This is a genomic window from Dorea sp. AM58-8 (assembly GCF_003464045.1).
GTDB classification, from domain to species: Bacteria; Bacillota; Clostridia; order Lachnospirales; family Lachnospiraceae; genus Claveliimonas; species Claveliimonas ammoniilytica.
In genome coordinates, this window is the sequence record NZ_QSDM01000008.1 from 1 (window position 1) to 115,343 (window position 115,343).

A 115,343-nucleotide genomic window follows, 5' to 3' on the forward strand; every position below is an offset into this window, starting at 1 on the left:
AGAGAAGTATTTCAAATCAGAAAAAGAAGAATTAGACAACTTCAAGTTGTAGAATTCAAAAATTTAATATGAAATGTGAGATAGAGCGTATGGAAATAATCTATACGTTTTATTTTTTTGCCTTTTTTGAAAAAGTGATTAAAAAACTATTGACATTTTGTTACTGGAGAAGCTGATGGTAGAATGTAAAACATATCAAAAAAGTGGGTTTATATGGAACCTATTTATGACGCTATAGAGAGAGGATGCACATATGATAGAGTTTAAGAATATAACCAAGCATTTCCTGACGAAGAAGAATTCAGTTCATGCCGGAAGATGGTCTGCCGATTGTGGAACCGACTGATAACTATTATCAGGCATTCATCAACTGGGAAAAGAATGAATACTGGGATATATATACCAATGGCATCCGTGTGCTGTTCGGCAATGCGTTCGGATCTGTGGCATGTGAAGCTGCATATGAAGGTGGCGAAGAGTGGTACCGGGATGTGAAGAAACAGATATGGTCTAATTACGAATATCTGAAACAAACATTTGCTGAAAAGCTGCCGGGAGCAGTGGTATCTCCGTTGGAAGGAACTTATTTGTGCTGGATCGACCTGCGTGCATACATTGATCCGGAAAAAACAAAAGAGCTGATTCAAAAGAGATGCCGTCTCGCGGTGGAGGCAATCTGCAAAAACGTATGATGCCAGTGCGTAGCACGTAACAATCCGTGGGCATTATAAAGGATGTCAATATCCTGACGGGATAGACCTTGCACAATCTTCCCGACATCGATATAATGAATAGACACAGAGGCAGATGGAGGATGACAGGCATGTACTATGGAAATATTAAAACATATGATATTGCAGATGGACCAGGCGTTCGGGTGAGCCTGTTTGTATCAGGATGCAGACACCATTGCAAGGGGTGTTTCAATGCGGAGACGTGGAATTTTGATTACGGACAGCCATACATACAAGAGACAGAAGATGTACTGATTAAGAGCCTGGCGCCGGATTATATACAGGGACTAAGTGTTCTTGGCGGGGAACCTTTTGAACCGGAGAATCAGCCGGAAGTGGCGAGATTGATGAAGCGGGTAAAAGAGACTTATCCCAATAAAGATATCTGGTGTTATTCCGGATATCTGTACGATGTGGATATGCAGCCGGGAGGCAAAGTCCATACAGATGTGACAGATGAGATGTTGTCGTATATTGATGTGCTGGTTGACGGAGAGTTTGTAGAGGAATTAAAGGATATTACACTTTTATTCCGTGGTAGCAGAAACCAGCGGCTGATCTGCCTGAAAGACGGTAAAGATGTCGGACGCTATGATAAGATGATAAAGAGATAAAAGAAAATTGGCAGATAAGTTTGAAAAGACTTGCCTGCCAATTTTTTGTGCAATAAGCCGCCATGCAGAACACTATTCTGCCTGAAGGATGAAAAGTCTGGAGTCGAAGTCACAGCTTGGTTTCCGTCCCATGAGTTCACCACACATAGAGTCAGAAGTTGAAAGTCCTGCGTGCATCAGTTCGTCACCGTAGAATGACTGCGTACTGTCTTTCAAGTGGTAACACAGATCGGGATTCAATCCCAAAAGACGGATCCTGCTGAATGGAGCATTAGTCTGATTAAGTATCTTATACCAGCCGACAATTGCCGTCTTCTGATCATCACTTACAACCATCCAGCTTGTGATATTACTGTTAAATGGACTTGCAATCCGGTAAAAAGTACCGAACTGGAACAAGTGTCTCCATTTTTTCATAAATGCAGTCTGCCTGCGCACTTCAGCCTGTTCTTCATCGGTCAGGGTGTTCAGATCCAGTTCATAGCCGAATGTTCCAAAATATGCCACATTGGCACGGGTGGACAATGGAGTGATCCGGAAAAGCTGGCGGTTAGGAACGGCTGATACGTGACTTCCGATGGAACTGATCGGATAGCAGTAGGAAGTTCCGTATTGGATCTTCAGCCGGTCAACGGCATCGGTATTGTCGCTGGTCCATCCTTGTGGCGCATAGTAGAGCATACCCGGGTCAAAGCGGGAACCGCCGCTGGCGCAGGATTCAAACAGTACTTCCGGAAATTCTGATGTCAGCTTCTCATACAGTGCATATACACCGAGAATATACCGATGGAAGACTTCACCCTGACGGTCTGCCGGGAGAAGTGCAGAATAGCATTCGGTAATGTAACGGTTCATATCCCATTTAATATAAGAAATATGTGCATTTCGGAGGAGGTCTGACATCTGTTGATAGAGATGTTCCACGACATCATTTCTGGAAAAATCTAATACATACTGGTGTCTGGTAAGGGAAGAATGCCGATGCGGTGTCTTAAGCAGCCAGTCCGGGTGCGAACGGTACAGATCAGAGTCTGCATTTACCATTTCCGGCTCAAACCAGAGACCAAATTTCATGCCAAGCGCTTCTACTTTTGCGGACAATCCTGCGATGCCATCCGGTAACAGCTCTTTGTTAGGTGTCCAGTCACCGAGTCCGGCAAAGGAATTCCTCCGTGCACCGAACCATCCATCATCCAGTACGAATAGTTCTACACCACAGTCTTTGGCGCGTCTGGCAATATCCAACAGTTTTTCTTCCGTAAAGTCAAAATAAGTAGCTTCCCAGTTATTGATCAGGATCGGACGCGGTCTGTCGCGCCAGTATCCTCTGGCAAGGCGCTTCTGATACAGCTTATGGAAGGTTTGGCTTAAGTGGTTTAATCCGCAGGAGGTGTAGACCATGACAGCTTCCGGTGTCTGAAAGTCAGCACCAGGGGAAAGTTTCCAGTCAAAAGTATCCGGATGAATACCCATCAGGATTCGTGTGACGTTCTGGTTATCTACTTCTGCCTGTGCAAGAAAATTACCACTGTATACCAGGCTGAATCCAATGGCTTCGCCCTGGAGTTCATCGGTATGCGGTCGTTTTAAGATTACAAATGGATTGTGCTCATGGGAAGAAGCACCACGTGTACTGCCAATGGAAGTGACACCCGGAATCAGTTCGCGGGTGTGGAGATAACGCTCTCTGCCCCATGCACCGGAAAACTGCATCCACTGATAATTGGAATCAGGAAGATCCAGAGAAAGGCTCATGGCGCGGCCAAGGTGCAGAATTTCCGTCCCCTGATTGACAAAATGTACACTGCGGGCGATAATGCCGCCCTGATTGAAAATGGTATAAAGAAGTTCTGCCATCAGTCCGGTCACCGGATCTTTTAATACCAAAAACAAAGTCATTGCTTCGGAATCATCTTCGGTGTAAGTGGCAGGAAGTCCCGGAAGATGCGGTTTGCCGTGTTCAATGCGGTATCCCTTATATTGAAAATCTGACAGATGACTGCCATTTTCCTGGATCACTTCTACTGCCGGCTCACGGAAATCAGAAGTGCCGTATACCGGATATTCCTGTTTTAGATGTTCCAGACACATGGTGTTCAGTTCCTCGGAATAGTATGCGGAATTGGTGCGGTAGCAAGTCTCTAAGAGATGCGAGAAATCTTCCCGGTCCCGGATTGCTGCACCGAAATATAGCTGCCCTATCTGACCATTTGGCAGAATCATCATAAGGTAACTGATGTCATCGTTATATAAGTGGAAAATACCTGTTGATTTGTGAAATGTAATGTTCATAAGCATGTCCTCCGTATGTAGGTTTATTATACTTGATTTGATATGCAAATAAAAGAATGTAATACTTTGTATTTTTATACAGATATGGTAAGATAGAACGAATGGCATTAAATTAGAGAAATAACAGGAGGAATGAGACGATATGAAGACAAAGAATGCTGTATTATTATTCACAGCAGCATTTATATGGGGAACTGCGTTTGTGGCGCAGAGCGTAGGCATGGAATATCTTGGACCGTTTGGCTTCAACGGAATCCGTAATTTTGTCGGAAGTCTGGCACTGCTTCCGTGCATTTTCTTATTAAATAAAATCAATCGCAGATCAGAAGCAGTAGAACAGAACGAACAGCAGAGAGACAGAAAAGTATTGTGGATCGGAGGGATTTGCTGTGGGTTGTGCCTGTTTGTGGCAAGTACCCTGCAGCAGATTGGTATGCAGTATACCAGTGTGGGAAAATGTGGATTCATTACCGCTTTTTATATTGTACTTGTGCCGGTATTTGGTATTTTTTTAAAGAAGAAAGTTGGATGGAAAGTCTGGATGGCAGTAGCGCTTGCAGTGGTGGGACTGTATTTTTTATGTATCACTGACGGATTCTCATTAGGAAAAGGTGATATCTATATCTTTTTGTGCGCAGTAGTATATACGATGCATATTTTGGTTATTGACCATTTTGCACCAAAGACGGACAATGTGAAAATGTCCTGTATCCAGTTTATGGTAGTAGGTGTGCTGTCGGTACCATTTATGCTGATACTGGAAACCGTGACTTTTGATGCAGTGATCAAAACGGCGGGACCGATCCTTTATGCCGGTGTTATGTCCAGTGGTGTTGCATATACAGTTCAGATTATTGGACAGAAAGGTATGAATCCGGCAGTGGCGTCATTGATCTTAAGCCTGGAATCCAGCATTTCCGTACTTTCAGGATGGGTGCTCCTCGGGCAGACGCTGACAGCAAGAGAAGGAATTGGCTGTGTGTTGATGTTTGTGGCAATCATACTTGCACAGATTCCGGCCAAAAATACAGAAAGAAAATGTATAGACAATTGCGTTGAAATATAAAAAAAGAAAAAAAGTTCTTACAAAACAAACAAAAATCTGCTAATATAGTATATAAAGGCGGGAACTGGAATTTCCTGTCTGAAACTAATGGACATATAGAAAGGATATCAGTCGAAACATAGCAGAAAGGAGAATTAGAATGTTTGAGATAGGAACGTATATTGTATGTGGTCAGCATGGTGTGTGCAGAGTGGAAGACATTGGGAAACTAAAATTGTCAGAGGCTTCAGGCAATAAGGATTATTATACGTTATCTCAGGTGTATTCTCGCGGAGGCGTATTGTATGTTCCGGCTGACAGTGATAAGATTATCATGCGTCCGGTTATTACGAAAGAGGAAGCAGAAGATCTGATCGCCCATATGACAGAGATCGATCCGATTCAGATAGACAATGAAAAGCGTAAGGACGATATATTTAAACAGGCATTTAAGACCTGTGACAACAGAGAATGGGTAAAGATACTCAAGGCTCTGTATGCCAGAAAGCAGCTGCGGCTGTCGAAGGGAAAGAAGGTTACAGCAAGTGATGAGCGTTTCCTGCGCACTGCGGAGGACAATCTTTACGGCGAACTGGCAATCTCTCTCGGTATTGACCGCAAAGCGGTGGAAGGCTACATTATAGATAAGATAGAGGTTCAGTAAATGAGATTTGTAATTCAGAGAGTAACACATGCAGATGTAAAAGTAGACGGAGAGACGATTGGTGAGATCGGGAAAGGGTTCATGGTATTGATCGGAGTGGCTGACTCCGATACTAAGGAGATTGCAGATAAGATGATCAAGAAGATGATCGGTCTGCGTATATTTGAAGATGAGGAGGGCAAGACCAACCTGTCGCTGGATGCGGTAGGCGGAAGCCTGCTTCTGATATCACAGTTTACATTGTATGCTAACTGTAAAAAGGGTAACCGTCCAAGCTTCATCGAAGCAGGTAAGCCGGATATGGCTAATGAGATGTATGAATACATCATTGCCAAATGTAAAGAATCCGTAGAGACAGTAGAAAAAGGGAGCTTTGGCGCGGACATGAAAGTCAGCCTGACCAATGACGGACCATTCACGATTGTGTTGGATTCGGATCGGTTATAGATTAGACATAAAGTTTCAAACAAATTCATAAAGAATATAAGTGCTGCACAGGCGGCGCATGCAGATATGGTTCATCGGTAGAACGCCGGCTTCCCAAGCCGGAGAGGCGGGTTCGACTCCCGTTATCTGCTTTTTTATATGCAAAAAAATCTGTGATATTTCCGCTATTCGGTCAAAGTGTTATAATATATGGTAATGGGTAAAAGGCCTGAATCCACATGAGTCTGCGCATAAGTGGATGCAAGACCCTGAAACACCAGTATATATTCATTTGGGGAGGAATAGATGTGAAAAACAGAATGAAAAAGAGATGTATGGCTTCAATTCTGGCACTGGTTATGATGTGTCTGCTTGGCGCATGCGGCACAGATAAAGCTGATACGAAGCTATATCAAAAAGAAAGTAAGGAGACCGATAGTTCATCAACTCAGGATGATACATCAGAAGACAAGTCTGTGGATGACAGCGAAGCAGGGGATATGACGGTACATTTTCTGGATGTAGGACAAGGTCTGTCGATATTGGTACAGTCAGAGGGACAGACGATGATCTATGATGGCGGTGACCGTTCGACGTCAAGCTTTGTGGTTTCATATCTGAAGGAGCAGAATGTATCCAAGATTGATTATCTGATCTCTTCGCATTATGATTCGGATCACATGGCGGGATTAATTGGTTGTTTGAATGCATTTGAAGTCGATCATGTGATATCCAGTGATTATGTACATGACAGTAAATTATATACTTCTTTTGTAAATACGGTGGACGAGAAGGGACTGGAAATGGAGCATCCGGAAGTCGGAACTACATTTTCCTTTGGAAGTGGTTCATTCCAGATACTGGCACCGGCAGAAACCGATCCGAATGGAAGTAATAATAATTCGGTAGCAATCAAGCTGACAAATGGAAGCAACAGCTTTATATTTACAGGAGATGCGGAAGCATCCAGTGAGGCAGCAATGTGTAATTCCGGGATTGATCTGGACTGTGATGTGCTGGTCCCGGGACATCATGGATCAGCGACAGCAACGTCCTGGAATTTTCTGCAGAAGACAGTTCCGGAATATGCAGTCATAAGCTGTGGACAGGATAATCAGTATGGGCATCCGGATAAAGATACTATGGATAAACTGGAAAGCATGGATATCCAGGTGTATCGTACAGACAAACAGGGAACTATTACAGTCACAAGTGATGGTACAAATCTGACATGGAGTACAGAGCCGTGTAATGATTACACGCCGGGAGATGCAGAGGATCAGGGAACTCAGGCCGTGGGATCAGAAAGCAAAGCGGAAAGCAGCGAATCGGCACAAAGTCAGGCAGTACAGAGTCAGACAGCAGATACGCAGGATGTAGGTACTGAAGATCAGGTATGGGTATCTGCTACAGGCAGCAAGTACCACAGCCGGAATAATTGTGGCACCATGAACCCGGATGCGGCAACACAGATGTCCCGTTCGGAGGCAGAAGCAAAGGGATTAACACCTTGTAAGAAGTGTTATTAAATATAAAATATATGGAAGAGCAATTTATGGAAAGAGTAGTTAAGTTTTTGAAAGATGCAGAAGTGTTCTACTTTAAGAATGCAACAGCAACGTTCTCGGCATTTACACATGATCCGAAAGTGGTGAAATTGGGATAGAAATTATGGATGATAAATTTTAAAGCATAGAAAAACCACCCCGAAACTTTGACGAGTCGACAGAGGTGGTAGTTCTATGTTATCACTTTTAATCGAGGTCAACCCCTTGTGGGCGGTTGCTCTATTTGTTTTTATTATATAATAGTGAGGAGTAGATATCAATATTTTTTGAAAAAATCGGGGTAACATTAAAATAAAAAGTCTGTCTCAGACTGCCCAAAACCAACTCTTTTGTGTTATACTGAACGCATGAGAATCGATAGATACCAGATATGGTGTTTCATTTAATGTGAAAGGAGTCTGTATTATGAAAGTGATAGTAATTGGACCTAGAGGTAAGATGGGAAAGCTGATCACACAGGTGGCAGCTGAACGTGACGATATGGAGCTGGTGGCTGGGGTTGCACCGGCAGGCAGAGATTATGTGGGACAGGATCTGGGGATGGTCGCGTTGATCGGACGTAATCTCGGCGTTCCGGTAGTAGATGATCTGGCGGCTGTAATCGATGATTGTGATGTGATCATAGATTTTTCTACCAGGGAGAATGCCCTGAAGGTATTGGATCTGGCAGTGAAGCATGGCAAGGCATTGGTATGTGGTACGACAGGTTTCAGTGAAGAGGAATTTGCAAGATTCAAAGAAGCGGCGAAGACAATCCCGATGCTTTATGCAGCGAACACTTCCAAGCTTGTGAATATTATGAATAAGCTGCTGGAGATGGTAACTAAGACACTGGGTGAAGATGCAGATATTGAGATTCTGGAAATGCATGATCAGTGGAAGAAGGATGCTCCGAGCGGAACTTCCAAAGAGATGGGAGAGATTATGGCACATGCTATGGGCAAAGAGCTTTCTGATATCGCAGTATACGGACGCGAAGGTGAGTCGCCGAGAGAGAAGGGAACCATTGGATATCATTCTTTGAGAGCCGGTAATATTCCGAGCAGCCATACCGTATTTTTCGGATGCATGGGTGAACGCCTGGAGATCACACATCACACCTATAACTGGGAATGTTTTGCAAGAGGAGCTTGCGACTGTGCGGCATATCTGGAAGATAAAGGTCCTGGATTCTATAGCGTACAGGATGTGCTGAATCTTTAGGCTTGCATTTCATAATCGCAGATATTATTATTACTACATACATAATGCATAGATTTTAATGAAGATAAAGGAGACAGATAGATGAAGAAGAAAGTGGTTGTAGCATTAGGACACAGAGCACTGGGAACAACACTTCCAGAGCAGAAGGAAGCAGTTAAGCGTTCAGCAGGCATGATCGCAGATCTGATCGAAGAAGGATATCAGGTAGCGATCACACATAGTAATGCACCGCAGCTGGGCATGATCCATACAGCATTGAATGAGTTTGGCAAAAGCCATACCGATTACACACAGGCCCCAATGTCCGTATGTTCGGCTATGAGCCAGGGATATATCGGATATGACCTTCAGAATGCAATCCGCACAGAGCTTTTGGACAGAGGCATTTTCCGTACTGTCAGTACGATCCTGACACAGGTAACGGTAGATCCTTATGATGAAGCATTTTATACACCGACTAAGGTGCTTGGAAGATATATGTCGGCGGAGGATGCCGCAGCAGAACGTAAGAAAGGTAACTATGTAGTAGAAGAACCGGGTAAGGGATTCCGAAGAGTTGTATCTGCACCGAATCCGGTCAGTATTGTTGAGATTGAGGCAATTAAGGCCCTGGTCAATGCAGATCAGGTAGTTATCGCATGCGGAGGCGGTGGTATTCCGGTACTGGAACAGGATCACCGTCTGAAAGGCGCCAGTGCTGTAATTGAAAAAGACCTGGCAGCGGGTAAGCTTGCAGAAGAACTAGACGCAGATGAACTGATTATTCTGACCAGCGTTGAAAAGGTATGTATCAATCTGGGTAAAGAGAATGAAGAAGAACTCGGAGAGATTACCGTAGAGGAAGCAAAGCAGTACATGGAAGAGGGACATTTTGGTGTCTACAACATGCTTCCGAAGTTCCGTGCATCGGTAGAATTTATCGAGCAGCGGGAAGGAAGAGAAGCCATCATTACATCTTACGATAAATTGATGGAAGGGTTGAAAGGAAAGACAGGAACTATTATCCGATAATTAAAGAAGCTGATGCGCCGATCACCTTTTTACTGCATATACTGTAGAGAGGTGATCGTATGCGACTATGTGAATTTCAGAAAAAGGAAGTCATCAATTCCTGTGATTGCAGTAAGATCGGATATGTGACTGATTTGATATTTGATGAATGCAGTGGCTGTATCGAAGCAATCATAGTGCCTAAGGGCGGCAGGTTCTGTTTCCTGTTTGGAGAAGATACAGAGCTTGTGATACCATTTCAGTGTATCAAGAGGATCGGCCCGGATATTATATTGGTAGAAATGCATGAGAAGAAACCGTGTTGAGGTACAGCAGACTGAGAAGAGGAGAGACTTATAATGAAGTGCCCATATTGTAACCACCCTGACACCAGAGTGATTGACTCCAGACCAGCGGAGGATGGCAGTGCGATTCGCAGAAGAAGATCCTGCGATGAATGTGGAAAACGTTTCACAACTTATGAAAAGGTAGAGACGATTCCGCTTATCATTATTAAGAAAGATAACAATCGAGAACAGTATAACAGAAGCAAGATTGAACGAGGCATTATCCGTGCGTGCTATAAGCGTCCGGTATCTGCTGAGGCGATCCAGAAGGCAGTAGAGCGGATTGAGATTAAGATCTTTAATCTGGAAGCAAAAGAGGTCTCCAGTACAGATGTCGGTGAGATCGTTATGGATGAGCTGAAAGAACTGGACGAAGTGGCATATGTACGTTTCGCTTCTGTATACAGAGAGTTTAAGGATGTGAACACCTTTATGGACGAGATTAAGAAGATGATGTTGGATCGTTCAAAGGGGGATAAATAGACGGAGTAATGTATGAGAACATATAAGATGACCATTTCCTATGACGGCACACGTTATCAGGGATGGCAGCGCCAGGCTATGACGGACAATACGATCCAGCATATCCTGGAATGGACCATCGGACGTATGGTAGGATACCGTGTACAGGTAGACGGTTCCGGACGTACGGACAGTGGCGTGCATGCACGTGGTCAGGTGGCCAGCGTGAAGCTGTCGAAGCTGTACGATGTGGAAGACCTGAAGGATGCATTGAATCGTTCATTGCCGGAAGATATACGTATCATCCGGGTGGAACTGGTGCGCAATGGATTCCACGCCAGAAAGAGTGCCAAGGGAAAGAAGTATGAATATTATATAGACTGCCGGGAAAAACCTGATGTATTTTCCCGGAAGTATTGTTACCATTATCCGGTCAAGCTGGATATTGAGGCAATGCGTGATGCGGCGGATTATCTGGTCGGAACGAAGGATTTTACAAGCTTTACAGATAACCGTGAGACGAGAGATACAATAAGAAGGATTTACAGTATCAAGGTAGTGCGGGCAGGAGATAAAGTGCGCATTACTTATTATGGATCGGGATTCATGTATCATATGGCAAGAATTCTTACCGGTACACTGATCGAAGTGGGGGCAGGTAAGAGAGAAGCGTCGAATCTTCCGCTTGTGCTGGAAGCAAAAGACAGAAGCATGGCGGGATTTCTTGCACCGGCCAGAGGACTTTTCCTCAGAAAAGTATATTACTAAAGACAGATGGAGGATGAGACATGAAGTTTGTTTCATGGAATGTAAATGGAATCCGTGCCTGCGTGAAAAAGGGATTTGTGGATGTATTTCAGGAACTGGATGCGGATGTATTCTGTATTCAGGAAAGCAAGCTGCAGGCGGGGCAGCTGGAGCTGGATATGCCGGGGTACCATCAGTACTGGAATTACGCTGTAAAGAAAGGGTATTCAGGAACAGCAATATTTACAAAAAAAGAACCGCTTAGTGTATCTTATGGCATTGGGATTGAGGAGCATGACCAGGAAGGCCGAGTGATCACACTGGAATTTGAAGATTATTATTTTATCACTGTGTATACGCCAAATTCACAGAGTGAGCTGGCGAGACTGGATTACCGTATGAGATGGGAAGAGGATTTTCTGGCGTATCTGAAGAAACTGGAAGAGACGAAGCCAGTGGTGTTCTGTGGAGATCTTAATGTCGCTCACAGAGAGATCGACCTCAAGAATCCGAAGACCAACCGTAAGAATGCAGGCTTTACCGATGAAGAACGTGGCAAGTTTGGCGAACTGTTGGATGCGGGATTTATCGATACATTTCGTTATTTCTATCCGGATGCAGAGGGCATCTATTCCTGGTGGTCATATCGGTTCAGTGCCAGAGCAAAAAATGCCGGATGGAGAATTGACTATTTTTGTGTATCCGAGGCATTAAAAGACAGACTGGTAGATGCGAAGATCCTGACAGATGTGATGGGTTCGGATCATTGTCCTGTCGTGCTGGAGATGAAGTGATATGAGAATAGAACGAGAACATACGGCAGCATTGATCGTAGATTTTCAGGAGAGACTGGTTCCTGTGATTGCAGACCATGAGGCATTGATGGAGCGCGTGCGGATTCTGCTTCGGGGCTTAAAAGCATTGGAGATTCCGATGACTGTAACACAGCAGTATACGAAGGGACTGGGGATGTCTGTGCCGGAGGTCTGGGAAGCATCTGGAGAGACAGAATATCTGGATAAGATTTCTTTCAGTGCACTGGAAGTGGCAGAGCCGAAGATTCATGATAAGAAGTATATTCTGGTGTGCGGAATGGAAGCACATTGTTGTGTATTGCAGACGGTGATCGATCTGGCGGGAGCAGGGTATGTGCCTGTACTTGTGACAGACTGCATTGGAAGCAGAAGAGAGAGTGACCGCGAGATGGCAATCCGCAGAGCAGAACAGGAAGGTGCTGTTCTTACGAGCAGTGAAGCGATATTATTTGAGTTATTAAAAGAAGCGGGAACGCCGCTCAGCAAAGAGATATTAAAGATTGTAAAGTAGTAGAGAAGAAGCATAAAAGAAAAGTAAGAGGGTATATCTAACGTTTGTTAGATATACCCTCCGTCTATTCCTATGACTTGTCCGGTCATGTATTCCGGACTGTTAATAATCTGCCATGCAAGATCTGCAACTTCATCTGGGTCAGCAAATCGTCCTGCCGGAATGTCTTCAGCAAGTGTAGCGCGTTCTTCAGAGGATAACTGATGATTCATCTCTGTATCAATAACACCGCATGCAAGTGCATTTATCGCAATATGGCTGGGAGCATACTCTTTTGCAAGTGCTTTGGTCAGTCCGTTCATGCCGGATTTGACAGCAGAGTAAGCAGCTTCACAGGAAGCACCGACAGTTCCCCACATGGAAGAGATATTCAGGATCCGTCCGGATTTGGCAGAGACCATATCTCTCAGTGCTTCGCGGGAGCAGTAGAATGCAGACGACAGATTGGAAGCTAGCAGACGATCCCATTCGTTATCAGTCATGTCGATCAGAAGTCCGATATGGCTGATACCGGCATTGTTGACCAGTACATCTAAGCCGGGACATATTTTATGAATTTCCTGAAACATCCGGCGCACCTGATCCGGATCACCTACATCACCGGTAGTTATAGTACAGCTTCCGCCGGGCATACTCAGGATTTTATTTTGTACTTCTTCAAGTTCATTCAGAGAAGTTCGGCAGTTTAAGAAAACATGATATCCTTCTCTGGCGAATTTTAAGGCGATGCTCCGCCCGATTCCGCGGGAAGCACCTGTTACTAGTATATATTTCTGATTCATAGAATTATTGCGCTCCAATCACAATGATGTAAGTATAGTATACCGTATCCAGAATGAAAATAAAAGCAATGAATAGTGAACATACGGAATGAGGGGGTTGACGACAGTAGAAAATTGCCGGATAATAAAAACAGAAATTATCAGAAACTATCAGAAGCGAATACAAGGAGAAGGTACAAAAGCATGATCGATAAGGCAATCGAATTTGCAACCAGGGCACACAGAGGACAATTTCGAAAGGGAACCAGACGACCTTACATCGTACATCCGATTGAAGTGGGAGATATCGTCTGCTCTATGACGACAGATGAAGAAGTCATCAGTGCAGCTTATCTTCACGATACCATAGAAGACTGCGAAGGTGTGACGGAAGAGGTCATTTCCAGAGAGTTTTCAGAACGGGTGGCTAAGCTGGTAGCGCAGGAGAGCGAGGACAAGTCCAAGACCTGGATCGAGCGTAAGAACCGAACAGTATGTCACATTAAGGAAGCTGATCCGGATGTACAGAAGATTGCGCTGGCAGATAAGTTGTCTAATATGAGAGACATTAACCGTGATTATCCGGTATATGGGGAAGAACTTTGGAATCGATTCCGAATGAAGGATAAGAGTATGATTGGCTGGTATTATAAAGGAGTGCGGGATGCGCTTCGCGATGTATTTGCCGGAGAGCCTGCTTATGAAGAATATTGCAGGTTGGTAGAAGCGAATTTTGGTAAATAGGGAGAGCCAGAGATGATTATAAGTGCTAGCAGACGGACAGATATTCCTGCCCTGTATCCGGAGTGGTTTATGAACCGACTGGTGGGAGGAGAAGTACTTGTTCCGAATCCGTACAACAGAAAAAAGGTCAGCAGGATTGAACTGTCCCCGGAGACGGTGGACTGTTTTGTGTTCTGGACGAAGAACCCTGAGCCGATGCTGCCTTATCTCAAGATGATCGATCTGCTTGGCTTCCCTTATTATTTTGAAATGACAATTACAGATTATGGCAAAGATCTGGAGCCGAATCTTCCGACTATGGAAGAGAGTATGGCTACGTTTCTTTTGCTGAGTGAAAGAATAGGAAGAGATCGGGTAGACTGGAGGTTTGACCCGATTATTTTAAATGATGTTTATACGCTGCAGTATCATACAGAGAAGTTTGAGATGATGTGTGAGTGGTTGCATAAATATACAGAAAGGTGTATTATCAGCTTTGTGGATCAATACAGAGGCTGTCCATTTGTGGAACCGGAACAGGAAGAAATCGTTCGGTTGGCAGAGAAACTGGGTGCTATTGCGAAAACATATAATCTTCCTATTTATACCTGTGCGGAAGCAGTAGATCTGATCCCGTATGGCATTTATCCGGGTGCATGTATTGACAGAGAGAAGGTCGAGAGGATCGCCGGATATTCTCTGGATGTGAAAAAGGATAAGGGACAGCGGAAAGTGTGCAAGTGCGTAGAGAGCATAGATATTGGCATGTATGACACCTGCATTCATGGGTGTGGCTATTGCTATGCCACGGGAAGTCTTGATAGCGCAGTTAAGAGGCACAGTATGCATGATCCGCAGTCACCGATCATGATCGGACATCTTCATGGGGATGAGACGATCGTAGACCGGAAGATGCATCTGCAGAGGGATAATCAGATGTCACTGTTTGATTTTATGTGATGTCAGCGCGGCTTTTACGCATGGTTTCTATAGCAGAAGCAAGTACAGTAGAATCTTTATAATGGAATGAGGAAATTATGGATAATTTAATATTTAGTTTGAACGCAACAATCCCGGTATTTCTGATGATGGTACTGGGATACTTTTTTAATAAAATTGGATGGATTGATGACGGATTTGCATCTAAGATGAATAAATTCGTCTTCCGTGTACCGCTTCCAGTATTGTTGTTTGGTGACCTGGCGACGGTGGATTTCTCTGAAGTATGGGATATGCGGTTTGTGTTATTTTGCTTTGTAGTAACAGTATGCAGTATTACGATTGCAGCGGCAGTATCTTGCTTATGGTCAGATCGCTCAATCAAAGGAGAATTTATTCAGGTATCTTACCGAAGCAGTGCGGCACTTCTTGGAATCGCATTTATCCAGAATATCTATGGCACAGCTGGTATGGCACCGCTGATGATCATCGGCAGTGTGCCATTGTATAATGTAATGGCAGTTCTGGTGCTGTCACTTTTTAAACCGGGACAGCAGGGATTAGACCGTGCAATGTGGAAACGGACATTGAAAGGTGTTGTAACGAATCCGATCATACTTGGCATTGTGACAGGTCTTGCGTGGTCAGCACTGCATCTGCCGATGCCGGCGATTCTGAATAAAGCAGTATCCAGCGTGGGCGGTATGGCTACACCGATGGGACTGATGGCGATGGGAGCAACATTCGATTTTGGTAAGGCACTCAGCAAAGTGAAGCCGACTGTCGTAGCGGCATTTATCAAACTGGTGGGATTCTGTGCAATATTCCTGCCGGTTGCAGTACAGATGGGATTCCGTGAGGAGAAGCTGGTGGCGATTCTGGTTATGCTTGGATCTGCAACGACCGTCTCAAGCTTTGTCATGGCGAAAAATATGGGACATGAAGGAGTGTTGTCGTCCGGTGTTATCATGCTGACGACACTGTGCAGTGCATTTACTCTGACGGGATGGCTGTATATTTTGAGAAGTATGGGACTGATCTGATTTCCTATATTAAGAGTTTATGAAGATTTTTTAAACTCCTTGACAAATCGACATCCAATGGCTATCATATTCAATAGTTTAGGCTCGACTTTGATTTATTTTCATGTGCGGGCAGTTGAAAGGCCAGGATGAAGAGGAGTATGTATCGGATGCACCGACAGAGAGGATGGTTCGTTGGCTGTGAGACCGTCCGGGAAGCGAGATACAGAAGGTAGCTTCGGAGCTGGATGGCTGAACAGTATCAGTAGGCTGTCCCGGAGTCGTTCCCGTTAAAGAATAAGATGAGCGTGCAGAAGGTTTTCTGCGTCATAAAGGTGGTACCGTGATGATTAAGTCACCCTTTATTTAATACATAAAGGGTGATTTTTATATTTTAAAATACCCTTACATGTGAAACAGTATAATGATCTATTGAAAGAGAAAAGGGAGAAAGAACATGAGTCAGAATCTTGAAACAACTTACAATCCGAAAGCGATTGAAGACAAGCTGTACAGCAAGTGGTGTGAAAAGAAGTATTTTCACGCAGAAGTAGACAGAAGCAAGAAGCCATTTACCATTGTTATGCCGCCGCCGAATATCACAGGTAAGCTGCATATGGGACATGCGTTGGATAACACGATGCAGGATATCTTGATCCGTTATAAGAGAATGCAGGGATATAATGCTTTGTGGGTACCGGGTACAGACCACGCTGCAATCTCAACTGAGGTTAAGGTTACCAATCAGCTGAAAGAAGAAGGTATCGATAAGAAGGAAATGGGACGTGAGAAGTTCCTGGAGAGAACCTGGCAGTGGAAAGAAGAGTACGGCGGAACGATCAAGGAGCAGCTTAAGAAACTTGGCGTATCCTGTGACTGGGACCGCGAGCGTTTTACCATGGACGAAGGATGCTCTAAGGCTGTTGAAGAAGTATTTATCAATCTTTATAAGAAGGGATACATTTATAAGGGATCCAGAATCATCAACTGGTGTCCGGTATGTAAGACTTCTCTGTCAGACGCAGAGGTTGAGCATGAGGAGCAGGATGGACATTTCTGGCATATCAAGTATCCGATCGTAGGAAGTGATGATTACCTTGAGATCGCTACTACCCGTCCGGAGACTATGCTTGGTGATACTGCGATCGCAGTACATCCGGATGATGAGCGCTATAAAGAGCTGGTAGGAAAGAATGTAATTCTGCCACTGGTTAACAAAGAGATTCCGATTGTAGCAGATTACTATGTAGATAAAGAATTTGGAACAGGTGCGGTTAAGATTACACCAGCACACGACCCTAACGATTTTGAGGTTGGTAAGCGTCACAATCTGCCAGAGATCAACATCATGAATGATGATGGTACGATCAATGAAAACGGCGGTAAATACGCAGGTATGGACCGTTACGAAGCGCGTAAGGTTATGGTAAAAGAACTGGAGGAGCAGGGACTTCTGGTTAAAGTGGTTCCACATTCTCATAATGTAGGTACACATGACCGCTGCCATACAACGGTTGAGCCACTGATCAAACAGCAGTGGTTCGTTAAGATGGATGAGCTTGCCAAGCCGGCGATCGAAGCGATCAAGAACGGCGACCTGAAGTTCGTACCAGAGCGTTTTGACAAGATTTATCTGCATTGGCTTGAGAACATTCGTGACTGGTGTATTTCAAGACAGATCTGGTGGGGACACCGTATTCCGGCATATTACTGTGACGAATGTGGCGAGATGGTAGTTGCTAAAGAGAAACCATCTGTATGCCCGAAATGCGGATGTACACACATGACACAGGATGAGGATACACTGGATACCTGGTTCTCATCAGCACTGTGGCCGTTCTCTACGCTGGGATGGCCGGAACAGACAGAAGATCTGGATTATTTCTATCCGACGGATGTACTGGTAACCGGATATGACATCATCTTCTTCTGGGTAATCCGTATGGTATTCTCCGGATATGCACACACTGGCAAGTCACCATTCCACACGGTACTGATCCATGGACTGGTACGTGATTCACAGGGACGTAAGATGAGTAAATCTCTGGGCAATGGTATCGATCCGCTGGATATTATCGATCAGTATGGTACAGATGCACTTCGTATGACATTGATCACAGGTAATGCGCCTGGTAATGACATGCGTTTCTATAATGAAAGAGTAGAGGCAAGCCGTAATTTTGCCAATAAGGTATGGAATGCGTCTCGTTTCATCCTTATGAATATGGATGGAAAGAATGTAACGAAGCCGGAAGCCTCTGAACTGATGCCGGCAGATCAGTGGATTCTGTCTGCATGCAATACACTGGTGAAGGACGTTACAGAGAACCTGGATAAATTCGAACTGGGTATTGCCCTTTCTAAGGTATACGATTTCGTATGGGATGAGTTCTGTGACTGGTACATTGAGATCGCCAAGTATCGTATGTATCATGCAGAGGAAGATCCAAAGGGAGCAAATGCTGCGTTGTGGACATTGCGTGAAGTACTGAAGACCTCCCTGAAGCTGTTGCATCCATACATTCCATTTGTAACAGAAGAGATTTACAGCAAGCTGGTTCCGGAAGAGGAATCACTGATGATGTCTGCATGGCCGGTATACGATGAAGCAGCAAGCTTCCCGGAGGCTGAAGACGTACTGAACCATTACAAAGAGATTGTAAGAGGCGTACGTAATGTACGTGCAGAAATGAATGTACCGAATTCACGCAAGGCTACGATTTATGTAGTATGCGAAAATGCAAAGCTGAGCCAGGGACTTATGAGTCTGAAAGATTCAGTGAAACTGATGGCAGCAGCCAATGACTTTGTGATCCAGACAGACAAGACCGGCATTGCAGATGATGCCGTATCTATTGTAGTTCCGGATGCAACCGTATATCTTCCGATGGAAGAACTGATTGACTTTGCACAGGAGATCGAACGTCTTGCTAAAGAAGAGACAAGACTTCAGAAAGAGATCGCACGTGCAAATGGCATGCTGAACAATGAGAAGTTTGTCAGCAAGGCACCGGAAGCAAAGGTACAGGAAGAGCGTGAGAAACTGGAAAAATATCAGCAGATGCTTGCTCAGGTACAGGAGCGTCTTGCCGGACTGAAAGAAAAAATGTAAGTAAGGTGATTGAATTGAAAAAGCTTCATTTTAAGCTACATCTGAAAAAACCAAAAAAGCCGGATATTAAGGGGACAATCTATAAGATCCGGCACCTGAAAAAAGAAGACATTATTGCCTGGAGAAAAGCGAAGAAAGAGCGCAGGGAGCGGATCTTGGAAGAGCGCAGGAACAGCGCATTTGCGAAAAAGATGAAGCCGGTTTATATGTGGATGAACCGACTGTCACTCCTGTGCCATGCACTGCTTGCATGTGTGATCAATCTGGTTATCGAAGCCATATCCAGACATTCTCTGTTTCAGGCATGGGATTATATGGTAAATTCACCACTGGTGTTCCTGTATAATGCATTCATGATATTTGCGACATTTTCAATCGTCTATCTGTTCCGACGACGGGTATTTGCCAGAATTATTGTAAGTGTATTGTGGCTGATCCTTGGTGTCTGCAACGGCTATATGCTGATCAAGCGTGTAACACCGTTTAATGCGCAGGACTTAAAGGTAGCGATGGACGCAGTTCAGTTGATCAATAACTACTTTGATCCATTTGAGCTGATTATGATCGCGGTTGGTATCGTGGCGGTTGTGGTATGGATCATATCCATGTGGCGCCGCGGCGGACAGTACACAGGTAAGCTTCGCAGATGGCTGGCAGTGATCGGTATCGGAGTCAGCTTCGGAGCATATCTGATCGTCAGCCAGATTGCACTGGATCAGCGTGTGGTATCTAACTATTTCGGAAATATTGCATTTGCTTATCAGGATTATGGTCTTCCATATTGTTTTATGGCCAGTGTGTTTAACACAGGCATTGATGAGCCGACAGGCTACAGTAAAGAGGAAATGGAGAGGATCAGCAATAACGGTGAGATTACAGTCAATGAGACCTCCCGTGCATCAGATGATCTGCCGAATATCATCTTCGTGCAGTTAGAGTCTTATTTTGATGTAGATGAGGCAGAATTTTTTACAACATCTGAGGATGCATGCCCGAATCTGCATGAGATGTATAAGAATTATTCGTCCGGATATTTCAAGGTGCCATCCGTAGGCGCCGGAACCGCGAATACCGAGTTTGAGGTTATGACCGGTATGAATATGCGTTTCTTCGGACCGGGAGAATATCCATTTAAGACTTATCTGAAAGAAAAGACTGCGGAAAGTGCGGCAACAGCACTGGGCGCATTGGGATATGGAACTCATGGATTGCATAATAACGGTGGTAACTTCTATAGCCGTGCCCGTGTATACAACAATGCCGGATATGATACATTTACCAGTAAGGAATTTATGAATATCCTGCAGACCACACCGAATGGATGGGCGAAAGATGAAGTGCTGATTCAGCACATGATGGAAGCAATGGACACTACCGAGCAGCAGGATTTCCTGATGACCATCAGCGTACAGGGACATGGTGATTATCCGGAAGAGCAGGTCATCGAAGACCCGAAGATTAAGGTTGAGGGAATCGAGAACGAGGCACTGAAGAATAAATGGGAATACTATGTGAATCAGGTCTATGAGATGGATAAGTTTGCAGGGGATCTGGTAAAAGCAGTGGAAGACCGTGGCGAACCGACAGTGATCGTATTCTATGGAGACCATCTGCCGACCATGGGACTGCAGGCAGAAGACTTAAAGAGCCGTTACCTGTACAACACCAATTACGTAATCTGGGATAACATTGGTCTGGAGCAGCAGGATAAGAACATTCCTGCATATCAGATCATGTCAGAGGTATTTGAACGTCTGGGTATCCATTCCGGAACGATCTTTAACTACCATCAGGAACGGAAAGGTACAAAGAATTATCTGTCCGACCTGGAACTCCTGCAGTACGATATTCTGTACGGCAAGCAGTATGTCTATAATGGTAATCCGCCAATCACGGAAGGACATATGCAGATGGGCGTGAAGGATGTAACATTGTCTGAGATCGTACCGCATCTGGAGACCGGATACAGTTTGTATGGTGAGAACTTTACCAAGAGCAGTAAGGTCTATGTCAATGGTGAGAAGCAGAAGAGTACATTCCTGAACAATACACGAATTGAACTGCCGGATACTTCTGATCTGCAGTATGGCGACATTATCACGGTGAGTCAGGTGGGATCAAGCAATACGGTATTCCGTACATCCAATGAGTATGTATATCAGAATGGGCAGTTGATTGAAAAGCCGGATACCGGAAGCGGCATCGAAGGCAAATCATGGCTTGAGACAACGAAAGAACAAGGGGATTAACATGACGTATCAGGAAGCAGTCGATTATATAGAGGAGATTCCGAAATTTACAAAAAAACATACACTGGATCATACCCGTGAGTTTTTACGAGGACTTGGTAATCCGGAAAAGGATCAGAAGATTATCCATGTGGCGGGAACCAATGGCAAAGGATCTGTATGTGCCTATCTGCGTGCCATGCTGGAAGCAGATGGGAAGACGACAGGATTTTTTACTTCTCCTCATTTGGTGAAGATCAATGAGCGGATCTGTCTGAACGGACAACCGGTCAGTGACGAAGAATTCCTGAGAGCATTTGAAAAAGTTAAGACAACAGTAGACGAGATGAGCGGAGCTGGCTTCGCTCATCCGTCCTATTTTGAATTCCTGTTTGGAATGGGAATGGTGGTATTTGCTGAAAAACATCCGGATTATACAATCCTTGAGACAGGACTGGGAGGAAGACTGGATGCGACCAATGCGGTGGGGAAGCCACTGATGACGGTCATTACATCGATCAGTCTCGACCATACAAAATATCTTGGCAGTACCATATCAGAGATTGCGGCAGAAAAAGCAGGGATCATCAAACAGAATGTGCCGTTAGTGTTTGACGGAAGCAGTCCGGAAGCATCAGAAGTGATTCGCAGACAGGCGGAGACAAAAGGCGCAGAATGTAGAGAAATCACGAAACATGCGTTCAAAATCCAGGAAATCACAGACAAACGTATTGCTTTTTCAAGGGTAAATGCTTATGATGATAATATCGTCTGGAGGCTTTCTAATTCTGGGATCTATCAGGCAATGAATGCTTCTGTTGCGATTGCAGCGATGGAAGGAATCAGCAGGGAACCGGTAACGAAGGAGAAGTACGGGCGATGGCAGAGAGCACTCGCAGAAGTGCACTGGGAGGGCCGTATGGAAGAGATCTGTCCCGGCATTTATCTGGACGGAGCACATAATCCAGGTGCCATTACGGCATTCTGCGACAGTATACAGGCACTGGGAGAAGAGACACCATCGGTGATCTTATTTTCAGCAGTGGAAGATAAAGAATATGAATCCATGATCCGGGAGCTGTGTGAGCGGGTACCGGCAGAGACCTATGTGGTTACCGAGATCGAGGATGGACGACGAGTGCCGGCAGAGGTGCTGAAACATATATTTGAGAAATACACAGACCGTCCTGTGCTTGCAAAGCAGCAGATCGCAGACGCATGGACAAGGGCAGTCAAAAGTAAAACAGAACAAGGAAAGATGTACTGTCTGGGATCATTGTATCTGGCGGGAATGATTAAGAGGGAAATATTACAGCCTGGCAGTTAGCGAAGATAAGGAGGAGATACAGATGCTTAATTTTGAAGAAGAGTTGAAGAAATTCCAACCATGTCTGGAAGTAGAAGATATTGAGGATGCAGTTTATCAGGAAGATCTTGCTGATATGACTGATCTTCTGAGAGAAGTTATCGAACAAACGAAGTAAAAGGTTATGGGGATTATATGGAGTATACACAGAAAGTAGTCTATCAGTCCAATTACTGGTACAATGACGGACTTAAGAAGGCGAAGATCCGTGATATGACGGGAGCAGTCACATCGCTGAAGAAGAGTCTGCAGTTTAACAGTGAAAATATTGCGGCAAGGAATCTCCTCGGTCTGGTCTATTACGGCAGAGGAGAAGTGGGGGAAGCACTGGTTGAATGGATCTTAAGCAAGAACCTCAGACCAAAGGATAATATTGCCAATTATTATATACAGAAGATACAGAAAAGTCCGGCGGATCTGGATACGATCAACCAGGCGATCCGTAAATACAACCAGAGTCTGGTCTACTGCGAGCAGGGCGGAGAAGATATGGCTATCATCCAGTTAAAGCAGGTAGTAGCAGCATTTCCGGGATTCCTAAGAGCATATCAGCTTCTGGCATTATTGTATCTGCACACTGAGCAGTACAGCAGGGCAAGACATGTGCTGAAGGAAGCACGCAAGTTGGATACGACCAACGAGATCACGCTCCGTTATATGCATGAGCTGACCAATGGTAAGATGCGCAAAGAAGCAGCAGAGGCAGTCAAAAAGGATGAAAAGTCACAGACCGTCACTTATAATGTGGGCAATGATACTATCATTCAGCCCGCATCAGCATTAAAGGATAATAGCGGTCGCATGACATTTATTAATATCTTGATTGGTCTGGCAGTTGGTGTTGCGGTGATGTGGTTTTTAATCATGCCGGCGGTCAACAAATCCACCTCTCAGAAGACCAATAAGCAGGTGACAGCATTCAGCGACAAGATTGCAGAAGAGGAAGCACAGATCAGCGCACTGAAGACAGAACTGGAGAGTTACCGGGCGTCCAGCGAAGAGAGCGAAAATGCACAGCAGACAGCAGCGTCTACAAAGGAAAGCTACGAGATCGTGATGGAGATGTATTCACATTATCTGCAGAGCGATATGAAAGATTCTGCTATGGTAGATTCCCTGAAGAATGTTAATCCAGATGCGTTGGGAACACTTGGAAAGAGCCGTTATGAGGAGATGACGGACAGCATTTATCCGAGATATGCAGATGCATTATATACCGAAGCACTACAGGCATACGAGGTGGCAAACTACAGTACTACGATCAGTGACCTTGAAGTGCTTGTCGGATTTGATGAAGGGTACAGTGATGGCAAGGCCGTATATCTGCTTTATAAGGCATATGACAAGACAGGAGATACGGACAATGCGAATACCTGGAAAGACAAACTGGATAAAGATTATCCGAATGTAGATACATCAGATCTGGGAGAATCTGATTCGGAGTCGGATACATCAGGAAGCAGTAAGAAGAGCAGTTCAGACGACACAGAAGAATAATAGAGTAAAAGAGAATAAGAACAATACGAAAGAGAAGAATGGGTAATGCACCTGTTCTTCTTTTTGTGCAATAAGCCGCTATGCAGAAATCGTGCTTGCACGAATTTCTATATGGCGGCCAATGTTCATCGAGCCGACAGGTGAGATGACATTGATTGCATGTCGAGTAGGTGTTGGCCTACTCGATTATGCGCGACGAGTCGAAGTCCGAGCTGGCTCAGGACCTTGACGACCGCTTACAATCTCAGAATGTGCCTTTTGGCACTTCTGATGATTTGTTGTTTAGCAGGGAGAATTAAGTAAAGGGGTTGAAACTATGAAATTTGAAGTGCAGGAGAATTACCTGACTATTTATCTGCCGAAGGATCTGGATCATCACAGCGCAGAGGAAATCAAAAGAGAAGCGGACCGTCTTATTGAGCGGGGGCATATCCGGTATGTAATCTTTGACTTTGCAGGAACGGAGTTCTGCGACAGTTCCGGAATCGGAGTCATTATGGGAAGGTATAAGAAGGTGTGTATGTTTGGCGGAGAAGTTTGGGCGGCGCATACCAGCGAACGGATCAAAAAGATACTGAAAATGTCAGGAGCGGCTAAGATTATGCAGATATATGAGGAGGAAAAGTAAGATGAAAGAAATCGTAAATGGAATGACAAATGAGATGAAACTGGAATTTGACAGCCGTTCCGCAAATGAGGCATTTGCCAGAGTGACAGTAGCGTCCTTTATGACGCAGCTGAACCCTACGCTGGAAGAGGTCTCTGATGTGAAGACAGCAGTGTCTGAGGCTGTGACCAACGCAATCATTCATGGGTATGAAAATCATGTGAATAAGGTGCAGATCTATGCGGGGATTGAAGGCAGGACACTGCATCTGGAAATCTCCGATCGGGGCGTGGGAATCCCAGATGTGAAAAAAGCAATGGAACCGCTCTATACCACCAGACCAGAGTTAGAACGGTCCGGCATGGGCTTTTCATTTATGGAAGCCTTTATGGATGAAGTGCAGGTAGAGTCGGAACCGGGTAAGGGCACTATCGTCCGCATGAAGAAAATTATAGGGAGAGGCAGGGAATTATGGACCACACAATCGCTCTGATTCAGAAGACTCACCAGGGGGATGAACAGGCGAAGGCACAGCTTGTAGAGGAAAATGTGGGACTTGTGTGGTGCGTGGTAAGAAGGTTCTTTAACCGTGGCGCGGAAGCAGACGACCTGTTTCAGATTGGAAGCATCGGACTGTTGAAGGCAATTGAGAAATTCGATATTACATACAATGTGAAATTCAGTACCTATGCAGTACCTTTGATCAGTGGCGAGATCAAACGTTTTCTCAGGGATGACGGAATGATCAAAGTCAGCAGGTCACTGAAAGAACTGGCATACAGAGCGTATACCTGTCAGGATAAGCTGCGCAAGAAATGGGGGCGCGACCCGACACTTCTTGAACTTGCGAGAACGCTGGAAGTGGAACCGGAGGAACTGACCGCAGCATTCGAGGCAAGCTCTGATGTGGAGTCTCTGCACAAACCCATTTACCAGAAAGACGGACATGAGATCGAACTTATGGACAAGCTGGAAGAAAAAGAATGCAGGGAAGAAGAACTGCTGAATCATATTGTGCTGGGAGAATTACTTAAGCGGCTGGCGGGAGAAGAACGGCAGCTCATCTATCTCAGGTATTTTGCCAATAAGACACAGGCAGAGATCGGGGAAGTTATGGGAATCTCGCAGGTGCAGGTGTCACGGATGGAGAAGAGAATATTGAAAAATTTGCGGGAGATGCTGTAAGCGTGTAGCATGATTAGAATGAAAAGCTGTAAGATTTTTAGAATGGAATTGTCTCTATGTATAAAATTCCTTTAACAGCTCATACTAACCACATGTACTAAGAGAAAATATAGTTAAGTGAATGCGGTAAAAGGAGAATGTGGTATGGAAGAAGCCAGAAAGAAGTTACGGATCTGTATGGTGCTGGTGGTGGCAGCAGCGATCATCGTGGGCTTGATCTACTATTTTCATGATGTGAGAGGGAAAGACTATGCTACAGAGGGAACACTGGTGCAGAGATATGAGGTGCAGACGGTATGTCGGCGGTAAAAGAAACGGTATATATCAAAGGTGACGAATCGGTAGAAGTAACCAGTCAAACGGTGAATCTTGGAGATCTGGTAGAACTGGAATGTTCGGATCCGAAGATTTTGCCCCGACTTAGGACAATCCATGTGTTGAAATTTGTTGATTCATCGAAGAAATATTCTTATCACAGACGGAGCAGAACGGTTGTATCCGTGCTGAAACTGATTCAGTGCATTCACGATGTATATCCGGCTGTGGATGTACAGAATCTTGGTGCACAGGATATCATCGTCACTTTGGAAAACCAGAAGACAGCAGGAGGTTTCTTACACTGGCTGAAGATTATCACCGTGGTGCTCATATCATTTTCCGGATCCGCATTTTCTATTATGGCTTTTAATAATGACGTGGATGTATCCAGATTATTTAATCAGATCTATGAATGGATGACAGGGCAGCAGTCAAGTGGTTATACGATGCTGGAGATCTGTTACAGTATTGGAATTGCTTTGGGAATATTGATCTTCTTTAATCATTTTGGAAAGAAGCGTTTTTCGGTAGATCCGACTCCGATGGAGGTGGAAATGCGTTTGTATGAAAATGATATACAGACAACACTGATTGAGAATTATTCCAGAAAGGGGAAAGAAGTAAATGTGGATACCACAGATATTGTCAGCAATCATCGGACTTAGCGCAGGGATGCTGGTGGCAGCAGGGCTTTTCTCCTTTATTACAGGACTCGGTGTAATCTCAGATTTTGCAGACCGGACACATACAGGGGAGCATGTGATGCTTTATGAAGATGCCATTGTAGTTGGCGGAATCCTGGGGAATCTGCTGTTCGTGTTTAAGATTCATATTCCGGGAGGCGGATGGATATTACCGATATTCGGACTGCTTGCCGGAATCTTTACCGGATGCTGGGCAATGGCATTGGCAGAGATGCTGGAAGTATTTCCAATCTTTGTGCGCAGGGTGAAGCTGGTGCAATGCATTCCGTGGGTGATTCTGGGAACTGCACTCGGTAAAACAGCAGGCGCATTATTATTCTTTTCCCGGCACTGGGGAAAATGACGGAGGTCAAGACAAGTATGGATCAGAATGCAAAGAAACAAAGAGAACAGAAAGAATATCAGGAGTATGTAAAAGCGGTAACACCTGTGCACAATTTGTGGATGAATATGACGAAGGCATTTGTGACCGGAGGTGTAATCTGCATGATCGGGCAGGGAATCCTGAACTATTGTAAAGCAGCTGGGCTGGATAAAGAAATCAGTGCCGGCTGGTGCGCAGTGGTATTGGTATTTTTATCGGCACTTCTGACCGGATTAAATATCTATCCAAGGATTGCCAAATGGGGAGGCGCAGGAGCATTGGTACCGATTACCGGCTTTGCCAATTCAGTAGCGGCTCCGGCAATTGAATATAAAAAAGAAGGACAGGTCATGGGCATCGGTTGCAAGATATTTACCATAGCAGGACCGGTAATCCTGTATGGAACGGTAATCAGTTGGGCACTGGGACTCGTGTGGTGGCTAGGAAGTTTCTTGTGATAAAAGCTATTGACAAAATGATGAATCCTCCGTATAATTACCAAGGGTAATTAACTAAGGTAATTATATGGAGGATTTTTATTATGGACAATAGAATGATTAAAAGGATGCTTGATGCATGTTATCAGGCGAAGCGCATCCGTGAGATGCTCCCACCATTGCCAGGCGGCGTGATGCCATCATACATTCACTATCTGGACGTCATTGATATGATGGAAAAAGAAGGTATTTCTGTAAAAATTTCGGATATCAGTGACAGGTTGCATATTCCGAGACCGGGCGTTACAAGAACGGTAAAGGAAATGGAAAAGAAGGGATACCTTCAAAAAATTGCGTCACGTGATGACGGACGAGTTACGTACATAACTGCTACGGAGTCAGGCAAAGAACTGCATCAGAAATTCGATGCACAATATTTTACAATGTTAGCTCCTTATATGGATGTGATATCTGAAGAAGAAGCCGAGAATATGATTCTGACGATTGAGAAATTTTATCAGATTATGCGCGAAAGGAGAGACTAACATGGTAAATGATAAGACGGATTTTACACAGGGAAGTATTTTAAAGAAACTGGTTGCGTTCATGATGCCGGTGCTTGGAGCATTAATTTTACAGGCGGCTTACGGTGCAGTGGATCTGCTGGTGGTAGGAAGATACGGCTCAACATCGGGGCTTTCCGGTGTATCGACAGGAAGTCAGGTATTGAACCTGGTTACATTTGTGGTAACACAGCTCGCGATGGGAATTACCGTATTGATCGGGCGGTATCTGGGAGAGAAACGTCCGGAACAGATCGGATCAGTCATCGGCGGGTCGGCAGTTGTATTTGCCGGAATATCGATCGTATTGTTTATCTTGATGGTTGGTTTCGCACATCCGATTTCAGTACTGATGCAGGCGCCGGAAGAGGCAGTGGCACTGACAGCGAATTACGTACGCATTTGCGGAGGCGGAATCTTTTTTATCGTGGCGTATAATGTATTATCGGCCATATTCCGAGGATTGGGAGACAGCAAATCACCGCTGTTATTTGTATTGGTGGCATGTATTATTAATATCATTGGAGATTTGGCATTAGTTGCCGGACTGCATATGGATGCTGTCGGAGCTGCAATCGCGACTGTAGCGGCGCAGGGATGCAGCGTGGTATTTGCGATTGTTATTCTTTTGAAAAAGGATCTTCCGTTTTCGATCACAAAAAAAGATTTCAGGTGGAATGTACAGTGTAATCGGTTTCTTAAGATTGGATTACCGTTGGCACTCCAGGAGTTACTTACTCAGATTTCATTTCTGGCATTATGTGCATTTGTCAACCGTCTTGGTCTGGAAGCATCTTCAGGTTATGGAGTTGCGTGCAAAATCGTAAATTTTGCAATGCTGGTACCGAGTGCGTTGATGCAGTCTATGGCGTCGTTTGTATCCCAGAATGTAGGAGCAGGAAAGACCAAAAGAGCGAAGCATACGTTGTATACTGGCGTTGGTGTAGGACTAGCTGTGGGATGCGTGGTATTTATGCTGGTAATGTTTAAGGGAGATTTACTTGCAGGATTCTTCACGACAGATGCAGCGGTTGTCCAGAGCGCGTTTGAATATCTGAAAGGATTTGCTGCAGAGACACTTATGACCGCCATTTTGTTCAGCCTGATTGGTTACTTTAATGGGAATAATAAGACCGTATGGGTTATGACGCAGGGTCTGTTTCAGACACTTCTGGTACGTCTGCCGTTCGCATATGTAATGAGTATTCAGCCGAATGCAAGCCTGACAAAGATCGGTCTGGCAGCGCCGGTGTCTACAACTGTCGGCGTGATCATGAGTGTCATCTACTATATTTATATTAACAGAAAGAGTGAAAGTGAGTCATAGAATGAGAAAAGATATTGCATATTATCACCTTCCGGGACTGTTTGAATTTTATGAATTGTACCAAGTGTTTCTGCCGTTATTTCGTGAACATAGAGAATATTTTTATGACTGGTGTGAGATAGCTTCTATTTATGGTGCTCCGGCGGACTGCCTGTGGGGCGGAGGTCGTGCAGGATTTGGAGAATGTGCTCCACAGGCAGTACTGGAACTGATGCGAGAATATGAAGTCTCTGCCAGACTGACGTTCAGCAATTCGTTACTGAAGAAAGAGCATCTTTCAGATAAGAAATGCAATATGCTCTGTGCAATGTTTGAGAATAGTGGGGAAGTGAAGAATGGTGTGATTGTTCACTCAGATTTGCTGGCAGAGTATTTGCAAGCAAATTATCCGAATCTTTATCTGGTGTCTTCGACAACGAAGGTGCTGACAGAGTTCGGACAATTGCAGGATGAGATTAATCGGGATGAGTTTCGGTATGTTGTACCGGATTTTCGACTGAATAAAGCATTTGACAGATTAGATATGCTGTCCGTGGAGCAAAAAGATAAAATTGAATTTCTTTGTAATGAATGTTGTTGGTTTGGATGTAAGGACAGAAAATATTGTTATGAAACAGTCAGCCGTAGGAATCTGGGAGAAGAACAAGGAGATTTTCATTGTACTGCACCGGATTCTGAGCATGGATATCTGTTCTCGAAAGCCATGACAAATTCGGGATTTATCGGTATCCGGGATATTCAACATATATATCTGCCAATGGGATTCTCTAATTTTAAGATTGAGGGTCGGAGTCTGGGAAGTGCACTGATTCTGGAATTTTTATTGTATTATATGACCAGGCCGGAATATCAGCTTCAGGTCAGAGAGAAGATATATCTGGATAATATGCTGGATTTGTTTTAGAAAAAATTGGAAAACAAAGAACTTGTTGAAAGAAAGCAAAGTAAAGATAATGAAAAGTATATGTGTATCAATGTATTTGACAAGATCTGTAATAACGCAGAAGAATATTTAAGGGAATATAAGGAGAACACAAATGAAAATTTTTGAATATGGAGAAAAAGAAATTTCATATCTTCGAAGTAAAGATAAAAGGCTTGCGGAAGTTATTGACCAGGTTGGATTGATACAACGAGAAGTAGATGCTGACTTGTTTTCTTCAGTTGTACATCATATTATTGGACAGCAGATTTCTACAAAGGCACAGGCAACAATCTGGAAGCGGATGCAGGAAACGCTGGGTGAGATTAATGCGGAAACGATACTTTCTGCGGACATTTCCAGGCTGCAGTCTTTTGGGATGACGTTCCGTAAAGCAGAGTATATCTCGGATTTCGCAAGAAAAGTTCACGATGGCACAGTTGATCTGGATGCAGTGTGGCAGATGTCCGATGAGGATGCCATCCGGGAATTGAGCAGTCTGAAAGGTATCGGAGTCTGGACGGCGGAGATGATCTTACTGTTTTGTATGCAGCGTCCAGATATTTTCAGCTATGATGATCTTGCAATTCAGCGTGGACTGCGTATGGTCTATCATCACAGGAAAATTGACCGGAAACTATTTGAAAGATACCGTCGCCGTTTCAGTCCATATTGCAGCGTGGCAAGCCTTTACCTTTGGGCAGTGTCGGGCGGTGCAATTCCGGGAATGAAAGATTATAAACCAAAGATGAAGAAAAAGGAAATAGAGAAATAACCGGTTTTCTGATTGACAAGACTGCATCTATTTGATAATCTTTATTAAGTAATTTCATATTCCATGAGGGAGTAGTTAGCGCGAAAGTGTGGTTTGTCAACATTCTGATTATATGACACGATATAATCTGGCAAATCTTAAATAATGAGACTCATGTATATTGATGAACAGTTTATGTATGATACATCGACTGATAATTGATATACATGAGTCTGTTTTTTTGCACAGCGGGCTTTTGCTCCTAACATCATTTTATATGGGATACGCGTTTTACATCATAACAAGATAAAGGAGAAATCAGGAAATGTTGTTATTTTTAAAGGTATTTTTTACGGAATTTATTGCAGAGATGGGAGATAAAACCCAGCTCATGCTTATTGCTCTTACGTCCAAATATAAGTTAAGAGACATTATAGCAGGAACTGCTGTGGCAATCCTTGTGTTGAATGGACTGGCTGTTCTTGCGGGCGGACTTGTCAGCAAATTTATTCCTGATTGGCTCATTAAGATGATCGCGGCATTCGCATTTCTTTATTTTGCAGCATCAACGATTGCCGGTGACGATGAAGATGAAGAGGAAGAGGAAGAGGGCGGCAAAACAAAGATTAGGTTTGCTCCGCTTGCAGTGTTCTGTACATTTTTTGTAGCAGAACTTGGAGATAAGACACAGCTTACGGCGATTACATTTGGTGCTAATGAAGGGATGAGTGCTGCAGTTATTGTGTGGATCGCCTGTTCTCTGGGACTGTTTGCGGCAGATATTCTTGGCATGTTATTCGGTTATCTGCTAAAGAGTAAGACCCCGGATGGATTGCTGAATACACTTGCAGTTGTGATATTCTCCGTATTCGGCGTGTTCACTCTTTATCAGGGACTTAAGCTTATAAGTGCAGAGGTCTGTCCGTTGCCGGTGTGGCCGGCACTGATAGCCGTAACGGTTGTATTTGTTATCGTGTGTGTCTGTCTCTTCATGAAAAGAGAGAAGAAGAACTCCTGGTATCGGAGATTGAAATGAATCATCTGAATCACAGGAATTGACAGAGTAATAGCAGAATGATACTATTAATGAAAGAAATATTTTTGAGCAAAGCAGACGAAAGCCTGTGACGCAAAGCTAGAGGGCCTGTAAAATGGCAGCCAGTTGCATGAAACGATGTACACTGTCTATTTGAGATAGTGTTTTTTATTTTAAAAATATAAGAAAGAATCATATGGATAAAAGAAAGAAAATAAAAGAAAAAAGAGTGATTGCAGGCATTTTGCTTGTGGGAATTTTAGTAGTCACCCTGTCAGGGTGTAAAAACACAGACAGCGGTAAAAAAGAAACAGAAAAGCCTGTCATTACCATCGGCAGCGATAACTATCCACCATACAATTACCTGAATGAAAATGGTGTACCGACGGGAATAGATGTAGAACTTGCTACAGAAGCTTTCAAAAGAATGGGTTATCAGGTGGATGTTGTCCAGATTGACTGGGAAGAGAAAAAAGAACTGGTAGAGAGTGGGGAGATTGACTGTATCATGGGTTGCTTTTCCATGGAGGGGCGCCTTGATGATTACCGCTGGGCAGGACCATACATTGCAAGTCGTCAGGTGGTTGCTGTAAATGCGAGCAGTGATATCTATAAACTGAGTGATCTGGAGGGAAAGAATCTGGCTGTCCAGTCTACAACCAAACCAGAAAGCATCTTTTTGAACCGGACGGATGAAAGAATTCCAAAACTGGAAAATCTGATCAGTCTTGGACACAGGGAACTGATCTATACGTTTCTGGGAAAAGGATATGTGGATGCAGTAGCCGCACATGAGGAATCTATCGTCCAGTATATGAAAGATTATGATGCAAGCTTCCGTATCCTGGAAGAACCTCTGATGATCACCGGAATAGGTGTTGCTTTTGCGAAAAATGATGACAGAGGAATATGTGAGCAGATGGAACAGACGCTGGAGGAAATGCGTCAGGATGGCACGACTCTGAAAATTGTTGGAAAATATCTGGATGATCCGGAAAAGTATCTGGAGGTGGATGATCTTGGATATTAAAAGAAAAGCAAAAGGAAAACGGATTATAATAGTTGGCATTTTGCTTGGAATCTGTGTGGCAGCAGTTTCTCTGTTTTATTTCTTCCATGCAGAGAAATCAGAAGCAGAGAAAAGAATGGTGGAGATTGTGAATTATGTGAAAGTGCAGTGCTCAACCTACACCCATTACAATGAATCTTCGGAATCTAAAAGTCTCCTCCGTGCAATCGAAAGTGCCAGACAGATGAGTACGAATATCGACATGGAAACAGAAAACGGCGGTCAGCTAAGTCAGGAGTTCCTGAAAGAAAATCTTCAGACTCTCTGGGTGGATGGTATCCTTGTACTGGATGCAGAGGGGAAAACAGTCTGTGAATACAGCGTGGATGAGTCTATGACCAATGAGATTGCGGAGTATCTGCAGAAAGACATTATCATGGATTTTGCCGGATATGAAGAAAGATCTTATTCAGAACGATTTGACAGGAAAGACGGATCACATATCGACATTGCAGCCTGTGCCAGAAAAGATGCGCCAGGTATCGTTGCAACCTACTATTACACATCACCCGAATTTGCCAGAAACTATACGCTGACGATACAAAATCTCCTAAGTGGTTATAGTACCCAGAAAGATGGAACGATTATTGTTGCAGACAAAGGAACAGTCGTTGCCAGCAACAATGAGAGCCTGCTGGGGCAGGATACTGCTGATAACGAGGTTGTCCAGGCAATGAAAAATCACACAGACAGTCAGCATATTTTCCATTTGAAGAATGAAGGAACCGGATGTTATGGAATTATGTTGAAGCAGCGGGATTACTATATCTATGCGTATCTTCCGGATACGGAAGTATTCCGCAACCTTCCATTAAGTGTAACAGGTGTCATTTTTCTGTATTTCCTGATATTTAGTGTATTCGTGTTCCGGGAATACAGAACGAATCAGGTACATCAGAAACAGGAGCTGGAAAAAGAAGAACAATACAAAGCAGATCTTTTGATGGCAGCAAAAAAGGCAGAGGCAGCCAATCGGGCGAAGACGGAATTTCTACAGAGGATGAGTCATGATATCCGGACACCGATTAATGGAATCTGCGGCATGATTGATGTGGCTGACCATCATGCAGATGATCTGGAGAAACAGACGGAATGCAGGGGAAAGATCAAAGAGGCATCGCATCTGTTGCTGGAACTGGTGAACGAAGTTCTGGATATGAGCAAACTGGAAGCGGATGAGATGGTTCTGGAAGAAACTCCATTTAATCTGAGTAGCATTGTCGAAGAAGTTTTTGCTGTGATCGAACAGATAGCCGCAGAACAGAATATCCGAATCATGTGGGAGAAAAAAGAAGTCATACATCCGAATCTTATCGGAAGTCCGGCGTATGTAAAACGGGTTATGATGAATATCCTGTCGAATGCGGTAAAATATAATAAGAAAAATGGTTGTATCTATATCAGCTGCAGAGAAATTCCATCCGAACAGCCAGACATGACGACAGTGGAATTTGTCTGTAGGGATACTGGAATTGGGATGACAGATGCATTCCAGGAACACATTTTTGAACCTTTTGCACAGGAACATACCGGAAGCCGTACAAAATATGCGGGAACTGGACTGGGAATGCCGATTAGCAAAAAACTGGTTGAAAAAATGGGTGGAAGCATTACCTTTAAAAGTAAAGAAGGTGCAGGGACTACATTTTTGATCAGAGTTCCGTTTAAAATAGATCTGGGTGCAGATAAACGTGAGAAACAGAAGGATATATCGGAAAAATCCTTAAAAGGACTGCATATTCTTCTGGCAGAAGACAATGAGTTGAATATGGAAATTGCAGAGTTTATGATCCGGAATGAAGGTGCTGTTGTGACCAAAGCATGGAATGGACAGGAGGCTGTTGAACTGTTCAGAAAAAGCAGACCAGGTGAAATAGACGTTATCATTATGGATATTATGATGCCGGTCATGAGTGGCTATGAAGCAGCAAAAATAATCCGCTCCATGAGAAGAGAGGATGCAAAGGTAATTCCGATTATTGCAATGACAGCAAATGCGTTCACAGAGGACAGACTGAGAGCAAAAGAAGCAGGAATGGATGAACATATCGCCAAGCCGATTGATGCGAATAAATTAGTAAAGGCGATTCATGAATTGTTGGATTAGTGGAAAGGATTTCAGAAGGGAGATTCATATTGAAAAAGAAAAAATATGATTATAACTGAAAGAGGAAAGAATAATGTCATTAGAAAAAGCGGAACAATATCTGGAACATAAAGGAATGCTTGACCGCGTGATCAGGTTAAAAGAGTCTACTGCAACTGTGGCAGAGGCAGCAGGAGATGACCATAGTGCGGTTAGATTATCTGTGGATGAATTAGAACAGATTGCCGGAGCAAAAGGATGGGTAGATGTGTGCAAGGAGGCGTAAAGTAAAAAATGAATGAGATTATGGAGAGTCTGTACCAGAGAAAATCTATGAGAGTCTATGAGGACAGGGAGATTCCGGAAGAAATGAAGAAGCTGATCCTGAAAGCAGCATCGCAGGCACCGACAGCGGGATGTCAGCAATTATATACAATTCTTGATATTACGGATCAGAAATTAAAAGAAGCGTTATCGGAAAGCTGCGACCATCAGCCGTTTATTGCGAAAGCACCGATGGTATTAGTGTTCTGTGCCGATTGTAAAAAATGGTATGATGCATATCTGGAAGCAGGATGTGAGCCAAGAAAACCAGGCGTTGGGGATCTGATGCTTGCGGTAACGGATACAGTAATCGCAGCGCAAAATGCGGTAGTTGCAGCAGAGAGTCTTGGATTAGGATCCTGCTATATCGGCGATATTATGGAAAACTGCGAAGAACAGCGGAGATTGCTATGCCTTCCGGACTATGTATTTCCGGCAGCAATGTTGGTCTTTGGATGGCCAACGGAACAGCAGAAGCAGCGTCCGAAGCCGGAACGGTGTGGACAGAAGCATATCGTGCATGAGAATACATATCGCGATATGGACGGAGAAGAATTACGTGAAATGTTTGCATACAAATGTAAAAACCGTACATATGAAGAGTGGTGTAATGCATTTTGTGATCGTAAATATAACTCTGATTTTTCCAAAGAAATGAGCAGATCAGTTGAAAAATATCTGGAACAGTTCGGATTATAGTCATATGAATAGAAACCTCCTGGCGGTGCCGGGAGGTTTCGTCTGTTGTGAAGAAGTTTAACTATTTAATATTTTTACTTTTATATGCGCCGGGTATACATTTTTATATCGATAGACACTGAGCACGATTCCGAGCAGTCCATAGCATGTTATGATATAACTTCCACCGGAAGATATGAACGGCAGGAATGTTAGCGTTGGAGGAAAGATGCCGATATTTTCCAATACATTGATTAGAAGGCTCATGAGAAATACCATGCCGCAGCCACATCCCATCAGCATACCTAACTGATTCTTTTGCCTGATAGCAGTGTTAAAAATGCCAAATACTAATGCCGCTAAGATACAGCACAGTAGAATCGCAGGCAGGATTCCGTATATTGAAGTCAGACAGGTCAGGATATAATCGGAGTAAAATCCAGGCAGAGCTTCTGCGATATTCATGCCGTTATTTCCAACGAAATTGCTAGATGACAGGAAGTCTTGTAGTATCAGCTGCATATAGTTTTCGCTGCCGGAGGAAAACATTGCCTGTAAACGTGCCATCTGGTATGGTGAAAAACGTTGCTGCCAATACAATACCAGAATAAGTACGACCGGTGCGATTGTGAAAATACTCCAGATTGTACAGAGTGATAATGCTTTCTGTACATGAAACCAGCCCTTTCGAACCGCAATGGTCAGCATGACGAGCATGGATACTAACATCAGTCCGGCAGTCATCACGGATGGCAGATATAATACCAGCCAGGCAGGAATGATCATCCACAGAAGAGACTTGACAAGCCCTGCATATCCGGTTCCACGGTATTTATAAAGGATACCTCCGTAAATGGGAATGTAGAGCAGCATCAATGCCTGAATAGGAATACGGAAGCCTCCAAATAATCCAGATGAAATAAAGTAATGCATACCATTTATTACATTTCCGAAGAGCAGCGTTGAGAAGCACATGGCAATTAATATAGCTGCGATTATCTTAGAAAATCTTGCCAGTAATGTATAATCTAAAAAGTATAAAATCATCATGACTACGATTCCGGTTATTACATGGAATGCATATCTGGGTGTCATAGCTGTTCCGTCTCCGGTTACATACAGATCGATCGCCATATGGATCAGGATGCCGATGACACTGATCGTAGAGATGATGAGCAACAGCTTCCATGCAATCTGAGGCTTATGGATCCGGTCGAGAGACAGTCCGGCTTCAACCGGATCACCCATATCTTTTACCGCTTCTTTTTCGGCATCAGTGCGATTTAATCCAGCAGATACATTTGCTTCAATCTGATCTTCGATATGATCCTGCAGTTCCTGACGGATATAAGGTCTGGCTTTTTTACATCGGATCTGTTCCAATACTATCTTCAAATATTCATCCATAAGTTATACCTCCAATGCAAGTACATGTTCAACTGCGGTTGCATATTCTTTCCATTCTGCGGTTTTCTTTTCCAGGAGTCTTTTACCATCTTTGGTAAGTGAATAATATTTTCTCGTCTTCCCACCAGCTGCCTGTTCGTATACGGTGAGTAGTCCTTTATCTTCCAGACTATGAAGAAGCGGGTATAAAGTGCCGGCTTTCATTTCAAATACATTCTGTGATTTCTGACGTAGAGTGTCGATCATTTCGTAGCCGTACATATCCTTTTCGGATAATAATTTTAAAATAAGCATTGTCATACTTCCTGAAACTAATGATTTTTCAATAGCCAATTGATTCACCTCCCATTTATATATCGATAATCTATATATCGATTATCTATATAATAAGCGAACAGATATGCAGTGTCAAGGGTTTTTTAAATGATTAAATTGGTATATAATTGATGTCAGGATTGTGGGAGCATGAAACGCGAAACAATCCGTAGACATCATTTGAGTAGAATACAAAAAATGAAAGGAATTAAGATACCGATGATACAAGACATTTATCCACACAAATTACACAATGAATATAATCCGTCTGCCAGAGTGCAGGAAAGCAGTCCTATTTTAAATATTTCTAATGGGAAAGTACTGGTTCACACTGAGCAGTTTGATAACGGCATCGTGGCATTTCCGATGAAAAAGGAACTGCCAGAGGAATTGGAATATACCTATCTGTTTAAGGTGGACAACAAAGAATATTTTCTGTGGAATAAAGAACTTTCGGAAGATTCGATACCAGAGGGATATTCATACGTTGAGGAAAGAAGTATACGTAAAGAAAGTAAAGGACCTTGTGAGGAAGTCTTTGCAGCTACGACAGCGAAGCATCTGTCAGATTGGTACAGAGATGCCTGCTTTTGCGGAAGATGCGGCACGAAGATGGTGCCTCATGATAAGGAACGTGCAATGAGCTGTCCGTCTTGTGGATATATAGCGTATCCAAGAATTATGCCGGCGGTTATCGTGGGTGTGAAAAATGGAGATAAATTATTACTTACCAAATATCGCACCGGATTTGCACATAATGCGCTGATTGCCGGTTTTACAGAGATTGGAGAAACGGCAGAAGAAACGGTTATGCGTGAAGTAATGGAAGAAGCCGGAATTAAGGTCAAAAATATCCATTATTATAAGTCACAGCCGTGGGGAACTGCGAATGACCTTCTCCTTGGGTTCTACTGTGAAGTAGATGGGGATGATACCATTACCATGGACCGCCATGAGTTAAAATATGCGGAGTGGGTACAGAGAGAAGAGATTGTGCTTCAGCCGGGAAACTTTAGTCTGACGAATGAGATGATGCGCAGATTTAAAGAAGGGTATGAAGTATAAATTACACATTTTTTAGCACGTAAATAGAACGGAGCTGACACACTGAATTATCTTAACAAGTCTTATGTCTGCATTATAAAGATGATGGACATGAGACTTTTTAATAAAATGCGGAAACAGGGTGAAATATAAGAATAAAAAATGCGGAAATACTATAAAATTCCATATAGAAAAATGCGGAAATGTGCTAAAATTATGGGCGATTGGAGATACAGCAACATTTTCATTATTGAAAAAGTGTTTTGATATGAATCAGGGATTAGGAGATTCAATTAATCGTAAGCAGTTAAGACAATTCCGCTTATATATGTTAGTTGGCGGAATGCCACAGGCAGTATCAGCTTACATTGAAACGAATAATTTTAGAAAAGTAGATGAAATAAAGAGAGATATACTAAATTTGTATGAAAGTGATTTCGCAAAAATTGATCCGACGGGACGTTTAGCAATGTTATTTGATGCAGTTCCGGCTCAGTTAAATAAAAATGCAGCCAGATATCAGACGAGTAGTGTGTTAAATGGTGAGAAACAAGATAAAATATTAGAACTGATTGCAGAATTGAAAGATTCAAAGACAGTACTGGTTGCGTATAATACAAATGATCCAGATATCGGTATGGCAAATACAAAGGATTTATCAAAGTTTAAATTATTTTTAAGTGATACAGGGTTGTTTGTAACATTAATGTTTAAGGATAAAGATTTTACGGAAAATGAGATTTATGAGAAACTGTTAAGTGATAAGTTAAGTGTAAATCTAGGATATTTATATGAAAATATTGTAGCTCAGTGTCTGGCATCAAATGGAAATGAGTTATTCTATCACACGATTATGAATGAAAAGTCAAAACATAATTATGAAATAGATTTTATTTTGGCAAGAAAGAATAAAATAGTGCCTATAGAGGTGAAATCGTCCGGATATAAAACCCATAAATCACTTGACGTGTTTACGGAAAAATATTCAAGTAGGATATTAAAGAGATATTTGGTTTATACAAAAGATATGAGTAAAGATCAGGATATTTTTTGCATGCCAGTTTATATGGTGCCATTTTTATAAATATTGATTGCACAAAATTGGAATTGCAGGAGGTGCAGGATATGATTATATACTTTTCGGGAACAGGAAACAGTCGTTACATTGCGAAGCGGATCGCAGATAATATTCGTGATGAATTGATTGATGCAAACGATAAGATTAAGAGACGTGACACAAGAACTATACAAGTGAATGACCGTCTTGTTGTCGTTACACCGACATATGCGTGGAGAGTGCCATGGCTTGTACGGGATTGGATTAGAAAAACACATTTTCAAGGTGTCAGGCAGGTGTGGTTTGTAATGAGCTGTGGTGCTGAGATTGGTAATGCGGCAAAATATAATCGGCTGTTGTGTGAGGAAAAGGACTTTGATTATATGGGAACAGCACAAATTGTGATGCCTGAAAATTATATTGCGCTGTTTCATACACCTGAAACGGAGAAAGCAAGACAGATCGTATCGGATGCGGAACCTGTGATAGATAATGTGTGCAGACAGATTGTGACCGGACATGGATTTGCAGCACCTCGCAATAATCTGTATGACCGTGTTATGAGCGGACCTGTAAACAGGCTGTTTTATCCTTTATGCGTAAAAGCTAAAGCATTTCATGTCAGTGATGATTGTATTGGATGTGGAAAATGTGTAAAGCTATGTCCGTTAAATAATATCACATTGGAAAATAGTAAGCCGGTCTGGGGCAGGAAATGTACACATTGTATGGCGTGCATTAGTTACTGCCCGGAGAAGGCAATTGAGTACGGTAAAAAGAGTTCGGAGAAGGAAAGATATTACTTTGAAAAGTTGTGATTCGACGATAGATTAGATAATTGAGGTGACAGATTATGACAACTGCAGAGATTATGAAGAAAATGATAACTTTTTCAAATGGAAATATACATGATATTGATCACTTTTTGCATGTGTGGTCGTATGCAAAAATGATTGGCGAACTGGAACAGATAGACCCAGAGACGCAGTATATTCTTGAAGTGGCAGCGATTACACATGATATTGCCTGCCCGTTATGCAGGGAAAAGTATGGCAATACCAATGGCAAGCATCAGGAAGAAGAAGGAATCCCATTAGTGACAGATTTTCTTTCGGATACAGGCATGACGAAAGAACAGATTGAGCGTGTGGCATATCTGGTAGGACATCATCATACATACACGGATATTGATGGAATCGATTATCAGATTCTGATAGAAGCAGATTATATTGTGAATGCCTGTGAAAGCGGATATAGTAAGCAGAATATCAGAGATTTTATGGATAAGATTATGAAGACAGCAAGTGGTAAAACGATTGCGAAAGAGGTGTTTTATGTCTGAGTTAAGGGGGCATAGCTATGACTGAGTGGGAAAAATTGCAAAGTGGACAAATATATAATGATTTTGACGATGATTTGTTCCGACGCAGAGTAGAGGCAAAAAAGCTGTTCCGAGCATATAACAAAACAGAGGACGATGAAACAGATCTAAGAAAACAGCTTATGACGGATTTGTTCAAGAACGTTGGCAAAGATGTGTGGATCGAACCAGATTTTCATTGTGAGTTCGGTAAAAATATTGTGATTGAAGATAATGTATATATCAATTTCGGCTGTGTGATTTTGGACTGTGCGGAAGTTGTGATCGGTGCCAATTCACTGCTTGGACCGAACATTGGTATCTATGCGGTTAATCATTCGATTGATGCGGATGAGCGGATTGCAGGCGGATGCATGAGCGCACCGGTTCATATTGGTAAAAATGTGTGGCTTGGCGGAGATGTGAAGATTATGGCAGGCGTTACGATTGGCGATAATGTAGTGATTGGAGCCGGAAGTATTGTAACGAAAAATATACCGGACAATGTAATTGCAGTTGGTAATCCGTGCCGGGTGCTCAGACCGATCACGGATGCTGATAAAATAGGATATTTGCAGAGTAAATAAGGAAGAACAGACTATGATGACAAGAGAGGCAGCACTGGAATTTGGTATGTCATTTCCAAATGTATATGAAGAAAGACCGTTTCGTGATCCGAATTGGCAATTGGGGAGAGTTAAGGGAAGCAAAAAAGCTTTTTTATGGATTTATGAGCGCGAAGGTTATACAAATCTGAATGTGAAAGTTGATCCGGAATGGAGAGACTTCTGGCGGAATACATATGATGCTGTGATCGCAGGATATCATCAGAATAAGGAGCATTGGAATACCATTATTTTGGATGGTACGATACCGGATAAAGAGATTCAGAGAATGATATCGGAGAGTTATGATCTGGTCACGGACAGTCCGACAAAACGGATATACGAAGCGGTCAAACGGATTCCCCAAGGCCATGTTGCGACATATGGAAAGATTGCAGAGATGGCAGGCAATCCTCGGATGTCAAGAGCGGTGGGGAATGCGCTTCATAAGAATCCGGATCCTGAGCATATTCCATGCTTCCGGGTGGTGAATTCCAAAGGAGAACTTGCCGGAGCATTTGCATTTGGCGGAGGCAGTGTACAGAAAGAATTGCTGGAAGCGGATGGAGTCGAAGTGATTGATGGGAAAGTTAATCTTGAAAAGTATGGGATATAATACCGTGAAATGTGTCGGTTAGATTACGGAGAAGATGAAAGGATAGACTCTATGAATATTACAGTATATCTTGGCGCAAATGAAGGCAATGATTATAGGCTTGGCGAGGCAGTCAGAGAACTGGGGGACTGGATTGGGACAAGTGGGCATGTATTAGTGTATGGTGGTTCCAAGTCTGGGCTTATGGGAGAACTTGCGGAAAGCGTTATAGAGGCCGGTGGTGAGGCAACCGGTGTAGAACCGCAGTTTTTTATCGATGCAGCAGTGCAATATGAGAAGCTGACAGAATTGATTGTGACAAAAAATATGGAAGAACGGAAAGCGAAAATGATCGAGCTTGGAGATGCATTTATTGCTTTTCCGGGAGGAACCGGGACATTAGAAGAGATTGCGGAAGTGATGTCCAAGGTGTCTTTGAAGCATCTGGAGGCGCCCTGCATTTTGTACAATCTGAACGGTTATTATAACAGTCTGAAAGAATTACTGGAGCATATGATCGAAAAAGGACTTTCTACAAAAGAACGTCAGGAAGGAATATATTTTGCAGAGAATCTGGAGGAAATAAAGCAGATTCTGATGAAGATTGAGAAATAATATGCATGTGCAAAATAAAAGGGGGAAGCTTATGATATTAACTACTGAGAGACTGGTTCTTCGTCCGTGGAAAGAGACTGATGCAGAGAGCCTTTATGAATACGCAAAAGATCCGGATATCGGACCAAGTGCAGGATGGCCGGTGCATCAGAATATTGCGGAAAGCCGTGAAGTAATACAAAATGTATTTCAGGGAAAAGAGTGCTATGCAGTCTGCGAAAAGGGAACCGATCGGGCAATCGGTGCGATTGAATTGAAACTGAATGGCAGTACAGATATGACAGAACAGGACAAGGAGTGTGAGCTTGGATACTGGCTTGGAAAGCCATTCTGGGGAAGAGGTTATATACCTGAGGCGGCGGAAGAACTGATCCATCGTGGATTTGAAGACCTCGGAATGACAACAATCTGGTGCAGATATTATGATGGGAATGAAAAGTCTAAAAGGGTACAGGAAAAGCTTGGATTTTTATATCATCATACCTGTGACGAAGTGCCGGTACCGTTGTTAAATGAAGTACGAGTGGAACATACAAATTATATGACGGGAAATCAGTGGAAAATGCGACATGAACGAAGGGAGAAAATTAAAATGTTCAGACCAATCAGAAGAAAGAAACGTATGATTTCAGAGAAAGATGCAAAGAAACTGCTGTTACACGAAAAACGGGCAGTCCTGGCAGTAAATGGGGATGACGGGTATCCATTTGCATTTCCGATTAATTATTTTTATGAACCGGAGAGTGAAAAGATTTATTTTCATGGAGCGAAAGCGGGACACAAAGTAGATGCGCTGAAAAAGGATGATAAGGTATGTTTTACAGTCTATGGAAATGAAGTGCATGAAGAAGGCGACTGGGCACCGTATCTGCAGAGTGTGGTTATATTTGGCAGATGCCATCTGATTGAAGATAGTGGGATTACAGAGGCAAAGGTACGGGAGCTTGCTGAAAAATATTATCCAACAAAAGAAGAAATAGATGCCGAGATAGCAGCGGATATCAAAGCAGTACAGCTTTATGAGATTACGATTGAACATATGAGTGGCAAACAGATCCACGAAAAATAAAACCTGTTGCTTATCTTTCGTGGAAACTATAATCAGTATAACACAAAAATAAAGTTAAAAATAATGATACGTATTTCTCTTCCGCACAATAAATGTCGCTGTAACGCACAGTGTCAGCAGTTCCGCAACGGTAATGGAATACCAGATTCCGTTGATGCCAAAGATCAGCGGCAGAATCAGAATGGCTGCCATCTGGAATACCAGTGTCCGCAGGAAAGAGATTAATGCGGATAGCAGACCATTGTTCAATGCGGTAAAGAACGCAGAACCGTAGATGTTAAATCCGTTGATCAGGAAAGCAAAGCAGTAGATTCGGAATCCCATGCGTGTCAACTCGAAGAGTGCCGGATCGTAGCCAACAAACAGGGATGCCAGTGGTGATGCGATCAGCTGAGCCAGTACAAATAGCGATATTGCCCAGGTGCTGATCAGACGGACACTTTTGTGGAACAGATTCTTCAATTCATCGTGGTTTGCAGCACCGTGATGATAGCTGACCAACGGTGCACTTCCGATAGAGTAACCAAAATAAATGGCGGCGAAGATGAAATTAACATACATGATCGTACCATAGGCAGCAACGCCGTCCTCACCTGCGAATTTCATAAGCTGTAGATTATACAGCGAGTTGACCAGCGAACTTGACAGGTTAGTCATAAGCTCGGAAGAACCATTGGTACAGGTCTTTAATAAAACTTTTGGGTAAAAATGTGTTTTTCCAAGCTTCAGCAGGCTGGAATTTTTGTGCCCAAAGTAGAAAATCGGAAAGATACCTCCGATCAATTCGCCACAGACAGTAGCAATCGCGGCACCTGCAAGTCCCCAATGCAACACGGCTACGAACAGAAAATCCAGAAGCATGTTGGTAACACCGGCAATTACAACAACGCGCAGACCGAGGTGGGGCTTTTCGGCAGCTACAAAGAAGCTCTGGAATACATTCTGCAGCATGAAACAGGTCAGTGAGATGCAGAGAATTCTTCCGTACAGAACACAGTTTTTCAGTAGCTCACCGCGGGCTCCAAGGATAATTGCGACAGGACGCATTGCAAATGCACTGAGTATGGCGATGATCAGCCCGCCGGCCAGTGTAATATAGACCAGCATGGAAAAATATTCATTGGCTTTTTCTTTTTTACCTTCTCCAAGAGTTTTCGCAACGAGAGCACTGCCTCCGGTACCGATCATAAATCCAAGCGCACTGATACCCATAAGAAACGGCATCATCAGATTGATTGCCGCAAAGGCACTTTTCCCAACAAAGTTGGATACAAACAGACCATCCACAACGCTGTAAATGGATGTAAAGATCATCATTACAATGGATGGCAATACAAAGCGTAATAATTTGCGATAAGTGAAATGTTCCGACAATTGGATGTTCATAATTATAAATCCTCCGGATATGAAGATAATCCCTAGCGTAAATACCGTAAATTATAGTCCGAAATCGTATTCGCGTCAATGGAAAAATGATAAAAGTGAAATTAAAAATGGTTTTCACATTTGGTTGACAAAAGTAATTGTTGTGATAAAATAAGGACTGTTTTCAAGAAAAAGCTATATGAGGAGCGGATATGAAGAAGAAATATTATATATTTGGCATTTTGTATTTGGTAGCGATTGTTTTTATAATGAATGATACCTGGCTGTATACTACTCCAATTGCAAAGTTGACGAAAGTTGAGACAACCAGAGAAGTAGAAGGAAAAAGCACCCGGGGAACAGCAGAGAAGAAATATAGCCAAAAGATGCAGGGGATTATTTTAAATGGTGAAAAAAAGGGAAAAACAGTGCATTTTTCCAATGAGTATACATATACAGAAATGTTAAAGCAGAAATATCACAAAGGAGATAAAGTATTTGTAAGTGGTTCTGGAATCAAGGGAGTAAAACGGGATACAGAGCTTGTAATGCTGTTGGGAATTTTGATTTTCGTACTTGTGGAAGCGGCAGGACGAAAAGGGATATTAACGATAATAACAGTTGGAATCAATATTATGATATTTGCGGTGTTTTTCGTGAAAGCAGATAATACATCAAATGTGGTGGCAATCTGTAACAAAATCGTTATTCTATTTGCCATAGTGACATTAGTTGGTTTGAATGGCGTGAATAAGAAGACGTGGGCGGCATTGTTGTCAACCTTATGTGTGCTTGTATTGATCATGGGGATGTTTGATTTGGTTATCAGACATGTACAGGAACTGGATTACTCAACGATGGAATATCTGGGAAGCATTGATAATCCGGATGATATGTTCCATGCGGAAATATTGTTATCCGGATTGGGTGCCATTATGGATGTTGCCGTCGCTATAGCAGCGGCGTTAGGTGAAATCGTAAAACAGAAACCGGATGTCACATTTCTTGAACTTTTTAAATCAGGAAGAAAAATAGGTTATGATATTATGGGGACGATGATTAATGTGTTGCTATTTGTATTTGGCAGTGGTTTGATTCCCACTTTTCTGATTCGAATGAATAATGATATCCGGTTTGTAACGATTGTTAAATTGTATATTCCCTGTGAATTGTGTCGCTTTTTGGTTGAAAGTATAGGAATTGTATGGACGATCCCGGTTTCGATATTTATTACAACCATTTTTATGAAACTGTCTATGAAAAAAAGGAGAAAATCATGTTAGGTATACTTGGTTTGATTTTATTGTTTTCTGTTATAATTGTTGGAGGCGAGAGAGGTGCGATATCATTGATTGCTCTATGTGGTAATCTCCTGCTTCTTAGCTTGAGTATTTTTCTTATGGCAATTGGTGTACCTTCACTGTTGGTTACAATCGGAGCGAGTGGAGCCGTTTCTTGTATTACCTTATTTTACCAAAATGGTTCGAATATAAAAACGTGGAGTGCATTTGTTGCTGTTGTGGTCACAATGAGCGTGTTATTTGTTTTTATTTATGGTGTTGTGTGGAGAACGGAAATTGGAGGTCTGAATGAGATACAGGCGGTAGGAGAAGATGTGCTTTATTATTACAATGTAAATTTAGGTATTAGCATGAAAAATGTTATGGCATCTATCATCATATTAAGTACATTGGGAGCGGTACTGGATATGTCTCTTACAGTTACGGTATCTGTATATGAGGTGAAGAACCATAAACCGGATATTACGATTACAGAAATGATTAAAAGTGGCATGCATATTGGTAGTGAAGTGATTGGAACGACGGTGAATACGTTACTTTTTGCATATCTTGGTGAATCATTACTTCTTTTTTCATATCTGAAGATGCAAAAGTACTCAATGGAGCTGCTGTTGAATTCGAAAATTTTGTTTCAGAATTGCGTATCTATGTTTTTCGGAGCGATTGCGTGTGTGCTTGTGATGCCAATTTCCGCAATATTACTTGCTAAAATGGCATGGTTAGAAGAGTTAGAATAGAAGTTTAAAGTGTGACAGGAGGACGTGGTTTATGATAGACGGACATATTCATTATATAGAATACATGGGAGCAGACCGATTAAACCAGATTGTGGAAGAATATCATTATGATGGAATCGCATTGCAATGCATTCCGGACAGTGCGGGACGTGAAGTGCTGGGGGATGCATTTCGCTACAGAGAGCAGTGTCCGATGCCGGTTTATATATTTGGAGGAATCAGAAGAGAATTATACCGACTGCCTGAAGATGAACTTAAGACAGCACTTGTGTCGGAAGCGCGAAATCTTATGACAAAAGGCTGTACAGGAATCAAGATGTTAGAAGGTAAGCCAAATATTCGCAAATATTATCCAATTCCGGATTTTGATCAGTCGGTGTGGGAGGATTACTGGGCATATCTGGAACAGGAGCAGATACCGGTGTATATGCATGTGAATGATCCGGAAGAATTCTGGGATGCGTCGCAGGTAACAGAATTTGCGAAGAAGGCGGGCTGGTTTTACGATGAGACCTATGTGAATAATGAAGATCAATACCGGCAAATGCAGAACGTATTGGAGCGGCATCCAAAGCTTCGTATCTTATTCCCACATTTTTATTTTATGTCCAGACAGTTACCGAGACTATCAGAGTTGTTGGATCAATTTGAGAATGTAAGGATTGATATTACACCGGGAAGTGAACTGTTCTATAACCTGTCGGAGGACAGAGAGCATGCAATCCGATTTTTTGAAAAATATCAGGACAGGATCTGCTACGGATCTGATATCGGAGCCAGGGTACTGGTAGCAGAAGAACCGAAGCTGTTATCTATGGAAGAAAGCCGGTCAAGAATACGGCTGATCACGGAATTTCTGGAGACTAAGGGTGACTATCCGCTGAGACCAGACGGCTACTATATCAGTGCAACAGACCGCACCATGCATGGACTGGGACTGGATAACAAGATGTTGGATAAGATTTATAATGAGAATTTTTTGCATTTTATCAAGGCACAATAAGGCAGAAAACATTGGATAAAATAGCTGCTGTGAAAGAGGCAGATGTATAAAAATAGAAAATCATTCCATACTAAGCCATAACACAAGGCTTAAGCTATGGAAGGTGGACAGATATGATTCAGAGAACAAAGGGAGCCCAGAGCATAGTATTTGCCGAGGCTCCTTATATTATGAGCAGCGCATCAGTAGTGGGAAAGAAAGAGAGTGAAGGACCATTAGGAGAGTTATTTGATACATTTGATGAGACCAACCTTTTTGGGGAGGAAACCTGGGAACTGGCAGAAGGCGTTATGCAGAGGGAAGCGTGTGTGCGCGCACTTCATAAGGCTAATGTAACACCAGAGCAGGTACGTTATCTTTTTGGCGGTGATCTGCTGCGTCAGGGGATTGCTACATCGATGGGAGCAGAAAGTTTGCAGATTCCGCTGTTTGGATTGTTCGGAGCTTGTTCTACATCCGGTGAGGCACTGGCACTTGCAGCTATGTGCGTGGCAGCAGGATATGGAGAACGGATGCTCGTTGTGACATCCAGTCATTTTGGAACGGCAGAGAAGGAATTTCGGTTTCCATTAAGCTATGCGAACCAGAGACCCTTGTCTGCACAGTGGACGGTGACCGGAAGCGGTGCATTTCTGGTTGGCAATAAGAAAAGCAATGTGAAAATCACAGGACTTACGATAGGGAAAATCGTGGACTATGGGTTAAAAGATTCCCAGAATATGGGAGCCTGTATGGCTCCGGCAGCTGCGGATACGATTGCAGTGAATCTGAAAGATATGGGACGTAGTCCAGAAGATTATGACCGGATTATAACAGGAGATCTGGGATACGTAGGGCAGAGCATTCTGCTGGATCTGATGCGGAAGTGGAAGATTGATCTGACGCAGAATCATATGGACTGTGGCATGACAATCTTTAATCAGCAGACCCAGGATACTCATTCCGGCGGCAGTGGATGTGGCTGCGCAGCAACGACGCTTGCAGCATATATTTTACCAAAGCTCAGAACCGGAGAATGGAAACGTGTATTATTTGTTCCTACAGGTGCACTCATGTCAACTGTCAGTTACAATGAAGGCGAGAGCGTGCCGGGAATCGCTCACGGAATCGTACTGGAACACGAGCCGTCCGGTAAGAAACAGGAGGTGGAGTAAATGGATTATGTAAATGCATTCTGGGTGGGTGGACTGATCTGTGCATGCGTTCAGATTCTGCTGGATCGAACCAAGCTGATGCCGGGACGCATTATGGTACTGTTAGTGTGCAGTGGAGCAGTACTTGGATTCTTTGGCGTATATGAACCATTTCAGAAATTTGCCGGAGCAGGTGCAAGTGTACCGTTGCTGGGATTTGGCAATACACTGTTCCGTGGCGTAAAAGAAGCGGTAGAAAAAGATGGTGTGATCGGGATCTTCACGGGAGGATTCAAAGCCAGCGCAGCCGGAATCGCAGCCGCGCTGATCTTTGGCTATCTGGCATCCTGGATATTCGAGCCACAGATGAAGAAATAAGGATTCCAGACAACCCTAATCCATGATTAGATGCCCTTTTTTCATGAGTGAAAAGGTCAGATCTAACAGAGCTTTTGCAGAAACGAGTGCTGAATCGGCACCTTCTGTGAGGGCTTCTTTTATTTTATTGGCAAATGTATCCCGCATATCTCCGGAAATATCCGATGGAATGCATTGTCCCTGTTCCAGCAGGAGCCACAGAAAAGCAGTGTCTGCGGAAACCGGGTTCTGATACAGGATATCGACCTGTAGTTCGGCATTTAGCCCCGGAATAGCAGACTGGTGAGGCATGAAATAAGTCCTGCCATTAAAAATACCGAGTTTTGCACGAGTAATCAGTTTCTGCTTCTCAAGCACGAGTCCGATTTCGTTGGAAAGTGCGTTCAGATGTCGGTCTGACCAGCTGCTGCAATAATCCTGCAGAAGTGAGGAGAGGTCGTTTGGTTCCATTTCCCTGATGTGTTCATAGAGCGGCTGAAACCATGCTCTGGTAAAATGGTCGACATCATTTAGCGATCCGGCTATCGGTGAGCGTGAGCAGTCCATTCTGTGTCATTTCCCAGAGGGCTGCTGTGAGAAGTCCGGTTACTTTTCGACAGTCATTGCCCGAAAGCTTGCCTTTGCCCCGGACACTGTATACAAAATAAGCTTCGGTTATGGAAATATCATTCATAAGAGCATCTCCGTTCGTTTTTGATTACTTTCATCATAACAGTTAGGTAAAGGATTGACAATCGGGAAATATTCATAGAATATTAAGAAAATACTACCAATATTCTTTGGTATTTATCGGTATACTGGTGATATTCAAGGGGGAGAGGAGGAAGTTATGAGGAAGGTTATAGAAGTGAAGCATCTGTATAAGCTGTACCGACTGGGTAATGAAGTAGTCCGTGCGCTGGATGGCGTGGATTTTACCATATACGAAGGAGAGTTTTGTGCAATCGTCGGAACTTCCGGTTCCGGCAAATCTACATTATTAAATATGCTTGCAGGTCTGGAGAGACCCACAAAAGGAGAAGTGATCATCAGCGGTCATCATATTGAGAAACTGAACGAAGAGCAGCTGGTTACATTTCGACGGGAGCATGTTGGCTTTATCTTTCAGTCCTTTCATCTGTTAGGAACGATGGATGCACTGGAAAATGTAGCATTACCGCTTAGCTTTCGAGGAGAACCGAAAGAAAAAAGGCTGAAAAAGGCAGAAAAGATGCTGCGGTTAGTAGGACTTGAGAAGCACGCGAAGCATTTGCCGAAGCAGATGTCAGGCGGGCAGCAGCAGCGAGTAGGCGTTGCAAGGGCATTGGTTGTAGAACCGGATATTATCTTTGCGGATGAGCCAACAGGAAATTTGGATTCTCATACATCAGAAGAAGTAATGCAGCTTATGCAAAAGGTGGTAAGAGAACAGCATATGACGCTTGTCATGGTGACTCATGATAATCATCTGGCGTCTTACGCGGACCGGGTATTTCATATTATAGATGGTAAGATTGTGAAGGTGGAGGATAACCGGGAATTGACTGAAGCCGGGGGAGAAAAAGAAACGGAGGGTAAAGAGTAATGAAGAGAGTAAGCAGATGGCTGATGAGTTTGTGTATTGCGGCATTACTTGCGGGTACAGTAGGGATACTGCCGGCAAAAGCAGCAGATGCAGCACTTAAAGTAACTACACCGGGGAATAAAGTACAGACTTATCAATATCAGAAAGCGCAGGATTTTGTACTGAATGTAGCGAACAACAGTGATCAAACACTGAAGAATATCAAGGTAGAACCGGTATTGAAAAAGAATACAGATAAATGGCCGTTTAAGACAGAGTATCAGAGCTATGAGGCATCCATTCCGGAGCTGAATGCAGGTGATAGCGGAAGCGTAAAGTTTAATTTCACACAACGTGATGATGCGGGAGATAAGACATACCGTCTGACATTTGCAGTGACGGCGGAAAATGAAAGCGGCGAAAAAGTCTATGATGATAAAGTAACCTACAGTGTGAATACCAGTGCAAAACCGGAATCCCAGAAGGAGGATTCGAAGAGCGATAATTCGGGACAGTCAGCAGGTGGTTCCAATGATGGCGGAAACATTGATGCATATGCCGGCGGCGTAGACAATGGAGATGCGGTGTACAGTGGCGGCGGAGGCGGTGAAGCTTCCGGCAATGGTTCTGTTCCGAGAGTTATCGTGACCGGATTTACTACCAATCCTGCTGATGTAAAGGCAGGAAGTGATTTTACACTGACACTTCATCTGAAAAACACATCCAAATCCAGCAGAGTCGGCAATATGCTGTTTGAGCTGGAAGCACCGACAGAAGGCAGTGATGAGCAGACTACTGCACCTGCATTTTTACCATCGTCTGGTTCGAATTCCATTTATCTGGATGGAATTGCTGCAAATGGCACCGCAGATATTTCGATTGATCTGAATGCGAAGGCAGATCTGGTACAGAAGCCATACAGCATTAATGTGAGTATGAAATACGAAGATGCCAATGCATCACAGATCGAGGCTTCTTCGAGCATATCCATTCCGGTGAAACAGGATGCAAGATTCGAATTCAGCGAATTCGAGATTACTCCGGAAAGCATAGCTATAGGTGAAGAGGCAAATGTATCCTGCAATCTGTATAATCTGGGACGAATTAAGCTGTATAATGCAAAAGCTATTTTCGAAGGCGAGGATATCAAGAAAAATGAAACATTTCTCGGCAATCTGGAGCCGGGTTCCAGTACTTCAATTGATGTGATGCTTGAGGGAATACAGGCAACACAGGGAGATGGACAGGTGAAGATGACACTTTCTTATGAAGATGAATCAGGAACAGTGTCTACAACGGAACAGACATTTAATCTTACTGTAACTGAGGCGACAGATGATGCGGGGGTAGACGAGATGCCGGAAGAGAATGCGGCCGGTGGACTTCCGATTGTTCCGATCATTCTTGTGATTTTGATCATTGCAGGCATTGTGGCAGCAGTAGTGATCAAAAAGAAAAAGAAATCTCAGAAATTAGCAGAGGAAGAGGAGGATTTGCTGGATGAACTGGATGGACCTTCTGAGGATGAGCATCAATAATCTGAAGCGGAGAAAGCTCCGGACATTTCTGACCGTTCTCGGCGTCATGATCGGTACAACTTCTATTGTCGTCATGATCTCATTGGGGCTTGGGCTTCAACAGGCCATGCTGCAGGAAATTGAAAATGCCGGAGGGATGAATACGATTAATGTAACTGGTATCGCAAGCGGTGAAAGCATGTCTTATTCCGGTGATTCTTCCGATGAAGCCTCTGAAAAAAGGTTGAATGACAGTGCGGTTGCAGAACTAGCCAAATTGGATCATGTGACAAGTGTTTCGCCGGAATATGATATGTCTGTGCTGCTGCTCAAAGGCGGCTATGAAGGATGGGCAGAACTGGTTGCTATGAAACCGGAGGATCTAAAGGCTTTGAAGCTGGATTTGAAAGAGGGCGGTCGACTGCCGAAATCGAACAGCGGCAATTTAGAATTGATATATGGAAATGGAGTCATTACGAATTTTACGGATAAAAGTGGCACCAACAGCTATTATGAAACAGGAGAACTGGCAGATATTGATCTGGAAAAAGACAGCGTATTTCTGGTGTTAGATCAGGACGGATATTATGCGGCGCAGAATACACAGGCTTTTGGGACGACAGACGGTTCTGCTGACAGTAGTGGCAGCAGTGATGGCAGTCAGACACAGAAGGCTGTCCAGAAACATGCAGTGAGAGCCTGCGGCGTGATAGCAGGAGATCCGGAGAACTATAAAACAGGTTATCAGAATATTTATTGCGATCTGGATACCTTGAAACAGGTACTGAAAAAAGAATTTAACGGTCGTGCGATTCCTGGTCAGCCAACGACGAAAAATGGGAAACCTTATAAAGATTTCTGCTACAGTTCGGCGAAAGTTAAGGTTGATGATCAGGATAAGCTTGATGAGGTTGTGTCCGGCATCCGGTCAATGGGATATAATGCAAGTACCAATGCAGAGTATATGGAGAGTGCCAAGAAGCAGATGGGCATGATCCAGGCTGTGCTTGGCGGTATCGGCGCAGTATCACTGTTAGTGGCTGCTATCGGTATTGCCAACACTATGATGATGTCCATTTACGAACGTACCAAAGAAATCGGAATCATCAAGGTATTGGGATGCAGTCTGAAAAATATCCGGGAAATGTTTCTGATAGAAGCTGCTTCTATCGGACTGATCGGTGGGGTGGCAGGTATGGTGCTGAGTTATATTCTGTCAGCGATTATTAACTTTCTGACAGGTCATGGAGCGGCCATGGGAATAGAAGGCAATCTGTCGTATATTCCAATATGGCTGGTGCTGGTAGCGATTGCATTTGCTACACTGATCGGTACGCTGGCCGGATTCTTTCCGGCACTCCGGGCGATGAAGTTAAGTCCGTTAGCGGCAATAAAAACAGAATAAATACAAAAGCGGGAAGAAACTTCAATAAAATAGAAGCTCTTCCCGTTTGTTATTTAATCTTCTTCAATTACCTGAATCTCCAGATAATCAAAATCAATGGAATCTACAAAATTATCCTGATAGAATCTTGCCTTGGCGTGGCGCTTGAATTCCTGGATGGTGCTGTCCAGCCAGATCGGCTTACTCAGGTCAAACTCATAACAGACCTCGTCCAATGCATGAAATACCTTATGTGTGCGGGTGTCCTCAGATTCATCACAGATTGTGGTGTCGCGGAGCATTCGGTTGTCTTTAAATTCTTTAGCCCATAATCGAAACATATGTCCATCCTCCCTGTTCGTATCATAAGAGGAGATTCTGTAAATGTCAAGACTTGCATTTATGGATATAGGTGTGTAACAATGTAGCAAGAGGTGAAAAATATGGACGGAGATAAGAGAAGAAAAGAAATCATGGAACTCTTAAATACAGAAAAAGATCCATTGTCCGGTACAAGCCTTGCAAAGAGGCTTGGTGTCAGCAGACAGGTAATCGTGCAAGATATCGCACTTCTGCGTGCAACGAATAGGAATATTTTATCTACTAACAGAGGCTACATGTTATACGGCAAGCAGGAGGATAAGTTGACCTGTAAGCGAGTGGTAGCAGTGAAGCATACGGATGAGCAGATGCGGGATGAGCTTTACTGTATTGTGGATGCCGGGGCGAAGGTGTTGGATGTGATTGTTGAGCATGAATTATATGGTCAGATATCGGTGGATCTCTTTATCAATAGCAGACGGGATGTGGATGAATTTATGGAGAAGCTTCTTGGCAATACAGCCAGACCGTTAAAAGAACTGACCGGAGATATTCATTTTCATACGATTGAAGCGGAATCGGACCGGATTCTGGATCTGGTAGAAGAAGGGTTAAAAGAAAAACAATTCTTGATTTCATAAAGTTCATATGTTAGACTTTCCACGTGACAAGACAACTGTAATTTGCTGTAAATGCAAATATAGAGAGTAGATATGAGGAGATTTTGTTATGGGAAAGTGCAGAAAAATATTTGACAGAATATTTATTGATGGTTTGAGCGGTATGGCGCAGGGATTATTTGCAACACTGATCATTGGAACAATCATTCAACAGATTGGCACATTGATCGGCGGCTCGATCGGGGATATGATCTTCGTGATCGGAAAAGTTGCGGCTTCATTGACGGGAGCTGGCATCGGCATTGGTGTAGCATATAAGTTTGGATGTAGTCAGCTGGTAGTGGTATCTTCTGCAACAGCCGGAATGGTTGGTGCATTTGCAAGTAAACTGTTGGCTGGTACCGTATTAGTGGAAGGTACGATGGTCTATGCAGGACCGGGAGAGCCATTAGGTGCATTTCTTGCTGCATACGTAGGCATTGAGCTCGGACAGTTAGTAACTGGTAAGACAAAGATTGATATTCTGGTGACACCGTTAGTGACGATTGGCGCTGGCTCGCTGGTAGGACTGATCCTTGGACCACCGATCACAGGATTTATGACGTGGCTTGGATCGCTCATTAACTGGGGAACAGAACAACAGCCATTTATTATGGGTATCGTAGTATCAGTATTGATGGGAATGATCCTGACGCTGCCGATCAGTTCCGCAGCACTCGGTATTATCCTGAATCTGTCAGGTTTGGCAGCAGGAGCTGCAACTGTAGGCTGCTGCTGCAATATGGTAGGATTTGCAGTGGCAAGTTATCGTGAGAATAAAGTAGGGGGACTTCTGGCACAGGGAATTGGTACTTCTATGCTGCAGGTTCCGAATATCGTACGTAAGCCAGTAATCTGGCTCCCGGCCATTTTGTCCAGTGCAATCCTAGGACCTGTGGGAACGATGCTGCTTCATATGACAAGCAATGCAACCGGTTCCGGAATGGGAACAGCAGGACTGGTCGGTCAGATCATGACATGGCAGACTATGGTTGCCACAGAGGCACCGATGGTAGTACTGATCAAGATTCTGGTGATCCAGATTGTACTGCCGGCAATTGTAACTCTGGCAATCTCAGAATTCATGCGCAAGAAAGAATGGATCAAGTATGGCGATATGAAGCTTGACTTATAAGAAATAACCCCCTAAGATATATGATGCTAGGGTTTAAACGTTCCAAATCCATATGAGTCTGCTCATCAGTGGAGAAAAGGCGTTGAATAATCCGAAAAATCAGATAAGTAAGAAAGAGCAACATAGAGAAAGTAGGGGGAAATATGCTGGGAACAGGACTCGTTCACATTTATTACGGAGACGGAAAAGGAAAGACAACAGCTGCCATGGGACAGGCAATACGTGCTGCAGGAAGCGGACTTAAGGTACTTGTATTCCAATTTATGAAAGATAATTCATCCAGCGAGCGAAAAGCACTGGAGATGATTCCAAATATCACATTACTTCCAGGCAAACGCCATACCAAGTTTTATAATCAGATGAACAGCGAAGAGAAGGCGGAATACAGACATTACAACACCAAGCACTCGATGAGATTGCCAAATTCTGCATCAACTTCGATGTATTGGTTATGGATGAAGCAGTCTGTGCAGTAGATCTGGGACTGTTAAGCGAAGAAAAACTGGTAAAATTCGTAAAACACAAACCACGCGGACTCGAGATTGTCATGACAGGTCATCACATGACCGACGCACTCTTCGAATGCGCCGACTACGTCACCGAAATGACCAAAGTAAAACATCCATACGACACAGGAAGATCCGCCAGAGAAGGAATAGAGTTTTAGCGTTAAAAGAAGAGGAAAAGGTTAGATACCGGGGTGCTTGCACACCAAGGTATCTAACCTTTTTCGATTCTCACGGAAATGAGCATGGAGCAACGTAGTTGCGGAATGCGAATTGCCGTGACAGAGCGCGAAGCGATCTGCTTTAACGCGAAGCGTACAAAAAAAGAAGTCCACGGAAATAGAGGTGCAGCGGTCCTTTTTCTTTTCTGGAGAGCAGGTGGATACTATGCAGTTTTGGAGGAGTGTGGTAAAATGTGATTGTTTATCATGTTAGGAGATTAGGAAGGTAGATGAAATGAGGACAATTTTGTTATTGGAAGATGATGAGAATCTGAACCGTGGAATCGCGCTAAAACTGCAGAAAGAAGGGTATCAGGTTTTTTCCGCTTTTCAGATTTCAGAGGCAGAAAAATTGTTTGATGAAAATAGAATAGATCTGGTAATCAGTGATATTACTCTGCCGGACGGAAACGGACTGGAGTTTTGCAGGAAGATTCGAAATAAGAGCAAAGTCTTTGTACTGTTTCTCACGGCAATGGATTCGGAAATTGATATGGTAAACGGCTATGATGCAGGGGCGGATGATTATATTACAAAGCCATTCAGCCTGATGGTACTGGTTTCAAAAGTTCAGGCATTTATGAGAAGAATGGAAGGAGTCTGCGGACACAACAGAATCTTATCGGGAAATATCGAAGTAAATTATGGAGAAATGAGAGCGTTAAAACGAAATGCTGATGGAGTGACTCCTTTGACATTAAGTAAAAAGGAACTTCAGATAATGATTTACTTTATGGAAAACGCAAGGCAGATTTTATCAAAAGAACAGATTTTAGAGTATGTCTGGGATGTTGACGGGCAGTTTGTAGACGATAATACAGTTCCTGTAAATATCAGCCGATTGAAAGGAAAAATCGGGAATGATTATATACAAAATGTAAGGGGGATGGGATATATATGGACCGAAGAAAGCGTACAGGAGTAGCTCTGGCAGCAGGGCTGCTTTTTCTGTTTGTGACAGAGATATTGTTGCTGTTTCTGGCAGGAAATAGTTTATACAAGGAAGAGCAGGGGAAATTAGGGGCGTTAGTGCTGTCCCATCCGGAACAGGAGACGGAGTATATAGAGTTATTTGACAGAGGAAAGCAAAGAAATCGTCAGGAAGAGGAAGCGGGGAAAGAGCTGGAGGAGCGTTACGGGTATACTCCTTTTGATGGGAGAAGCGTGAAAACTTTTGCTGCATATGGAATAGGAATGGCGATGGTTTTTGTGGCAGGACTTGGAGTTTCATGGGTTTTGTTTTTGCAAAATAAAAGAGACCGGCAGCAAGATGAAAATAACCAGGAAGAACTTCGGGAAAAATATATAGAACTGCAGAATCATTTTGAAAAAGTAAGAGAAAAACTTTCCAGAGAAGAAAACAATACAAAATCTTTAATTACAGATATTTCCCACCAATTGAAAACACCGATTGCTTCATTGAAGATGAGTTGTGAACTGGCGGGGTCTGCCGATTTAACCTGGGAGGAACGGGAAGAATTTTATAAAAAGGAATGGGATGAAATTCAAAGACTGGAAAATCTTTTGGATTCACTGATTCATGTGTCCAGATTGGAATCTGGGATGATTCAGATTCAGCCAGAGATGGGCAGTCTGAAAAATACATTGGTACAGGCTGTAAACAGTGTGTATATGAAAGCGTATGAAAAATCCATAGATATTTCTCTGGATGAATTTCAGGATGTGCAAATTGTACACGACTCGAAATGGACAGGAGAAGTGTTCGTAAATATTTTAGACAACGCAGTAAAGTATTCGCCGGAGCATACAGAAATCCGAATTCGGGTAACAGAGCTTGCTACCTGCATGATGCTGGAATTTATCGACCAGGGAACAGGTATTCCGGCAGAAGAGGCGCATCGGGTATTTCAGCGTTTTTACAGAGGAAACCAAGAGTATGTAAAAAAACAGGAGGGCTCTGGGGTTGGACTTTATCTTGCCAGAAAAATTTTGGAAGAGCAGAAAGGCACGATTTGTGTAAAAGTAGCACCTGAAGGCGGTAATAATTTTGTGGTGACATTACCAAAGAAATAGATTTCTGAAAAAAAGATTTCTTACAAAATTGTTATGCTTTTTGTAAGCCTGCTGTAAGACGGGATTGATAGAATGACATTAGCAAAGAAAAAGGAGGCTTCAAAGTTTATGAAAGCAATATTAGAAACAAGAGATCTTGTGAAATATTATGGAAAAGGCGATAATTTGGTGAAAGCTATTGACCATACAGATTTAATAATCGAACCAGGTGAATTTACAGCAATTGTAGGACGTTCTGGATCGGGAAAAAGTACTCTTCTTCATATGCTGGGAGGATTGGACCGTCCTGATTCCGGAAAGGTTTTGATAGAAGGAAGAGATATTTTTAAACTGAAAGATGAAAAACTTGCAGTGTTCCGCAGAAGAAAGATTGGGTTTATTTTCCAAAGTTATAATTTAGTACCATCCTTAAATGTTTGGGAAAATATTGTGCTACCCATTGGATTGGATGGAAAGAAAGTGGATACAGAGTATGTTATGGATATTATCTGTAGAATCGGAATGGAGGATAAATTGAAATCCTTACCGAATACTCTTTCTGGTGGGCAACAGCAGCGGGTTGCTATTGCAAGAGCGTTGGCATCCCGCCCGGCGATTATTTTAGCAGATGAACCAACAGGAAATTTGGATTCCAAGACGGAGTTAGAAGTGATTTCTATGTTGAAATCCTGTGTTTCAGAATATGGGCAGACACTGGTTATGATCACGCATGATGAGACCATTGCGCAGATGGCTGACCGTATGATTGTCATTGAAGACGGTAAGGTGGTGAGAGCATGAAAACAGTAACAAAAACAGCGCTTGCCAATGTAAAACAGAACAAAGGAAGAAACTTTTTATGTGGATGCGCCATTGCACTGACTACGTTTCTGATATTTGTTGTTTTAACGGTGGGATATGGAATGATCCGCGTACAGCTTGCATCGGTGGATGCTTATTATCCAACTTACCATATTATGTTCCGCCAAGTTTCCGAGAAAAACACCAAAGCACTTCAGGTGCATAATGATATAGAAGAAATCGGTCTGAGAATGGATTTGGGACAGATTATAGATGATGATGCCACAATCATTATGACCGCTATGGATAATAATGGGATTCGGTTGAACAAAGCGGAGTTAGAAGAAGGAACTTTCCCAAAAAATGAAAAAGATATTGTTGTTTCCAAGGGAGTTTTAGAGGAACTGGGAATTCAGGGGAAATTGGGTGATGAAATCACGATTCCATACCAAATTTACGAAAAAGACGGTATGGGATATGCGAAAGAAGACACTTTCCGCATCTGTGGCTTTATGGAATCTTCTGATTTGAATAAAGAAAAGAAAATGTATTTTGTGATGAATTCCATGGAATATGCGAAACAGATGATACCGGAAGCAGACAGAGAATATCGTGTGATGTTCCGTCTGGCAGATGCAGAGCATATGACAACAGATGAAATCGAAGCGAGGGGAAAAGAAATCGGAGAGGATTTTGGTGTACCTGAGGGAAATGTGGTAGAAAACAGAGAGTATTTGGTTGCAAATTATACGGATCCGTCATTTGTAAAAGGAATGATCGTGGTAATCGTTATGGTTGTTTTAGCAGGAATCCTGACTATTTACAGTATTTATTATGTGTCTATGATACCAAAAGTACAGGAATATGGAAAATTAAAAGCCATAGGCTCCACCAAAAGACAGATTCGGCAGATGGTATTCCGTGAAGGAATGCTGGTTACGGCGCTTGCCCTCCCTGTAGGATTGCTTATCAGTAGTTTCCTGTCCAGATGGATTATGAAACAGATGATTACTTTTATGGCAGGCGAAGACCCTCTAATGCAGGTAGCAGCAGAACTTGTAAAAAATGGTGAGGTATCTTTGTTGCACTGGTGGATTTATGCGATTACCATTATGGCGGTGCTCTTTACTTCCGCAGTTTCTTTGGCAAAACCGATGCGAATTGCTGCCAAAGTTTCGCCCATTGAGGCTATGCGTTATCAGGGGTTAGAAAAACGTGGGAAAAAAGTACGGAAAGGCTATCAGAATCTCACGATTTTTCGTTTGACAAAAGCAAATATGGCAAGAAATAAAAAGAGGACTGGGATTACGATTGTTACATTAGGAGCAACTGGTATTCTGTTCATGGTTGTGGCAACTATTTTATCTTGCGCGGCACCGAAAGAAATTGCAAGAAAGGATATTGAATCTGATTATAAAATTGAATTGGAAACATGGGGTGGGGACAAAATGAATCCGGACAGAGACTGGAGACAGGTTCAGCAGAATAACCCCTTGACGAAAGCGTTTATTGATCAGGTTCGTGATGTAGACGGTGTGGAAGAGGTAAAGGTAAAAACATTTATGAATGGCGAAATTCCGAAACTATCTATGGATGGTGAAATTTGGGGCGCGGATATTATTGGACTGGATGCATCTTATGCAGAAACGCTGGAAAAAGGAGAGATACAAGGACATGTGACATATGAAGAATTGGAAAAAGGAGATAAAATCCTCATGTCTGCTAATATGGTATACTGGTTCCCGGAACTGAAAGTGGGAGATTCCTTGAAGATGGTTTTGAATATGGGAGATGACCAGGTAGAAAAGACTTTTGAGATAGGAGCCATCGGAGATTACTATGAAAGCCTTGGCGGAAGTTCATTTTATCTGCCCCAATCAGTGTTGGAAAAAATGAATCCCAATAATCTGAACTACACACTGGAAATCACAGTGAATGATCAGAAAAAGAACAGTGCATATCAGGAACTTCAGGCACTTGCCGACAACAGTGAATACCTGGTGACAGGAAGTTATGAAGAGCAACTTCAGGAGTGGGAAAAGAAGATGCGGTTGATGAGCGTTTTGTGTTATACATTTCTGATTATTCTGGGTGGAATTGGAATCATGAATCTTGTGAACACTATGATGAACAGTATTTACACAAGAAGGCGGGAGCTTGGAATGATACAGGCGATAGGAATGTCTGAAAAACAGTTGATCCGTATGCTGCAACTGGAAGGAATCATCTATACTTTGGGAACATTGGCAGTTTCTGTGGGCATTGGAAGTCTTGTAGGATATGGTGCATTTCTTTATGCAAAAACCAAACACATGTTTCAGATCAGTGAGTATCATTTTCCAGTGGTCCCAGCAGTGCTTTTGATTTGTGTGGTTGCCTTTTTACAGGTACTGCTCACATATGGAGTATCTGCAAATTTCCGAAAATTGAGTTTGATTGATCGGATACGATATGCAGAGTAATATATTAAAAACATCATATATACAAAGGGAAACGCTATAAAAAACAGAATTGCCCAATATGATTAAAAGGACCGCCGTGCCATAAAGAAAGCTCCCTTCTAAATAAACAAGATTTTATTATTTCTCTTGTCTACTTAGAAGGGAGCATATCAAATGACATTCTTAAAAAAGTGTGAATTTTATGACAAACTCCAACAATTGTGCTATACTAAAAACAAGTAAGTACGTTAAGACTCTTCCGTAGAGAGGAGAGGATTATTACAGTATGGAGACAGCGATTCGTAATTATGAGGATGTAGACAGCTGGAAGACGGTGATGTTTTTATATACGTCAGCGTTGAAGGAAGTGGGTACAAAGCTGGAGATTTTAAATGATGAATTTCAGCATGTACATAGTTACAATCCAATCGAACACATCAAGACAAGAATTAAGACCCCGGAGAGTATTGTTAAAAAGCTAAAGCGCAACGGACACGAGACATCAATCGAGAACATGGTGAAGTATGTGAATGACATTGCAGGTGTGCGTCTGATCTGTTCTTTTACTTCTGATATATATAAATTGGCAGAGATGATAGGTAATCAGACAGATCTCAAGGTGTTGTCAATCAAGGACTACATTAAGAATCCGAAAGAAAGCGGATATAAGAGTTATCATATGCTGGTGTCAGTGCCAATTTTCCTGTCAGACAGTGTTGTCGATACGAAGGTGGAGATCCAGATACGGACGATTGCAATGGATTTCTGGGCAAGTCTGGAACATAAGATATATTATAAGTTTGAGGGCAATGCGCCGGATTATATCAGCAGGGATTTGAAAGAGTGTGCTGATATGGTAGCAACATTGGATGATAAGATGCTTCAGTTAAATGAAGCAATCCTTGCGTGTGTCGCCAATCAGGAGACGCAGGCAGAGCCGCAGGAAAAAGTGGCTGATAATATGCTGAAAGAGCAGGAAGAGTTATTAGAACGTACAGGAAGTGTCTAAGGGCATAGGCTCCCGTTTTACATTTTGTAGAGCGGGAGTTTTTTTGCGTTACGAGGTTCTGAATAGCTATCTTTTACTTGCATTTAACATTTCCTGGATTTCAGATTTAACATAGCACTTGTATGATTCTAAATGTGAAGTGAAGAACACAAAAACACAGAACAAAAGGAGTATGGAAAAGATGAAATTAAAAAAAGTTATAGCAGTAGCTGGCGTATGCGCCATGGTGACAGGAATGATTGCAGGATGCGGAAATAATAGCAGTGATACATCGTCTGACAGCAGCTCAGATAGTAAGACGGAAGCTTCTTCTGACTGGGATGCATCAAATGACATCAGTGTGGTATCCAGAGAAGATGGATCAGGAACAAGAGGAGCATTCATCGAACTGTTCGGCATTGAAGAAAAAAACGGAGATGAGAAGGTTGACAATACTACCGATGAGGCTCAGATCACTAACAGTACATCCGTTATGCTGACAACAGTAGCCGGTGATGATTATGCGATTGGTTATGTATCACTCGGAGCTCTGGATGACAGCGTAAAGGCAGTTAAGATTGATGGAGCTGAAGCAACTGCTGATAATGTAAAGAGTGGAGATTACAAAGTATCAAGACCGTTTAACATTGCAACAAAAGAAGGAAGTGAAAGCGAACTTGCAAAAGACTTTATCTCATTTATCCTCAGTAAAGAAGGTCAGGCTGTTGTAGCTGAGAACGGATATATTTCTGATGACAATGCAGAGCCATTTTCAGGATCTAACCCTTCAGGAAAAATCGTAGTTGGTGGATCTTCTTCTGTATCACCTCTGATGGAGAAACTGATCGAGGCATACAAAGAGAACAATCCGGATGCAGAGATTGAACTTCAGACAACTGATTCCACAACAGGTATGACATCAGCAATCGATGGAACCTATGACATCGGTATGGCATCAAGAGAACTGAAAGATACAGAACTTTCTGAAGGACTGAAAGCACAGGTAATTGCTACAGATGGTATTGCAGTTATTGTAAACAAGAATAGCACGATTGATGAGCTGAGCAGCGATCAGGTAAAGAGCATCTACACTGGTGAAACACTTACATGGGATGAGGTAGCCAAATAAATGAAACATAATGCATGGAAAGAATCTTTCATGCGGGGCGTATTCTTTATTGCCGCCTGCGCTTCGGTGCTGGCGGTAGCGCTTATTTGTATATTTCTTTTTGCAAATGGGCTCCCGGCGATGAAAGAGATCGGATTTGGAAAATTTTTAAGCGGGACATTATGGAGACCGAAAAACAATATCTTCGGTATCCTGCCAATGATCGTAGGAAGTCTGTATGTGACCGCCGGAGCGATTATTTTTGGAGTGCCGATCGGTATCCTGACATCCGTATATATGGCACATTATTGTCCGAAGCAGATCTATCGTCCACTGAAGATGGCAACAGAACTTCTGGCAGGTATTCCTTCCGTAGTATATGGTTTTTTCGGATTGGTCGTGCTGGTGCCGTGGATAAGGAACATTGCCAAATCCCTGCAGCATGCAGGCATTATCAGACAATCAGGAAATGGCAACAGTATTTTGACAGCATCCTTGCTTTTGGGAATGATGATTCTGCCGACGATCATCGGAGTCACAGAGTCTGCAATCCGTGCTGTGCCACCACAGTATTATGAAGGTTCACTTGCGCTTGGCGCAACACACGAAAGAAGTATATTCCGCACAGTACTGCCGGCGGCCAGGTCAGGTATTCTGGCAGGAGTTGTATTAGGTATCGGACGTGCGATCGGAGAGACCATGGCAGTTATTATGGTTGCCGGTAACCAGCCAAGACTTACAGGAAGTATATTCAAAGGTGTACGAACCCTGACAGCCAACATTGTCATTGAAATGGGGTATGCAGCAGATCTTCACAGAGAAGCATTGATCGCGACAGGAGTTGTACTTTTTGTATTTATTCTGATTATTAATGCAGCAGTAGCAATATTGAAGAGGAGGGCAGATTATGAATAAGAAAAATGATTTTTCACAGAAGATGTATTCTTATCTGCGCCATCCGGCTTCGCTTATTATGATGCTTCTGGTAAAACTGGCGGCACTTATTACATTTACGGTATTGATTTTTTTGATCATATATATTCTGGTACATGGCGTACCGTACCTGAAACCGTCGCTATTCTCTCTGCACTATAATTCGGAGAATGCATCATTGATGCCGGCACTGATCAATACTGTTATTATGACATTGCTGTCATTGCTTCTGGCAGTGCCGATTGGTATTTTTTCAGCGATTTTCCTGGCTGAATATGCTGGGAAGGGCAATAGATTTGTGGATATTATCAGACTTACTACAGAGACTCTGTCAGGTATTCCATCTATCGTATATGGATTGTTCGGAATGTTGTTCTTTGTAAGTACATGCCACTGGGGATTTTCGCTTCTGTCCGGAGCATTTACGCTGGCAATCATGATTCTTCCTCTGATTATGCGTACAACGGAAGAAGCACTTCTGTCTGTTCCGGATTCTTACCGGGAAGGAAGCTTTGGACTTGGAGCAGGTAAATTGCATACCGTATTTTATATTGTTCTGCCGTCTGCCGTGCCTGGTATTCTGGCGGGCGTGATCCTCGCGATCGGACGTATTGTGGGAGAGACAGCAGCACTTATTTATACGGCCGGTTCGGTAGCCCAGGTACCTTCAAGTGTACTGGGATCAGGAAGGACACTGGCAGTGCATATGTATCTGCTTGCGAGTGAAGGTCTGTATATGGATCAGGCGTATGCAACAGCAGTCATTTTGTTGGTGCTGGTAGTAGTGATCAATACATTGTCAGGTATTGTGGCGAAGAGGCTGACAAAAGCATAGAAAGGAAAGTATAATTTCGAAATGGGAAAGATAAAGATTAAGGATCTGGATTTATATTACGGTGATTTTCATGCATTGAAGAATATTAATCTGGATATCGAAGCAAATAAAATCACAGCATTTATCGGACCGTCAGGATGTGGTAAGTCTACACTTTTAAAATCATTAAACAGAATGAATGATCTGGTAGAAGGATGCAGAATTGAAGGAGAAGTAACACTGGATGGTGAGGATATTTTTCATAATATGGATGTGAATCTTTTGAGAAAACGTGTGGGAATGGTGTTTCAGAAGCCGAATCCATTTCCGATGAGCATCTATGATAATATTGCTTATGGACCGAGAACACACGGTATTCGTTCAAAAGCAAAGATTGACGATATCGTGGAGAAGTCTCTCCGCGATGCGGCAATCTGGGATGAATGCAAAGATCGTCTGAAGAAGAGCGCACTTGGTATGTCAGGCGGACAGCAGCAGCGACTCTGCATCGCGAGAGCATTGGCAGTGCAGCCGGAAGTACTTCTGATGGATGAACCAACTTCTGCACTGGACCCTATTTCTACTTCGAAGATTGAAGACCTTGCGGCAGAACTGAAAAAAGACTATACTATTGTCATGGTAACACACAATATGCAGCAGGCAGTCCGCATATCTGACAATACTGCATTTTTCCTGCTTGGAGAGGTTATTGAATACAACGACACAGAGAAATTATTCTCAATTCCTTCTGATAAGAGGACGGAAGATTATATCACAGGGAGGTTCGGATAAGATGCGGAACAGATTTGACAGACAGATGGAGTCATTGAACAGTCAGCTGACCCACATGGGTGAATTGTGTGAGGTCGCAATCAGCAGAGCTGCGAAGGCACTGCGTAACGGAGACTCGAATCAGGCGATGAATGTGGTTGAGGCAGACCATGAGATCGATCATATGGAGAAAGACATCGAACGTCTCTGCCTGCGTTTATTATTACAGCAGCAGCCGGTAGCGAGAGATCTGAGACAGATCTCAGCAGCACTCAAAATGATCACGGATATGGAGAGAATTGGAGATCAGGCATCTGATATCGCAGAGATTATTATTTCTGCAGGAATGAATGAGACCAATGAGATTCCTGAGATTGACAAGATGGCATCGGCTGTTTCGAAGATGGTGCATGACAGCGTAGCATCTTATGTTCAGCGGGATCTGGAACTTGCACGTGAAGTTATTGGGCAGGATGACGCGGTAGATGAGCTGTTTGAGACGGTGAAGAAGAAGCTGATGCGTCTGATCAGTGCCGGGGACGAAGATGGGAGTACGGCAATTGACCTGATCATGGTATCCAAGTATCTGGAGCGAATCGGAGATCATGCGACCAATATTGCAGAATGGGTAGAATTTTCAATTACAGGAGTGCATAAGGAGAGCCATATATGATCTATTGTGTAGAGGACGACGCGAATATCCGAGAATTGGTAGCATACACCCTTCAGACGATGGGATTTGAAGCAAAAGAGATTGAGGATGGTAAAGCATTAAAGAAAGCTTTGGCAGTTGAACTGCCAGAGCTTATTTTGCTGGATATCATGCTGCCAGGTGAGGATGGATTGACGCTTTTAAAGCAGTTAAAGGCAGATGCATTGACCCGGAATATTCCGGTGATTATGGTGACAGCTAAAGGAGCAGAATACGATAAAGTAATCGGTCTGGATCTGGGAGCCGATGACTATGTGAGTAAGCCTTTCGGTATGATGGAACTGATTTCCAGAGTTAAGGCGGTACTCAGACGTGTAGAGAGACAGAGGGATGAACGCCCACAGAAAGTTGTACATGGTGCAATTGAGATGGACGTGAAGAAGCATGAGATTCTGGTAAATGGAGAACCGGTGCAGCTTACGTTAAAGGAATTTGAATTACTGCGGAGATTATTGGAGCATCCGAATATTGTACTTACCAGAAATCAGCTGCTGGAAGAGATCTGGGGGTATGATTTTGATGGTGAGACACGTACCGTAGACGTACATATCCGTACATTGCGCCAGAAGCTTGGCACAGCAGGGGATATGATTGAGACAGTCCGGGGTGTAGGTTACCGGATCAGCGAATAAAGGAAGAGTTTTATGACACAGAAAATACAGCCTATGAGACAGAAGATGCAGCACAGCATGGTATTTGTTCTCACCGCAACATTGGTAATTGCATATATATTTTTAACAGGAATTATGTACCGTCAGACAGTTACCACGGTAGAAGAAGAGATTCACCGTGAGGCGGATTATATTAGCAAGGCAGTGCAGATTTCCGGTACGGAATATCTGAATCAAATGGATGAAGTGCGGGCTAATACGAGAATTACATGGATCAGTGCAGAGGGAACTGTGCTGTATGATTCAACAGAAGATGAGCACACATTTGAAAATCATAAGAATCGTCCGGAGGTAAAGAAAGCATTTGCAAAAGGAGAGGGAGAGGATATCCGTAAGTCAGATACGATCGGAGAAGAAATGTGCTATTATGCGGAAAAGATGCCAGACGGCACCGTACTTCGTGTATCGAGGACGATGAATTCAGCTATGAAATCAGCGTTTCACATTCTTCCATTTATGATATTTCTGGCATTGATTATGATTGTAACAGCATGGCTTCTGTCTAAATGGCAGATAGAACGTCTGATTCGTCCGATCAATACACTGGATCTGGAGAAACCGCTGGAACAGGAAATGTATCCGGAACTTCAGCCACTTCTTAAGAGAATTGAACAGTCCAACAAGGAGAAGGAAGCAGTGGCAGCGATGCGTCGTGAATTTTCAGCGAATGTATCTCACGAACTTAAGACACCACTGACTTCTATATCTGGTTATGCAGAGATTATGAAAGATGGTTTAGTAAGGCCGGAAGATATGCAGCACTTTTCAGAGAAAATCTATCAGGAAGCAAGCCGTCTGATTACGCTGGTAGAAGATATCATCAAGTTATCCAGACTGGATGAGGGGCGTGTGGAACTGGAGAAAGAAGAGGTAGATCTGTACGAACTTTCCCGTGAGATCATCAGTCGTCTGGCACCGCAGGCAGCAAAGAATCAGGTGCGTCTGGAGCTGACGGGAGAAAGTGTAAAATACACAGGTATCCGTCAGATATTGGATGAAATGATCTATAATATTACTGAGAACGCGATCAAGTATAATAATCCCGGCGGTAAAGTAAGTGTCTGGGCGGGCAATACCTTACAGGGAAAAAAGGTCGTTGTCACAGATAATGGCATTGGCATTCCCGAGGATCAGATAGACCGGATTTTTGAAAGATTCTATCGGGTGGACAAGAGCCATTCCAAAGAACGAGGTGGTACCGGACTTGGACTTTCTATTGTAAAACATGGAGTGATTCTTCATCATGGCGAGGTGCATGTGGAAAGTAAACTGGGTGAGGGAACCCGCATGGAGTTAGTATTCTGACAAAGTTAAGACATTGACATCAAAGGATCGATGCTGTTACTATAACAGTGTTGGTCCTTTTCTATTTGAAAGGATCTATTAACGAACAGGGAGACGAATAGACCGATGACAAAGAAGATAGCAGTAATTAATGATCTGTCTGGATTTGGGAAATGCTCACTGACAGCAGCGATTCCGGTGATATCCGTAATGGGAGTGCAGCCGTGTCCTTTGCCAACAGCGGTATTGAGTGCACAGACCGGTTATCCGAGTTATTATCTGGATGATTATACTGATAAGATGGAATATATACGCAGCGAGTGGGAGAAGCTTGGTGCACATTTTGATGGAATATATACAGGATTCGTAGCAAGTGAAGCACAGATTGACCGGATATTTGAATTTCTGGAGACATTTCGAAGGGAAGATACATTTCTTCTGGTAGATCCGGTCATGGGAGATGACGGCGTAAAGTATGATATGTTTACGGATGGGCTTCTTGAGAAGATGAAGGCACTTGCCTGTCAGGCAGATGTAGTTACACCGAATCTTACGGAGCTGTGTCTGCTTACAGAGGCAGATTATGAGACCGTATGCGGACTGCCGGGAGAATTAAAGATAGAAGTGCTGCATCAGATGGCTGACAGTCTGCTGCAGAAAGGTGCGAAGCATATTCTTGTGACAGGGATTCATCTGGTGGAGAACGGAGAAGCGAAGATCGGTAATCTGATCATTGATCAAGAACAATGTGAACTGATCGCATTTCCGTATATCGGAGGAAGTTACTCTGGGACAGGCGATCTTTTTGCATCGATCATTGCCGGTGGTGTGGTGCGTGGAGACAGCTTAAGAGACTTGTGCATGTTGGCAGGAAGATTTGTCGAGGCAGCTATGCGTGACTCGGCAGTGGATCAGGTGGAAGAGGTTGCCGGAACAGAATTTGAACAGCATCTGGGAATGCTGCTCCCGAAAAATATTACATCAGGTTAAGATTGACAGAAAGTCCACATATCTCTATAATAATCTCATACAAAACAAGGGCGTTTTTCTTAGGTGAAGAATGCCCTTATTTGGTATTTGGAAATATTCTTAATATATCACGTTATAAAATCACGGCAACATGAGTAAAAATCAATATAGGAGGTATCCATTATGAATAATTATACGAGAGAAGATATCCTTCGTCTGGTAGAAGAAGAGGATGTGGAGTTTATCCGTCTCCAGTTTACGGATATTTTCGGAACTATGAAGAATGTGGCGGTTACAACCAGCCAGCTGGAAAAAGCATTGAATAATAAGTGCATGTTTGACGGCTCATCTATTGAAGGATTTGCGCGAATTGAGCAGTCTGATATGTATCTGTACCCCGATCTGAATACATTTGAGATCTTTCCATGGAGACCGCAGCAGGGCAAGGTTGCGCGTATGATTTGCGATGTACACCGCCCGGATGGTACACCGTTTGACAGTGATCCGAGATATGTACTTAAGAAAGTGCTGGAAGATGCCAGGTCAGACGGTTATGAATTTAATGTAGGACCGGAATGCGAATTTTTCCTGTTTGAGACAGATGAGGATGGACAGCCGACAACCAGGACCCATGAGAATGCCAGCTATTTTGATCTGGGACCTCTGGACTTTGGGGAAAATGCGAGACGAGATATGGTGCTGACCCTGGAGGATATGGGATTTGAGATTGAGGCATCCCACCATGAGCTGCGCCGGGACAGCACGAGATCGTGTTCCGCTATGACGAAGGACTTGCTACAGCTGATAATATCATGACATTTAAGCTGGTGGTTAAGACTATCGCCAAGAGGCATGGACTTCATGCAACATTTATGCCAAAGCCGAATCTGGGAGCCAATGGTTCAGGTATGCATCTGAATATGACGCTGAACAGAGATGGAGCCAATGTGTTCACTGACAATTTTGACGAAAAGGGACTCAGTAAAGAGGCATATTACTTTATCGGTGGTATCATGAAGCACATGAAAGCGATTACATTTATTACCAATCCAACGGTAAATTCTTATAAGAGACTGATTCCGGGTTATGAGGCACCGGTATATATCGCATGGTCTGAGACCAACCGTACACCGCTGATCCGGATCCCGGCAGGTGGCGAGGAGAGCAGAATTGAACTCAGAAGTCCGGATCCGTCAGCAAATCCATATCTGGCACTGGCAGTGTGTCTGGCAGCAGGACTGGACGGCATCCGCAATGAGATTATGCCGCCGGAGAGTGTGGATACCAACATTTACAAACTGACACAGAAGGAACGTGAGCGGATGGGAATTGACTCATTGCCGGGAAGTCTCCTGGAAGCGGCCAGAGAATTTGAAAAGGATACATTTATCAAAGACGTGCTTGGAAAAGAGTTGGCTGAGAAATACATTGCGGCGAAGAAAGAAGAGTACAGACAATACCGCGCTCAGATTACAGAATGGGAAATTCAGAAATATCTCCGTGTGATCTAAGCTTCCCTTATTAGATAATAATGAGGACAGCAGAGTGGATCGACAGGGGGTGTAAGTGTGGCAGATGTTATTGTTGTATTTCCAAATAAAGATAATGCAATCAATATTCGTAATATTCTGACCCGTGGCGGCTGTGAAGTCATCGGAGTATGTACTACGGGCGCTCAGGTACTGCACTATACAGAACTTCTGGATGAGGGAATTGTGGTATGCGGCTATAAGCTGGCAGATATGCTGTATACCGAATTACGGGAATACCTTCCGAAAGAATTTGAGATGCTTCTGGTAGCGTCACCGGAAAAATGGCAGGGAGATAATATGGAAGGTGTAGTAGGACTTAATATGCCGATCAAGGTATATGACCTTCTTAACACGATGAATATGATGCTTCAGGCGATGGATCGCAGACGCAGGAAACGAAAGAAAGAGCGATCACAGAGAGATCCGAAGCAGCAGAAACTGATCAAAGATGCGAAGGAACTTTTGATGGCCCGTAACAATATGACTGAAGAGGAAGCACACAGATATCTGCAGAAGTGCAGTATGGACAGTGGTAATAATATCGTAGAGACGGCTGAGATGGTACTTAGCATCATGTCAGAATAAGTATAGCAGCAAGAATGTCGAGGCATTTTTGAAAATTATTATAGAAGGAATGTGCTGCGGATGTATTTTACGAAGATGCATGGACTTGGTAATGATTACATCTATGTAAATGGAATCACAGAGAACATCAGAGAACCGGAAAGGCTTGCGGAAAGGCTTAGTGACAGGCATTTTGGCGTTGGGGCAGATGGGCTGATCCTTATTCTGCCATCAAGAAGAGCAGATTTTCGAATGGATATTTATAATGCAGATGGATCCAGAGCTGAAATGTGCGGCAATGGAATCCGCTGCCTTGCAAAGTATGTCTATGACAGAGGACTGACGAAGAAGAAAGAACTTATCATTGAGACAGATGCAGGTATGCGGAGGCTGTGGCTGGAGACGGATGAAGAAGATAAAATATCTCAGGTAACCGTAGATATGGGATATCCCATTTTCCAGGCAGATAAGATTCCTATTATATCGGAACACACCAGAGTGGTGCAGGAGCCAATCTCAATCCGTCATATGGAATATCGGATGACTGGTGTATCCATGGGAAATCCGCATGCAGTAGTCTGGGTAAACAGCGTAAAACGACTGGATCTTGCACAGATTGGCCCAGAGTTTGAATATCATGGACGTTTTCCGAGACGGGTAAATGTGGAATTCGCTCAGGTGGTGGACAGAGAGCACATGATTGTGCGGGTATGGGAGCGTGGAGCCGGGGAAACTCTTGCCTGCGGTACGGGAGCCTGTGCAGTAGCAGCGGCAGGTGTATTAAATGACTTGACAGAACGTCATGTTACGGTAAAATTAAAAGGTGGAGAATTATCCGTCTTATGGGATGAGGCTGATGGAAAGATGTATATGACAGGACCGGCAGTCACTGTATATGACGGAATAGTTACTGTATAAAAGTAATAAAAAGAGGAGATACACAAGATGTTTAAAGTGAACGAAGATTATCTGAAGTTACCGGGAAGCTATCTGTTTTCCACAATCGGTAAAAAAGTAGCTGCATATTCTGCGGCGAATCCTGATAAATCCATCATCCGTCTTGGAATCGGAGATGTGACACAGCCGTTAGCACCGGCGATCATTGATGCACTGCACGGAGCAGTAGACGAGATGGCTCATGCAGAGACATTTCACGGATATGCACCGGATCTGGGATATGAATTCTTAAGAACAGCAATGGCTAAGAATGATTATCAGGACAGAGGCTGCGATATTAAGGCTGATGAGATTTTTATTTCGGATGGTGCAAAGGGAGATTCTGGTAATATCCAGGAGATTTTTGCTAAAGATAATAAGATTGCTGTATGTGATCCTGTATATCCGGTATATGTGGATACGAATGTTATGGCAGGACGTACCGGTACTTATGATCCAAAGACAGAGACATGGAGTGATGTAATCTACATGCCATGTACAAAAGAGACGAACTTCGCACCGGAACTTCCGAAGGAGACACCGGATATTATTTACCTGTGCTTCCCGAACAACCCGACCGGCTCTACGATCACAAAGGATCAGCTCCAGGAGTGGGTAGACTATGCGAATAAAGTAGGCGCAGTTATTATTTACGATGCGGCTTATGAAGCATATATTTCAGAGGACAATGTGCCACACACAATCTATGAGTGTGAGGGAGCAAGAACATGTGCGATCGAGCTTCGAAGCTTTTCTAAGAATGCAGGATTTACCGGCGTACGTCTGGGGGCAACGGTTATTCCGAAGGATATCAAGCAGGGTGATGTTATGTTGCACTCTCTGTGGGCAAGACGTCACGGAACTAAGTACAACGGAGCTCCGTATATCGTGCAGAAAGCCGGCGAGGCAGTATACTCAGATGCCGGTAAAGCGCAGTTAAAAGAGCAGGTAGCTTATTACATGAACAATGCGAAGGTTATTTACGAAGGACTGAAGAGTGCGGGATACAACGTATCCGGTGGTGTGAATGCACCATATATCTGGCTGCAGACACCAGATAAGATGACTTCATGGGAATTCTTTGATTACTTATTAGAGAATGCCAATGTAGTAGGAACTCCGGGATCCGGATTTGGACCGAGCGGAGAAGGATATTTCCGTCTGACAGCATTCGGTTCATATGAGAATACTGTAGCAGCGATCGAAAGAATCAAAGCATTATAATTAAGAAAAGGATTCCACAACTGGAATCCTTTTTTTGATCGCAAATATGAAATTATGCTTCTGTGCTTTCTTCAGCTTCCTCGTCAGCTTCAGGAGCATTGTGTACCTCCTGGATGGTTACGATAGTAGCTTCCGGATCTGTCAGAATGTCAATGTCTTTGTTCTGGTAGATTGGCAAATCTTTTACTTTGATAGATTCACCGACCTTTAACTCACCGACATTAATCTCAATCTTATCAACCAATGCAGCAGGAAGTGCGCGTAACTGGATTTCTTCAAGGAACTGCTCCAGTACTCCATATACTACCTTCTCATGTTCAACCAGTTCGATCTCTGCAACAGAATGAACTTTTTCGTCACTTACAAGTGCCTGGAAGTCAATCTCATCTACCTGACCCTTTAACGGGTTATATTCTACATCTTTGATCAGTACCTGATAAGACTCACCGTCGATATCTAACATGATCTGGCTACCTTTGTGGCTTGTCTTCAGTAACTTCTCAATTGCAGCTTTCTCGATTTTGACTGGAATGGATTCTGCAAGCTTTTTGCCAAATACATTACCGGTAACGAAACCTTCTCTTCTTAATTTCTTTGCTTTGATGTCCATGCTTCTCTTTTCAGCTTTTAAAGTATTCATTTATCTTTTCCTCCAAAAATCTGATCTGCTTAGCATCCTTCAACTTTGCTGTTCAAAGAGGTGTGTTAAGTAGGTTTTCTTTGTTACAAGCACATTATAGCACCGAAGAAAAAGTATGATTAACCAAGAAATGAAAAAAATAATATATAAAATCGTGCATAATGCACAAAAAAGTGATGAGCGAAGACAAGAAAAAACACGACATGAAGATGTCGTGCTTCTTCCTTTTGGTATGTCATTGAGAGGTTTTTGTTGCTCTGCAGTGCTATATACAAAGCTTGGGGAATGCTTCTCCCAAAGGAGAAAAGTATATATGAATTGGAGTTTGCCCGGAGATCATTCTTGGGGAAAATGATACTTCGGCATTTCTGCAATAGCAACCTTTTTTATGATACAAAACAAAAAGGCAGTTTTCCTGTTGGAAAACCGCCTTTGGTTTGTATGCATATAATATAACACTTGGATAAAAAGCTGTCAACAGATTTTTGCCGGAGTTTATTCAATATCTTCAATTCCGGTAAATTCTATATCTGGCAGAAGTTCAAAGTAGAAATCGGAATATTTGGAAGCCAGTGCCTTAATACATTGATCCTGTAATTGTTTAAATTTGGACAGGGATACGATGTCCTTTTCAAAACTGATGTAGACACTGATCCAGAGCTTTCTTCCGGTGCGGACGATATCGTAATACAGGTTTTTGTGCCCGTATACGCCGATGATCGGTTCGATGGTTTCTTTGATATCATCGATGGTTTCTTCTTCCGGTGGAATCAGCATCAGATCACGGATACCTGTGATTACAGTGTGGATCGGTGTTGGTATCATAACCAGTGAGAGTACAATGGTGATTAACTGATCAAGATACGGCACGATATGTTGGAACCAGTCGAATGGGATCAGCATTGGCAGCAGGAAAGCAATGGTCATACCGAGTGAGATAAAGCTGTCAATCCGCCAGCCCTGCATTTCCATATTGATAAGCGGTGATTCCATTTGTTTGTTTTTATAATAGAGATAAACGGTTACGATGATACCTAAGATGCAGGCAAATAATTCAAATCCGGCAACGGTGTGGAAGGATACAATATGACCGCCGTGCAGCATCAGGTTGATGTTGTTAAAAATCAGACCAAAGGTAACTGCTGTCATGGTGATCCCCTTAACAACAACGAAGATGGTCTCAATCTGCATATATCCAAATGGGTGCTCCTCATTAGAGGGCTTGTATAGTAATGGAATCAGAAAAATGGAAGGGAGCAGCATACAGAATTCTACGCCATCATAGACAGCGTCCAGAAGTACTGCCTGAGAGTCGGTGACCAGTGCCATCATAAGTTCAATGACGACAAAGACCAGATTGCCATACAGTGATACAGACATGGCAGACTTTTCCCTTTTTTGCATTTTCTTACCTACGTGCATAAATTGCCTCCTTCGGATGTTTATTTCATCATACCATATCGTTTACAGGGATTCCAGATAAGATGCGAAAAGCTATTGACAGAAAGGATGGTAGTGTTATAATAAAAACAAACATATGAACAAGTGCTCATATATTCAAACAAATAATTCAATAACAGAAAGGAAGTATTTATTATGAAAAAGACTTACAAAATCGACGTAGACTGTGCAAACTGCGCAAATAAGATGGAGCAGGCAGCAAAGGAGACGGCAGGCGTTAAGGATGCAACTGTTAACTTCATGATGCTGAAGATGATCGTGGAATTTGAAGAGGGACAGGAGCCTAAGAAGGTTATGAAAGAAGTCCTGAAGAACTGCAAGAAAGTAGAAGACGACTGCGAGATCTTCCTGTAAGATACAGCTGGATGGTAACAGATATCTGCAGAGAATAAAGCGGAAAATGAATTAGAAAGGACAGGAGCAGATATGACAAAGAAACAGAAAAAGGTATTGATCCGTATTATCGTTGCGGCAGTACTGATCATTGCATTCAGTTTTCTTCCATTAGAGGGATATATCAGATTTATCTGTTATATGGTGCCGTATCTGGTAATCGGATACGACGTACTGCGCAAAGCAATCAAAGGTATTCTGAATAGACAGGTATTTGACGAGAATTTCCTGATGGCGGTAGCTACCGTAGGTGCGATTGCGCTGGGTGATTATAAGGAAGGCGTATCCGTAATGCTGTTCTATCAGATTGGCGAGCTGTTCCAGAGTTATGCGGTAGGCAAGAGCAGACGGAATATCAGTGAGCTGATGGATATCCGACCGGATTATGCGAATGTTGAAAAAGATGGAGAACTGGAACAGGTGGATCCGGATGAAGTAGAAGTTGGCACGGTGATTGTCGTACAGCCGGGTGAGAAAGTGCCGATTGATGGCGTGATCACAGAAGGCAGCAGCACACTTAATACCAGTGCACTGACTGGTGAAAGCCTTCCGAGAGAAGCAAAAGCCGGTGATGAGGTTATCAGTGGATGTATCAATATGACAGGTCTGCTGAAGATTCAGACGACCCGTGAGTTTGGGGAGTCTACCGTATCCAAGATTCTGGAACTGGTGGAGAATTCAAGTTCCAGAAAGTCGAGATCTGAAAATTTTATTTCGAAATTTGCAAGATATTATACACCGGCAGTCTGCTACGGCGCACTGGCACTGGCAATCCTGCCGCCAATCGTGCGCATGCTGGCGCTGGGACTTGCGCCGGAATGGGGTGACTGGATCTATCGGGCACTGACATTTCTGGTTATCAGTTGTCCTTGTGCACTGGTTATCAGTATTCCGCTCAGCTTCTTTGCCGGGATTGGCGGAGCAAGTCATGAAGGTGTATTGGTCAAAGGTTCCAATTATCTTGAGACCATGGCGCAGACCAAATATGTAGTATTTGATAAGACCGGTACGATGACACAGGGCGTATTTGAGGTCAGCGGAGTACATCACAATACAATTCCGGAGGAGCAGATTCTGGAGTACGCAGCATTGGCAGAGTGTTCGTCCTCACATCCGATCAGTAAGAGTCTGCAGAAAGCATATGGCAAGCCAATCGATCGTAATCGTGTAACGGATATAGAAGAGATCAGCGGACATGGCGTGAAGGCTAAAGTTGATGGCGTAGAAGTGGCGGTTGGTAATGTGAAGCTGATGAAGAAGATGAATCTCCCATACAGCGAATGCCATGAAGTAGGTACAATTGTACATGTGGCAGTGGATGGAACTTATGCTGGACACATTCTGATATCAGATCAGTTGAAGCCTCATGCAAAACAGGCAATCCAGGATCTGAAGCGCGCGGGTATCACGAAGACAGTTATGCTGACCGGAGATATGAAGCGGGTGGCAGATCAGGTGGCAGCAGAGCTTGGCATTGATGAAGTACACAGCGAACTACTTCCGGCAGATAAGGTTGCGAAGGTAGAAGAACTGCTGGCTAAGAAAGGCGAGAAAGAGAAACTTGCATTTGTCGGTGATGGGATCAATGATGCACCGGTGCTTTCCAGAGCAGATATCGGAATTGCCATGGGAGCTCTTGGATCTGATGCAGCCATTGAAGCGGCCGATGTGGTGCTGATGGATGATGATCCACAGAAGATTGCAAAGGCGATTAAGATATCCAGAAAATGCTTACGCATTGTATATGAGAACATTTATTTTGCACTTGGTATTAAAGCAATCTGCCTGATCCTCGGAGCACTTGGTATAGCGAATATGTGGATGGCGATTTTCGCAGACGTGGGAGTTATGGTGATTGCAGTTCTTAATGCGATCCGTGCACTGTTTGTAAAGAACCTCTAGGAGTGATAAAATGGAAAAAAAAGCAAATGATGTGGAGATCTGTGAATCTTGCGAGGTACATGAGAATCTCCTGAAAATAGTAAATGAGACCATTCCGGCTGAGACGGAGCTGTATGATCTGGCGGAATTATTCAAGATCTTCGGAGACTCCACAAGAATCCGAATTCTGTATGTGCTCTTTGAAGCAGAGGTATGTGTCTGCGATCTGGCAGAGGCATTGAATATGACACAGTCAGCTATTTCCCACCAGCTCAGGATACTGAAGCAGAACAAGCTGGTCAAGAGCAGACGGGAAGGTAAGTCTGTATTCTATTCACTGGCAGATGATCATGTGCGTACGATCATCGATCAGGGACGGGAACACATCGAAGAAGATTAAGAGATAAAAGATATTAGATATTAGCAGGAGCAGTCCGGGAGGACTGCTCCTGTTGACGTATCAGGGGAGCAGATGGTACACTAGAGAGCATAGATGCAGGGAGGCAAAATATGAAGAACCCATTACACTATCAGATATCAGAATGTGATTGCGGACCGACATCGATGTTGAATGCGATCAGCTATCTTTTTGATCGGGAGGATATTCCACCGGAGATTATACGTAATGTGATGTTATATTGTCTGGACTGCTACAGTGCAGAAGGTGTGCCGGGACAGAGCGGCACTTCGCGTATGGCTATGATGTTTTTGTCAAATTGGCTCAATGAATTTGGCAAGATCGGCAGGCTGTCAGTAAACAGTGCATATCTGTCCGGAGAAGATGTATACTATACCTTGGCGATAGCAGTCGGATCAATGATGTCTTACGCAGAGGTGGAGCTGTCGTAGTAAGACTGTTTCTGGATGAATGGCACTATGTGACATTGACGGGAATCCAGGATGGCAAGATTAAAATGTTTGATCCATATTACTGGACAGAACCATATGAAGAGAAAGATATCGAGATACATATGGATCATCCGATGGAGTATAACCGCATTGTGCCGGAGCAATATTTTAATCAGGATGAAGAAAAATTATATGCACTGGGGCCGGTGGCAGGAAGAGAAGCAGTGTTATTGTCCAATAGAGAGACACTTCTGACGCCGGAGCGGACGATAGAATATTTTATATAGTATGTTGTGTATGGAAAAATGAGCTTAAATAAAGGGGTTGTATTGGTGACAAATAGAAAGTCAGATAGTGTAACTAATCAAATTTTGAGAAAGGATGGTTTATCAATAGAGAAATTAGATAAACTTTCATATTGCTCAAAATTAGGAATAAATTTGAAAAAGAATCTTCATTATTTTGATAAGAAAAGTTTTTGATGATTTGTTGGGATTTCGAACATTATGTGATGATTATGAAGTTATATTGGAATTGAAAAAATTTGAACATATCCGTGTTGCTGACATGTCAAATGGAAAAGCATTTGATGATGGATATCGAGGCGTGCATGTATATTATCAGGCAAGTAATTATCATTATCCTATAGAAATTCAATATAATACATTTTATGATCGTCAATTAAATAATTGGCTTCATAAATATGTGTATAAACAAAAGTATGATAATGCAGTAGGATGTGTATTGCGGAAAGAATATGAGAATGGTAAAATCAGGTCAGAAAGTGATTTTAAGGAGGTGCTAGATTATGTGTTATCTGATTGCAAAGAAATTCGGTAGTGTTGGCAGTTTGGCGTTACAGACTTCGCATGGTCAGCATTTAGTGGATTTTAAAAGAAAAATAATGTCTGAGGTTGGAACTGATGAGATTCAGTTGGTCACAATTAGTCGACCATCAGCATATGGAGAGTATGAACCTTATCAGTTTGTGGATACAGAGCAAGAGTTTGAACAGAAAGTGAAAGTGCTTTAGAGAGACAGGCAGTTGATTTTGAATCAACTGCCTGTTGTAATGTTATGGGAAAATAAGAGAGGCAGAAAAATCGAATCTCGTTATAAAATATTGACAAATGTAGTATCAATCTCTATAATTCCAACAACTAAGATGAAATGGGAATTGATTAACTTGTTGGTTAATCGAAAGAGGAGGAGATGGATATGGTTCTGGATATGTTCTATGAGGAGAATACCAAGGTAGTAGTATCGTATCTGCCGGTTTGGGAGTTCTTCTTTTCTATGCATGTATTGGCAAATCCTGAACATCATGTGTCACGAAAGAAATGGGTTTATGCAAAGGAAGTAGCCTTTCCTGATGTAGTTAATAAGATTCGTGAATTGAAGGAAATAACCAATTCATGGATTCTGGTTATTGATTCAGAGAAATGGAAAGAAATACGCCAAATGGAAATTGTGGAAATGCTTGCTTATTTTCAGGGTAAAAATATTTATCAGTGGAATCAATGGATTAAAGATTCTGCTGGAAGTGAAATGAGTAAAAATGATCGAGACCGAGTGTTACGTGTAATGAAACAATATTATGATCTGGTGTTTCGAAAGGAAGAAATTATCCTACGTACATATCTGATGCGGGTACTTCAGGACGAAAAAGAGAAGGGGAAAAAGGATGGAATGTGGAAGTGGATTGGAACGATTCATTCCAGATTACAAGTTGAGTCGGAAGAAGTTGTCTATATGAAGAATCGTGAGTTTCGGTATAAGAAAAGTGAGATACAGACTATATGGATGACCGTCAGTACTTTTGTGTATCCACATTTATGGCTTTATAAGCATGGAGATGAGTTGGAAGTTGTAAAGGGGATTATTGTGGAACAGGCGAAAGGCGATATTCCGGAAGAATTCGTACAGCTATTTAAAGCGCTTGGAGATAAGAACAGACTTCGAATCATCAAATTACTTATGAAAGATGTGGCTACGACACAAGAACTGGCTAGCAGGCTGCAGATTAGCGAAGCAGCTGTTTCAAAACATTTAAAGATTTTAAATGAGGTTAATCTGGTACGGAAAACAAAGAATGGGTTTTATATGGAATATAGATTTGATGAAGAAATGATTCGTTATATACCGTATCGATTTTATGAGGTTATGATGATGTGAGAAAGGAGATTGGAAGTGATGCAAGTATATTATAAGTTTATGAATGTGCATTGGATGGTTGCCGGGAATCAAGATGTGATAGATGCTATGGATAGATTATTGGCGGATTATTTTGTTCGTGAGAGTGAAAATGAAGAGATAGATTTCCGTGTGTTTCTGGAAAATAAATCATATGATGAACTTCGGGAAATACTGGAATTTGGTCAAAGGATAGTTATCCATAACAGTAAGAAAAGTGCAGTGCATGAAGCGGGAACTGAATACAGAAATGGATTGACGACCAGTATATATAATCATGCCACAAAAAGTGTGTATAGATTGAATTATTTATCTAAGGAAATTCACATTTATAATTCGGATAAAGGAGTACTTCATAAAGATGGAATACGAGTAGTACGTGATATAGTAAAAGTGTTGGCAGAAGAGAAGAGTCGTGCTGTAATGCTGCATGCGGCCGCATTATATAAAAAGGAATACGGAGGCATTATATTAGTCGGAGGTAAAGGATGTGGAAAAACGAGTGTGTCTCTGGAACTTTTATATAAATATGGTTTCTCAGAAGTATCAAGGGATCGTATTATGCTGAAAAAAGAGAACTCGAAATACATGATATATGGTTGGCCTAACTATTATAATCTGACGATTCGAACAATGAATAAATATGATAATACCAGACAGTTAATACCTAAAGAATATCTGAGTTTATCAATTGATGAAATGGAGAATGTTAACAGGAAAATGCAGTTCACGGCAAAAGAAATGCGGATAGATCATAAAGCGGCAACTGCGGAGTTGAAACATGTGTTTTATTTGAATAATAATGCAAAAGGAATATGTCTGAGTAAACAGGAACTATTGGCCATTAGCTGTTATACACCGGATGATCTGAATTATCCAGACTGGCATCATTGGGGAGACAGCAGTAGAAAAGAAGCAATTACATTTGCTGAAAATTTGCAACAGGAGATAGATTCTACGGTCATTGATTGGAATTCACCAGAAGAGGCAGCGGAAGATATAAAAAGATCATTTTTGAAGTAGAGAGAATAATATCAGGCTGGACTGACAAAGCAGTTCAGCCTGATATTGATATTACAGTTCTACGATTTTAGCCCGATGATAAGCTGTACGTATTCGTCTTCGTCATTGACAAGTTGAGAATGGCTTCGCCTGATGCAATGTATAGTCAATACCGTCCACGCGGATATCTAAATCTCCGCATTCTACACGGGTAAGCTACAGTTCTTTATGCCAGTGCGGATTGCAGTCATAGGCGTACCTCCGTTCTTTGTATATAGCTAGTGTAGCATAAATTCAGGCCTTTTGCTTCTGATAATAAAAAACAGCATCCGCGGGAGGGTAAAAGCGGATGCTGTTTTGCACATATCGTGCAGTTTATTACGATAAATCAGAGCGCTTTGTGCTCTTTTGAAATAGACGTTACAACTTTCATGCAAGCCAGAAGTGCGATCAGGTTCGGCAGAACCATCAGACCGTTGAACATATCTGCCATATTCCACACCAGATCTACCTTTAATGTAGAACCAATAATAACGAAGATTACTACGATTACGGCATATACCTTTACTGCTTTGTTACCAAAGAGGTGGCGTACATTGACTTCTCCGAAGTAATACCAGCCAATGATGGTGGTAAACGCGAAGAACAGCATACATATGGCGATGAAGATATTTCCAAAATCACCAAATCCCACATTAAATGCACTCTGTGCCAGTTCTGCTCCGGTCTGACCATTTCCCAGAACTCCGGTAGACAGGATAACCAGTGCTGTCATAGTCAGGATGATAAATGTATCGATGAACACACCCATCATAGCAATGATACCCTGCTCGCATGGATTGGATACTTTAGCTGTTGCATGTGCATGAGGTGTAGAACCCATACCTGCTTCGTTGGAGAACAGACCTCTTGCAACACCGAAACGCATAGCTTTCTGTACGGTCACACCCAGCATACCGCCAGCAACTGACTGTGGTGAAAATGCACCTACAAAGATATCCTTAAATGCAGTACCTACACCTGGAAGGTGTGTTACCAGAATGATCAGGCTTCCAAGTACGTACAGGAGAGCCATGATCGGTACGATTTTTTCTGTGAAGCTTGCGATACGGTTGATACCTCCGATGAAAATGATAGCAGCTACAATTGCTACGAAGATACCAACAGCGATAGTCGGTACGTGGAATGCATTGTTAAATGCAACTCCGATAGAGTTGGACTGTACCATATTACCCATGAATCCCAGTGCAAGGATGATGGCTACAGAGAAGAAACCGGCAAGGAACTTACCGAAGCTTCCTTTGAATATGTATTTGATGTAATATACCGGACCGCCGATTACAGTACCGTTTTCTACTTTACGGGTGTGCTGAGCCATAACTGCTTCAGCGTAAATCGTAGCCATACCGAAAAACGCGCTGACCCACATCCAGAAAATGGAACCGGGTCCACCGGATGCAATAGCGGTAGCAGCTCCGGCAATATTACCGGTACCGACCTGCGCAGCAATGGCAGTAGTCAGTGCCTGAAAAGAACTGAGACCTTCTTCGCTTTTTCCACCGTGCAGCGAAAAATTACCGAACAGTGAACGCATACCTTCGCCAAACTTACGTACCTGAATGAACTTCAGGCGGAAGGTAAAAATGATACCTGCGCCAAGGAGCAGTACCAACAGTGCGTAGTCCCAGAGAAATGTGTTGACCAGATCAACGATTTTTGCAATGAATTCCATGTTTTTTTCCTCGATTCCTCTCAAAATTATTAAGCCATAGAAGATATGGGAAAAGCTCTGCCTGAAAAATGGATAGATGAAAAAGATTCACATAGAGGGCTCCCCGGGAATTCAATTTGTGGAACAAAAAAATCCCGGGGAGAATCCACGAGATCTTGGTATATCAAAATAATAAAAACAACAAGGTTGTTTTAATATACTAGTCACACTGTCCTTTTGCCTGAGAGATTCGCGGAACCTATGTCCTGCTTTCACCTTCGGCACCCACTTAAGGGATTCTCCAGAGGGCCATCCAATTACAGTCTCGTCTCTAAATGGAGACACCTGAGAGTATTATTCCTTCGGCGGGCATGATGCCTGCTTTCCTGCAATCTTCGATTGGCTCGATATTCAATTATCGTGGTTTATTATAACATGTATACAATCCTTGTCAACCCCCGCAAAAAATATTTCTGGTGGTTTCTGGAGTATTGACAAATGTAAGGAAAGAATACATAATATAGGTTATTAGTAGATTATTTAGAGACGATTTACAGGAGTTTAATATAGATGCTTACGCAGTTTTCAAGAACAGAATTATTGCTGGGAAAAGAGGCAATGCAGCGGCTTGAAGGAGCCAGAGTTGCAGTCTTTGGTATTGGCGGTGTGGGTGGTTATGTATGTGAGGCGCTGGCAAGAAGTGGTGTGGGCGCGCTGGATCTGGTTGATGATGATAAAGTGTGTCTGACGAATCTGAACCGCCAGATCATAGCTACGAGAAAGACCGTTGGCAGGTATAAGACAGAAGTTATGAAGGAACGAATTCTGGATATTAATCCTAAGGCGAAGGTTGAGATTCATAATTGCTTTTTTCTTCCGGAGAATGCAGACGAATTTCCATTTGAGGAATATGATTATATCGTAGATGCGGTAGATACTGTGACAGCGAAGATTTCCCTTGTGATGAAAGCAAAGGAGTGCAATGTACCGATCATTAGCAGCATGGGTGCTGGGAATAAGCTGGATGCAAGTCAGTTCAAGGTGGCAGATATCTATAAGACAAAGGTATGTCCGTTGGCGAAGGTTATGCGGCGAGAACTTAAGAAGCGCGGAGTGAAGAAGCTGAAGGTAGTATATTCAGAAGAACAGCCTACGAGACCGAAAGAAGATATGTTGATCAGCTGCCGTACGAACTGCATTTGTCCACCGGGAGCCAGTCATAAGTGTACGGAACGGAGAGATGTTCCGGGAAGCGTAGCATTTGTGCCGGCAGTTGCAGGATTGATCATAGCAGGAGAAGTGGTCAAAGATCTGGGACAGATTGGATAAGTTAATTTTTAAAATTAAAGTAAATATATATGAGGTGAAAGAGTTGAAGGTACTGGAAGAGAAGATTCTGGCGGAAGGCCGGGCATTGAATGAAAACGTATTAAAAGTAGACAGTTTTATCAATCATAAGGTAGATCCTGAACTGATGCATGAGATTGGCAAAGAGTTTGCAGAGCATTTCAAGGATCAGGGGATTACTAAGATCGTGACGATTGAGAGTTCTGGTATTGCACCGGCGCTTATGACAGCATATGAGATGAATGTGCCGATGGTTATTCTGAAGAAGCAGCCATCGAAGGTGTTGAATGATGATCTGTATCAGACACTGGTAAGCTCATTTACCAAAGGAACCAGTTATGAATTGACTCTTTCCAGCCATCAGATCAGTGAAGCGGATCATGTCCTGATCATTGATGATTTCCTTGCCAATGGTGAGGCTGCCACAGGTGCACTGAGGCTGCTGAGAAAAGCACATGCCACGATTGCAGGTGTGGGTGCACTGATTGAGAAGTCTTTCCAGCCAGGACGTGAGAAGCTGGAAGCACAGGGTGTGCATGTATATTCTCTGGCACGTATTTCCAGACTTGGCAAAGGCATTATTGAATTTGTACAGGAATAGAAAAATGGTAGTCATAAAACTTGACGTATTTTGTTATATATGACAGAATATTGATAGACAATATTTTCGAATAATGAGGAAGCAATTTGAACAATATTTGTTGAATTGCTTCCTTTTGTATTATGAGGGAGTAACAGATGAAGAGGACAAGATTCAGTGCATTTATATGTTTTCTGGTATTTTGTATTGTTATGGTATTATGCGGATGCCAGAAGGAGGAGAAGGAATCAGATAAAAAACTACCGCAGATTCGAGTGGGCGGAGTGGTGTATGAACCATATTTTTATAAAGACATTGACGGAGAATTTACCGGGATTGATGTGGAACTGGCGAAGGAAGCATTTCACCGAATGGGATATGAACCAGTTTTTGTTGATGTAGATATTGCAAAGGTAGATTCTGCACTTCCGGAAGATATCGTTGATTGTCTGTGGAGCTGTTATACGATGGAAGAGCGGGAAGATAAATATCTGTGGGCCGGACCATATCTGTATACGAGAAGAGTACTGGCGGTGAAGACCGGCAGTGATATTAAGACAATTGAAGATCTGGAAGGGAAGACGATTGCAGTACAGGCTAATTCTATGACAGAAAAGATATTTCTTGAGAATATGAATCCTGAGATCCCTACAGAGTATAAGTTACATACTTATCGTACAATCGCAGATGCTTTTACCGCTTTGCGGAAAGGCTATGTGGATGCAGTTGGTGGACATGAGGCGACTTTGGGTCAGTATACAGCGGAATATCCGGAGGCTTATCAATATTTGAATATCAGCCTGTACAGATCCAGGCTTGGTGTTGCGTTTGCAAAGGATAAAGACGAGCAATTGGTACAGAAACTGACGCAGACTTTGAGTGAGATGAGAGAGGATGGAACAATTACGGAGATATTGACAGGATATCATCTGGATGTGGAGTCTAATTTGTACAAAGAGGAGGAGTAATGCGCAGATTGCTGAGTAATGAATCAAAAAACAGAAGAAAACTTCAGCTGCTGAGTGCGATAATAATCATAACTGGTTATCTGATCCTATATGTGGTGTTTCAGATTACATCTAATTCAGAAAAGCACAATATCAGTCAGGAAGCGGATGAAGTGCTGGAGTTCCTGCAGTCAAGCTGCCAGAAATATGATGATTACCAGCTTGGCAATCAGGTTGATAATCTGCAGAATTTACAGCTGAAAGCGGAGAATCTATGCCGTTATCTGAACGATATTGTATTAAGCAGTAATGATCAGCTTGCACAGTTCGAGGAGGATCAGTCTCTGACAGGAATATGGATATTGGATGCCGATCTGAATACAGAGTATTATGCTGACCGTGATCAGATGGAAAGAAGTAATTTGCTGGAACAGATTCTGTCCGAAGATAATGCTGCTAATGTACAGCAATATCCGCAGAAAAGTTATGCGGAGCGGATTGTGCTGGATGATAGCAGTTATGACTATGTGATCATTGCGAGAGAAGACAGAGACGGCGTAATCATTTGCTATGAAGATGTGACAGCAGATGATGAAGACATGAGTGAATTTTCATTAAATTCACTACTTTCCGGGGACAGTTTCCGTAATAATGCGATCATTGTAATCACAGATGGCAAACAGGTTCTGTGTTCCAATGCGAAAGAGCAGGTTGGTCGGATGATGGAGAAATGTCCGGCTGTGGATATAGAGGATGGAGAAGCAAGTGATTCAGATCATGGAATGTTTCAGATGACCAGCAACGGAGATAACTGGTACGGTAAACACGATATATACAGGGAGTATTATCTGTATGTGTTTTATAAAGATTCGGATGTGTTTTCCAATAGACAGTCGGTTGTGGTCATGACACTGGCGCTGTATATTTTTGGATGCCTGAGTCTCATTATTCTGGTGCAGTATATCAGGAGATCTAAAATGAAGAGAAAGGAAAAAGAATATCATCTGATCAATGTGATCGCCAGTATTTACAGTGCTAATCTGGCATTATATCCAGAGGAAAATATCTGGAAACCGATTGTGATGTCAAAGCGTCTTGAAAAGGTGATCAGTCATATAACGCAGGCAGACCGGATGCTGGACACATTTAACAGAGAACGGGTGGCTCCGGCATATCAGGAAGCTTTTGGAGAATTTCTGAAGCTTAAGGATCTGGAAGAACGCCTGGGTGATCGCAGATTTATAGGATATACGTTTGAAGATGTAGAGGGGCTCTGGTATCAGGCACTTCTGATTCCACAGAAGTCTGAGCAGGATGATCATAAACAGATCGTTATGCTGGTTATCCGTGATGTATCAGAACAGAAGAGAAAAGAGATGACGTATCAGGAAGATCTGCGTGTGACAGCCGAAGAAGCAGAACGGGCCAATGCGGTTAAGACAGATTTTCTGAAACGGATGAGCCATGATATGCGTACTCCGATTAACGGAATCAGAGGGCTGGTAAATATCGGTAAGAATCATATCCATGATGTGGATAAAATAGAAGAATGTCTGGATGAGATCATGCGGAGTTCGGACATGCTGGTGGATCTGGTGAACAACGTTTTGAATATGAGTAAGCTGGAATCTGGTGGTATCCAGCTTACAGAAGAAGCTTTTGATCTGCAGGAGATGTTGAATGATGTGGAACGTTTTGTAAATGTGCAGGCAGAGCGGAAGCAGATCAGTCTTCAGATTAATTCTGCCGAAGTAGAACATTATCATTTGATCGGAAGTCCGTTACATATTCATCAGATTTTCCAGAATATTATAGAAAATGCAGTGAAGTTCAGCATGGACAGTGGAAGTGTTAATGTAGTATGCAGAGAACTTGCAAGTGATGAGAATACAGTAGAGCTGGAGATGGTATGCGCAGATACCGGTATCGGTATGAGTGAAGAATTTCAGAAGCATGTCTTTGAGGCTTTTGTTCAGGAGGATACAAGTGTCAGAACAACTTATTCGGGCATAGGATTGGGACTTGCCATTACAAAGAAGCTGGTAAATTGCATGGATGGTGAGATCAGCTTTGAAAGTGAACGGGGGATTGGAACAGTATTTACTGTAAAGCTTCCGGTACAGATCGACCGGGCATATTATCAGTTGTCAGAGAAAAAAGATCCATTACAGGTGATGAAAGGACTTCAGATTCTGTTGGTAGAAGACAACGAACTTAATATGGAAATTACAGAATATATGATGACAGAACAGGGAGCTGTTGTGACTGAAGCGTGGAATGGAAAAGAAGCAGCAGATATCTATGAAAGCTGTGAGTCAGGCACATTTGATGTGATCCTGATGGATATTATGATGCCGGTTATGAATGGGTTGGAAGCTGCGAGATGCATCCGGGCATCGGAAAAAGAAGATGCGCAAAGCATACCGATCATTGCTCTTTCGGCGAATGCATTTGATGATGATATTGCACAAAGCCTGGCGGCGGGTATGAATATGCATCTGGCAAAACCTCTGGAATTTCAGAAAGTTATTGAGGCAATAGCTGTTCTTGTGGTACAATAATTGCTAAAGTATCAAAAAGCGTAAAATGAATTGAGAGGAGAGACTATGGAAAAGCATGGTGAAAAGAGAAGTACGTTTTCCGGTAAGCTGGGATTCGTACTGTCGGCAGCGGGAGCTTCCGTAGGATTAGGAAATATCTGGAGATTTCCATATCTGGCAGCAAAGTATGGCGGAGGAATTTTTCTGTTGGTGTATATTATACTGGCATTGACATTTGGATATACGATGATCGTGGCAGAGACAACGATTGGTCGTATGACAAAGAAGAGTCCGGTAGGAGCGTATCAGTCGTTCGGTAAGGCGGGGTGGATGAAGTTCGGAGGCTGGATCAATGCTGTTATTCCGATTTTGATCGTACCGTATTATTCGGTGATCGGAGGATGGGTTATTAAGTATCTGGCAGGCTATGTGATGGGACAGGGTACAGATCTCGCATCTGACGGATATTTTTCAGCATTTATATCAGATGGAGTATCTACAGAGATTTGCTTTATTCTGTTTTCATTATTTACGGTAGCAATTATTTATGCCGGTGTTCGTAACGGTGTGGAGCGTGTATCCAGGTTTATGATGCCGATACTGGTGGTATTATCTATAATTATTGCTGTTTATTCGGTAACAAGACCGGGAGCTATGGCCGGTGTAAAGTATTTCCTGGTTCCGAACATGGATAATTTTTCGTGGATGACGGTGGTTGCTGCAATGGGACAGATGTTTTATTCGCTGTCCATTGCAATGGGTATTCTGGTAACATTTGGTTCTTATATGAAGAGAGACGTAGCGATTGAGGATTCTACAAGAAATGTAGAGATTTTTGACACGGCGATTGCGATTATGGCGGGACTTATGATCATTCCGGCGGTATTTGCATTTTCAGGCGGAGATGCAGCAAGCCTGCAGGCAGGACCGTCACTGATGTTTATTACGATTCCGAAAGTATTTGAAAGCATGGGACTTGGAAGACTTGTTGGTATTATGTTCTTTCTGCTGGTACTCTGTGCAGCAGTGACCAGTTCTATTGCATTGACAGAGAGTGCGGTATCTACATTCCAGGATGAACTGAAATGGGGACGTAAGAAAGCAACCGTAGTTGTCGGCGTTATCATGATTACACTGGGAAGTCTGTCAGCTCTTGGTTATGGACCGTTAGCAGGGGTGAAGATTATTGGAATGCAGTTCCTGGATTTCTTTGACTTCCTGACTAATTCTGTTATGATGCCGATCGCAGCATTTACAACCTGTCTGCTGGTATCTAAAGTAATTGGAGTAAAGAAGATTGAGGAAGAAGTTCTCCACGGAGAAGGAACTTTCCGTAGAAAGAAGATCTTCAATTTTATGATCAAATATCTCTGCCCGATTTTTGCAGCCATTATTCTGCTTAGTTCGGTGGCTAATGCATTTGGGTGGATTTCCATGTAATGATTGATATTGAATGTGTGAACCCTCGTTAGTAATCTACTGGCGTGGGTTCTTTTGAAGAGGTGCTATAGAAGAATGAAACAACAACACATGTTCACGAATCGTATGATTCGGAGCCTTCTGATTCCGGTTGTATTGGAACAGTTACTTAATTCCATCATGGGTACAGCAGATACGATGATGGTAAGTAATGTTGGCTCAGCAGCAATCTCAGCGGTTTCGTTGGTGGATTCGATCAATATTTTAGTAATTCAGGCATTTTCAGCACTTGCAGCGGGCGGTGCGATCGTTTGCGCACAGTACATAGGACAACAGAATCAAGAACGTGCTAATGAATCAGCGAGACAGGTATTATTTATTATTACCCTGATCTCAATTGTTGTCAGCGCAATCTGTCTGGGGTTTAAGAAGCCATTACTCCGGTTGATATTCGGGTCGGTGGAAGCTGATGTCATGAGGGCATCAGAGATTTATTTCTTTTATACGGCACTGTCATTTCCATTTATAGCGTTGTATGATGCGGCGGCATCTATTTTCCGGGCGCAGGATAATACTAAGGGACCGATGACAATATCTATGATTTCTAATATCATGAATATTGTAGGCAATGCAATCATGATCTGGGGCTTTCATATGGGAGTAGCAGGAGCAGCAATTGCGACGTTGATTTCTCGTATTTTCTGTGCACTAGTTGTGTTGATCCAGCTCAGAAGAGACAGGCAACCGATTGTTGTGCGTGATTATCTGAAGATCCGTCCGGACTGGCCGATGATTGGAAGAATACTTGGAATCGGGATTCCGTCAGGTGTTGAGAATAGTATGTTTCAGCTGGGAAAACTTGCAATACAGTCTACGGTATCTACGCTTGGAACTGTTGCTATTGCAGCACAGGCAATGACGAACATTCTGGAGAATCTGAATGGAATCGCAGGTATCGGTGTCGGAGTAGGTCTGATGACGATAGTTGGACAGTGTATGGGGGCAAATCGCAAAGACGAAGCAGTCTATTATATTAAAAAGCTCTCTGTCATTGCAGAAGTTACGATTATCGTAAGCTGTCTACTGGTATTTATACTGACGAGACCGGTTACGATGCTTGGAGGCATGGAGAAGACCAGTGCAGATATGTGCTGGCATATGGTTATGTGGATTACCATAGTGAAACCAATTATGTGGGTTTCGGCATTCGTTCCGGCATATGGTCTGCGAGCAGCGGGAGATGTAAAATTTTCGATGATAAGCTCCTGCGCAGTTATGTGGCTGTGCAGATTCTGCCTGTCTGTATTGCTGATCCGCGGATTGGGATTCGGTCCGATGGGTGTCTGGATTGGAATGTTTGCTGACTGGACAGTGCGTGCAGTGCTCTTTACATGGAGATTCCACAGCAGAAAATGGTTGGAACATAAGGTGATATAACGGTATAGGAGGAACGATATGAACGAATTATACGAAATTATTGAAGCGAAAATCAAGGCATCCGGTTATCCACGAAAGATATCAGGTGCAGAGGTGTATGATGATATCTGTGATCAGATTGATGGTAAGGAGAATGGAGAATACCTGTTGCTTTCACATTTTGAAGAGGGTGTGATATTTGAATATCATATTACGATTCATGATGAAGATTTTAATCTGGGAGTTTTGACGATGAAAACTCCCGAGGGAGTCTTTGAAGTAGATTTTGATGCTGAATAATATTAGAAACTCAGAGCTATGATTAATCAAACAGATTTGATTAATCATAGTTCTTTCTATATTATATGGCAGAGGGTATTATTTACCCCATACCTCTTCTGCGATTTCTTTTACAAGACGAAGCTTATTCCACTGTTCTTCTTCGGTAAGCTTGTTACCAATCTCACAGGAGGCAAAGCCGCATTGCGGACTGAGATACAGTCTGTCCAACGGAATGTATTTGGCAGCTTCGTGGATTCTTGCAATGACATCTTCTTTATTCTCGAGAGCAGGAGTCTTGGTAGTGATAAGTCCAAGTACAACTTTCTTGTCTCCGGATACTTTTGCAAGTGGCGCAAAACCGCCGGATCTTTCATCATCATATTCCAGATAGTATGTATTTACGTGTTCTTCTCCGAATAGCAGATCTGCAATACCATCATAAGCGCCGGAACTGAAAAATGTGGAATGATAATTTCCGCGGCATACATGAGTGTTGATAATCAGATCGGTCGGTGCAAGAGCAACTACACGATTGTTTAAGTCGAGAATCAGTTTCTTATATTCTTCCAGCTGTTGACCGCGTCGGCCGGTGAGTGCAACGGCAAGTTTTGGATTTACCATGCCGCCCCATACGCAATCATCAAATTGCAGATTACGGCATCCGGCTGCATAAATTTCAGCGACAAATTCATTGTAGGCTTTTACTACATCGTCAGCGAAAGCTTCTTCTGTTCCGTAGATATCTAGCGTAGTGGTGAGAAGCTCAGCACCTGTAAAGTAAGCATAGAACTGTCCCGGTGAAGGAATGGTCTGCTTTGCAATGGTATTTTCGTCCTCCAGAGCCTTGAGGAATTTGAAATGTTCTACGAATGGATGCTCTTTGACAGAAAGCTTACTGATCATATAAGTATCATCGATCATAGCTGCTTCTCCATCGAAGGTGGTATTACCATCTAAGGTTTTCTTGTGCTCGATTCCATTGAATCCCCACATGAAGTCCAGATGCCAGGTGGAACGGCGGAATTCACCATCTGTAATTACGTGATATCCCAGATCTTTGATCTTGCTGACCAGATCAATGATGCATTCGTCCTCAACTTCTTTTAACTGTGACGGATTGATCATGCCTGATTCAAAATCAGCTCTGGCTTTTTTTAACCGCTCTGGGCGGAGAAAGCTTCCTACATAATCATATCTGAAAGGTGTCTGTAATGAATTCATTCTAATGTCCTCCATATAATATATTTTATAAGTTTCAAGTGATGTTTTTCATTATATATGGATAGAAGAAGATTGAAAAATACATAAAAATTCGGGTTGTCCATAGTTTAAAACTATGGATAACCCGATCAGATGAAATATTTTTTGAGAGCTTCCAGATAAGAGCATCCCAGTCTGCTGAGCATTCCTCGTTTGTGCGTGATGTATCCGATACGCATATCATCATCGACAGCCAGAGGGACTGCAATAATATCACGTCCATTCAGATTCTCGTCGATGACACCACTACATACAGTATAGCCATTTAAACCAATCAATAGATTGAATAAAGTTGCTCTATCCCTGACGCGGATATTTTTTCTGCGTTCAGAAGAAGAAAAGATTTCTTCCGAAAAATAAAATGAATTGTGTTCTCCCTGCTCAAAAGAGAGATAAGGATAGGCTTCCAGTTCTTCATTGGTAATTACTGCATTCTGCGCGAGCGGGTGTGAACGGCTGATAAATACATGCGGTCTGGCAGTGAATAATGGATGGAATGAAAGATCATGCGATTTCAGGATTTTGGTTAAAACGACTTCATTGAATTCATTTAAAAACAAAATGCCAAGTTCGCTGCGCATTTTTGCTACGTCGTCAATGATCTCATATGTCTGGGTTTCACGAAGACTGAAATCATAATCATCTTGTCCGTATTCTTTGATGAGATCAACGAAAGCATTTACTGCGAAAGAATAATGTTGTGTTGATACACAGAAGTTCTTTTTACCACCAGGCGTATGTTTGTATTTATCCTCCAGAATTGCTGCCTGTTCCAGCACTTGTCTGGCATATCCAAGGAAATCATCACCTTCCTTAGAAAGTGTGATTCCCTTGTTAGTCCGGTTAAAAATGATGATATTCATTTCCTTTTCCAGTTCATGTATTGCATTGGTCAGACTGGGCTGGGAAATATAAAGCTTGTTAGCGGCCTCGGTGATCGTACCGGTCTCGGCTACAGTAATGACATATTTTAACTGTTGAAGAGTCATGTGAAAAACCTTTCTGTAAACGATGGTGTTATTTGTTACTGCATCACATGATAGTATATCTCAGAAGAGAATGCAATTAAATTAACTGAAATACTGCTCCATAATTGTCAATAGAATCTTCTGTACTGCCTTTGAAGAAAAAGATGTGTTGCTAGTGGTGGCTCCTTGAAGAGAGCAGCCTGGGAAACAATAATTTACATATGGAACATCGCGTGCTATACTGACAATCAAGAAAAAGAAAAGGGATGAATGTCAATTGAAACGAATAGATTTCGAACATGGAACAGTAACTGGCAATATTCTTGGCGCAGCACTTCCAATGCTGGTTGCCCAGATACTGAATCTGTTGTATAACATCGTAGACCGTGTTTATATTTCACGGATTCCGGAAGTAGGGACAGCTGCGCTTGGAGCAGTTGGCCTCTGTTTTCCATTGATTGTAATTATCAGTGCATTTGCCAATCTGTTTGGAACTGGTGGTGCACCGCTTTTTTCTATATTCAGAGGCAAAAAAGAGGAAACAAAAGCAGTTGGTGTAATGAATACATCATTTTTACTGGTATGCGTCAGTGCTATTCTGTTGATGATGATCGGACTTGTATTTGCACGTCCATTACTTGTGCTGTTTGGAGCATCTGATACGACTATGATTTACGCATATCCATATATGATGCTGTATCTGATTGGTACCCTGCCGTCGATGATTGCAATTGGAATGAATCCATTTATCAATGCACAGGGATATTCACTGATCGGCATGCTTTCTGTTGCTATCGGGGCATTGACGAATCTGATATTGGATCCTGTGTTTATATTTCTGTTTGGATTAGGCGTGCGTGGCGCGGCAATCGCAACGGTTATCTCACAGTGTCTTTCAGCAATGTTTGTATTATTCTTCCTTATGAAAAAAGCAGAACTGAAAGTGCGTTTCTTACATAGAGATGAATTGGCAGATTGTAGAGGATATGCGCAGAATATTGTAAGTCTCGGAACATCTGGATTTATCATGCAGCTGACGAACAGTCTGGTAACTATCTGTTGTAATAATGTGCTGTCTGTTGTTGGTGGTGATATTTATATTTCAGTTATGACGATCATATCCAGTGTCCGGCAGCTGGTAGAAACGCCAATTCATGCAATGAATGAGGGAACATCACCAATCTTAAGCTATAATTACGGGGCACGTAGACCGGCAAGGGTGCGCAAAGCAATGGTGGTTATGGGACTTATGGTTCTTGGATATACAGCTGTTATGTGGGGGGCGATCATACTTGTCCCGGAGACATTAATCGGAATATTCAGTTCGGATACAGAACTTTTGAAGGATGCGGTGCCGGCTCTTCATCAGTATTTTGCTGCATTTATTTTCATGGATCTGCAGTATATTGGTCAGACGGTATTCAAGTCAATGAATAAAAAGAAGCAGGCGATATTCTTTTCCCTGCTCCGTAAAGTAGTTATCGTAGTTCCGTTGACCTATCTGATGCCATACGCACTGGATATGGGACCAACCGGTGTATTTATGGCAGAGCCGGTGTCCAATGTAATCGGTGGAAGTGTGTGCTTTATTACGATGCTGTGCACGGTGCTGCCGGAATTGAAACGAATGAAACACTGAAGAATTTTTATGATATAATGTAGCAGACTGATTTGAAAGGAATAAGAGATTAATATGCATACAGTAAAGAAATTTATTCAATATTACGCTCCGTATAAGGGGGTATTTTTTCTGGATTTGATTTGTGCCGCAGTGATCAGTTTGGCCGATCTGGCTTTTCCGCAGATTTTACGAACATTGACGAAGACATTATTTACAGAGAGTTCTGATGCGATTTTGCGGGCATTGATTCCGATCACACTCGTGTTGCTTGTTATGTATGTGATTCAGGCAGGATGCAAGTACTATGTTAGTTATCAGGGACATATGATGGGAGCACATATGGAACGAGATATGCGCCAACAGTTATTTGATCATTATGAAAAATTATCATTTTCATATTATGATCAGAATAACTCAGGACAGATGATGAGTAAACTGGTATCGGATTTATTCGATATCTCGGAGTTTGCGCATCACGGACCAGAGAATTTATTTATCTCGTTGATTAAAATCGTTGGATCTTTTGTATTTCTGTTCCTGATCAACTGGAAACTGGCGATTCCGCTTCTGGTGCTTGTGACATTTATGCTGTTTTTTTCTTATGGGCAGAACAAGAAGATGCAGGCAACATTTATGGATAACAGACGTAAGATCGGAAATCTGAATTCCAGCCTTCAGGATACGCTGGCAGGAATCCGTGTGGTACAGTCTTTTGCGAATGAAGATATTGAACGGGAGAAATTTAAAAAGAGCAATCAAAGTTTTTTGATCTCAAAGGATGCAAACTATCGTTGTATGGGTAGTTTTACAGGAGGCAATTTATTCTTTCAGGGGATGATGTATCTGATAACGCTGGTATTTGGAGGCTGGCTGATCGCACATGGACAGATGAAGCCGGCAGATCTGGCGATGTATGCGCTTTATATTGGCATTTTTATCAGTCCGATCCAGATTCTGGTAGAGCTTACGGAAATGATGCAAAAAGGGTTGTCCGGATTCAGGAGATTTTTAGATGTCGTTGAGACAGAACCGGAGATTGTAGATGCAGAAGATGCGGAGCCACTGGAAAATATCAAAGGGCATGTGCGTTATGAAAATGTTTCCTTTCATTATAATGACGATGACTCACTGGTTCTTGATAATGTTTCTTTTGATATCCCGGCAGGAAAATCGATTGCGTTGGTCGGACCATCCGGAAGTGGAAAGACAACCATCTGTTCGTTACTTCCGAGATTTTATGATGTATCTGGAGGACGTATTACAATCGATGGGAAGGATGTGCGGAAACTGACATTACAAAGTCTTCGTAATCAGATCGGATTGGTGCAGCAAGATGTATATCTGTTTTGTGGAAGTATTCGTGAGAATATTGCGTATGGCAGACCAGATGCATCAATGGAAGAGATTGTTGAGGCGGCAAAGAAGGCTAATATTCATGAATTCATCATGGGACTTCCGGATGGGTATGAGACATTCGTTGGTGAGAGAGGAACCAGATTGTCCGGCGGTCAGAAACAGCGCATTTCTATTGCAAGAGTATTTTTGAAGAATCCATCTATCCTGATTCTGGATGAGGCAACGAGTGCTCTGGATAATGAAAGCGAGAAATTTATCCAGCAGAGTCTGGAAGAACTGGCAAAAGACAGAACTACAATTACCATTGCACACAGATTGTCAACGATCCGTAATGCTGATGAAATTCTGGTGGTTGCAGAAAACGGGATTGCAGAACGCGGAACGCATGATGAGCTGTTGGCAAAAGGTGGGATTTACGCACACTATTATGAAATGTCATAATTTTAACCATGATATTCTGAAAAATTTATAGGAATGCGCTATTATCAAATTGACACAGGAATGTGGTAGAGTATAATTACAATTGAATACACTGAAAAATGGAGGAATTACATGAAAGTACATAAATATTGGTCAGTTGGAGCATTAATTACAATGTTTGGGACTTATTACACTGGATATAAAAAGCTGAAATCAAGTCATAAATACTTTGCTTTAAGTTCTATGTTATGTATGGTAATGGCGATATATACAGGTCATAAAATGATTACTGGGAATAGAAAAGAAAAGGCAAAAAAAGAGAAAGTTACAGATGGAGAGGAATAAATAATGTTGGGAGTAGGAATTAAGGCACCTGATTTTGAGTTGCCCGATCAAAATGGGAAAATACATAGATTATCGGATTATACAGGAAAAAAAGTGATTTTATATTTCTATCCCAAGGATAATACAGCGGGATGCACGAAACAGGCATGTGGTTTTTCCGAGAGATACCCTCAGTTTACCGAAAAAGGTGCGGTTATTCTTGGAGTCAGTAAGGATTCTGTATCCTCTCATAAGAGATTTGAGGAAAAATATGGATTGGCATTTACACTTTTAGCAGATCCAGAGCGGAAAGTTATTGAAGCTTATGATGTATGGAAAGAAAAGAAAAATTATGGAAAAGTCTCTATGGGAGTAGTAAGAACCACATATCTTATTGATGAACAGGGGATTATTATAAAGGCAAATGATAAAGTCAAGGCTGCAGATGATCCTGAAAATATGCTTAAGGAATTAAATTAATGAAGATAATATTATCCCCTGCTAAAAAGATGATTACAGATATTGACAGCATAGCACCGGATGCATTGCCTGAGTTTATTGAAAAGACGACTGAGATACAAAGTTGGTTGAAAAGTAAGTCAAAAGAAGAACTGAAGACTATCTGGAAATGTAATGACAAAATTGCAGAACAGAATTTCAATAGATTTGAAAACATGGATCTTTATCATTTACTTACTCCAGCTGTGTTATCATATGAAGGAATTGCTTTTCAATATATGGCTCCATCCGTGTTTGAGGACAGTCAGTTCGAGTATGTACAAAATCATTTGAGAATAATATCTGCATTTTATGGTGTGTTAAAACCAAGAGATGGTGTGACGCCTTATCGTTTGGAAATGCAGGCAAAGATCAGGATTGGAGATGCCAAAAATCTGTATGAGTACTGGGGTGACTTGTTATACCACTCAGTAATAGATGACAGCAGGATTATCATTAATCTTGCATCAAAAGAATACTCAAAATGTATAGAAAAGTATTTGACACCACAGGACAGATATATTTCGGTTACATTTTGTGAAGCTTCTGGAGATAAAATGGTAACAAAAGGTACATATGCCAAGATGGCTCGTGGTGAAATGGTCAGATTTATGGCAGAAAATAATATTGAGAATCCGGTAGATATTAAGAAATTCGACAGACTTGGTTATTCATTCCGGCCTGATTTATCATCAGATGCTGAATATGTTTTTGAACGAAAAATAGAACAATGATTTAGATTAAAGATGCGTAGCACGGGCATCTTCTCATAAAATACCGGATTTGCTGGAAAGAATTCATAACACTCATGGAATCGAATTTTTGGATTATGATATTTCATTTAAAGGTATTTGCCCAAAATGCAGGGAGAAGCTAAAGGAGGAAAAATGGATAGGAAAGCAATGTATAAGTTGAGTTATGGATTGTTTGTACTGACTGCCAGGGAAGATGAAAAAGACAATGGATGTATTATTAATACAGCCATTCAGGCAGCTTCAGAACCGAACCAGTTAAGTATCTGCGTCAACAAAGCAAATTACACGCATGACATGATTCAGAGAACTGGAAAATTCACAGTATCAGTCTTAAGTCAGAAGGCACAGTTTGAATTGTTCAAATATTTTGGTTTCCAATCAGGAAGGGATACCAATAAATTTGAAGCATTTGAAAAGTGTGCTAGGGGTACAAATGGTATTTATTATATTACAGAAGGTACAAATGCATACATTTCTGTAACAGTTAATAAAACGGAGGACTTAGGATCACATACAATGTTTATCGGTGAGATAACAGATATGGAAGTTTTAAGTAATGTTCCTTCTGTCACATATGATTATTACCAGAATAATATTAAACCTAAGCCACAGGCAGTCGGAAAAACCGAGGATGGGCAGACAATATGGCGTTGCAGAATTTGTGGATATGAATATGTAGGAGAAGAATTACCGGATGATTTTATATGTCCTTTATGTAAGCACCCGGCATCAGATTTTGAAAAAATAGTAAAGAAAACGGAGGAAAAAGAAATGGTAGCAAACAAATACGTAGGAACACAGACTGAGAAAAATTTACAGGAGGCATTTGCAGGGGAATCGCAGGCAAGAAATAAGTATACCTATTTTGCTTCTGTAGCGAAAAAGGAAGGCTACGAGCAGATGTCAGCATTGTTTTAAAAACCGCAGATAATGAGAAAGAACATGCAAAGATGTGGTTCAAGGAATTAGCAGGAATTGGTGACACAAAGGAAAACCTGGCGGCAGCGGCAGAAGGCGAAAATTATGAGTGGACAGATATGTATGAAGGCTTTGCTAAAACAGCTGAGGAAGAAGGATTCCCTGAACTTGCAGCAAAATTCAGGGCAGTAGGTGAGATTGAGAAGCACCATGAGGAAAGATATCGTGCACTTCTTAAGAATATTGAAACTGCTAAAGTTTTTGAAAAGAGTGAAGTTAAAGTATGGGAATGCCGTAACTGCGGACATATTGTGGTAGGAACTAAGGCACCTGAAGTATGTCCGGTATGTAATCATCCACAGAGCTATTTTGAAGTACATGAAGAGAATTATTAAGGGGATGAGATTATTACGAAGAAGAAAGTGATTAATTCAAAAAAAGCAGTAATGATAGGATGTGGCTTTGTTGGTTCGGCATCGGTATTTGCCCTGATGCTGCAATTGTTGTCATATCTGCCGGAGCGGGGCAAAAATCGGGAGAGACAAGGCTTGATTTAGTAAATAAAAATGTAGCAATATTTAAGTCAATCATTCCTGAAATAGCAAAGAGAAATTTTGCGGGTATCATGCTTGTAGTAGCTACAGCAGTCAATTCATGGGTTCTGGAAATGCTAAAAACACTTGACATTCGTGCTAAGATTACAAAATAATTCAGATACAACAGTAATATATTTATAAGGAGGAACAAACTAATGAAATATGTATGTGACGTTTGCGGATGGGAATATGATGAAGAGGAAGGTTATCCTGAAGGTGGTATTGCACCAGGAACAAAGTGGGAGGATGTTCCGGAAGATTTTGAATGTCCATTATGTAATGTTGGAAAAGATCAGTTTTCAGAAGTTGAATAGAAGCCTAATCTTGTGTTAAATACGGATGGATAAATCAAAACCCTGGTGCGTGAGCAACAGGGTTTTTTATTGCGATATTTTGTGATGATATCACAGAAAATAATCTACCTTTTGCTTATAATGTAGCTAGAAACTAAGTAAGGAGGTAGTCTAAATGAGATTAAAAGATAAAGTTGCAATCATTACGGGTGGAAGCCGTGGCATAGGATTTGCTACAGCTGATAAATTCTTGAAGGAAGGCGCTACAGTTGTATTGGCGGCAAGTTCACAGGAATCGGCAGATACTGCTGTAGATAAATTAAAAGAAAATATCCCAATGCAGTAGTTGCTGGAATTAGTCCAAATCTTGCAAGCATGGCAAGAAGTTAAGGCAATGTGGTATGGTGATGTTATCACAGAAAAGAAATAAAATTCAGATTATAATAAAGCCACAAAGAAATGATAGGGAGGATTATAAAATGACTGCAATTAATATCAATAAAAATAATTTCCAGAACGAAGTAATGAATTCTGATAAACCTGTCCTTTTGGATTTTTGGGCGCCTTGGTGTGCTCCTTGTCGTATGGTGGTTCCTATCATAGAGGAGATTGCAGGTGAACGCCCTGATATCAGAGTTGGTAAAATCAATGTGGATGAGCAGCCTGAACTGGCAAGTGAATTTAGTATTATGAGTATCCCAACTTTGGTGGTTATGAAGAATGGGAAGATTGTACAACAGATTTCAGGTGCGAGACCTAAGAATGCAATTTTAGAAATGCTTTAAGGAGGTGCGCTAATGGGATTTTTCGATTTCCTTAAACAGGCGAATATTAATCAAGGGATAGAGGAATATAAAAGGACTACTGGTGCAGTTCTGCTGGATGTACGTACTCCGCAGGAATATCAGGAAGGGCATATACCAGAAAGTAAAAATGTACCGTTACAACAACTTAATAATGTTGTTTCAGTAGCGAAGAATACAGAAATTCCACTGTTTGTATACTGTTATTCCGGAGCCCGAAGTCGTCAAGCAATAGGGCTGTTGCAACGAATGGGATATTCTAAAGTAAATAATATCGGTGGCATTGCTGGTTATTCAGGAAAGGTGGAAAAATAAGATGAAGGTAATAATCGTAGGCGGTGTAGCCGGAGGAGCTACAGCTGCAGCAAGAATCCGAAGACTGGATGAACATGCAGAAATTACTGTGTTTGAAAGATCCGGATACATATCCTATGCGAATTGTGGGCTTCCATATTATATTGGAGATGCAATCACAGATCCGGAAGAACTTACACTACAGACACCTGAGAGTTTTTTTAAACGCTTCCGTATTAATATGAAAATTCATCATGAAGTTATCTCCATACATCCGGAACGTAAAACTGTTTCAGTGAAAAATTTAGAAAATGGTGAAATATTTGAAGAAAATTACGATAAACTTATCCTTTCTCCAGGTGCAAAGCCAACACAGCCGAGACTTCCAGGAGTAGGTATTGATAAACTTTTTACACTTCGTACTGTAGAAGATACTTTTCGGATAAAAGAATATATTAATAAGAATCATCCAAAATCGGCTGTATTGGCTGGTGGCGGTTTTATTGGTTTAGAGCTGGCAGAAAATTTGAGGGAGCTTGGCATGGATGTTACAATCGTCCAGCGGCCTAAGCAGCTGATGAATCCTTTTGATCCGGATATGGCATCCATGATCCATAATGAAATGAGAAAGCATGGAATAAAACTGGTATTGGGCTATACAGTAGAAGGATTTCAAGAAAAAAACAATGGAGTGGAGGTCTTATTGAAAGATAATCCATCTCTTCAGGCTGATATGGTGGTGCTGGCAATCGGAGTTACACCAGACACAGCATTAGCAAAAGAAGCTGGTCTGGAACTTGGCATCAAAGAAAGTATTGTAGTGAATGACAGAATGGAAACCTCTGTACCGGATATTTATGCTGCAGGTGATGCAGTTCAGGTAAAACATTATGTTACTGGTAATGATGCGTTAATCTCTTTAGCGGGACCTGCCAATAAACAGGGCAGGATCATCGCGGATAACATTTGTGGTGGTGATAGTCGTTACCTGGGCAGTCAGGGAAGTTCTGTTATCAAAGTATTTGATATGACAGCAGCCACTACAGGTATCAATGAAACCAATGCCAAAAAGTCAGGATTAGAGGTAGATACAGTAATTCTTTCTCCTATGAGTCATGCCGGTTACTATCCCGGTGGAAAAGTGATGACCATGAAGGTGGTTTTTGAAAAAGAAACCTATCGTTTGCTTGGTGCTCAGATTATTGGATATGAAGGAGTTGATAAACGTATTGATGTGCTGGCAACAGCAATTCATGCAGGGCTGAAGGCAACCCAGCTGAAAGATTTAGATCTCGCATATGCACCGCCTTATTCATCTGCCAAGGATCCTGTAAATATGGCTGGATTCATGATAGACAATATAGCGAAAGGTACCTTAAAACAATGGCATTTGGAAGATATGGATAAGATTTCTAAAGATCAAAATGTGGTGTTGCTGGATGTGAGAACGGTAGGTGAATTTAACAGGGGTCATATGGATAGATTCAACAATATTCCTGTAGATGAACTGAGGGAACGAATTAATGAAATTGAGAAAGGAAAGCCTGTGTATCTGATATGCCAAAGTGGTCTGCGCAGTTACATTGCCAGCCGTATTCTGGAAGGAAACGGTTATGAAACATACAACTTTTCCGGTGGATTCCGCTTCTATGATGCAGTGGTTAATGACCGTGCGCTGATCGGAAGGGCATATGCATGCGGTATGGATTATTAGAAATAAACAAATATTTTTATAGTTTAATCGTAGTATAAAAAGATCCCCCATTTATTAGAACGACTTTCATAATTCTGATAAATGGAGGATTCTTTAGATGTTATAGAAAAACATTTTTATGATCTTTGTAGTGTTTCCAGTCTTTTCGAATCAAGGATTGTGATTTTACCGCGGGAGAGTTTGACGAGTCCTTCGCCTTGAAAGTATCGGAGCATTCGAGTGATAACTTCCCTGTGGGAACCAAGATGGTTGGCGATGGTTTCGTGAGTGATCTTTAATTCATTTGTTCCTTCGATAGAGGTCTCTTCTAAAAGAAATGAAGCAACTCGCTTATCCAAACTCTTCCACATGATTTGTTCAATCAGCCACATGACATCAGAAAAACGGGTAGCCATTAACTCATTGGTATAGTTTGCGACAGGAGCAGATTCCTTCATAATACCTTTATAGATTTCAGCAGGGATGATCCAAAGATCAGTATCTTTTTCTGCTTCAATGGTTACTTCAAATTGGATGGACCGCATGATACATGAGGCGGATAAAAGACACATATCCATATCGAACAGACGGTAGAGTGTAATCTCCCGTCCTTCATCTGAAAATATGTAAGTTCGAAGCTGCCCGGATTTAACCAGTAATAATCCAGTACAATCCAGGTTTCCATTGTGAATGATCGTTCCTTTTTTTACATTCTGTGTGATTAAATTGTCTGAAATTAGTTTTTTCTGTGCTATGTTCAAATCATTCCATAGTGGAAAATAATTTTCGAAGTTCATAACAGTTATCTCCTTTACGAACATAGTATACTTGCTTTTTTAAGATGCGTCAATTCTATAATTGACATATGCCATAAATAAAAATATACTGATTATAGTACATGATTGATGTAAATATGAGGGAGGGAAAAATAATGCAGGGAGATGTCAGTTTTACATTTTTGGACCGAATTGAAGAAGTAGAACTGAATATTGTAGATAGAAGATGGCAGTCTGCACTGGCATTGGCATTGACTTTGCCAGATATTTGCGGAGGTATTGCTTTCCCGGAAATTGTTAAACATTATCGAGATGGCCGGGTTATGCTGGATCGGCAAAAAAATCCGACCCGTGATGTGGGAACCCAGTATATCCGCTGGTTTGATGAATATGCAGGGGACCACTTTAAACTATCTCAATCCGATGAAAAGCCATATATTTGCGGAGGACGTTGTTGGCAGCTTCGGTGTGAATATCTTCATCAAAACAAAGGATTTTTAAATGATGAAAATAATATACACTTTCATCTTGGATTAAACTGTGGAATGTCAGTTTGTCAGTTGGACAGTATGAACATACAGGAGAACAGGATCGATATTCGTATAGACATAGAACAGTTTTGTCTGAGAATGTGCAAGGCAGCAAAGAGTTACTATGATAAAGTTAATTTGGAAAAAGACTTTAGTCTCTATAATACACCAGTTTTGGATTTTATTCAGGTAACACAAAAAAAGAAAGATGATTCTATTATTGCACTGATCTGTGGCAATGAACGCTATGCAAAAGGATTAAAAGAAGCATTGCAGTTTATTTCAGAGCAGATCATGCTGTTTTACACACCGGAAAGTGCTAAAACAAAATTAGGAAAACATAAGCCGGATCTTTGGATTGTTACCGAAGATATGACGAGACAACCGAATCAGCCATGGCGTGCTGACAGGACAACACCTGTAATTTTAATCACAGGCAATCCTGATTCTGTTGAGATTAAAAAGGAACCAGGGAAAGTAACTGTTCTTTCTATGCCATTGTCGATAGTTGATTTTCGGAAAACTGTCAAAATATATGTGTCGTGAGGAGACGTTTATGCTGTATATAATACTATTATTTGCATTCATAGTTGTATATTTGATGATGCTTATGCGGAGACAGAAAGATAAGATGAGCGAAATTAAAATACAAATGGATCAACTGCAAGCACAACATGATCAATTGCAGAAAGAAAGGGATCAGTTACTAGAACAGATGAATCATCTGGAAGAGCAACGAGAACACTTGCAAATGCAAACAGACCAGGCATTTCGGAGTACTGATGAAATTGAGAAAATTTGCGATGAAATATGGCATCATGCTAATACTATCCACCTTTATTCTTCGTTATCTGAAGAAGAAAGCAAATCTATAACAATGAAAGAAAAACAAAAAATAATTATTAGAACAATTGAGGAGATTCTAAACATCATATATAAATATAAAGGTGATGTATAATAAAAATATGTCTTTTTAGTTATTAGCGGTCAAGGTAAATTCTTATGTAATAATATCACAGAAGAATTTACCTTTTTCAGGTACAATAGAGATAACAAATTTGAAAGGGGAACAAAGCATTGGTATGATTATTTATGGATATGGGCGATCATTTATTTTGCTCTAGGTTTTTTAAATATTTTGTTCGCTTGGTTTGGGATGATTGATTTCCTGGTGCCGTTAGGAATAGCAATATTCGGTGGAAATAAATTTTTCTGTAATCATTTGTGTGGACGTGGCCAGCTTTTTAGTAAGCTTGGTGGAGATTTAAAATGCTCAAGAAATAAACCAACCCCGAGATGGATGAGTTCAAAATGGTTCCGATATGCCTTTTATAAGGCTATTATATAAAAAAGCAAGAAAGGAGCAGTTTATGCCGAGACCAGTAAAATGCAGAAAAGTCTGTCATTTCCCCAATATTTTAGAATTTCTTCCGGCAGATAATACTGAGAAAAAAACACCTATTGTTCTGACGGTAGATGAGTATGAGACAATTCGTCTTTTGGACAAGAAAGGTTATAGTCAGGAGCAGTGTGCAGCATCTATGCAAGTCGCAAGAACAACAGTTCAACGAATTTACGAGATTGCCAGGAAGAAAATAGCAGATGCACTCATTGATGGACATCCACTCAGAATTGAGGGTGGGGATTTCAGAATCTGTGATGGTCAGAGCAGCAACTGCAGCTTTGGAGGATGTTATAAACAGGAAATATACAAAAAATATGCAGAAGAAAAAGGAGAAGGTATCATGAGAATAGCAGTAACATATGAAAATGGACAGATTTTCCAGCACTTTGGACACACAGAGACATTTAAGATTTACGATGTAGAGGAAGGAAAAGTAGTACATTCAGAAATAGTAGATACGAATGGAAGCGGACATGGTGCATTGGCAGGAGTTCTTAATGCATTGAACGCAGATATTTTGATCTGTGGCGGAATCGGAGGCGGTGCACAGACAGCGTTAGCGGCAGCTGGTATTAAACTTTTTGGAGGAGTTTCCGGAGATGCGGATGAAGCAGTAGAAGCCTTTATTAATGAAACACTGGATTACAATCCAGATGTGAAATGTTCTCACCATGAGCACAGCCACGGGGAAGGACATACATGTGGCGAGCACGGATGTGGAAGCCATAGTTGTCATTAAGAAGAATAGTAAAAAATAATAATACGAAAGGATGTGCCAAGGTAATGGAGAAGTTACCGTAGCGCATCCTTTTTTTGTTAAGTTAAATAATGGAACAGAAAATTAATATTACTCAAACATTGCTTTATCAAAATATAAACAAATATAGGATAATATGCGCTTAACGAAGTCGAAAGGAGGTTCGGAACATGGGAAAAGTTATCGTAGTAGCAGTGGTAGTAGTTGCAGTAGTAGCGGGTGTTGTGGTGAAGAATAGAAAGTAAAAAATTAAATGTGCATACACGTTTCAAGATATTGGTATAGGATATTTTAGACGTGTATGATAAAATAGAATGTAAGAGAATCAACATGCCTCAAATAAAACTCAATTAAAAAATAAATATCAGATAGAAATATGTCCATAAAACAAGGTGAGATTTATGAAGAAAATGATATTTGTTATAGTATCATTAGTAGCAATTGTAGAAATTACAATTACTGCAGTTTGTATGCCTGAGGATAGATTTAAGGAGAAAATAATATGGATGAGTAAGTAAAAGAGAGTGGAAATCCATTACTCAGATTCCAATATCAGGGAAAAGACATTGTTAGAGGCATACTGTTCAAGACTTTTTATGGGATATCATGACAATCAACCGTTTAATGATAACATGCTTCGTCCGTGTCCTGTACTTGATAATCCAGGACGGTTTACGGACATTGTAGAAAAGAATGGGGCTAGAAGTACAGACTATCAGAATCTTGAGACAGCAAAGGAATTTTTAGATAAATGTGAGGAGGTGGCAGCAAACTGGACACCTGCGGCAGAAAGATTATGGATGGCATCAAAAGGCACAGCATGTACGGGCTGTCATGGATGCAGATAACAATATTACGGATAAGAAAGAAAACGAATTAAGAAATTGATTTGGTGTTAAATATTTCGCTTGAATTAACAATTCTGAAACAATTTTCAAACACAATATAAACCTACATATCCTATGCTGTATGCAAATCATCCGGCATGGGATTTTTTTGAAAAAATACAATGAAATAGAGTAAAGCGGACATTCGCAATCCGCTTCGCTACTTGCGCATGAACGCAGTCGCTTCGCGATTTGTCGGTGGGAGCTTTCAACTCCCACTGACATAAGCATCCCCCTCACCCGCCGTTTAGTGTCCGCGCACTTGAAGCGGGGGAATGCTTATCTGCGTTCAAATTATGAGAAAGGATAAGGGTTGGCAGATCAGCACCAACTACTGGTGCTATATAACCATGTAAGTGAGATGTCCAGAATTGAGAGTGAAATCACAAGGCTGGAAAGCGTAGCAATTAGCTGACACCAAAAATAAAAAAATTGGTGTCAGAATGGTGTCAAATCAAGAAAAAGTGATGATTATAAGAAAGAAAAAGTGTTGCAAACCCCGTAAAATCAAGGTTTGCAAAAAAAAATCAAAAAATTAGCACTCATCTCTTGACAGTGCTAATAATAGGTGCTATAGTACAACTAGAACAAAGGAAGAGGGATAAAGAATCAGAGATATGAAGCCGACAGCATTCATACAGGATTCCGAATCACGATTCCAGAAGTTCCAGCAATCAACACCTCGGAATTTTCCGATTGTGCTAAATATATTATTTATCATTTGGAAGGAGATATGACTTATGATGATGCCTAGTATTTTTAGAGAGAACTTATTTGATGATTTTATGAATGATTTTGCATTTCCAGCATTTCCGAATGTGGATAAAGAGCTGTATGGTAAGCATGCAAAGAACCTTATGAAGACTGATGTGAAAGATACAAAAGAAGGATATAAAGTAGATATTGATCTGCCGGGATTTACAAAAGATGAGATCCAGATGCATTTGAAAGATGGTGTACTGACTGTAAGTGCAGCCAAGGGCCTGGATAAAGATGAGGAAGACAAGAAAGGTAACTATATCAGAAAAGAGCGTTATGCCGGAAGTCTTAGCAGAAGCTTTTATGTTGGTGAGTACCTTACAGAGGAAGATATTCATCCGAAGTATGAGAACGGTATTCTGTCCTTCGTAGTACCGAAGGAAGAGGAGAAGCCGGTAGAAGAAAAGAGTCATTATATTACCATCGAGTAATTGTAAAATTGTAGATGTAAGTATCAGATACCCCGCAGGCACCCGAACCTGCGGGGTATTCAAATCCAGTAACAGAGTAATAATATGTATGGTGCCTGCGGATTTAGACTTTTTGACCCTGGCATCATAAGATAAATATATAGATGGGAGGGAGAGACATGTCAGCGAAGCGGGATTATTACGATGTCCTTGGTATAGACAGGGCAGCCGATAAGAATACGATTAAGAAAGCTTATCGTAAGCTGGCGAAGAGATATCATCCGGATACGAACAAAGACAATCCACAGGCAGAAGAGAAATTCAAGGAAGCAACAGAAGCTTACAATGTCCTCAGCGATCCGGAAAAGAAGAAAATGTATGATCAGTTCGGTCATGCGGCATTTGATGGCACGGCAGGAGCGGGAGGCTCCGGAGCATATGGATACGGCGGACCGGGTGGAGGAACATATACGTACAGTGATCCGAATGGCACCTTCCATGAGTATCATTTTGAAGGCGGAGATATGGGAGACATGGATGATATCCTGAAGAATATCTTCGGCAGAGGCTTTGGCAGTGGTGCAGGACGGAGCAGCCACAGCAGTTACAGCGATTTTGGAAACGGCTTCCACAATGGAGGCTTCCATAGCGGAGGGTTCCACAGTGGAGACTTCGGTGGTGGATTCCAGGGAGGTTTTGGAGGTCAGTATCGAGAGAATGGCTCTGATACAAGAGCAGAGATAGATGTAACATTTGATGAAGCTGCATTTGGTGCAGATAAGATTATCCATCTGACGGATCCGAATAATGGTGGACGTGAGACATCACTGAAGGTTCATATCCCGGCAGGTATTGATAACGGTAAGAGCATTCGTTTGAAAGGAAAAGGAATGCCAGGTATCAATGGCGGCAAATCGGGCGATTTGTTACTGAAAGTAAGAGTAGGCGAGAAACCAGGATTTGAAAGAAAAGGAATGGATGTATACACCACTGCCCGGGTACCATTTACAACAGCGGTACTCGGTGGCGAAACCATTGTGCCTACACTGACCGGAAAGGTTATGTGTAAGATTAATCCGGGTACTCAGTCCGGAACCAAGATCCGTCTGAAAGGCAAGGGTATTGGTGCAATGAGGGATTCTGGCAGAAAAGGAGATCAGTATGTGACAATACAGATTGATGTTCCGAAGAATCTGACAGAAGAAGCCAAACGAAAATTGCGAGAATTTGAAGCAGCATGTGGCGGCAGAACAAAGGGCGCAGCATGATAATAATAGATGAAAAGAATTAGCACTCGACTATTGACTTGGCTAATAGCCGGTGCTATATTGTGAATAGAACAAAGAGAAGTGCGACTGGTTCGCATGTCAAAGGAGGCATGTTTTATGAATATAAATAAATTTACGCAGAAATCACTTCAGGCAGTTCAGGACTGCGAGAAGATTGCAATGGACTATGGTAATCAGGAAATCGAGCAGGAACATTTGCTGTATGCATTGCTTACACAGGATGATGGGCTGATCCCGAAGATGATCGAGAAGATGGGCCTGGACATAGGTGTGGTAACACAGCGTGTGGAACAGGCAATCGCCGGTCGCACAAAGGTGCAGGGCGGTAAGCAGTATGTTGGACAGGATCTGAATAATGTCCTGGTGCACGCAGAGGATGAAGCAAAGCAGATGGGTGATGAGTATGTATCAGTTGAGCATCTGTTCCTTGCAATGCTTCGTTATCCAAGCCGTGCAATGAAAGGAATCTTCCGGGAGATGGGTATCAGTAAGGAAGGGTTCCTCCAGGCACTTTCTACAGTGCGTGGCAACCAGCGGGTAACCAGCGATAATCCGGAAGCCACCTATGATACATTGAACAAATATGGTACAGATCTGGTGGAAAGAGCCAGAGATCAGAAGATGGATCCGGTCATTGGTCGTGATGCAGAGATCCGTAATGTGGTTCGTATCCTGTCTCGTAAGACCAAGAATAATCCGGTACTGATCGGTGAGCCTGGTGTAGGTAAGACTGCAGTCGTAGAAGGTCTGGCACAGCGTATCGTGAAAGGCGACGTGCCGGAAGGATTGAAAGATAAGACGATATTCTCATTGGATATGGGGGCACTGGTAGCCGGTGCCAAATATCGTGGAGAATTTGAGGAACGTCTGAAAGCTGTTCTGGAGGAAGTCAAGAACAGTGACGGACACATTATCCTCTTTATTGATGAGTTGCATACGATCGTAGGTGCAGGTAAGACAGATGGTGCCATGGATGCGGGCAATATGCTGAAGCCGATGCTAGCGCGAGGCGAGTTGCATTGTATTGGAGCAACTACACTGGATGAGTACAGACAGTACATTGAGAAAGATGCCGCACTGGAACGTCGTTTCCAGCCGGTACTTGTGGATGAGCCAACGGTTGAGGATGCTATTTCTATCTTGCGTGGTCTGAAAGAACGTTATGAAGTATTCCACGGAGTTAAGATTACTGACAGCGCGCTGGTAGCAGCGGCCACATTATCTAACCGTTATATCTCTGACCGGTTCCTTCCTGATAAGGCAATTGACCTAGTGGATGAGGCATGTGCCTGATCAAGACAGAACTTGATTCCATGCCGACAGAACTGGATGAGATGAATCGTCGTATCATGCAGATGGAGATCGAGGAAGCTGCACTTAAGAAGGAAGAAGATCGTCTCAGCAAGGAGCGTCTGGAGCATTTGCAGCAGGAGCTGGCTGAACTCCGGGAAGAATTTGCCGGACAGAAAGCTCAGTGGGATAATGAAAAGAAAGCTGTAGAGCGTATTCATAAGGTACGTGAAGAGATTGAAAATGTCGGTAAAGAGATTCAGAAAGCACAGCAGGCATATGATCTGAATAAGGCAGCAGAGCTTCAGTATGGTAAGCTGCCGCAGCTCAAACAGCAGCTGGAAGAACTGGAATCACAGACAAAGGATGAAGATCGATCCCTGGTACACGAGTGTGTAACAGATGAAGAGATTGCCAGAATCGTATCCAGATGGACCGGAATTCCAGTTGCCAAACTGAATGAGAGCGAACGTAATAAGACATTGCATCTGGCAGATGAACTGCATCACAGAGTTATTGGACAGGATGAAGGAGTAGAACTTGTGACAGAAGCAATCATTCGTTCCAAAGCAGGCATTAAAGACCCAACTAAGCCGATCGGTTCTTTCCTGTTTCTTGGACCTACTGGTGTAGGTAAGACGGAACTTGCCAAGCACTTGCAGAGAGCCTGTTTGATGACGAGTCCAATATGGTCCGTATAGATATGAGTGAGTACATGGAGAAACATTCTGTGTCTCGTCTGATCGGAGCGCCTCCGGGATATGTGGGATATGACGAGGGTGGTCAGCTTACAGAGGCTGTTCGTAGAAAACCATATTCAGTTGTTCTGTTTGATGAGGTGGAAAAAGCACACCCAGATGTATTTAATGTACTTCTTCAGGTACTGGATGACGGACGTATTACGGATTCTCAGGGACGTACGGTAGATTTTAAGAATACGATACTGATCATGACATCAAATATTGGTTCCTCTTATCTGCTGGAAGGAATTGATGAGAACGGTAATATCAGTGAAGCAAGTAAGGATGCTGTTATGGCAGATCTGAGAGCACATTTCCGTCCGGAGTTTCTGAATCGTCTGGATGAGACAATTATGTTTAAGCCGTTGACGAAGGATAATATTCATGGCATTATTGACTTGTTGATAGCTGATTTGAACAAACGTCTGGAAGAGAAGGAGATTTCCATCAGGCTGACAGATGCAGCGAAGAATTACGTGGTAGAAGGCGGATATGATCCGATGTATGGTGCACGTCCGCTGAAGAGATTCCTGCAAAAACATGTAGAGACACTGGCTGCTAAGCTGATG

At 42.4% G+C, this 115,343-nt stretch carries 115 protein-coding genes, 1 tRNA gene, 8 pseudogenes, 2 riboswitches and 1 other annotated feature (1 of these 127 running past the window's edge); of the genes and pseudogenes, 110 read left to right on the forward strand and 14 right to left on the reverse strand.

Annotation, left to right across the window (positions count from 1 at the left end):
- Positions 1-308: 308 nt before the first annotated feature.
- Both DXA18_RS07405 and nrdG read left to right on the forward strand, forming a co-directional pair.
- Positions 309-692: a hypothetical protein gene (locus DXA18_RS07405; RefSeq protein WP_118383360.1), complete on the forward strand. Its 384-nt coding sequence runs from the start codon at positions 309-311 to the stop codon at positions 690-692.
- A gap of 131 nt (positions 693-823) precedes the next feature.
- Complete coding sequence (gene nrdG / locus DXA18_RS07410) at positions 824-1,348, forward strand: anaerobic ribonucleoside-triphosphate reductase activating protein (RefSeq protein ID WP_118383361.1); 525 nt, start codon at positions 824-826, stop codon at positions 1,346-1,348.
- A 72-nt stretch (positions 1,349-1,420) separates the two neighbouring features.
- Here the strand turns inward: nrdG and DXA18_RS07415 are convergent, their stop codons facing one another.
- Complete coding sequence (locus DXA18_RS07415; protein WP_118383362.1) at positions 1,421-3,640, reverse strand: alpha-galactosidase; 2,220 nt, start codon at positions 3,638-3,640, stop codon at positions 1,421-1,423.
- Positions 3,641-3,782: 142 nt separating this feature from the next.
- On the opposite strand from DXA18_RS07415, the gene DXA18_RS07420 reads away from it, so the two are divergent.
- The 12 genes from DXA18_RS07420 (at position 3,783) to DXA18_RS07480 (ending at position 12,418) form a co-directional block, all read left to right on the forward strand.
- Positions 3,783-4,706 carry a DMT family transporter gene (locus DXA18_RS07420; protein WP_118383363.1) on the forward strand — a complete coding sequence of 308 codons (924 nt, stop codon included), beginning with the start codon at positions 3,783-3,785 and terminating at the stop codon, positions 4,704-4,706.
- A gap of 139 nt (positions 4,707-4,845) precedes the next feature.
- Positions 4,846-5,349 carry a CarD family transcriptional regulator gene (locus DXA18_RS07425; protein ID WP_118383364.1) on the forward strand — a complete coding sequence of 168 codons (504 nt, stop codon included), beginning with the start codon at positions 4,846-4,848 and terminating at the stop codon, positions 5,347-5,349.
- Positions 5,350-5,796 carry a D-aminoacyl-tRNA deacylase gene (gene dtd / locus DXA18_RS07430; RefSeq protein ID WP_118383365.1) on the forward strand — a complete coding sequence of 149 codons (447 nt, stop codon included), beginning with the start codon at positions 5,350-5,352 and terminating at the stop codon, positions 5,794-5,796.
- A 60-nt stretch (positions 5,797-5,856) separates the two neighbouring features.
- Positions 5,857-5,927: transfer RNA gene (locus DXA18_RS07435), tRNA-Gly, on the forward strand.
- A gap of 156 nt (positions 5,928-6,083) precedes the next feature.
- Positions 6,084-7,304 (forward strand): ComEC/Rec2 family competence protein, encoded by a 1,221-nt coding sequence (locus DXA18_RS07440; RefSeq protein ID WP_243007069.1) that lies wholly within the window; start codon positions 6,084-6,086, stop codon positions 7,302-7,304.
- A 444-nt stretch (positions 7,305-7,748) separates the two neighbouring features.
- Positions 7,749-8,546 (forward strand): 4-hydroxy-tetrahydrodipicolinate reductase, encoded by a 798-nt coding sequence (gene dapB / locus DXA18_RS07450; protein ID WP_118383366.1) that lies wholly within the window; start codon positions 7,749-7,751, stop codon positions 8,544-8,546.
- Between the two features lie 81 nt (positions 8,547-8,627).
- Positions 8,628-9,557 carry a carbamate kinase gene (gene arcC / locus DXA18_RS07455; RefSeq protein WP_118383367.1) on the forward strand — a complete coding sequence of 310 codons (930 nt, stop codon included), beginning with the start codon at positions 8,628-8,630 and terminating at the stop codon, positions 9,555-9,557.
- 59 nt (positions 9,558-9,616) lie between these two features.
- Positions 9,617-9,862, forward strand: coding sequence for a PRC-barrel domain-containing protein (locus DXA18_RS07460; protein ID WP_118383368.1), 246 nt, complete (start codon positions 9,617-9,619; stop codon positions 9,860-9,862).
- A 33-nt stretch (positions 9,863-9,895) separates the two neighbouring features.
- The gene (gene nrdR, locus DXA18_RS07465; protein WP_118383369.1) at positions 9,896-10,366 is read left to right on the forward strand and encodes a transcriptional regulator NrdR; all 471 of its coding nucleotides are present in this window, start codon (positions 9,896-9,898) and stop codon (positions 10,364-10,366) included.
- Between the two features lie 12 nt (positions 10,367-10,378).
- On the forward strand, positions 10,379-11,113 hold the full coding sequence (gene truA, locus DXA18_RS07470; RefSeq protein ID WP_118383370.1) for a tRNA pseudouridine(38-40) synthase TruA: 735 nt from the start codon (positions 10,379-10,381) through the stop codon (positions 11,111-11,113).
- Positions 11,114-11,133: 20 nt separating this feature from the next.
- Positions 11,134-11,886, forward strand: a complete 753-nt coding sequence (locus DXA18_RS07475) for an exodeoxyribonuclease III (protein WP_118383371.1) — start codon at positions 11,134-11,136, stop codon at positions 11,884-11,886.
- Between the two features lies 1 nt (position 11,887).
- On the forward strand, positions 11,888-12,418 hold the full coding sequence (locus DXA18_RS07480) for an isochorismatase family protein (RefSeq protein ID WP_118383372.1): 531 nt from the start codon (positions 11,888-11,890) through the stop codon (positions 12,416-12,418).
- Between the two features lie 47 nt (positions 12,419-12,465).
- On the opposite strand, the gene ymfI is transcribed toward DXA18_RS07480, so the two are convergent.
- Positions 12,466-13,200 (reverse strand): elongation factor P 5-aminopentanone reductase, encoded by a 735-nt coding sequence (gene ymfI / locus DXA18_RS07485; RefSeq protein ID WP_118383373.1) that lies wholly within the window; start codon positions 13,198-13,200, stop codon positions 12,466-12,468.
- Positions 13,201-13,383: 183 nt separating this feature from the next.
- On the opposite strand from ymfI, the gene DXA18_RS07490 reads away from it, so the two are divergent.
- The 24 genes from DXA18_RS07490 to DXA18_RS07600 all read left to right on the forward strand — a co-directional run bounded on the left by DXA18_RS07490 (position 13,384) and on the right by DXA18_RS07600 (position 36,461).
- Positions 13,384-13,923: an HD domain-containing protein gene (locus tag DXA18_RS07490; protein ID WP_118383374.1), complete on the forward strand. Its 540-nt coding sequence runs from the start codon at positions 13,384-13,386 to the stop codon at positions 13,921-13,923.
- A 12-nt stretch (positions 13,924-13,935) separates the two neighbouring features.
- On the forward strand, positions 13,936-14,862 hold the full coding sequence (locus DXA18_RS07495) for a DUF1848 domain-containing protein (RefSeq protein WP_118383375.1): 927 nt from the start codon (positions 13,936-13,938) through the stop codon (positions 14,860-14,862).
- 77 nt (positions 14,863-14,939) lie between these two features.
- Entirely contained in the window at positions 14,940-15,884 is a 945-nt protein-coding gene (locus DXA18_RS07500; protein WP_118383376.1) for an AEC family transporter, read from the forward strand.
- A gap of 116 nt (positions 15,885-16,000) precedes the next feature.
- Positions 16,001-16,229: a binding site (T-box leader), on the forward strand.
- 91 nt (positions 16,230-16,320) lie between these two features.
- Positions 16,321-18,975, forward strand: a complete 2,655-nt coding sequence (locus DXA18_RS07505; RefSeq protein ID WP_118383377.1) for a valine--tRNA ligase — start codon at positions 16,321-16,323, stop codon at positions 18,973-18,975.
- Positions 18,976-18,989: 14 nt separating this feature from the next.
- On the forward strand, positions 18,990-21,224 hold the full coding sequence (locus tag DXA18_RS07510) for an LTA synthase family protein (RefSeq protein WP_330424463.1): 2,235 nt from the start codon (positions 18,990-18,992) through the stop codon (positions 21,222-21,224).
- Between the two features lies 1 nt (position 21,225).
- On the forward strand, positions 21,226-22,530 hold the full coding sequence (locus DXA18_RS07515; protein ID WP_118383378.1) for a bifunctional folylpolyglutamate synthase/dihydrofolate synthase: 1,305 nt from the start codon (positions 21,226-21,228) through the stop codon (positions 22,528-22,530).
- A 22-nt stretch (positions 22,531-22,552) separates the two neighbouring features.
- Positions 22,553-22,687, forward strand: coding sequence for a hypothetical protein (locus DXA18_RS16340; RefSeq protein ID WP_262581054.1), 135 nt, complete (start codon positions 22,553-22,555; stop codon positions 22,685-22,687).
- 17 nt (positions 22,688-22,704) lie between these two features.
- The gene (locus DXA18_RS07520; protein WP_118452957.1) at positions 22,705-24,066 is read left to right on the forward strand and encodes a hypothetical protein; all 1,362 of its coding nucleotides are present in this window, start codon (positions 22,705-22,707) and stop codon (positions 24,064-24,066) included.
- Positions 24,067-24,382: 316 nt separating this feature from the next.
- Positions 24,383-24,694 carry an STAS domain-containing protein gene (locus DXA18_RS07525; protein ID WP_118383379.1) on the forward strand — a complete coding sequence of 104 codons (312 nt, stop codon included), beginning with the start codon at positions 24,383-24,385 and terminating at the stop codon, positions 24,692-24,694.
- 1 nt (position 24,695) lies between these two features.
- The gene (spoIIAB, locus tag DXA18_RS07530; RefSeq protein WP_118383380.1) at positions 24,696-25,166 is read left to right on the forward strand and encodes an anti-sigma F factor; all 471 of its coding nucleotides are present in this window, start codon (positions 24,696-24,698) and stop codon (positions 25,164-25,166) included.
- Complete coding sequence (locus DXA18_RS07535) at positions 25,145-25,858, forward strand: SigF/SigG family RNA polymerase sporulation sigma factor (RefSeq protein ID WP_118383381.1); 714 nt, start codon at positions 25,145-25,147, stop codon at positions 25,856-25,858. Before spoIIAB ends, DXA18_RS07535 begins: the two co-directional genes overlap by 22 nt.
- 144 nt (positions 25,859-26,002) lie before the next feature.
- Positions 26,003-26,167 carry a hypothetical protein gene (locus tag DXA18_RS15795; RefSeq protein WP_199665558.1) on the forward strand — a complete coding sequence of 55 codons (165 nt, stop codon included), beginning with the start codon at positions 26,003-26,005 and terminating at the stop codon, positions 26,165-26,167.
- Entirely contained in the window at positions 26,155-26,841 is a 687-nt protein-coding gene (locus tag DXA18_RS07540; RefSeq protein WP_118383382.1) for a stage V sporulation protein AA, read from the forward strand. The genes DXA18_RS15795 and DXA18_RS07540 overlap by 13 nt, the downstream gene beginning before the upstream one ends.
- A complete protein-coding gene (locus DXA18_RS07545) occupies positions 26,801-27,223 on the forward strand; it encodes a stage V sporulation protein AB (protein WP_118383383.1) in 423 nt (140 codons plus the stop codon). The genes DXA18_RS07540 and DXA18_RS07545 overlap by 41 nt, the downstream gene beginning before the upstream one ends.
- A gap of 17 nt (positions 27,224-27,240) precedes the next feature.
- On the forward strand, positions 27,241-27,702 hold the full coding sequence (locus tag DXA18_RS07550; protein ID WP_118383384.1) for a SpoVA/SpoVAEb family sporulation membrane protein: 462 nt from the start codon (positions 27,241-27,243) through the stop codon (positions 27,700-27,702).
- A gap of 83 nt (positions 27,703-27,785) precedes the next feature.
- Positions 27,786-28,226, forward strand: a complete 441-nt coding sequence (locus DXA18_RS07555) for a MarR family transcriptional regulator (RefSeq protein WP_118383385.1) — start codon at positions 27,786-27,788, stop codon at positions 28,224-28,226.
- A gap of 1 nt (position 28,227) precedes the next feature.
- The gene (locus DXA18_RS07560; RefSeq protein WP_118383386.1) at positions 28,228-29,571 is read left to right on the forward strand and encodes an MATE family efflux transporter; all 1,344 of its coding nucleotides are present in this window, start codon (positions 28,228-28,230) and stop codon (positions 29,569-29,571) included.
- Between the two features lies 1 nt (position 29,572).
- The gene (locus DXA18_RS07565; RefSeq protein ID WP_199665559.1) at positions 29,573-30,475 is read left to right on the forward strand and encodes a hypothetical protein; all 903 of its coding nucleotides are present in this window, start codon (positions 29,573-29,575) and stop codon (positions 30,473-30,475) included.
- Between the two features lie 133 nt (positions 30,476-30,608).
- A complete protein-coding gene (locus DXA18_RS07575) occupies positions 30,609-31,268 on the forward strand; it encodes a DNA-3-methyladenine glycosylase family protein (protein WP_118383388.1) in 660 nt (219 codons plus the stop codon).
- 304 nt (positions 31,269-31,572) lie between these two features.
- On the forward strand, positions 31,573-32,283 hold the full coding sequence (locus DXA18_RS07580) for a TMEM165/GDT1 family protein (protein ID WP_118383389.1): 711 nt from the start codon (positions 31,573-31,575) through the stop codon (positions 32,281-32,283).
- Between the two features lie 58 nt (positions 32,284-32,341).
- Positions 32,342-32,417: riboswitch (cyclic di-GMP riboswitch) on the forward strand.
- 80 nt (positions 32,418-32,497) lie between these two features.
- The gene (locus DXA18_RS07585; RefSeq protein ID WP_118383460.1) at positions 32,498-33,313 is read left to right on the forward strand and encodes a substrate-binding periplasmic protein; all 816 of its coding nucleotides are present in this window, start codon (positions 32,498-32,500) and stop codon (positions 33,311-33,313) included.
- The gene (locus DXA18_RS07590) at positions 33,297-35,459 is read left to right on the forward strand and encodes an ATP-binding response regulator (protein WP_118383390.1); all 2,163 of its coding nucleotides are present in this window, start codon (positions 33,297-33,299) and stop codon (positions 35,457-35,459) included. Before DXA18_RS07585 ends, DXA18_RS07590 begins: the two co-directional genes overlap by 17 nt.
- 73 nt (positions 35,460-35,532) lie before the next feature.
- On the forward strand, positions 35,533-35,724 hold the full coding sequence (locus tag DXA18_RS07595; RefSeq protein WP_118383391.1) for a hypothetical protein: 192 nt from the start codon (positions 35,533-35,535) through the stop codon (positions 35,722-35,724).
- Between the two features lie 8 nt (positions 35,725-35,732).
- Positions 35,733-36,461, forward strand: coding sequence for a nitroreductase family protein (locus DXA18_RS07600; RefSeq protein ID WP_118383392.1), 729 nt, complete (start codon positions 35,733-35,735; stop codon positions 36,459-36,461).
- A gap of 57 nt (positions 36,462-36,518) precedes the next feature.
- Here DXA18_RS07600 and DXA18_RS07605 read toward each other — a convergent pair whose 3' ends face one another.
- The gene (locus DXA18_RS07605) at positions 36,519-37,847 is read right to left on the reverse strand and encodes an FtsW/RodA/SpoVE family cell cycle protein (protein WP_118383393.1); all 1,329 of its coding nucleotides are present in this window, start codon (positions 37,845-37,847) and stop codon (positions 36,519-36,521) included.
- A gap of 3 nt (positions 37,848-37,850) precedes the next feature.
- The gene (locus DXA18_RS07610; protein ID WP_118383394.1) at positions 37,851-38,180 is read right to left on the reverse strand and encodes a PadR family transcriptional regulator; all 330 of its coding nucleotides are present in this window, start codon (positions 38,178-38,180) and stop codon (positions 37,851-37,853) included.
- Positions 38,181-38,312: 132 nt separating this feature from the next.
- Between DXA18_RS07610 and nudC the strand changes: the two genes are divergently transcribed.
- The 8 genes from nudC to DXA18_RS16790 all read left to right on the forward strand — a co-directional run bounded on the left by nudC (position 38,313) and on the right by DXA18_RS16790 (position 44,507).
- Positions 38,313-39,227: an NAD(+) diphosphatase gene (nudC, locus tag DXA18_RS07615; RefSeq protein WP_330424466.1), complete on the forward strand. Its 915-nt coding sequence runs from the start codon at positions 38,313-38,315 to the stop codon at positions 39,225-39,227.
- Positions 39,228-39,348: 121 nt separating this feature from the next.
- Entirely contained in the window at positions 39,349-40,290 is a 942-nt protein-coding gene (locus DXA18_RS07620; protein ID WP_243007071.1) for a DUF4143 domain-containing protein, read from the forward strand.
- 41 nt (positions 40,291-40,331) lie between these two features.
- Positions 40,332-41,081, forward strand: coding sequence for an EFR1 family ferrodoxin (locus DXA18_RS07625; protein WP_118383395.1), 750 nt, complete (start codon positions 40,332-40,334; stop codon positions 41,079-41,081).
- Between the two features lie 35 nt (positions 41,082-41,116).
- The gene (locus DXA18_RS07630) at positions 41,117-41,605 is read left to right on the forward strand and encodes an HD domain-containing protein (RefSeq protein WP_330424467.1); all 489 of its coding nucleotides are present in this window, start codon (positions 41,117-41,119) and stop codon (positions 41,603-41,605) included.
- Positions 41,606-41,622: 17 nt separating this feature from the next.
- On the forward strand, positions 41,623-42,210 hold the full coding sequence (locus tag DXA18_RS07635; RefSeq protein ID WP_118383397.1) for a sugar O-acetyltransferase: 588 nt from the start codon (positions 41,623-41,625) through the stop codon (positions 42,208-42,210).
- Positions 42,211-42,223: 13 nt separating this feature from the next.
- Positions 42,224-42,844 carry a methylated-DNA--[protein]-cysteine S-methyltransferase gene (locus DXA18_RS07640; RefSeq protein ID WP_118383398.1) on the forward strand — a complete coding sequence of 207 codons (621 nt, stop codon included), beginning with the start codon at positions 42,224-42,226 and terminating at the stop codon, positions 42,842-42,844.
- A gap of 51 nt (positions 42,845-42,895) precedes the next feature.
- Positions 42,896-43,438: a TIGR00730 family Rossman fold protein gene (locus DXA18_RS07645; protein ID WP_118383399.1), complete on the forward strand. Its 543-nt coding sequence runs from the start codon at positions 42,896-42,898 to the stop codon at positions 43,436-43,438.
- Positions 43,439-43,469: 31 nt separating this feature from the next.
- Positions 43,470-44,507 (forward strand): GNAT family N-acetyltransferase, encoded by a 1,038-nt coding sequence (locus tag DXA18_RS16790; RefSeq protein ID WP_199665560.1) that lies wholly within the window; start codon positions 43,470-43,472, stop codon positions 44,505-44,507.
- 54 nt (positions 44,508-44,561) lie between these two features.
- On the opposite strand, the gene DXA18_RS07660 is transcribed toward DXA18_RS16790, so the two are convergent.
- Positions 44,562-45,893 (reverse strand): MATE family efflux transporter, encoded by a 1,332-nt coding sequence (locus DXA18_RS07660; RefSeq protein ID WP_118383400.1) that lies wholly within the window; start codon positions 45,891-45,893, stop codon positions 44,562-44,564.
- Between the two features lie 191 nt (positions 45,894-46,084).
- Here DXA18_RS07660 and DXA18_RS07665 point away from each other — a divergent pair, with 191 nt between their 5' ends.
- From DXA18_RS07665 to DXA18_RS07685, 5 genes are all read left to right on the forward strand, one after another.
- Positions 46,085-47,155, forward strand: coding sequence for a YibE/F family protein (locus tag DXA18_RS07665; RefSeq protein WP_118383401.1), 1,071 nt, complete (start codon positions 46,085-46,087; stop codon positions 47,153-47,155).
- The gene (locus DXA18_RS07670; RefSeq protein WP_118383402.1) at positions 47,149-47,910 is read left to right on the forward strand and encodes a YibE/F family protein; all 762 of its coding nucleotides are present in this window, start codon (positions 47,149-47,151) and stop codon (positions 47,908-47,910) included. Before DXA18_RS07665 ends, DXA18_RS07670 begins: the two co-directional genes overlap by 7 nt.
- Before the next feature lie 31 nt (positions 47,911-47,941).
- Positions 47,942-48,913, forward strand: a complete 972-nt coding sequence (locus DXA18_RS07675) for an amidohydrolase family protein (protein WP_118383403.1) — start codon at positions 47,942-47,944, stop codon at positions 48,911-48,913.
- Between the two features lie 113 nt (positions 48,914-49,026).
- Complete coding sequence (locus DXA18_RS07680; protein ID WP_330424468.1) at positions 49,027-50,067, forward strand: stage V sporulation protein AD; 1,041 nt, start codon at positions 49,027-49,029, stop codon at positions 50,065-50,067.
- Positions 50,068-50,424: a SpoVA/SpoVAEb family sporulation membrane protein gene (locus tag DXA18_RS07685; protein ID WP_118383404.1), complete on the forward strand. Its 357-nt coding sequence runs from the start codon at positions 50,068-50,070 to the stop codon at positions 50,422-50,424.
- Positions 50,425-50,439: 15 nt separating this feature from the next.
- Here the strand turns inward: DXA18_RS07685 and DXA18_RS07690 are convergent, their stop codons facing one another.
- Both DXA18_RS07690 and DXA18_RS15645 read right to left on the reverse strand, forming a co-directional pair.
- Positions 50,440-50,970, reverse strand: a complete 531-nt coding sequence (locus DXA18_RS07690) for a hypothetical protein (protein WP_118383405.1) — start codon at positions 50,968-50,970, stop codon at positions 50,440-50,442.
- Positions 50,930-51,097 carry a hypothetical protein gene (locus tag DXA18_RS15645; RefSeq protein WP_158567105.1) on the reverse strand — a complete coding sequence of 56 codons (168 nt, stop codon included), beginning with the start codon at positions 51,095-51,097 and terminating at the stop codon, positions 50,930-50,932. Before DXA18_RS15645 ends, DXA18_RS07690 begins: the two co-directional genes overlap by 41 nt.
- Before the next feature lie 156 nt (positions 51,098-51,253).
- Between DXA18_RS15645 and DXA18_RS07695 the strand changes: the two genes are divergently transcribed.
- Genes DXA18_RS07695 through DXA18_RS07705 form a run of 3 tightly spaced genes read left to right on the forward strand, consistent with a single transcriptional unit; the run spans position 51,254 to position 54,889 of the window.
- Positions 51,254-51,988, forward strand: a complete 735-nt coding sequence (locus DXA18_RS07695; RefSeq protein ID WP_118383406.1) for an ABC transporter ATP-binding protein — start codon at positions 51,254-51,256, stop codon at positions 51,986-51,988.
- Positions 51,988-53,505 (forward strand): COG1361 S-layer family protein, encoded by a 1,518-nt coding sequence (locus DXA18_RS07700; RefSeq protein ID WP_118383407.1) that lies wholly within the window; start codon positions 51,988-51,990, stop codon positions 53,503-53,505. The genes DXA18_RS07695 and DXA18_RS07700 overlap by 1 nt, the downstream gene beginning before the upstream one ends.
- A complete protein-coding gene (locus DXA18_RS07705; RefSeq protein WP_118383408.1) occupies positions 53,468-54,889 on the forward strand; it encodes an ABC transporter permease in 1,422 nt (473 codons plus the stop codon). Before DXA18_RS07700 ends, DXA18_RS07705 begins: the two co-directional genes overlap by 38 nt.
- 53 nt (positions 54,890-54,942) lie before the next feature.
- Here the strand turns inward: DXA18_RS07705 and DXA18_RS07710 are convergent, their stop codons facing one another.
- A complete protein-coding gene (locus tag DXA18_RS07710) occupies positions 54,943-55,209 on the reverse strand; it encodes a hypothetical protein (protein ID WP_118383409.1) in 267 nt (88 codons plus the stop codon).
- 102 nt (positions 55,210-55,311) lie between these two features.
- Here DXA18_RS07710 and DXA18_RS07715 point away from each other — a divergent pair, with 102 nt between their 5' ends.
- The 20 genes and pseudogenes from DXA18_RS07715 (at position 55,312) to DXA18_RS07810 (ending at position 75,471) form a co-directional block, all read left to right on the forward strand.
- Complete coding sequence (locus DXA18_RS07715) at positions 55,312-55,830, forward strand: transcription repressor NadR (RefSeq protein ID WP_118383410.1); 519 nt, start codon at positions 55,312-55,314, stop codon at positions 55,828-55,830.
- An 88-nt stretch (positions 55,831-55,918) separates the two neighbouring features.
- Complete coding sequence (locus DXA18_RS07720; protein ID WP_118383411.1) at positions 55,919-56,983, forward strand: PTS transporter subunit IIC; 1,065 nt, start codon at positions 55,919-55,921, stop codon at positions 56,981-56,983.
- Positions 56,984-57,189: 206 nt separating this feature from the next.
- Positions 57,190-57,650: pseudogene (locus DXA18_RS17370) on the forward strand (cob(I)yrinic acid a,c-diamide adenosyltransferase).
- Positions 57,651-57,945: 295 nt separating this feature from the next.
- Positions 57,946-58,635 carry a response regulator transcription factor gene (locus DXA18_RS07730; RefSeq protein WP_028088187.1) on the forward strand — a complete coding sequence of 230 codons (690 nt, stop codon included), beginning with the start codon at positions 57,946-57,948 and terminating at the stop codon, positions 58,633-58,635.
- Positions 58,608-59,744 carry a sensor histidine kinase gene (locus DXA18_RS07735; protein ID WP_117910142.1) on the forward strand — a complete coding sequence of 379 codons (1,137 nt, stop codon included), beginning with the start codon at positions 58,608-58,610 and terminating at the stop codon, positions 59,742-59,744. The genes DXA18_RS07730 and DXA18_RS07735 overlap by 28 nt, the downstream gene beginning before the upstream one ends.
- 108 nt (positions 59,745-59,852) lie before the next feature.
- Complete coding sequence (locus tag DXA18_RS07740; RefSeq protein ID WP_055158435.1) at positions 59,853-60,524, forward strand: ABC transporter ATP-binding protein; 672 nt, start codon at positions 59,853-59,855, stop codon at positions 60,522-60,524.
- Positions 60,521-62,986: an ABC transporter permease gene (locus DXA18_RS07745; RefSeq protein WP_118383412.1), complete on the forward strand. Its 2,466-nt coding sequence runs from the start codon at positions 60,521-60,523 to the stop codon at positions 62,984-62,986. Before DXA18_RS07740 ends, DXA18_RS07745 begins: the two co-directional genes overlap by 4 nt.
- A gap of 265 nt (positions 62,987-63,251) precedes the next feature.
- Entirely contained in the window at positions 63,252-63,974 is a 723-nt protein-coding gene (locus tag DXA18_RS07750; RefSeq protein WP_118383413.1) for a GTP pyrophosphokinase, read from the forward strand.
- 181 nt (positions 63,975-64,155) lie between these two features.
- Complete coding sequence (locus tag DXA18_RS07755) at positions 64,156-65,082, forward strand: substrate-binding domain-containing protein (RefSeq protein ID WP_118383414.1); 927 nt, start codon at positions 64,156-64,158, stop codon at positions 65,080-65,082.
- The gene (gene pstC / locus DXA18_RS07760; RefSeq protein WP_118383415.1) at positions 65,083-65,976 is read left to right on the forward strand and encodes a phosphate ABC transporter permease subunit PstC; all 894 of its coding nucleotides are present in this window, start codon (positions 65,083-65,085) and stop codon (positions 65,974-65,976) included. It abuts the gene before it with no gap.
- Positions 65,969-66,829, forward strand: coding sequence for a phosphate ABC transporter permease PstA (pstA, locus tag DXA18_RS07765; RefSeq protein WP_118383416.1), 861 nt, complete (start codon positions 65,969-65,971; stop codon positions 66,827-66,829). Before pstC ends, pstA begins: the two co-directional genes overlap by 8 nt.
- Before the next feature lie 21 nt (positions 66,830-66,850).
- Positions 66,851-67,600: a phosphate ABC transporter ATP-binding protein PstB gene (gene pstB / locus DXA18_RS07770; protein WP_118383417.1), complete on the forward strand. Its 750-nt coding sequence runs from the start codon at positions 66,851-66,853 to the stop codon at positions 67,598-67,600.
- Position 67,601: 1 nt separating this feature from the next.
- Complete coding sequence (gene phoU, locus DXA18_RS07775; protein ID WP_118383418.1) at positions 67,602-68,252, forward strand: phosphate signaling complex protein PhoU; 651 nt, start codon at positions 67,602-67,604, stop codon at positions 68,250-68,252.
- Complete coding sequence (locus DXA18_RS07780) at positions 68,249-68,923, forward strand: winged helix-turn-helix domain-containing protein (protein WP_118383419.1); 675 nt, start codon at positions 68,249-68,251, stop codon at positions 68,921-68,923. Before phoU ends, DXA18_RS07780 begins: the two co-directional genes overlap by 4 nt.
- Before the next feature lie 33 nt (positions 68,924-68,956).
- Complete coding sequence (locus DXA18_RS07785; protein WP_118383464.1) at positions 68,957-70,267, forward strand: sensor histidine kinase; 1,311 nt, start codon at positions 68,957-68,959, stop codon at positions 70,265-70,267.
- Between the two features lie 105 nt (positions 70,268-70,372).
- The gene (locus tag DXA18_RS07790) at positions 70,373-71,236 is read left to right on the forward strand and encodes a pyridoxamine kinase (protein ID WP_118383420.1); all 864 of its coding nucleotides are present in this window, start codon (positions 70,373-70,375) and stop codon (positions 71,234-71,236) included.
- Positions 71,237-71,398: 162 nt separating this feature from the next.
- Positions 71,399-72,726: pseudogene (gene glnA / locus DXA18_RS07795) on the forward strand (type I glutamate--ammonia ligase).
- A 57-nt stretch (positions 72,727-72,783) separates the two neighbouring features.
- The gene (locus tag DXA18_RS07800) at positions 72,784-73,332 is read left to right on the forward strand and encodes an ANTAR domain-containing response regulator (protein WP_118383421.1); all 549 of its coding nucleotides are present in this window, start codon (positions 72,784-72,786) and stop codon (positions 73,330-73,332) included.
- Positions 73,333-73,392: 60 nt separating this feature from the next.
- Positions 73,393-74,229, forward strand: a complete 837-nt coding sequence (gene dapF / locus DXA18_RS07805; protein WP_118383422.1) for a diaminopimelate epimerase — start codon at positions 73,393-73,395, stop codon at positions 74,227-74,229.
- A gap of 27 nt (positions 74,230-74,256) precedes the next feature.
- Complete coding sequence (locus DXA18_RS07810) at positions 74,257-75,471, forward strand: LL-diaminopimelate aminotransferase (protein WP_118383423.1); 1,215 nt, start codon at positions 74,257-74,259, stop codon at positions 75,469-75,471.
- Between the two features lie 52 nt (positions 75,472-75,523).
- Here the strand turns inward: DXA18_RS07810 and DXA18_RS07815 are convergent, their stop codons facing one another.
- Entirely contained in the window at positions 75,524-76,111 is a 588-nt protein-coding gene (locus tag DXA18_RS07815) for a 50S ribosomal protein L25 (protein WP_118383424.1), read from the reverse strand.
- 115 nt (positions 76,112-76,226) lie between these two features.
- Here DXA18_RS07815 and DXA18_RS07820 point away from each other — a divergent pair, with 115 nt between their 5' ends.
- Positions 76,227-76,466 (forward strand): hypothetical protein, encoded by a 240-nt coding sequence (locus DXA18_RS07820; protein ID WP_118383425.1) that lies wholly within the window; start codon positions 76,227-76,229, stop codon positions 76,464-76,466.
- A gap of 140 nt (positions 76,467-76,606) precedes the next feature.
- On the opposite strand, the gene DXA18_RS07825 is transcribed toward DXA18_RS07820, so the two are convergent.
- On the reverse strand, positions 76,607-77,533 hold the full coding sequence (locus DXA18_RS07825) for a cation diffusion facilitator family transporter (protein WP_118383426.1): 927 nt from the start codon (positions 77,531-77,533) through the stop codon (positions 76,607-76,609).
- A 174-nt stretch (positions 77,534-77,707) separates the two neighbouring features.
- On the opposite strand from DXA18_RS07825, the gene DXA18_RS07830 reads away from it, so the two are divergent.
- The 8 genes and pseudogenes from DXA18_RS07830 to DXA18_RS07865 all read left to right on the forward strand — a co-directional run bounded on the left by DXA18_RS07830 (position 77,708) and on the right by DXA18_RS07865 (position 83,911).
- Entirely contained in the window at positions 77,708-77,926 is a 219-nt protein-coding gene (locus tag DXA18_RS07830) for a cation transporter (RefSeq protein WP_118383427.1), read from the forward strand.
- A gap of 72 nt (positions 77,927-77,998) precedes the next feature.
- Positions 77,999-79,867 (forward strand): heavy metal translocating P-type ATPase, encoded by a 1,869-nt coding sequence (locus DXA18_RS07835; RefSeq protein ID WP_118383428.1) that lies wholly within the window; start codon positions 77,999-78,001, stop codon positions 79,865-79,867.
- 10 nt (positions 79,868-79,877) lie between these two features.
- Positions 79,878-80,246, forward strand: a complete 369-nt coding sequence (locus tag DXA18_RS07840; protein ID WP_118383429.1) for an ArsR/SmtB family transcription factor — start codon at positions 79,878-79,880, stop codon at positions 80,244-80,246.
- Between the two features lie 110 nt (positions 80,247-80,356).
- Positions 80,357-80,982: pseudogene (locus tag DXA18_RS17375) on the forward strand (peptidase C39).
- Positions 80,983-81,184: 202 nt separating this feature from the next.
- Positions 81,185-81,535, forward strand: a complete 351-nt coding sequence (locus DXA18_RS07850) for a hypothetical protein (RefSeq protein WP_243007072.1) — start codon at positions 81,185-81,187, stop codon at positions 81,533-81,535.
- Entirely contained in the window at positions 81,504-81,728 is a 225-nt protein-coding gene (locus tag DXA18_RS07855) for a DUF6718 family protein (protein ID WP_118383430.1), read from the forward strand. The genes DXA18_RS07850 and DXA18_RS07855 overlap by 32 nt, the downstream gene beginning before the upstream one ends.
- A 185-nt stretch (positions 81,729-81,913) precedes the next feature.
- Positions 81,914-82,870 carry an ArsR/SmtB family transcription factor gene (locus DXA18_RS07860; protein ID WP_158567106.1) on the forward strand — a complete coding sequence of 319 codons (957 nt, stop codon included), beginning with the start codon at positions 81,914-81,916 and terminating at the stop codon, positions 82,868-82,870.
- 18 nt (positions 82,871-82,888) lie between these two features.
- Entirely contained in the window at positions 82,889-83,911 is a 1,023-nt protein-coding gene (locus DXA18_RS07865; protein WP_118383432.1) for a hypothetical protein, read from the forward strand.
- 367 nt (positions 83,912-84,278) lie between these two features.
- On the opposite strand, the gene DXA18_RS07870 is transcribed toward DXA18_RS07865, so the two are convergent.
- Complete coding sequence (locus DXA18_RS07870) at positions 84,279-85,622, reverse strand: alanine/glycine:cation symporter family protein (protein WP_118383433.1); 1,344 nt, start codon at positions 85,620-85,622, stop codon at positions 84,279-84,281.
- Between the two features lie 198 nt (positions 85,623-85,820).
- A riboswitch (glycine riboswitch) is annotated at positions 85,821-85,916 on the reverse strand.
- A gap of 255 nt (positions 85,917-86,171) precedes the next feature.
- Between DXA18_RS07870 and DXA18_RS07875 the strand changes: the two genes are divergently transcribed.
- The 7 genes from DXA18_RS07875 (at position 86,172) to DXA18_RS07905 (ending at position 94,150) form a co-directional block, all read left to right on the forward strand.
- On the forward strand, positions 86,172-86,930 hold the full coding sequence (locus DXA18_RS07875) for a tRNA threonylcarbamoyladenosine dehydratase (RefSeq protein WP_118383434.1): 759 nt from the start codon (positions 86,172-86,174) through the stop codon (positions 86,928-86,930).
- 43 nt (positions 86,931-86,973) lie between these two features.
- Positions 86,974-87,549: a xanthine phosphoribosyltransferase gene (locus DXA18_RS07880; protein ID WP_118383465.1), complete on the forward strand. Its 576-nt coding sequence runs from the start codon at positions 86,974-86,976 to the stop codon at positions 87,547-87,549.
- A gap of 137 nt (positions 87,550-87,686) precedes the next feature.
- Complete coding sequence (locus DXA18_RS07885; RefSeq protein ID WP_118383435.1) at positions 87,687-88,496, forward strand: substrate-binding periplasmic protein; 810 nt, start codon at positions 87,687-87,689, stop codon at positions 88,494-88,496.
- The gene (locus DXA18_RS07890; RefSeq protein WP_118383436.1) at positions 88,496-91,036 is read left to right on the forward strand and encodes an ATP-binding protein; all 2,541 of its coding nucleotides are present in this window, start codon (positions 88,496-88,498) and stop codon (positions 91,034-91,036) included. Before DXA18_RS07885 ends, DXA18_RS07890 begins: the two co-directional genes overlap by 1 nt.
- 45 nt (positions 91,037-91,081) lie before the next feature.
- Positions 91,082-92,455, forward strand: a complete 1,374-nt coding sequence (locus DXA18_RS07895) for a sodium-dependent transporter (protein WP_118383437.1) — start codon at positions 91,082-91,084, stop codon at positions 92,453-92,455.
- A gap of 75 nt (positions 92,456-92,530) precedes the next feature.
- A complete protein-coding gene (locus tag DXA18_RS07900; RefSeq protein ID WP_118383438.1) occupies positions 92,531-93,871 on the forward strand; it encodes an MATE family efflux transporter in 1,341 nt (446 codons plus the stop codon).
- 18 nt (positions 93,872-93,889) lie between these two features.
- Positions 93,890-94,150, forward strand: a complete 261-nt coding sequence (locus tag DXA18_RS07905) for a hypothetical protein (protein WP_118383439.1) — start codon at positions 93,890-93,892, stop codon at positions 94,148-94,150.
- A gap of 78 nt (positions 94,151-94,228) precedes the next feature.
- On the opposite strand, the gene DXA18_RS07910 is transcribed toward DXA18_RS07905, so the two are convergent.
- Together DXA18_RS07910 and DXA18_RS07915 are read right to left on the reverse strand one after the other, a co-directional pair.
- Positions 94,229-95,353, reverse strand: coding sequence for a 5-methyltetrahydropteroyltriglutamate--homocysteine S-methyltransferase (locus DXA18_RS07910; RefSeq protein ID WP_118383440.1), 1,125 nt, complete (start codon positions 95,351-95,353; stop codon positions 94,229-94,231).
- Positions 95,354-95,481: 128 nt separating this feature from the next.
- Complete coding sequence (locus DXA18_RS07915; RefSeq protein WP_118383441.1) at positions 95,482-96,381, reverse strand: LysR family transcriptional regulator; 900 nt, start codon at positions 96,379-96,381, stop codon at positions 95,482-95,484.
- Positions 96,382-96,637: 256 nt separating this feature from the next.
- On the opposite strand from DXA18_RS07915, the gene DXA18_RS07920 reads away from it, so the two are divergent.
- The 13 genes and pseudogenes from DXA18_RS07920 to DXA18_RS07975 all read left to right on the forward strand — a co-directional run bounded on the left by DXA18_RS07920 (position 96,638) and on the right by DXA18_RS07975 (position 105,952).
- Positions 96,638-97,999, forward strand: coding sequence for an MATE family efflux transporter (locus tag DXA18_RS07920; RefSeq protein ID WP_118383442.1), 1,362 nt, complete (start codon positions 96,638-96,640; stop codon positions 97,997-97,999).
- 54 nt (positions 98,000-98,053) lie between these two features.
- The gene (locus DXA18_RS07925; RefSeq protein WP_118383443.1) at positions 98,054-99,778 is read left to right on the forward strand and encodes an ABC transporter ATP-binding protein; all 1,725 of its coding nucleotides are present in this window, start codon (positions 98,054-98,056) and stop codon (positions 99,776-99,778) included.
- Positions 99,779-99,889: 111 nt separating this feature from the next.
- Positions 99,890-100,102 carry a DUF6219 family protein gene (locus DXA18_RS07930; protein ID WP_118383444.1) on the forward strand — a complete coding sequence of 71 codons (213 nt, stop codon included), beginning with the start codon at positions 99,890-99,892 and terminating at the stop codon, positions 100,100-100,102.
- A 3-nt stretch (positions 100,103-100,105) separates the two neighbouring features.
- Positions 100,106-100,561, forward strand: coding sequence for a thioredoxin-dependent thiol peroxidase (gene bcp, locus DXA18_RS07935; RefSeq protein WP_118383445.1), 456 nt, complete (start codon positions 100,106-100,108; stop codon positions 100,559-100,561).
- Positions 100,561-101,313, forward strand: coding sequence for a peroxide stress protein YaaA (gene yaaA, locus DXA18_RS07940; protein WP_118383446.1), 753 nt, complete (start codon positions 100,561-100,563; stop codon positions 101,311-101,313). The genes bcp and yaaA overlap by 1 nt, the downstream gene beginning before the upstream one ends.
- Before the next feature lie 153 nt (positions 101,314-101,466).
- Positions 101,467-102,087 (forward strand): annotated as a pseudogene (locus DXA18_RS17380) (flavin reductase); the annotation flags it as partial.
- 18 nt (positions 102,088-102,105) lie between these two features.
- Positions 102,106-102,647 (forward strand): annotated as a pseudogene (gene rbr, locus DXA18_RS17385) (rubrerythrin).
- Between the two features lie 51 nt (positions 102,648-102,698).
- A pseudogene (locus tag DXA18_RS07950) lies at positions 102,699-102,904 on the forward strand (lactate/malate family dehydrogenase); the annotation flags it as partial.
- 99 nt (positions 102,905-103,003) lie between these two features.
- Positions 103,004-103,162, forward strand: coding sequence for a rubredoxin (locus tag DXA18_RS07955; protein WP_005339874.1), 159 nt, complete (start codon positions 103,004-103,006; stop codon positions 103,160-103,162).
- Positions 103,163-103,316: 154 nt separating this feature from the next.
- Positions 103,317-103,519: pseudogene (locus DXA18_RS07960) on the forward strand (SDR family NAD(P)-dependent oxidoreductase); the annotation flags it as partial.
- A gap of 101 nt (positions 103,520-103,620) precedes the next feature.
- Positions 103,621-103,926 carry a thioredoxin gene (trxA, locus tag DXA18_RS07965; protein WP_118383447.1) on the forward strand — a complete coding sequence of 102 codons (306 nt, stop codon included), beginning with the start codon at positions 103,621-103,623 and terminating at the stop codon, positions 103,924-103,926.
- A 12-nt stretch (positions 103,927-103,938) separates the two neighbouring features.
- Positions 103,939-104,259 carry a rhodanese-like domain-containing protein gene (locus DXA18_RS07970; RefSeq protein WP_118383448.1) on the forward strand — a complete coding sequence of 107 codons (321 nt, stop codon included), beginning with the start codon at positions 103,939-103,941 and terminating at the stop codon, positions 104,257-104,259.
- A 1-nt stretch (position 104,260) separates the two neighbouring features.
- Positions 104,261-105,952, forward strand: a complete 1,692-nt coding sequence (locus tag DXA18_RS07975; protein WP_118383449.1) for an FAD-dependent oxidoreductase — start codon at positions 104,261-104,263, stop codon at positions 105,950-105,952.
- A 116-nt stretch (positions 105,953-106,068) separates the two neighbouring features.
- Here the strand turns inward: DXA18_RS07975 and DXA18_RS07980 are convergent, their stop codons facing one another.
- Positions 106,069-106,728, reverse strand: coding sequence for a Crp/Fnr family transcriptional regulator (locus tag DXA18_RS07980; RefSeq protein ID WP_243007074.1), 660 nt, complete (start codon positions 106,726-106,728; stop codon positions 106,069-106,071).
- 134 nt (positions 106,729-106,862) lie between these two features.
- Here DXA18_RS07980 and DXA18_RS07985 point away from each other — a divergent pair, with 134 nt between their 5' ends.
- The 7 genes and pseudogenes from DXA18_RS07985 to clpB form a co-directional block, all read left to right on the forward strand.
- Entirely contained in the window at positions 106,863-107,783 is a 921-nt protein-coding gene (locus DXA18_RS07985; RefSeq protein WP_118383451.1) for a hypothetical protein, read from the forward strand.
- 85 nt (positions 107,784-107,868) lie between these two features.
- Positions 107,869-108,195, forward strand: a complete 327-nt coding sequence (locus DXA18_RS07990) for a hypothetical protein (protein ID WP_243007075.1) — start codon at positions 107,869-107,871, stop codon at positions 108,193-108,195.
- A 412-nt stretch (positions 108,196-108,607) separates the two neighbouring features.
- Positions 108,608-109,381 (forward strand): NifB/NifX family molybdenum-iron cluster-binding protein, encoded by a 774-nt coding sequence (locus DXA18_RS08000; RefSeq protein WP_118383453.1) that lies wholly within the window; start codon positions 108,608-108,610, stop codon positions 109,379-109,381.
- A 542-nt stretch (positions 109,382-109,923) separates the two neighbouring features.
- Positions 109,924-110,247 carry a hypothetical protein gene (locus tag DXA18_RS08005; protein WP_330424473.1) on the forward strand — a complete coding sequence of 108 codons (324 nt, stop codon included), beginning with the start codon at positions 109,924-109,926 and terminating at the stop codon, positions 110,245-110,247.
- 779 nt (positions 110,248-111,026) lie between these two features.
- Positions 111,027-111,476: an Hsp20/alpha crystallin family protein gene (locus DXA18_RS08015; RefSeq protein WP_118383454.1), complete on the forward strand. Its 450-nt coding sequence runs from the start codon at positions 111,027-111,029 to the stop codon at positions 111,474-111,476.
- 158 nt (positions 111,477-111,634) lie between these two features.
- Positions 111,635-112,723, forward strand: coding sequence for a DnaJ C-terminal domain-containing protein (locus DXA18_RS08020; protein ID WP_118383455.1), 1,089 nt, complete (start codon positions 111,635-111,637; stop codon positions 112,721-112,723).
- A 117-nt stretch (positions 112,724-112,840) separates the two neighbouring features.
- Positions 112,841-115,343 (forward strand): annotated as a pseudogene (clpB, locus tag DXA18_RS17395) (ATP-dependent chaperone ClpB); it runs 78 nt beyond the window's last position.

Bases quoted from the DNA above. Each gene is read 5' to 3' on its own strand.
- DXA18_RS07405 (WP_118383360.1), top strand. From the start codon at position 309: ATGCCGGAAGATGGTCTGCCGATTGTGGAACCGACTGATAACTATTAT.
- nrdG (WP_118383361.1), top strand. From the start codon at position 824: ATGTACTATGGAAATATTAAAACATATGATATTGCAGATGGACCAGGC.
- DXA18_RS07415 (WP_118383362.1), bottom strand. From the start codon at position 3,640: ATGAACATTACATTTCACAAATCAACAGGTATTTTCCACTTATATAAC.
- DXA18_RS07420 (WP_118383363.1), top strand. From the start codon at position 3,783: ATGAAGACAAAGAATGCTGTATTATTATTCACAGCAGCATTTATATGG.
- DXA18_RS07425 (WP_118383364.1), top strand. From the start codon at position 4,846: ATGTTTGAGATAGGAACGTATATTGTATGTGGTCAGCATGGTGTGTGC.
- dtd (WP_118383365.1), top strand. From the start codon at position 5,350: ATGAGATTTGTAATTCAGAGAGTAACACATGCAGATGTAAAAGTAGAC.
- dapB (WP_118383366.1), top strand. From the start codon at position 7,749: ATGAAAGTGATAGTAATTGGACCTAGAGGTAAGATGGGAAAGCTGATC.
- arcC (WP_118383367.1), top strand. From the start codon at position 8,628: ATGAAGAAGAAAGTGGTTGTAGCATTAGGACACAGAGCACTGGGAACA.
- DXA18_RS07460 (WP_118383368.1), top strand. From the start codon at position 9,617: ATGCGACTATGTGAATTTCAGAAAAAGGAAGTCATCAATTCCTGTGAT.
- nrdR (WP_118383369.1), top strand. From the start codon at position 9,896: ATGAAGTGCCCATATTGTAACCACCCTGACACCAGAGTGATTGACTCC.
- truA (WP_118383370.1), top strand. From the start codon at position 10,379: ATGAGAACATATAAGATGACCATTTCCTATGACGGCACACGTTATCAG.
- DXA18_RS07475 (WP_118383371.1), top strand. From the start codon at position 11,134: ATGAAGTTTGTTTCATGGAATGTAAATGGAATCCGTGCCTGCGTGAAA.
- DXA18_RS07480 (WP_118383372.1), top strand. From the start codon at position 11,888: ATGAGAATAGAACGAGAACATACGGCAGCATTGATCGTAGATTTTCAG.
- ymfI (WP_118383373.1), bottom strand. From the start codon at position 13,200: ATGAATCAGAAATATATACTAGTAACAGGTGCTTCCCGCGGAATCGGG.
- DXA18_RS07490 (WP_118383374.1), top strand. From the start codon at position 13,384: ATGATCGATAAGGCAATCGAATTTGCAACCAGGGCACACAGAGGACAA.
- DXA18_RS07495 (WP_118383375.1), top strand. From the start codon at position 13,936: ATGATTATAAGTGCTAGCAGACGGACAGATATTCCTGCCCTGTATCCG.
- DXA18_RS07500 (WP_118383376.1), top strand. From the start codon at position 14,940: ATGGATAATTTAATATTTAGTTTGAACGCAACAATCCCGGTATTTCTG.
- DXA18_RS07505 (WP_118383377.1), top strand. From the start codon at position 16,321: ATGAGTCAGAATCTTGAAACAACTTACAATCCGAAAGCGATTGAAGAC.
- DXA18_RS07515 (WP_118383378.1), top strand. From the start codon at position 21,226: ATGACGTATCAGGAAGCAGTCGATTATATAGAGGAGATTCCGAAATTT.
- DXA18_RS16340 (WP_262581054.1), top strand. From the start codon at position 22,553: ATGCTTAATTTTGAAGAAGAGTTGAAGAAATTCCAACCATGTCTGGAA.
- DXA18_RS07520 (WP_118452957.1), top strand. From the start codon at position 22,705: ATGGAGTATACACAGAAAGTAGTCTATCAGTCCAATTACTGGTACAAT.
- DXA18_RS07525 (WP_118383379.1), top strand. From the start codon at position 24,383: ATGAAATTTGAAGTGCAGGAGAATTACCTGACTATTTATCTGCCGAAG.
- spoIIAB (WP_118383380.1), top strand. From the start codon at position 24,696: ATGAAAGAAATCGTAAATGGAATGACAAATGAGATGAAACTGGAATTT.
- DXA18_RS07535 (WP_118383381.1), top strand. From the start codon at position 25,145: ATGGACCACACAATCGCTCTGATTCAGAAGACTCACCAGGGGGATGAA.
- DXA18_RS15795 (WP_199665558.1), top strand. From the start codon at position 26,003: ATGGAAGAAGCCAGAAAGAAGTTACGGATCTGTATGGTGCTGGTGGTG.
- DXA18_RS07540 (WP_118383382.1), top strand. From the start codon at position 26,155: ATGTCGGCGGTAAAAGAAACGGTATATATCAAAGGTGACGAATCGGTA.
- DXA18_RS07545 (WP_118383383.1), top strand. From the start codon at position 26,801: ATGTGGATACCACAGATATTGTCAGCAATCATCGGACTTAGCGCAGGG.
- DXA18_RS07550 (WP_118383384.1), top strand. From the start codon at position 27,241: ATGGATCAGAATGCAAAGAAACAAAGAGAACAGAAAGAATATCAGGAG.
- DXA18_RS07555 (WP_118383385.1), top strand. From the start codon at position 27,786: ATGGACAATAGAATGATTAAAAGGATGCTTGATGCATGTTATCAGGCG.
- DXA18_RS07560 (WP_118383386.1), top strand. From the start codon at position 28,228: ATGGTAAATGATAAGACGGATTTTACACAGGGAAGTATTTTAAAGAAA.
- DXA18_RS07565 (WP_199665559.1), top strand. From the start codon at position 29,573: ATGAGAAAAGATATTGCATATTATCACCTTCCGGGACTGTTTGAATTT.
- DXA18_RS07575 (WP_118383388.1), top strand. From the start codon at position 30,609: ATGAAAATTTTTGAATATGGAGAAAAAGAAATTTCATATCTTCGAAGT.
- DXA18_RS07580 (WP_118383389.1), top strand. From the start codon at position 31,573: ATGTTGTTATTTTTAAAGGTATTTTTTACGGAATTTATTGCAGAGATG.
- DXA18_RS07590 (WP_118383390.1), top strand. From the start codon at position 33,297: ATGATCTTGGATATTAAAAGAAAAGCAAAAGGAAAACGGATTATAATA.
- DXA18_RS07595 (WP_118383391.1), top strand. From the start codon at position 35,533: ATGTCATTAGAAAAAGCGGAACAATATCTGGAACATAAAGGAATGCTT.
- DXA18_RS07600 (WP_118383392.1), top strand. From the start codon at position 35,733: ATGAATGAGATTATGGAGAGTCTGTACCAGAGAAAATCTATGAGAGTC.
- DXA18_RS07605 (WP_118383393.1), bottom strand. From the start codon at position 37,847: ATGGATGAATATTTGAAGATAGTATTGGAACAGATCCGATGTAAAAAA.
- nudC (WP_330424466.1), top strand. From the start codon at position 38,313: ATGAAACGCGAAACAATCCGTAGACATCATTTGAGTAGAATACAAAAA.
- DXA18_RS07625 (WP_118383395.1), top strand. From the start codon at position 40,332: ATGATTATATACTTTTCGGGAACAGGAAACAGTCGTTACATTGCGAAG.
- DXA18_RS07630 (WP_330424467.1), top strand. From the start codon at position 41,117: ATGACAACTGCAGAGATTATGAAGAAAATGATAACTTTTTCAAATGGA.
- DXA18_RS07635 (WP_118383397.1), top strand. From the start codon at position 41,623: ATGACTGAGTGGGAAAAATTGCAAAGTGGACAAATATATAATGATTTT.
- DXA18_RS07640 (WP_118383398.1), top strand. From the start codon at position 42,224: ATGATGACAAGAGAGGCAGCACTGGAATTTGGTATGTCATTTCCAAAT.
- DXA18_RS07645 (WP_118383399.1), top strand. From the start codon at position 42,896: ATGAATATTACAGTATATCTTGGCGCAAATGAAGGCAATGATTATAGG.
- DXA18_RS16790 (WP_199665560.1), top strand. From the start codon at position 43,470: ATGATATTAACTACTGAGAGACTGGTTCTTCGTCCGTGGAAAGAGACT.
- DXA18_RS07660 (WP_118383400.1), bottom strand. From the start codon at position 45,893: ATGAACATCCAATTGTCGGAACATTTCACTTATCGCAAATTATTACGC.
- DXA18_RS07665 (WP_118383401.1), top strand. From the start codon at position 46,085: ATGAAGAAGAAATATTATATATTTGGCATTTTGTATTTGGTAGCGATT.
- DXA18_RS07670 (WP_118383402.1), top strand. From the start codon at position 47,149: ATGTTAGGTATACTTGGTTTGATTTTATTGTTTTCTGTTATAATTGTT.
- DXA18_RS07675 (WP_118383403.1), top strand. From the start codon at position 47,942: ATGATAGACGGACATATTCATTATATAGAATACATGGGAGCAGACCGA.
- DXA18_RS07680 (WP_330424468.1), top strand. From the start codon at position 49,027: ATGATTCAGAGAACAAAGGGAGCCCAGAGCATAGTATTTGCCGAGGCT.
- DXA18_RS07685 (WP_118383404.1), top strand. From the start codon at position 50,068: ATGGATTATGTAAATGCATTCTGGGTGGGTGGACTGATCTGTGCATGC.
- DXA18_RS07690 (WP_118383405.1), bottom strand. From the start codon at position 50,970: ATGGACTGCTCACGCTCACCGATAGCCGGATCGCTAAATGATGTCGAC.
- DXA18_RS15645 (WP_158567105.1), bottom strand. From the start codon at position 51,097: ATGAATGATATTTCCATAACCGAAGCTTATTTTGTATACAGTGTCCGG.
- DXA18_RS07695 (WP_118383406.1), top strand. From the start codon at position 51,254: ATGAGGAAGGTTATAGAAGTGAAGCATCTGTATAAGCTGTACCGACTG.
- DXA18_RS07700 (WP_118383407.1), top strand. From the start codon at position 51,988: ATGAAGAGAGTAAGCAGATGGCTGATGAGTTTGTGTATTGCGGCATTA.
- DXA18_RS07705 (WP_118383408.1), top strand. From the start codon at position 53,468: ATGAACTGGATGGACCTTCTGAGGATGAGCATCAATAATCTGAAGCGG.
- DXA18_RS07710 (WP_118383409.1), bottom strand. From the start codon at position 55,209: ATGTTTCGATTATGGGCTAAAGAATTTAAAGACAACCGAATGCTCCGC.
- DXA18_RS07715 (WP_118383410.1), top strand. From the start codon at position 55,312: ATGGACGGAGATAAGAGAAGAAAAGAAATCATGGAACTCTTAAATACA.
- DXA18_RS07720 (WP_118383411.1), top strand. From the start codon at position 55,919: ATGGGAAAGTGCAGAAAAATATTTGACAGAATATTTATTGATGGTTTG.
- DXA18_RS07730 (WP_028088187.1), top strand. From the start codon at position 57,946: ATGAGGACAATTTTGTTATTGGAAGATGATGAGAATCTGAACCGTGGA.
- DXA18_RS07735 (WP_117910142.1), top strand. From the start codon at position 58,608: ATGGACCGAAGAAAGCGTACAGGAGTAGCTCTGGCAGCAGGGCTGCTT.
- DXA18_RS07740 (WP_055158435.1), top strand. From the start codon at position 59,853: ATGAAAGCAATATTAGAAACAAGAGATCTTGTGAAATATTATGGAAAA.
- DXA18_RS07745 (WP_118383412.1), top strand. From the start codon at position 60,521: ATGAAAACAGTAACAAAAACAGCGCTTGCCAATGTAAAACAGAACAAA.
- DXA18_RS07750 (WP_118383413.1), top strand. From the start codon at position 63,252: ATGGAGACAGCGATTCGTAATTATGAGGATGTAGACAGCTGGAAGACG.
- DXA18_RS07755 (WP_118383414.1), top strand. From the start codon at position 64,156: ATGAAATTAAAAAAAGTTATAGCAGTAGCTGGCGTATGCGCCATGGTG.
- pstC (WP_118383415.1), top strand. From the start codon at position 65,083: ATGAAACATAATGCATGGAAAGAATCTTTCATGCGGGGCGTATTCTTT.
- pstA (WP_118383416.1), top strand. From the start codon at position 65,969: ATGAATAAGAAAAATGATTTTTCACAGAAGATGTATTCTTATCTGCGC.
- pstB (WP_118383417.1), top strand. From the start codon at position 66,851: ATGGGAAAGATAAAGATTAAGGATCTGGATTTATATTACGGTGATTTT.
- phoU (WP_118383418.1), top strand. From the start codon at position 67,602: ATGCGGAACAGATTTGACAGACAGATGGAGTCATTGAACAGTCAGCTG.
- DXA18_RS07780 (WP_118383419.1), top strand. From the start codon at position 68,249: ATGATCTATTGTGTAGAGGACGACGCGAATATCCGAGAATTGGTAGCA.
- DXA18_RS07785 (WP_118383464.1), top strand. From the start codon at position 68,957: ATGAGACAGAAGATGCAGCACAGCATGGTATTTGTTCTCACCGCAACA.
- DXA18_RS07790 (WP_118383420.1), top strand. From the start codon at position 70,373: ATGACAAAGAAGATAGCAGTAATTAATGATCTGTCTGGATTTGGGAAA.
- dapF (WP_118383422.1), top strand. From the start codon at position 73,393: ATGTATTTTACGAAGATGCATGGACTTGGTAATGATTACATCTATGTA.
- DXA18_RS07810 (WP_118383423.1), top strand. From the start codon at position 74,257: ATGTTTAAAGTGAACGAAGATTATCTGAAGTTACCGGGAAGCTATCTG.
- DXA18_RS07815 (WP_118383424.1), bottom strand. From the start codon at position 76,111: ATGAATACTTTAAAAGCTGAAAAGAGAAGCATGGACATCAAAGCAAAG.
- DXA18_RS07820 (WP_118383425.1), top strand. From the start codon at position 76,227: ATGATTAACCAAGAAATGAAAAAAATAATATATAAAATCGTGCATAAT.
- DXA18_RS07825 (WP_118383426.1), bottom strand. From the start codon at position 77,533: ATGCACGTAGGTAAGAAAATGCAAAAAAGGGAAAAGTCTGCCATGTCT.
- DXA18_RS07830 (WP_118383427.1), top strand. From the start codon at position 77,708: ATGAAAAAGACTTACAAAATCGACGTAGACTGTGCAAACTGCGCAAAT.
- DXA18_RS07835 (WP_118383428.1), top strand. From the start codon at position 77,999: ATGACAAAGAAACAGAAAAAGGTATTGATCCGTATTATCGTTGCGGCA.
- DXA18_RS07840 (WP_118383429.1), top strand. From the start codon at position 79,878: ATGGAAAAAAAAGCAAATGATGTGGAGATCTGTGAATCTTGCGAGGTA.
- DXA18_RS07855 (WP_118383430.1), top strand. From the start codon at position 81,504: ATGTGTTATCTGATTGCAAAGAAATTCGGTAGTGTTGGCAGTTTGGCG.
- DXA18_RS07860 (WP_158567106.1), top strand. From the start codon at position 81,914: ATGGTTCTGGATATGTTCTATGAGGAGAATACCAAGGTAGTAGTATCG.
- DXA18_RS07865 (WP_118383432.1), top strand. From the start codon at position 82,889: ATGCAAGTATATTATAAGTTTATGAATGTGCATTGGATGGTTGCCGGG.
- DXA18_RS07870 (WP_118383433.1), bottom strand. From the start codon at position 85,622: ATGGAATTCATTGCAAAAATCGTTGATCTGGTCAACACATTTCTCTGG.
- DXA18_RS07875 (WP_118383434.1), top strand. From the start codon at position 86,172: ATGCTTACGCAGTTTTCAAGAACAGAATTATTGCTGGGAAAAGAGGCA.
- DXA18_RS07885 (WP_118383435.1), top strand. From the start codon at position 87,687: ATGAAGAGGACAAGATTCAGTGCATTTATATGTTTTCTGGTATTTTGT.
- DXA18_RS07890 (WP_118383436.1), top strand. From the start codon at position 88,496: ATGCGCAGATTGCTGAGTAATGAATCAAAAAACAGAAGAAAACTTCAG.
- DXA18_RS07895 (WP_118383437.1), top strand. From the start codon at position 91,082: ATGGAAAAGCATGGTGAAAAGAGAAGTACGTTTTCCGGTAAGCTGGGA.
- DXA18_RS07900 (WP_118383438.1), top strand. From the start codon at position 92,531: ATGAAACAACAACACATGTTCACGAATCGTATGATTCGGAGCCTTCTG.
- DXA18_RS07905 (WP_118383439.1), top strand. From the start codon at position 93,890: ATGAACGAATTATACGAAATTATTGAAGCGAAAATCAAGGCATCCGGT.
- DXA18_RS07910 (WP_118383440.1), bottom strand. From the start codon at position 95,353: ATGAATTCATTACAGACACCTTTCAGATATGATTATGTAGGAAGCTTT.
- DXA18_RS07915 (WP_118383441.1), bottom strand. From the start codon at position 96,381: ATGACTCTTCAACAGTTAAAATATGTCATTACTGTAGCCGAGACCGGT.
- DXA18_RS07925 (WP_118383443.1), top strand. From the start codon at position 98,054: ATGCATACAGTAAAGAAATTTATTCAATATTACGCTCCGTATAAGGGG.
- DXA18_RS07930 (WP_118383444.1), top strand. From the start codon at position 99,890: ATGAAAGTACATAAATATTGGTCAGTTGGAGCATTAATTACAATGTTT.
- bcp (WP_118383445.1), top strand. From the start codon at position 100,106: ATGTTGGGAGTAGGAATTAAGGCACCTGATTTTGAGTTGCCCGATCAA.
- yaaA (WP_118383446.1), top strand. From the start codon at position 100,561: ATGAAGATAATATTATCCCCTGCTAAAAAGATGATTACAGATATTGAC.
- DXA18_RS07955 (WP_005339874.1), top strand. From the start codon at position 103,004: ATGAAATATGTATGTGACGTTTGCGGATGGGAATATGATGAAGAGGAA.
- trxA (WP_118383447.1), top strand. From the start codon at position 103,621: ATGACTGCAATTAATATCAATAAAAATAATTTCCAGAACGAAGTAATG.
- DXA18_RS07970 (WP_118383448.1), top strand. From the start codon at position 103,939: ATGGGATTTTTCGATTTCCTTAAACAGGCGAATATTAATCAAGGGATA.
- DXA18_RS07975 (WP_118383449.1), top strand. From the start codon at position 104,261: ATGAAGGTAATAATCGTAGGCGGTGTAGCCGGAGGAGCTACAGCTGCA.
- DXA18_RS07980 (WP_243007074.1), bottom strand. From the start codon at position 106,728: ATGAACTTCGAAAATTATTTTCCACTATGGAATGATTTGAACATAGCA.
- DXA18_RS07985 (WP_118383451.1), top strand. From the start codon at position 106,863: ATGCAGGGAGATGTCAGTTTTACATTTTTGGACCGAATTGAAGAAGTA.
- DXA18_RS07990 (WP_243007075.1), top strand. From the start codon at position 107,869: ATGAGCGAAATTAAAATACAAATGGATCAACTGCAAGCACAACATGAT.
- DXA18_RS08000 (WP_118383453.1), top strand. From the start codon at position 108,608: ATGCCGAGACCAGTAAAATGCAGAAAAGTCTGTCATTTCCCCAATATT.
- DXA18_RS08015 (WP_118383454.1), top strand. From the start codon at position 111,027: ATGATGATGCCTAGTATTTTTAGAGAGAACTTATTTGATGATTTTATG.
- DXA18_RS08020 (WP_118383455.1), top strand. From the start codon at position 111,635: ATGTCAGCGAAGCGGGATTATTACGATGTCCTTGGTATAGACAGGGCA.